The sequence below is a fragment of the Faecalimicrobium sp. JNUCC 81 genome (assembly GCF_053667625.1).
The window spans coordinates 634,384-749,726 of the sequence record NZ_CM132203.1 but is presented as its reverse complement, the minus strand read 5'-3'; the positions used below and the strand labels follow the sequence as shown (position 1 = coordinate 749,726).

The following is a 115,343-nucleotide window of genomic DNA, read 5'->3' as shown; positions in this document are numbered from 1 at the left end:
TGCAAGTCCGCCACCTACTGCCATAGCTTTATCTTCTCCTGAATCATAAACCATAACCTTAGGTCTATCTTCTTCTTTAATTTTTCCAGCTTTGTCAGTTACATTTTTTATATCGCTTTTCATTTTATCTACAACTTCTTTAGCCTTATCTTCAACACCAAATATTTTTCCTAATAAATCAAAGTCTTCATATACTGTTTCAACTTTTGCATCTGGTGAATATGACTTAGCTAAAAATGGTGTTATATCTTTATTTATAAGTTCATCTGGCGTTCCTGTTGTTTGTTCATTTATTGACATATCCCATCCACTAACAAAATCTGCTCCTGTTGCAATAAATGCCTCTTTTGATATATTGTGTCCTTCACCTACTTTAAGTTCTGGTATTTTATCATAAGCTTCTTTAAATTCAGGAAGTATTGGATTATCTAAAAGAGCCGTTCCAACCATTCTATCTCCTAAGTCTAGAGCAAGTAGCATTTCTGTCATAAATTGAGATAATGTAACAGCCTTTTGGCGTGGAGTATTTACTTTAACATTGTAATCTTTAGCTCCATCTGAATATACAAATTCTACAGGTTTAAAGTTACTTGATTCTACTTTTGTTTCTGGTGATTTACTTTCTGGTTTACTAGATGAACATCCAACAGCACTTAGAGTTAACCCCGCTATAGCTAATACTACTAAAAATCTTTTTAAACTTTTACTCTTAATCATATTTATCTCTCCCTAAACCTTTATATTTATTTTATTTATTAAAAAAACCATGAAGTTGTATATAATTGCACACAAAGTACACCTTATAATTTAAACCTTCATGGTCTTAATTTATTGATTTAATTTTATATTACTTTCTATTTTTATTCATGAGTATGTTCATGATTATTTAAATGATCATGTCCATGTTCATGAGTATGTTCGTGGTCATGACTATGAGTACCTGTAAAACCATCTTCATGGTTATGGTCATGCCCTACACCATTTGTATGTTCATGGTCATGTCCATGTTCATGAGTATGAACATGAGAATGGTCATGGTTATGACTTCCACAACAATCATCTCCACCATTTCCACAACATCCATTTATATGTGGATTATGATGAAATCTTAAATTATTTATCCCTATCATTATGTGCCCTCCCCTTATGTAAATAGATACTTCAGTACCCCTTTTCTCTTTCATAATACATTTTTTTACATTTTATGTAAACATAAAATAAGGTTTTCAGAAAATTTAATCTTATACATTTTTCTACCTTTATCAACATTTTTATATTTTTAATTTAGTTTCCTATTTTATATTTATTTTAGTTAAAATATGATTTTATTTTTTTGATAATTATATATTTAAATACTTCAATAAAAAAATAGAGATATCTCTATATTGAGATATCTCTATTTTTTATACTATATAAAGAATGACTGTCCTGGTCCTACTGGAAGTCCTGTTAATGCCCAAATCACAGCAAATGCAGTCCATCCTATTAAGAATGTAATTGCTATTGGCATCATCATACTCATTAAGTTACCAACGCCAAATTCTTTCTTATATTTTTGTCCAAATATTACTATAACTCCAAGATAACTCATTAATGGAGATATGATATTTGTTGATGAGTCACCTATTCTATACATTAGCTGTGCACCTGCCGGGCTAAATCCTGCAACCATTAACATTGGTACAAATATTGGTGCAAGTAGTCCCCATTTAGATGTAGCTCCACCCATAAATAAGTTAATAAATGCTGTTAAGAATATAAATGATACCATTAATACCATAGACATAAACATGCTTCCTTCTGGTATTTTAGAAACTATGCTAGCACCTAATGATGCAACTAATACTCCAAGATGAGAATCATTGAAGTAGTTTATAAATTGTGCAACAAAGAATAATATAACTATTATCGGAGCCATATCAGCCATTGCTTTAACCATTGCCGGCACTATATCAGTACTCTTTTTAAATTTTCCTGATTTAAATCCATATACTAGTCCACTTACAGCGAATATAACAAACATTAACATCATTATCATGTCGCCTTTAAAGAATATAGAATCTAGGAATCCTGTTTTAACAGCAGTTTCAACTAACTTACCATCTTCACCTATACTAGTTAAAGGTACTGTAGTAGATAAATCTCCAACTATAGGTATGACATTATTTTTATCTAATGGTAATGCTGCTAAAACTATTAATCCAACTACTAAAAGCAATATTTTATTAGTAAATTTATATGCATCTTTTTCTGCTTTAGTTGTTTCATGATCTGGTTCTATATTTGCTTCTTTTTTATTAAATGAACCTAATCTTGGTTCAACAAATCTGTCTATAACAAATGTTCCAAGTATTATTATTACTGCAGTTGAAGCCATCATGAAAAACCAGTTACTTGTAACTGATAGTGCCCCAGCTAAATTAGTAGATGCCATTGCATCTCCTGTTTCAGCTGCTGCCTGAGTAAATGGTAAAAGTAGAGCATCAGTGGAACTTACAAAAAGATTTGCACTAAATCCTCCAGATACCCCTGCAAATCCTGCTGCAAGACCTGCAAGTGGGTGTCTTCCTAAAGTATAATACATTAATGCTGCAAGTGGTATTAATACAACATAGCCTGCATCAGATGCAACATTAGATATAACCCCTAAGAATATAACCACTGGTGTAACAAGTTTCATTGGAGTAGCATGCACTATACTTTTCATTGCTATTGCTAAGTATCCACTATTTTCCATCAACCCTATTGCTAACATTATTATAAGTATCGCACCTATTGCTTTCATATCCATAAAGTTAGCTATAGCTGTTCCTACAATATAAGATAAACCATTAGAATATGTTTCCGCTACTGTAGTCCCTGTAGCTCCAACTTTTAAAACTTCAATTGGATCTTGACCTAATAAGTTGTTTATCGGGAAGTCCCCCAGTGGTGTATTTGCTACTACACCTGCCGTCCCAAGTATTGCCGATAGTACTAGTACAAATGCTGCTATGTATATAAACATTAGCACCGGATGAGGAAGTTTATTTCCAAGACTCTCTACCTTGTCCATAAACCCTTTCTTTTTCTTTTCTTGATTTGCACTTACATCCATGTAAAATTACCTCCTCAATTATATTTTATTAATAATTGCCAAGTTAATTCTAGCACAGCTTGATAACGTTTTCATTATTTTCCTGAATTTTACAAAAACTTTTTTATATATATTCTGTATACAACATGTATTTAAATTTTTTTATAAAAAAATAGACTGATACGTATCAGTCTATTTGATATTTATTATATAAAGAAAGATTGACCTGGTCCTATTGGAAGTCCTGTTAATGACCATATTATAGCAAATATAGTCCATCCGATTAAGAATGCCATTGCTATTGGCATCATCATAGTCATTAAATTACCAACACCAAAATCTTTTTTGTATTTTTGCCCAAATATTACTATAACTCCAAGGTAGTTCATTAACGGAGATATTATATTTGTTGATGAGTCACCTATTCTATACATTAGCTGTGCACCTGCTGGACTGAATCCTGCAACCATTAGCATTGGTACAAATATCGGTGCAAGTAATCCCCATTTAGATGAAGCTCCACCCATAAATAAGTTAACAAATGCTGTTAAGAATATAAATGCTACCATTAATACTATAGACATAAACTTACTACCTTCTGGAATATTTCCAACTAGGTCAGCTCCTAATGAAGCAACTAATACTCCTAAGTGAGAGTCATTGAAGTAATTTATAAATTGAGCTACGAAGAATAATATAACTATTATCGGAGCCATATCAGCCATAGATTTAACCATTGCTGGTACTATATCTGCACTCTTAGCAAATTTTCCTGATTTAAATCCATAAACTAAACCACTAACTGCAAATATAACAAACATTAACATCATTATCATATCGCCTTTGAAGAATATAGAATTTAAGAATCCTGTTGTAACTTCAGCAACAGCTAACTTACCATCTTCACCTATACTAGCTAAAGGTACTGTAGTAGATAAATCTCCAACTAAAGGTATAGTATTATTTTTATCTATTGGTAAAGCTGCTATTACTATTAAACCTATAACTAAAAACAATATTTTATTAGTAAATTTATATGCATCTTTTTCTTTTTTAGTTATTTCATGATCTGGTTCAACATTAGCTTCTGCTTTATTATATTTACCTAATCTTGGCTCAACTATCTTATCTATAATAATAGTACCAAGTATTATTATTACAATAGTTGATCCCATCATAAAGAACCAGTTACTTGTAACTGATAATGTCCCTGCTAAATTAGTTTGTGCCATTGCATCTCCTGTTTCAGCTGCTGCTTGAGTAAATGGTAAAAGTAGGGCATCAGTAGAACTTACAAAAAGGTTCGCACTAAATCCTCCTGAAACACCTGCAAATCCTGCTGCAAGTCCTACAAGTGGATTTCTACCTAATGTATAATACATTAATGCTGCAAGTGGTATTAATACAACATATCCTGCATCTGAAGCTAGGTTAGACATTATACCTAGGAATATAACAACTGGAGTAACAAGCTTCATTGGAGTTGCTTGTACTATACTCTTCATTGCCATTGATAAATATCCACTATTCTCCATTAAACCTATTGCTAACATTATTATAAGTATTGCACCTATTGCTTTCATATCCATGAAGTTATTTATCGCTGTTCCTATAACATAAGATAATCCATTAGAATATGTTTCTGCTACTGCCGTTCCTGTAGCTCCAACTTTTAGAACCTCAATTGGTTTTTGTCCTAATAAGTTATTAATCGGGAATTCACCTAATGGTGTCTTAGCTACTACACCTAAAGATCCAAGTACTGCTGATAATACTAACACAAATGCCGCTATGTATATAAACATTAACACTGGATGAGGCAATTTATTTCCAAGTTTTTCGATCTTGTCCATAAAGCCTTGTTTTTTCTTTTCTTGCTTTACACTTACGTCCATCAATTATTCCTCCCTATAATCTTTTTAAATTAAAATAATTATTACTAGGTTAATTTTATCACACTTCGACATCGTTTTCTTGTTTTTTCTGAAAGTTCTAATTTTTTTACAAAATTCCTTGTATTTGTTTTATTTTATATAGTAGCCCTCTATTACCACTTTATTTTTTAAAGTCATTTTTATTTTTACTTATTCATTTTTTATTTTCTTTGTTATTTTTTTATTTATATTAAGTATTTTCAATATATTACCATATTTTTTAATTTCCGAAAAATCTAAATATATTATATTTTCATTTTATTGAAATAGAACTTTAAAATCATGCAAATAAATTTATTTATAAAAATTTATTTTTATATTAATATGGTATTTTCTAATAAATTTTTTATAAAATATAGTTTTATTTCTAACAAAACATTATTATTTTTCATAAAAAAGCCCTTATAAATTATTTATAAGGGCTTTTTATTAATATATTTATTTCTTTATAACTTTTATTCCTGTCATATGGTCATTTAAGTTATGCTTTTCTAAGCTTTCATCTTCAACTCTAGTTACTTTTAATGCTAAAGTTTCAGTTTTTATATATTCTTCAAAGTTTTCAACTGCTTTTGCTATTTCATCATCTGAAGAGTACTCTATATCTATATTATCTAATACATCAAAGCTAGATGATTTTCTTATTTGTTGTATCTTAGATATGAACTCTCTAGCATATCCTTCATTTATTAGTTCATCACTTAAAGTAGTATCTAATATAACGAATAAGTTATTTTCCATAGATACATTGAATCCTTCTTTAGCCGCTATGTTTATTAATACATGCTCTTTATTAAATTCAAAGTTTTCTCCGTCTATATCAACAGTTAAAGACTCACCATTTTCTAACTTTGGTACAACTTCTTGTGCATTTAATTTATTTAATGCACCAGCAAAGAATTTCATCTTAGCACCTAATACCGGTCCTAATACTTTAAAGTTTGGCTTTAAGCTAAAGTTCATGTATTCTCCTAAATCTTTAGCAAATACAACTTCTTTAACGTTAAGTTCTTCTTTTATTAAGTCAACTACATCGCTTATAGTTGTTTCAAACTTACCATCTACTAATACTTTTTGTATTGGTTGACGTACTTTTATTCTAGTAGCTTCTCTTGATGCTCTACCTAGAGTAACTAAGTTTTTAACTAAGTCCATTTTTTCTTCTAACTCATTATCTAATAAATTATTGTTGCACTTTGGATAAGAAACTAAATGAACTGAAGTTTCTCCAGTTAAGTTTCTGTATATCTCTTCTGATATATGAGGAGTAAATGGAGCTATTAATTTACAAAGCTCTGTTAATATTTCAAAAGTAGTGTTATAAACTGATTTTTTATCTTCTGTTAATTCAGTTGCCCAGAATCTTCTTCTTGAACGTCTTATATACCAGTTAGATAAGTCTTCATTTATAAACTCTTGTATACTTCTTACTGTTTTATTTAATTCAAATATTGCTAAGTTTTCTTCAACTTCTTTCTTTAAGTTGTTAAACTTTGATAATATCCATCTATCAAGTTCTGGTCTGTCTTTGTAATCTACAAAGAACTCAGTTGGATTAACTCCATCCATATTTGCATATAATGTAAAGAAGTTATATACATTTTTTATAGTTCCTAAGAACTTACTTTGAACTTCTTTTAATCCATCTACATCAAATCTTGTTGGAGTCCATGGTGGAGATACATATAATAAGTACCATCTTAAGGCATCTGCTCCATGTTGGTCAAATAATTCAAAAGGATTTACAGTATTTCCTCTTGATTTACTCATCTTTTTACCTTCTTTATCAAGTACTAGGTCATTAACTAATACCTTCTTGTATGGAGCTTTCCCCATAACAAATGTAGATATAGCAAGTAACGAATAGAACCATCCTCTAGTTTGATCTATACCTTCACAGATAAAGTCTGCTGGGAATAATTCTTCAAAGTTTTCTTTATTTTCAAATGGATAGTGATGTTGAGCAAATGGCATAGATCCACTATCAAACCAACAGTCGATAACATCGCTTACTCTTGTCATTGGCTTACCACAACATTCACATTTTAAATGTATATCATCAACATATGGTCTGTGAAGTTCTACTGTTTCTGGATTTACGTCTTCTATAGCTTTCTGAGCAAGTTCTGCTCTTGATCCTACAGAATCTTTATGTCCACATTCACATCTCCATATATTTAAAGGTGTTCCCCAGTATCTACTTCTTGATACTGCCCAGTCATTTAAGTTTTCTAACCAGTTACCAAATCTTCCCTCACCTACGAAAGATGGGTACCATTCAACTGTCTTATTATTTGCTATTAATTGGTCTTTTAATTTTGTCATTTCTATATACCAGCTTGGCTTAGCGTAGTATAAAAGTGGAGTTTGACATCTCCAGCAATGTGGATAGTTATGAGCTACCTTTTCTTTACTGTATAATTTATTTTCTGCATGTAACCATTTGATTATTTCAACATCTAGCCCCTCTTCCATAACGAATTTACCAACCCAAGGAGTAGCTGTATATTTACCTGTTTCATCAACTGGTTGTAATACTGGTAAATTGTATTTTCTACCTAAATTATAGTCATCTTCACCAAATGCTGGAGCAGTATGAACTATACCTGTACCATCTTCAGTTGTAACATAATCACCACATGTTAGGAAAAATGCTTTTCCATCAGTTTCAACAAAAGGCATTAATTGTTCATATTGTATATACTCTAAATCTTTACCTTTCATCTCATCTAATACTTCATAGTCCTCACCTAATACTTTGTTAGCTAATGCTTTAGCTACATAGTATACTTCATCATTTTGCTTAACTTTTAAGTAGTCAACTTCTGGACCTACAGTTAAAGCAACGTTTGATGGCAATGTCCAAGGAGTAGTTGTCCATGCTAAGAAATATTCATCAGCATCTTTTCTCTTAAACTTAGCTATTACAGTATTGTTTTTTACTTCTTTATATCCTTGAGCAACTTCGTGTGAAGCAAGACCTGTTCCACATCTTGGGCAGTAAGGAAGTATTTTATGTCCATCATATATATATCCTTCTTTATTAAACTTATCTAATATCCACCATACTGATTCTATATAGTTATTATCTAAAGTTATATAAGGATTATCTAAATCTATTTCATATGCCATTCTCTCAGTCATATCTCTCCATTGCTTTTCAAAAGAGAAAACTGATGCTCTACATTTTTCATTAAACTTATCTATACCATAAGCTTCTATTTGTTGCTTATCTGATAAACCTAATTCTTTTTCTACTTGTATTTCAACTGGTAATCCATGAGTATCCCATCCAGCTTTTCTTTTTACTTGATATCCGTTCATAGTTTGGTATCTACATACAGAGTCTTTTAAAGTTCTAGCTATAACATGGTGTATACCTGGATTCCCATTAGCTGTTGGAGGTCCTTCAAAGAATACAAAACTTGGATCATTTGTACCTTTTTCTAAAGTTTTTTCTAATATGTTTATATCGTTCCAGTACTTCGATACTTCAGCTTCTGCTTGTTTTACAGAGCTATCTACTAATGGCTTAAACTTGGCCATAATATCACCCTTTCAAAATTTATTTTAATTAACATAATCTACTATATTTTCATGAGTTCGTTAATTTTTTGTATTAAAAAACTCGTCCCCCTAATAAAAGGGACGAGTATTAATCGCGTTACCACCCTAATTCTATATACAAACAATGACTTAGTTCATTCTATAAAACAATATATTTTATAAAATATATAAGTACTTATATATAGCTCTCTAAAGTATAGTATAACGGCACTAACCGGCTCAGCTTAATCGACTATTGTCTTTCAGCCTGCAGCTTAGGAGTGATTTTCAACTTTATAAATTTATTGGCTCTCAGCAATTGCCAACTCTCTGTAAAATTATCTAAAACCTACTGTCTCCATCTTTGCTTTTAAAATTATGTTTAAGTTTATACTATGAAATTTTATAATAAGTTTTTAGAATAGTCAATATTTTTTTGAGAATTCATTAATCTAAAGTTGCAGCTACTTCTTTTCCCTTATCTAAATCTAGATTATACATAGTTTTAGTTTCAAATTCTACAAGCTCCTGATTATCTACATTATAAAATATTTCATCTATACTTCTTATTTCATCTTCTAGTAAAGATTTGAATTTATTTCTAAATACTTTAAATTCTTTTGCTAAATAATCATATTCTTTTCTTATTTCTATAACACGATTATTAGCTTGTTCTACTATTTGTCTTGATTTTAAATCAGCTTCTTCTACTATTATTTTAGCTTTTTTATTTGCTGCACTACAAGTATCTTCAGCTGCAGTTTGAGCTGTTATAAGTGTAGCTTTTAAAGTTTCTTCTATATTTTCATACTTATTTATTTGATCTTGATATAATCTTACTTTCTCTTTAAGTTCTGAATTTTCTCTATATAATAATTCATAGTCTTCTTTTATTATATCTAAAAATTCATCTACATCTTCTTCTTTGTATCCTCTTAAAGCCTTTTTAAACTCTTTATTTTCTATTTCAATTGGAGTTAGCATATATTACCTCCTATATTATTAACTTAGCTTGAATTTTTATTCTGCCTTTTTTTGTTATATCTCCCACTTGAACTATCTTTGCTCTTCCCTTACCTCTAACAGATATTAATGAATCATTAGTAATTTCTTTAGATGGTGAAGTTATCTTCTCATAATTAACTTGAACTCTTTCACCATTTATGTATTTTGCACTTTCTTGCCTAGATATATTATAAAGTCCACTTACAATACAATCTAGTCTTTCTGATGATACAGTAAAAGATACTTCTTTATAATTTAATTTACTTGGTATAATCTCATCTCTTGAAATTTCAGATACAGATACATTATTTCTTGATACTTTATTTAAATTCATAATTATAAAATCACATATATCGCTACTAACTATTATTTGACAAAAGTTATCGTGTATAATTATATCCCCTACTTTTTCTCTCTTTATGCCTAAATTCATAAGAGCCCCTAAGTAGTCCTTATGAGATATACTGTTAAATTTAAAGTTTCCTTCTACCTGTATAAATCTTAAGCTATTTTCTATATCTTCATATTCCATATAAAATGGGTATATAAATATTGAACTTCTCTCACAGCCTTCATATCCACCATCAACAGTGTACTTTATATCACTGTTTGAGTTTAATATAGATATTGCATTTTTTACTTCATAAGGGTTAAAAAAATCAGTATGTTTAACATCATAGTTTTTCAAAGTAGAATTTACCTTATCTATAACCTTAAACATCTTATTTTTTAAATCAATGTCTTTTATATGATTAGTTAGTTTTAATTTGTCCATCTATGCCACCTTTAGAAAAATAAAGGAACTAACACATTTCTTAATAATGTAAGTACTAGTATTGCTATAAGCGGAGTAAAATCAACTGGTCCATTCATATACTTATAAGTTATATTTCTTATTGGATCTTCTATTGGATCTGTTATACGAGACAACATATCATATAGTTGACTTTGATACCCTCCTGGAAACCAAGTCAATAAACTTCTTACAACTATAACACCTATTAGTATATCAAATAGATATCCTAATGCTATTCCTATTATATTCATTTTAAAACCCCTTTAAGTATTTATTTTATTTATTATTTTGCCAAGGGAAAAGTGTTTTACTTTCTAACTCTTTCTTTAAATTAGCATCTATATCTACATTATTTGGAGCTAATATAAATATAGCTTTTGATACTTTTTGTATAGTACCTTCAAGTACATAAACTGCACCATTCATAAAATCAAATATTGATTTACGAGCTACTGCATCATTTAAGTTTTCTAAATTTACTATAACTGCTCTCTTTTGTTTTAAGTGATCAGCTATAGTCGTTACTTCATCATATTTTTTAGGCTCTACTATTACAACTTTCATATGACTTGATGCATGTAAATTTACAATTTTAGCAGCTTTAGAATTTCCTATAGAGTTAAATTCTTCCATTGTTTCAGTTTCTTCTATAGATTCTTCATATTCTTCTTCATATTCATATTCATCTTCTTCCATAAACCAGTTTTTTATTTTAGATATCATTCCATCTCCCATTATTAACATCCTCCTTAGTATTTATTCCTACCATTAATTATAGTTTCTCTTTCCAAATATCGATGTCCCTACTCTAACCATATTAGAACCTTCTTCTATAGCTACTTGATAGTCATTACTCATTCCCATAGATAGGTAATCCATAAAAACATTATGTATATTTAATTTATCTATTTTTAAAGATAAATTTTTAAGACCTCTAAAAACAGTTCTTACTTCATTTTCATCTTTACTAAAAGGTGCCATAGTCATGAGACCTTTTATTCTTATATTTTTATAATTTGCTGATACTTCCTTTATAAATTCTATAACATCTTTCTCTTCTAGTCCATGTTTACTTTCTTCTTTTGATATATTAACTTGTATTAAACAGTCAATCGTTCTATCTATTTTCTCAGCACGTTTTTGAATTTCTTCACATAAAGCTTGTCTATCTAAAGAGTGTATCATATGAACTTTATCTATTATGTATTTTACTTTATTTGTTTGTAAACTTCCTATTAAATGCCACTTAACTTTATCTCCTATAACCTCATATTTTCTAGCTAATTCTTGAGGTTTATTTTCACCTACATCAGTTACTCCATTGTTTATAGCTTCTAATACTGAATCTGAATCTACAGTTTTTGTTACTGCTAACAATGTAATATCTTCGCTATTTCTATTAGACTTACTTGCACATTCTTTAATATTTTCTCTTACATAATTTAAATTTTCTTTAATAGTTCCCATTTTATCGCCTGCTTTATTTTAATATTTTAATATTTTTATTTATATTGTTAGGTTTTAAAATGATTTCATCATATAAACTAACAGTTTTTATATTATTTATATCATTTTTATAATAATCTATAAATATAAAATCATCATTTTCATATTCTATTCCTTTTAATTCTTTAAACTCTATATCTTGAGTCTGTTCATTAACTACATATACGCCTTGTTTGTCATCTACTGTTTTTATAGATTCTTTAGGTATTTTCAAACCTTCTATTTGTTTATATATTATATCAAATTCTTCCACTCTTGTATCGTAAATTCCTACATTTTGCTCACTTATTTTAAATATAATCACAAAGTTTTCTTCATCTTTATACATTTTTTCAACTTTTGCGTTCATTTTTTCACTTTTTAAACCTATACATACGTCTTGATTTATTTTAAATAGTTTTGATTCTTTCTTATCTACATATACTGCTATATACATATTATTATTATCTACTATTCTAGCTACGGTATCTCCCTCTTTAACTTTCTCTTCATTTTCCTTAGTTTCTTGGAAGTTGTTATTAGCTGACTTTATATCTTCTTTGCTTATACTATTTAGATTTTCTAAATTATATTTTTCTTCATTTTCATCAAATTTATAAGATAAAATACCTGATATACTGCTATTTATATTTTTCATGTTTTTATTTTTTTTACTGATTAATACCTCTTTTTGTTCTTTTTTAGTTTGTAGATTTTTTAATGTTATCTCATTACTTAATTTACTAGATTTATTCTTTGAGCTTTTGCTTGTCTTTTCAAGTTCTTCAATTTCTTTGTTTAGTGCGTTTATATCTTTATTTAAATCTTCAATATTATTGCTCATGTATATGCTTCCTATTTTTTGAGACTTTCTAACTTTTTCATGTTCTTTCGCTGATAAATTCAGTTCTCCACTTTCAGGTGATTTTACTAAATATTCATTTCTTATTATTAATCCCTTTTTTGTTATCTTAGCTTCTAAGTCTTCATTTTCTAATAAGAAAGTTGTTGTAGTTTTACCAAGAATTAATAATAAAACTTGAAATATAATATAAATAAAAACTCCCAATATTAATATATTAGAATATTTGATTTTTCTCATAGCACCATCCCCTATTTCGGTTAAATTATTTATACTATTTCTTCAAATCATATTGTATTCCCTTTTACTCATTACAATAAAAACAATACATACTTTTATTATTTTCTACTAAAATATTATGATATTTTCAATATCTTCCATTAACTAATTACATTCATCAAAAATTCGTTTCACTTTAGCTACATATTGGCGAATGATTTCATGACTATAAGGATATTTCATTTATGTTCAATGTTAAATATATTTTTTTAAAAAATAAAATAGTTTATGAAAATAAAAAAAGGACAAGTTTTAATTTATAAAACTTGACCTTATATTTTATTTATTATAATAATATAGTAATTATATTACTGCTGCCTTCATTAATAATTTTTTGTAGTGTTCTTTGTATTTTTACTCTTATTTCTTCTGGCATAGTATATAACTTACTTTGTAGTTGTTCTTTTACTAAATCATGTAATGACTTCCCAAACATATTAGATGCCCATATTTCACTTGGATTTTGCTCAAATTCATCTAATAAGTATTTGATCATTTCTTCTCCCTGATTTTGGTTTCCTACTATAGGAGATACCTCTGTTGATATATCTGCCTTTATTATATGAAGAGATGGGGCATTAGCTTTTAATTTTATTCCATATTGCTTTCCTTGTTTAATTATTTCAGGTTCTTCTAAGCTAAGTTCATCTAAAGATGGAGCTACTACACCATATCCTTTAGTCTTAGCATCTACTAATGCACTTTCTATTTTATCATACTCATTTTTAACTCTAGATAATTTAGTAACTAAACTTAATAACTGATGATCTCCTTCTATTTTGAAACCACTCTTCTCTTCTAATACATTGTAGAATAAGCCTTGTTTTGCAGTTAAATCAATACTTATAACTCCTTCACCAAGTTCTACATTATCTACTTCTGTATCTTCTAAGAATTCTAATTCTGAAAATCCTTGTACGATACTATCTATATCTCTTATTTTTCCTATTTCTGCTATACTTTGTTTTAATGTAAATATTATGTTATTTTTAATCCAGTGATTATTTTCTAATCCTTCTACCCATTGTGGTAAATTTATTCTTATTTCATTTAATGGGAAATCATATAAAACTGTTTCTAAAACATCTTCTATATCATCTTCATCCATTGCCACTACATTTAATGGTACTATTGGTGCATCATATTTTTCTTCTAATTCAGCTCTTAAAGCTTCAGTTTCTTCGCTATATGGATCTAGTGTATTTAATACTATTGCAAACGGCTTATTTAAAGATTTTAATTCGCCTATTACTCTTTCTTCTGCTGAAACATAACTTCTTCTATCTATTCCTGTAACAGAACCATCTGTTAAAACTACTATCCCTATTGTTGAGTGGTCTCTTATAACTTTTTTAGTCCCTATTTCAGCTGCTTTTTCAAATGTCATAGCGTCTTGTGACCATGGAGTTGATACTAATCTTTGTTTTCCCTCTTCTTCGTGGCCTAATGCACCATCTACTATGTACCCAACACAATCAACCATTCTTACTTTCATAGAAACATTGTCTCTAATTTTTATTTCTACTCCATCAGCTGGAACAAATTTAGGTTCAACAGTCATTATTGTTTTCCCTGATCCACTTTGTGGAATTTCATCTTGAGTTCTTTCTTTTTTAAATTCATTTTCTATGTTCGGTAATACTAATTTTTCCATGAACTTTCTTATAAATGTAGATTTTCCTGTTCTTACAGGCCCTACTACACCTATATATATATCCCCTTGTGTTCTTTTCGCTATGTCCTCATATATGTTGTTCATATAATTCCCCTCCTGCATATAGTTTCTTAATAAATTATATTTTAGGGATGTCATTATTATTACAAAAATAAAAAAAAGCTAGGATTAAAATCCTAGCTTTTCATTTACTATTTCTTCCATTTCATGAGTTTTATTTCTCATCATTAATTCGATTACTACTTCATTAGCATTTGAACCTTGATGTAGAACAGAATATATGGCATTTGTTATAGGCATATCTATATTTAGTTTTTTTGCAACTTCATATGCTACTTCTGTAGCTGTTATACCTTCAACTACCATTTTCACTTCTTTTAATGTTTCATCTAAGCTCTTTCCTTGTCCTATAAGTATACCAGCTCTTCTATTTCTACTATGCATACTTGTACAAGTAACTATTAAGTCTCCTATACCTGAAAGTCCTGCAAATGTAGATACATTAGCTCCCATTGCGGCTCCAAGTCTTCCAATTTCACTTATACCTCTAGTCATTAATGCAGCTTTTGCATTATCGCCAAGGCCTAATCCATCACATACACCTGCTCCAAATGCAATGATATTTTTTAAAGCTCCTCCAAGTTCAACTCCTACTATATCAGGATTTGTATAAACTCTAAATTTAGGACTCATAAAAACATCTTGCACAACTTGAGCTATCTCTAAGTTTTCTGATGCTACTACTACTGTAGTTGGTATATCCTTAGCAACTTCTTCTGCATGAGATGGTCCAGATAAAGTTACATATGGATTATTCGGTAGTTCTTGTTCACAAACCTCGGATAGTCTAAGTCCTGTTCCTTTTTCTAGACCTTTTGCAACATCAACAAGTATTTGTTCTTTCTTTACAAATGGCTTTATCTGAGATGAAACACTTCTTATAGCTTGTGATGGAACTGCTAAGACAATAATTTTACTATTTCTTACGGTTTCTTCTAAATTAGTACTTACAGTTATATTATTTGGAAATAATATTCCTGGTAAGTAATCTATATTTTCTCTAGTTTTATTTATTTTATCGGCTTGTTCTTCATTTAAAGTCCACATACTTACTTCGTAGCCTTTTTTCGCTAGTACTAGAGCTAGGGCACTACCCCAACTTCCTGCTCCTAATACACATATTTTTTCCATGTTAAACACCACCTAAACATACTAAAATTATTCTTTCTTTTGTCCTATTTTTCTTTCAGTTCCTTTTAGTAATCTTTTGATATTTTCTCTATGAGTATATATAACAGATATAGTTAAAAATAAAGTTACTAATATACCCTTTTGATTTTTTGAAAACATCATTATTATTGGAGACATAGCTATTCCAACAACTGATCCTAATGAAACATATTTTGTAATAGCTACAATTACTATAAATACTAAAAGACAAATTAATGCAATTATAGGATTAACTGCTATCATAGCACCTAGTGAAGTTGCAACACCTTTTCCGCCTCTAAATCCTAAAAATGCTGGCCAGTTATGTCCGCATACAACACCTACAACTGCTACATATCCAGCAGTAACTACATCTAATCCTACTATTTTAGCTATCATTTCAGATATAAATACAGCTACTATTCCTTTTAGTACATCTCCTATAAAGGTCATTGCTCCTGCTTTTTTCCCATGGGTTCTAAGTACATTTGTTGAACCTGCATTACCAGACCCTTGTGTTCTTATATCTTCCCCCGTTAGTCTCTTAGCAACTATATAAGAAGTGGATATGTTTCCTAAAAGATATGCAATTATTATAATCATTATATAACTAATCATATTAACCCCCTTAGGTAAAACTATTACTTTCTATTTTTTTCTCTGTATTCAAACTGTACTGGAGTACCTTCAAATCCAAAGTTTTCTCTTATTTTATTTTCAAGATATCTTTGGTATGAGAAGTGAGTTAGATTCTTATCATTTATAAATAATGTAAACTTAGGTGGTTTAACTCCTGTTTGAGATCCATAGTAAATTTTTAATCTCTTACCTTTGTCTGATGGTGGTTGATTTAACATTACTGCTTCACCTATTACATCATTTAAAGCTGAAGTCGAAACTCTCTTAGCATGTTCACTTGCAACGTATTCAACTGTTTCTAATATTTTGCCCATTCTTTGGTTAGTCTTTGCTGAAACAAATATTACTGGTGCATACATCATGAACGGGAATTTTTCTTTTACTTCTTTAGTGTAGTTGTTTAATGTATGGTTGTCCTTTTCTATTAAATCCCATTTATTAATTACAAATACGCATGCTTTACCTTCATCATGAGCTATGCCTGCAACCTTTGTATCTTGCTCTGTAAATCCTTCTGCAGCATCTATTACTATTAATACTACGTCAGCTCTATCTACTGCTGCCATTGATCTTATTACACTGTATTTTTCTACATTTTCATATATCTTACTTTTTCTTCTAAGTCCTGCAGTATCTATTAAAAGGAATTTTTGTCCATTTTTTTCTACATAAGTATCAACTGCATCTCTAGTAGTTCCTGCTATTGGACTTACTATAACTCTTTCTTCTCCTAATATATTATTAAGTATCGAACTTTTTCCTGCATTAGGTTTACCAGTTATAGCTACTCTTATCATATCTTCGTCATATTCAGTGTTTAATCCTTCTGGGAAATTCTGAATAACTTCATCTAATAAATCTCCAAGTCCCATACTATTTGCACTTGATATAGCAAAAGGCATACCAAGTCCTAATTCATAAAAATCGTATACATTATCAAATTGACTTTGACTATCTATTTTGTTTACAACTAATATTACTGGTTTTTTAGTTTTTCTAAGTATTTGTGCAACTTCTCTATCCGCTGCTGTTAAACCAGCTTTTCCATCTACAACAAAAAGTATAATATGAGCCATATCCATAGCAAGCATTGCTTGATTTCTCATATGAGATAATATTATATCTCCAGTCTCTGGCTCTATACCTCCTGTATCTATTAATGTAAAGTAATGATTTAACCACTCTACTTCTGTAAATATTCTATCTCTAGTAACTCCTGGTGTATCTTCTACTATAGATATTCTTTTTCCCGCTAATTTATTGAATAATGTTGATTTACCAACATTAGGTCTTCCAACAACTGCAACTACTGGTCTATTATCGCTCATAATATTCTCCTTTCTTATTTTAAAATTTTATCTACAAAGTCTTTTCCTTCATTTAAGCAAGGTATAACTTCAATTTCCATAATTTTTATTAGTTCTTCTAACGTTATATTATCTAAAAATATTTCCTCATCGGCTTTAAGCATACTTCTTGGAATATATAAAGTTTCACCTAAATCTTTATCTTTTAACTGACCTATTATATCTGTTGCAGTTATAAGCCCTGAAACAGTAATTGTCTCTCCAAAGAAGTTGTTTACTATTTTATAAACATTTATCTCTACATCGCTACATTTTTCCATTATCTCATTAGACATACTTTTTATAAATTCATATGCAGAGTGACCTGTAGCTATTGATACCTTCTTATTTTTAGATATTTTATCTGGTTTTAGTATTTTTAGTTGGTCTTGTATTTCTCTTTCAAGTTTACTTATCATACCTACACCATTTTCAAACTGTATAAATCCTTCATATTCATCATAATCTAATAATTTTTTATTAGCCATTATATAAAACTCATCTGATAAGAATATAAATCTTGTTCCTAATTCTTTAAGGTATTTTTCTTGTAACTCATTTACTAAATCAATAGCTTCTCCTGCTGTTTTTTCATTGAATATTTCTAAATTTGGAAGATGTTCTCTATGTTTAGTTATTCCAACTGGAACTGCCGCTGCACTATTTACATATGGGTATAATTTAGATAAATCTGATACCGTTCTAATTAATTCTTCTTTATCATTATATCCAGGACATAATACTATTTGACAGTTCATTTGTATCTGAGCTTCTGCTAATCTTTGCATTATACTGTATAATCTTCCTGCAAATTTATTTTTAATCATTTTTTGTCTTAACTCAGGATTTGTTGTATGAACTGATATATTTATAGGACTTATTCTATATTTTATAATATTATTTATATCTTCTTCACTCATGTTTGTAAGAGTTATAAAGTTACCTTGCAAAAATGATAATCTTGAATCGTCATCTTTAAAATAAAGTGTTTCCCTCATTCCTTTTGGAAGTTGGTCTATAAAACAAAATACACATTTATTTCTACAACTTTTAGCCTGATCTATAATAGGATTTGTAAATTCAATTCCTAAATCTTCATCATAATCTTTTTCTATTTCGTATACATATACGTCTCCATTGATTTTTTTTATTTCAACTTCTAAGTATTCATCACTTAATAAAAATCTATACTCTATTATATCGTGTACTGCTTGATCATTTACCGAAATTAATAAATCTCCAACTTCGATTCCTAATTCATTTGCAATACTACCCTCATATACTTTACTTATTATGTTATTTACTTTTTTAACATTTACTTCCATAAATTATCACCACTTTTCTTTCGTAAATACATCATATTATAATACCATGTTTTGATAAAAATAGTCAATATTCCCCATAATTTAAAAGGTACCTATAGGTACCTTTTAAGCAATGACCGATTTTATATAGTCATTTGTTACATAAGTAAAACAAATTTTAAATTAATGTTTAACTATAATTAGTGTTCCATTAGTCATATCATGAACCATACCACTTACACATTTTGCCATAAGCATAGCTTTATGTTGTAAATCTTTTTCATTTTCTGCGTAAAATATTGGGCATCCTCCGCCATTTTTCATTTCTTTATTAGTTGTTATTATTGCTAGCGTATATTCATTTAATCCTATATTCATTCCCATACTACATACTTCCTTTCTTACCTATTGTGTAATTTTTTAATGATAAATTTTTTCCCTTAGCACTTGATAAAATAGGACATGATTTTACTGCTTCTATTACCTTATCTATATCTTTTTCTATAGGTATATATGCTATCATTATACTTTCATTCTTAGGATTACGTCTTGGAAGTGGCACAAATGCAGGCTCATTATGTTCTCTAAGTAATCCTAATCTTGAATATATATTATATAATATTGCTTGTCTTTGACCTGGGTCATATAATATACCTGCATTTGTATAACTTTTATCTTTAGGTATAATTTCAATTCCTATACCTTTAGTTAAATATCTTTTTCTATCACTTTCAAGACCTATATTTGTTATTCCTTTTAAATCTCCTATTTGCATTATTGAACCATCTACAAAGCTTATTTTAGCTTCAACAACATCTGCAATATCCCCTATACTTTCTCTTCTTAACAATCTTTTAAGCATAAAAGTTAAAGCTAAGCCCGAAACCCCACTTATTACTAAACTTATAGTTTTTCCTATATTAGTTTCGGATATAATTATATAATACATACCTACCGTAATAAGAGATGTTGTTATACACATATAATTCCTTACTTCATATGTTCTTGCTATCTCTTCTATAAATGCCTCTCCTCTTTTTACTAGTTGAACATCTTCTAAGTTTTGAAGAGTGTTTCTTCTGTTTTCTCTTACTTGCCTAAACTGTTCCGCTGCTAATGATAAAAATGTTATTGAAGTATATGACCTATTTATTAAAGCAGGAACTAGTAGTGCACCTAATGAAGATGCTACGAATGCAAGTACAAGCTGAGATAATAATATATTTGGCTGAGCTGGGTATTGTTTTTGATCTAGATTTAGCATTATAAGTCTAGATATCATACCTATTGCAAGGCCTGTAAAAAATACTCTATCCATTTTTCCACCTCTTTATCTAACTATTGTGTTTTCATCTTATATGCACTTTGTTTTCCTTTAGCTGTCTCTATAATAGGAACACTCTTTATAACTGCTATCATTGTATCTATATCCTTTTTTATAGGTATATACGGTAAAACAACCGTCATCTTATCCAAATCAGTTCTTGAAGTCGTTATAATATCTTTTTCGTCTACATCCTTATCTATTCCCATATGAATAAATATATTATGTATTATTGCATCTCTTTGTCCTAAATCATTTACTATTCCAAAGTCACCTATACTCTTTGGAATTATTTCTATTGCTAAGCCTTTTTCTAGATATCTCTTTTTAGTGTCTTTTAAACCTATATTAGTTATTACAACATCATTTACTTTTAAAATAGATCCTTCAAAATGTATTTTAGCAGGAACTACATCTGCTATGTCTCCAATACTACTTCTTCTTAGGTATCTTTTAAATATAAGCCCAACTATAACACCTGCAATAATTGCTAGACCTGTACAGAACCAAAATCCTAGGTCATACCTTCTTGCAAATACTATATATACTACAGATGCTGCTAGAGCTGAGAATAAGCTTATATAACTTCTCGCCTCATAAGTTGTAGCTATTTCTTCCACATATGCGGATCCCTTAGGAACTAATTCCGCATTATCAATATTTTCTAATGTAATTCTCTCTTGCTGGGCTAAACCTTGAAACTGTTGTATTGCAACTGCAAAAAATGTTAATGCTGAAAACTCTTTATCTAAAAGAGCTGGTAACGCTATTGCTCCAAGAGATGCGGAAAGTCCAGATATTATTATTTGTTCTAAGTAATCTTGAGGTCGACTTGGATATTGTCTATCTGTGACCCTTAGTACAAATCCTCTACATAATATTCCTATAACTAGGGCAACTACAAATGCATGTCTAAATAGGTTATCATTTATTATACTGTCATTCATTGTTTCAACTCCTTTTATTTTGTACAACTAATTTATAAATTTCCTTATACGCTTAGTTTGCACAAAAACAAAAAAAAATTTCCTTTATTAAAGGAAATTTTTTTTAGGTATAGTAACAATGAATTCGCTGCCTTGCCCTAATTGACTATTTACATTTATAGTTCCACCTATATTCTTTACTATATGTTTAGTTATGGCTAACCCTAGACCCGTTCCACCTACATCTCTACTTCTAGCCTTATCGACCCTATAGAACCTTTCAAATATTCTATAAATATCTTCTTTAGGTATACCTACACCTTCATCAATTACTTTTATAACTATATTATTATTTTCTAAAGTAACTACTACATTTACATTTTTATTATCAGGTGTATATTTGATAGCATTATCTATTAAATTTAAGAATATTTGTTTTATATAATCTCTATTAGATAAAACTTTTATTGACTCATCACTAAATTCATATGATAACTTTATATTTTTAGATTTAGCTATATAACTTGTTAAATCATATACTTCTTTAAATACCTCATATACAGATACATTATCATATGACATATTTTCATTATTTTCAATAAAGGATAATAATAAAATATCATCAATCAATCTTTTTAATCTATCTGATTCACTCTCTATTATTTCTAAAAATCTATTTCTTGTTTGTATATCTATATTTTCATTTAGCTTTAATGTTTCTACAAATCCACTAATAGAAGTTAATGGCGTTTTAAGTTCATGACTTACATTTGCAACAAAGTCACTTCTCATATTTTCTAATTTAACTTTTTCAGTAATATCTTCTATATTAATAATAGAACCAATTATTATGTTATCAAAATCTTGAAGATATATTGGATCTAAATTAACTTTATATACTACATCATCTTTAGTTTTAAGTTGTAAACTTTTACTTTTTTTTGAGCCTTTAAATAATATTATTTCTTTTAATATTTTTTCTTCTTTTATTACTACGTTAATATTATTTCCTTCTATAGATTTATTTGTATCACATTTTAATATTCTTTTAGCTTCTTCATTTATTAGCATTATATTCCCATTTATATCTACAGCTAAAATTCCATGAGATATACTTTTTAATATAGATGTCATTTGGAGATGATTATATTCAACTTCTGCTATTGTGCTATCCATTATTTTTATCATCTCATTAAAGTTCTTAGCTAGTTCACCAAGCTCACCTTTAGCTGATATATTTAACCTTGAATTAAATTCTTTATTGCTTATCCTTTTAGAAACATAAATAAATTCCTCTAAATATCCTCTTAAGCTTAATGTATATCTTATAGATATTATTGCTATAATTACTGAAACTAGGGCAATAAAAAATAATATTCCTTGCAATTCTTCCATAAAATAGTTCTCCTAAATAGTTCTTTTAATCAACTTTATATCCTACGCCTCTTATTGTTTGTATATATTTTTCGGAACTACTATCTCCTTCTATTTTTTTTCTAAGATATCTAATATGAACATCTACAGTTCTAGTTTCTCCATAGTATTCATACCCCCAGATTTTATCTAAAAGATGATTTCTAGAAAGAACTTTTCCCTTATTTTCAATAAGTAATTTTAAAAGTTCAAATTCTTTAAGTGTTAATTCTATTTTTTCAGTTCCTTTATACACTTCATGCTTATTTAAATCTACTTTTAGGTTACCAGTTGATAGTATACTTTCTGCACTCTGTCCATTAATATTATACCTTCTAAGTACAGAACTAATCCTTGCTAATAGTTCCTTTACACTAAATGGCTTAGTTATATAATCATCAGCCCCTATTTCCAAACCTTCTACTTTATCATTTTCCATATTTTTTGCTGTTAACATTATAACTGGTATTTGTTTTAAAAATTTGTCACTTCTTATTTTTTTTAAAATTTCTATACCACTTATATTAGGTAGCATCCAATCTAATAATATTAAATCTGGTTTAGTTTCCTTCGCTTTTATATAACCATCTATGCCATCATAAGCATAATCAACATCATAATTTGAAGTTTCTAAGTTAAATTTTAGAAGCTCAACTATATGTATTTCATCGTCTATAACAAGTACCTTTGCGTTCATATTAAGTTTATCTCCTATCTATTTTATCTCAAGTATCATTCCTATCCTTTGCGAAGTTTTATCATGTTTTCTATAAGAGTGAAACTTATGACAGTTACAGCTTGTGCATAAGTTTAAATTAATTATATTATCTTCTTTAACTCCACTAGATTTTAGGACATATTCATTAACTTTCCATAAATCTAAATAATACTTATCTTCTTTTATTATATAGAATTTCTCACTGCAGTTTGTAAGATTTATGTTAAATTTTTCAACTAAATCTTTAGAAACTTCATAACAACATGGTCCTATTGATGGCCCTATAACACAAACTACATCCTTAGGATTTGTATTATAATTATTTTTCATAACTTCTATTGTTTTTTCTGCTATTTTATCGTAAGTTCCTCTCCATCCTGCATGCGCTAATCCTATTGCTTTATTCTTTTTATCTATAATAGCTATTGGTACGCAGTCTGCTGTAAATATTAATAGAGGAACTTTTTTTATATTTGTTACTAATGCATCACCTTCTCTTTTTTCACCTATATTATTTTCATTAACAACATTAACTATATCTGAATGTATTTGTATATTACTAGTTAAGTTTTTTATTTCAAAATTTTTGCTTTCACATACATTTTTCATATCTTCATGTAATTTAGCATCTACATTTTTAAGGGTTATGGCTAAGTTTGCAAATTCAATATTTTCTTCAATTTCTTTTACAGTTATATAATTATTCATTTTAGTCTCCCTTTTCCATTAGTATGTTCTTTAATTCTATAACAAATGTATTTATATCTTTAAATTGTCTGTATACAGATGCAAATCTTACATAAGCTACTTCGTCTAAATCTTTTAGCTTATCCATAACCATTTCCCCAATTTTTTCAGTTTCTATTTCTGTTATGTAACACTTATTTATCTCATTTTCAACATATGATACTACTTCTTCTATTTGTTCTAATGAAACTGGTCTTTTTTCGCAAGATTTTAGTATTCCATATTTTATTTTCTCGCCATCAAAATATTCTCTGCTATCATCCTTTTTTATAACCATAATAGGTGTTGTTTCTATTTTCTCATAAGTCGTAAATCTTTTTTTACAAGATTCACACTCTCTTCTTCTTCTTATAGATTTACCATCTGTATGTCTTGAATCTATTACTTTAGATTCTTTATAGTTGCAGTAAGGGCATTGCATTATTCTTTCCTCCTTAGATTTGCTATATGTTAAATTCGTCTAAATTAAGTTCTGATCCTATATTTACTATTATAGTATCACATCCTATTTTTAGTATATCATTCCAAAATATTACTTGTCCTTCATAACCTCTAGAGAATATTCCTCTTCCGCCATCTCCTGTTATTGTAAATGACATTATTTTACCTTCATTTGTATCCATATCTATATCAGTTATAAAGCCCATCCTTTTTCCATTCTTTACATTTATGATTTCCTTTTCCATTATATCAGATACTCTAATCATATTATATAATTCCTCCTTTTAAAATTAAGTAGTCTTATAAGAATAAATATGTTCTCGTCCAAAAAAAAATGACCTATCTAGGTCATTTTTTTAAAAGTTGTCCTTATATTTTTCAAGCATCTTTATAAATTCCTCCACTAATTGTGGATCAAATTGAGTTCCAGCATTAGCTCTTAATTCTAAAATACCTTCTTCATGACTTTTCCTAACATTATATGGTCTATTAGATGTCATTGCATCAAAGCTATCAGCTATTGTAAGCATTCTTGCTAAATAAGGTATTTCTTCTCCTTTTAATCTATCTGGATAACCAAATCCATCATACCTTTCATGATGATGCTTTATAAGAGATATAAACGCTTCAAATGGCTTTATATTTTGTATAAGGTCCACCCCAGCTTGAGGATGGTCTCTAAACATTTGAAACTCTTCATCTGTAAGCTTTTCTTTTTTATTTAATACTTCTTCAGGTATTTCTAATTTACCTATATCATGTAAATAAGATGCAATTTGTATCTTAACTTGATCTTCTTCAGATAAATTGAGTGATTGTGCAAACCATTTAGTATAAATTACAACTCTTTCTGTATGACCATACGTATACCTATCTTTTATATTTATCATACTTATAAGAGATTTTAGTGACTTTATTCTATCTTCATTTATGCCTATTTGCCTACATAAATCATCTAAAACACTGTGGTAAGATTCAACTCTATTTTTATTAAATGATTTAGCTCTGTAAAGAGCATCATCTGCTGTATTTATAAATTGATGTTTACTTGTAGCTCTTGTTGGATAAGATGATACTCCTATTGATATTGTTATATTTTTATCTGGTTGGTTTTCTTGTCCTCTAAAATTAGTATTTTGGATAGACTGTCTTATTTTCTCGCCTACTTTTATAGCATCATTTTCATTTGTATTAGGTAGTATTGCTGCAAATTCTTCACCACCATATCTTGCTACAACATCATCTTCTCTAACACATATTTTTAGTATTTTACCTATTTCTTTTAGCAGTACATCTCCTGCTTGATGACCATTTACATCGTTATAATTCTTAAAGTAATCTATATCCATAAATAATAATGATACTTCATTATTATTTTTATCTGCATTATCCATAGCTTTTCCAAGATACTCTTGAAAGTATCTATGATTGTATAATCCTGTTAACTCATCTCTATTTGCTATATTTTTAAGTTCTTTACTATGCTCTCTTTCTATATCCACATACATACCTAATATAAATGCAGTTACAAATAAAGCGCTTATTATTATTAAATCACTTTCAAAGTATACACTTAGAGTTTGTTTTCCTTCATCACTTGCTAAGAAGTAACCAATTATTATTGGTCTATTCTTAACACTTATAAGAAAGTCTATTATAAATATTAGTATCGATGAGAATGTAGCAACCCATATACTGTAGTTTTTCCCAAACTGTATAGCCCCAATTAATACTACAAATACACTAATTAGTTTATATCCACTAGATTCTATACCAGTAGAGCATACGACTATAGTAAATATAAACAATGTAAAGATAGTTTCTATTAAATCTGTTAGTCTTGGCTTTTTATCTATCCTGTCTTTAGTATGAGTTGCCATCCATGAAAGATACCCTAATATAGATATTAAAATTAGGGTAAATATTATAGGCGTGAATATAACATCTTTAGCTTCTGTTGGAGCTTTCGACGCACCACTAGATATTGCCACCATACTTAGTATTATATATATTACTTTCAGTAGTATTATTATTTCGCATACTTTATCATTTCTTTTTTTATCAAAGTTACTCATATTCTATCACCTAAAATAGTTATCTTTATCTAAACAAAACCATAAGGATGCATTTCCTTATGGTTTTTGATTATTTATTCTTCTCTTAATGACTCTGGTACCTCTGCTTCAAAGAACATAAACGCACAAAATGTTGATGCTCCTCCAGCTACCTTTGCTAATAAATCTGATACAGAGTTAAATAAAAATTCCATTCTGTATACCCCCCCTTATCTTAAAGTTAAATTTATTTTAAAATAACTTACATGTTACCTTAAAAACAAAATATTTATATATTCAATAATTTTTCTGTATTGTAAAAAATAGTATCTAACATACAAATAAATTTTGAACCTATATTAGTTACAACAACCATTTGCAAACCTATTCCTAAAAGCACTGATATCCATATTATCTTTACACTTTGTATGCTAAATATCAAATACACAATACTTAGTAATAATATTATTAATAAATAAATATTTATTAATTTAAATGCTTTTCTCTTTAGCTTTTTTCTTGTACTCTCTTTTTTCATAGGCTTATTTTTTGATGGTACTGGGCACTTTTTATATACTATGTAATAAGAAAAACTTAAAGTTATAATCGTTAATAAAGTTAATTCCTCAATATTTAATGTATTTTTTAAGTTTTTAGATGTTATAGATAGTATAAATGACAATAATACTCCTATTATAGCACATCTTTCAGGAGTAGATGCATGAACACCACCTGTATATCTTTTTAGCCAAGCAGTTGTAACAGATATAATCATCATTTCTAATACCATACCTGTTATTAATCCAACCAAAAATGTTATTACTACACCTATACCGGTATGTAGCATTACAAATAATCCATAATTTAAAACAGCCTTTTCTTCAGATGTTTTATTTAACCTTGTACCTAATTTATCTGATAGGTTTAACGATATTTTCTCTATACATCCCATAATTAATCCTCTTTATTCAGATCTACTAATTTTATTTTTAATTCCTTTAAACATAAATACTAATATTAGTATTATTATTAAAGATGGAAGGGTTATTAAAGCTCCTGATATCTCTTTGTTCATCAATGTATTAATTGGTATTTTTAAAATTGCAGTTGCTATAATCGAGTATATCCCTTCACTTAATACTAATGCTATCCAAACTGTACATGTTGTTATCATAGTCTTTATTATGTCTTTGCCTGAAAGTTTGAAAATTATTAATCCAAATGATATCATAGCTAACATAGTATGTACTCCAAAATTTATAGGCAATAACCTTATAAATACAATAGTAAGACCTAATAAAATTCCTTTTTTAAATACTTGCTTTGTATCTATACTATTTCCTAGTAACATCATCCCCGATAACACTAATACTAAACTTTCCGGAAAAGTTCTTACAAGTGTGTAAACTATAGATGATTCTAGCATTATTGTTCTCCTTTTATTAATTTTTGCATATACTCCATTATACCATATTTTGCATATATTTTTCATTTAATTTCATTTTACTGTAAATTTTCTTAAAAAAAAATAAGAGTTAGCATAATATATGTTAACTCTTATTTTTTCTATATATATTTTTTCATATTTTTTAAAGCATTTTTTTCTATCCTAGATACTTGAGCTTGAGATATACCTATTTCATCAGCTACTTCTATTTGAGTTCTTCCCTTGTAAAACCTTAGATCCAATACTAACTTTTCCCTACTGTTTAATTTCTTTATAGCCTCTTTAAGAGCTATTTCTTGTAACCAATTTTCATCTGTATCCTTTTTATCTTGTACTTGATCCATTACAAATATAGCGTCTCCGTTGTCCTGATATACTGGATCAAATAATGATATTGGGTCTTGTATTGCATCTAATGCCATAACTACATCTTCTACTGGTAATTCTAATTCTTTTGATATTTCCGATACCGTCGGTTCTTTTGCATTAGCTCTTACTAGTCTTTCCCTAACTTGTAGTGCTTTATATGCTATGTCTTTTAACGATCTACTTACTCTTATAGGATTATTATCTCTTAAATACCTTCTTATTTCTCCTATAATCATAGGCACTGCATAAGTTGAGAACCTTACATTCTGACTTAAATCAAAGTTGTCTATAGCTTTTATAAGTCCTATACATCCTATTTGGAATAAATCGTCTATATTCTCTCCTCTGTTATTAAATTTTTGTATTACACTTAGAACTAGCCTTAAGTTTCCCCTTACAAATTGTTGTCTTGCTTCTTCATCTCCATCTTTTATTTTCAAAAGAAGCTCCATCATTTGGTTGTTTTTAAGAACGGGAAGCTCGGATGTATTTACACCACAGATTTCAACTTTATTAATTTGCATACATTTCAGTCCTCTCTTAAAAGTTTTATCTATATGAAATTATTTACACATCATATATTTTTATACTTTTAAGAGAGAATTATTTATTTATACAAATTTTTTCATTTCTTTTTTTAACCTTGAAATTATTTTTTTCTCAAGTCTAGAAATGTAAGATTGAGATATTCCAAGGATGTTAGCCACTTCTTTTTGAGTTCTTTCCATTCCTCTATTAGTTAACCCAAATCTTAATTCCATAATTTGCTTTTCTCTATCTGATAATCTATCTAATGCCATAACTAATAAGTCTTTGTCAATTTCTTCTTCGATAATCTTATATATCTCATCATTTTCTGTTCCTAGCACATCAGATAGCAAAAGTTCGTTACCATCTAAATCTACATTTAATGGTTCATCAAAAGATACTTCCGTCTTTTTCTTATTATTCTTTCTAAGATACATTAGAATTTCATTTTCAATACATCTTGATGCATATGTAGCTAGCTTTATATTCTTATTTAATTTAAATGTATTTACCGCTTTTATTAAACCAATTGTACCGATAGAAATTAAATCTTCAACATCAATTCCTGTATTTTCAAATTTTCTAGATATATATACTACTAATCTTAAGTTTCTTTCTATCAAAATAGCCTTTACACTTTCATCATTTTCTAATTTTTGTAACAGTTCATTTTCTTCATCTGCTTTTAGCGGTGGAGGTAATATATTGACTCCACCCATGTAATAAATTCCTTTAGGTTTTATTATACCCAACTTAATTAATATAGATATAATTCCATTCATAATTTTTGACATTAGCAACTTCATCTTTTATATCCCCCTTAATTTTATCTAATTGAATTTACATTAATATGCTTGGATTTAATATTGCGCTATACTCATCATCCTCGAAGTTTGATATCCCTAAAACTACATTTCCAATCTTACTTTCATCAATCTCTACATAATCAGCTTTTAGACCTAAAATAATACTCCCCTTATTACTCCCTGCATGTTTATATGGTATAAGCCTAACCTTAGATGATATATCGCCATCTAATAAATTTATTATCTCATCAACCTTAACTATATCTAAATCTTTATCATAAGAATTTATTAATATATCCGGAATTATTCCTTTTAATACTTCTGATTTCACAATAATAACATCATTATTGCTCATAGGATCTTTTAATAAATTACCACTATCTAATAAAGCTTCACAGCTACAGCTATTGCCTAATAAATTTATAGTTATGGTCTTTTTTAATTCTTTAATTTGTTTAAGTATTTTTATATCCTTGTATATGTATTTAAGCAACTCACAGCTAGCAAAAGCACAAATTATTATGAAGGATATTTTCATATGGTCTATACCCGTAAAATAAATTATAAAATAAGTACTTCCAGATATAAAAATATTTACCAAATAAAAAACAAGCGCTATGCTTATGTACTCTTTTTTATTCTTATATGTAAAAGATATTAATGTTATAAGAGTCATAATTAACACTTTAAATGGCAAAGTAAATAGTATATCTAACTCCGGATAAATATATGCAACTGAATATAGCATTCCTACAAATGCACCTAAGTATTTTTTTTTATTAGGATTATATTTTTTTGTAAGAATAGAAGTACAACTTATAATAATATAATTTATTAATAGGTTTTCTATAATGTAGTACTCCATGTACATCACAGATTCCCCCTTTTACTTTTAAACCTTTGTGTATATTATAAATTAGTATGCATAAAATTTTATGTCACTTTTAACAGTCGAAACTTAATTAATTTATTATTAAAAATAACAAAAAAAGAAAGCATTTTGCTTTCTTTTTAATATAAAAAATAACTCAAGTATTTATATATTTTCTAATATATCGTTGATATTAGCTCAATTTCATACTAATATTTATTCATTTAATGTAAATTATATGCTTATTTTCAACTTTTAAGATTTATAAATTAATTTGCACATTTAGTCTATTAGGGTTGGAAATTGCTATAAAAATTCACTTTGCTTAAATTAATTCGTTAATATTATAAATTTTCTAAAAATCAGATAGTTTCTAATATCTTTATATAAAAAAAGAAGTCTATTAGACTTCTTTTTATCTTCTTCTTCTTAAAAAAGTTGGTATTTCCATATCATCGTCCATAACATTCATTTTTTTAGGTTCTTCTTTTTGAAGAACTATTTCTTCTCTAACTTCTCTTTGTTCTACAACAGGAGCAGGTTCTACTTCTGATTGTCTTATAGAAGAATTTAAAGTTGGTCTTGAACTCATTTTAGGTCTCTCATTTAATTCAAATGATAAATCTTTACTATCATCAAATCCTGTAGCTATTACAGTTATCATTATTTCTTCTCCAAGATCTTCTCTTATAGAAGCCCCAAATATTATGTTAGCTTCTGGATCACAAGATTCTTGAACTAATGTAGATGCTTCATTTATTTCTAATAATCCTAAGTTAGATCCACCAGTTATATTAAGTAATACTCCTCTAGCTCCTCTTATTGAAGTTTCTAGAAGTGGTGATTGTATAGCTTGTCTAGCAGCTTCTATAGCTCTATTCTCACCTGAAGCGTTACCTAATCCCATATGAGCTAGTCCTTGTTCTTTCATTACTGATGTAACGTCAGCAAAGTCTAAGTTTATAAGTCCTGGTACTGCTATAAGGTCTGATATAGATTGTATACCTTGCTTTAATACATCATCTGCTATAGAGAATGCATCTAGCATTGAAGTATTTTTTTGTACTATTTGTAATAATCTATCGTTTGGTATAGTTATTAATGTATCTACCTTAGATTTTAATTCAGCTATACCGCTTTCAGCATTTTTCATTCTTACTTTACCTTCAAATAAGAAAGGCTTAGTAACAACTCCTACTGTAAGTATTCCCATTTCTTTTGCTAGTTGAGCTATAACTGGTGCTGCACCTGTACCTGTTCCTCCACCCATACCAGCTGTAACGAATACCATATCTGCACCTTGAAGTACTTTTACTATTTCATCTTTACTTTCTTCAGCAGCTCTTTTACCGACTTCAGGGTTAGCTCCTGCTCCAAGTCCTCTTGTTAATTTCTCACCTATTTGAATCTTATGTTCAGCTTTTGATGTATGCAAAGCTTGTTTATCTGTATTAACAGCTATAAATTCGACACCTTTAAGTTGTGCCTCAACCATTCTATTAACCGCATTGTTTCCTCCGCCGCCTGCGCCGATTACTTTAATTTGCGCAAGGCCATCTGTTTCTAGGTCAAAGTTTAGCATTTATAAACCTCCTCATTTTATGATTGTAAGTAAATGTATGTATTAATTATATCATTTAATCTTTCAATTTTGTTAATATTTAACTAACTTATTCCACAAAAATGTTTATTTTCCTCTTTTTTTATTACTTAAATTTGCAATAATATGTCTCCTAATTATCGATAAATTGTCAAATAATCTCGACCCAAATACTAATATAGCGACATAATAAAGCGGTAGACCTAATCTATCTCCTATATATGTCAATATTATAGCTAATAATGCATTTCCTATAAACCCAGTTATGAAAATTATATTATCATATTTACCTTCAAATCCAGACTTAACTGCACCAAATATTGAGTCCATTGTTGCAAGTATTGCAACAGACATGTATAGCGAGTAATCCATAGTATAAGTAAATGGAATATAATATCCAACTACTACTCCTAATGCTAATCCAGCTAATATCCATATCATAAATAATCACCTTCTTTATTTTACTTTGAAACACCTACATTTTTCAAGTTTTTTAATGCTTTTTATTTAGATTTTTCATAAGAATTAATGACTATATCATTTTTTTCTTCAGCTTTTACATAAATTCCATATCCATCTTTTAATAAATTAGCATAAGACTGAGGTGAAATTATAGAAGCCATTAAACTATCAGCCTCTCCTATAGCTTTTATAACAAATGGTTGTCCATATGTTATATCATTAACAGTTATAGTTGCCCCTGAACATTTTATTCTACTTGTTGGTAATAATCTCTCTCCATTTATAGATAAAGCCTTAGCTCCTGATTTTTTTAAATCATTTATTATCTTAAGTACATCTATATCATGAACAATAAAATCATTTGGATTTTCACCACTTTTAACTTCTTTTTCGCTATCTTTTATTGTTACTATTAACCCTTCGCCTTTTATATCTGTATATCCACTTAATTCTTTAATTTTTTTTAATTCTTCTTCTAATAAATCATTTATTGATTTATTATCATCTTCTGATACTTCTTCATATTTTTTAACATATTCTTGTAAATCTGATTTTGTTTTTTCTAATTTTTCTATATTATTTTTACTTAATTCTATTTTATTTTCTAGTTTCTTTTTTTCATCTAAACTTATGTATACTTTAGATGAATCAAATGTTTTTAAATATGTAGATATTAATATTCCCGCTACGAAAGCTCCTAAAATCACCATTTTTTGCTTAATATTTTTTCTTTTTATATTCATTCTTTTACCTCTTAGTTATCATCAAAAGAATGATTTATTTTTACTTCATGATTATACCCATTTATTTTTATTTTCTCTTTTTTTTCAATTTCAACTTTAACATCATAGTACTTTTCCATCTCCCAAACGATTCCGTATTTAATTTGAAGAGCTGACGATAAAGTATCAGAATCTCCTATAGCCTCTATAGTAAAAGGAGCTTTTATTTGTGTATTATTTATATATAACTTATCTTCTTTTAATTCTATATAGCTATTTCCAACAACTCTTTCGTTATTTATTGATATAGCATTAGCTTGAGCTGAATTTAACTTATTTATCATAGATAAAATCAAATCATAATTATATATAATACTATCATTTGAGTCTTCACTTTTAATACTATCATTATTAGGTTTAATTTTTACTTCAATACCTTTACCTTCTACATCAGTAAATCCAGCTAAAATTTCATACTTTTTTATTTCAGATTGTATAGCATTTTCTCCTTTGTCACCTTTATACTTATCTATACTTTCTTTAAGTGCATTGACTTCTAGTTTAAGTTCATCTTCTTTTTTCTTTAAGCCTTTCAATTCTACGGCTAATTCTTTTCCTTTTTTAGATGTAGTCATCCCATTATTCTCTAAATTTAAAGTTTTTAATTGCAAACTTATAAAAATACCTAATATTGTACTGCAAATTACCACACTCTTATAAGGAATTTTTCTCTTCAATAAAATCACTCCTTATTTAACGCTATCTATTATGGTTTATAAACTGCATAGTTTCCATAAGTTAAATCGATAGTCCCTTTTCTTTTAATGTCATCTTGTAAATCTGATATTATATAACTTATTCTAGAAATATTATAATCTAAGTCTTTATCATTTCCTAATATTATTTTAATATCATCTTTGGTGTACATATTTATAATATCATCTTTTGAATAATTTACCTTAACTATTTTTTTATAAAGATTATTTTCCTTCATACATTCTAGTAGGTATAATAACCTTTTTTTAGTGTCTTCATTCTTAAATTCTATATTGTTATTTTCATCTATTATATAGTCTATATCTACTATTGGGCTACTTTCTTCATCACTTATTTCCTTTATTTTTTCTATATAATTTCCTTCTTTGTCTATATAGCAATAATCATCTTTATCTTTAATAATTGCATAAATTTCCTTTTCTTTTATTAGTATTTGTAGCTTATCTGGGATCTTTCTTTTTACTTGAACTGCTTCTACATATGGATTTCTTAATACTATTTTTTCCATTTTACCTATATCATACATAAATATATTTTTGTCTTTTCTTATATCTAAATATTTTAATATTTCATTTTTTTTAATTTTTTTATTTCCTTGAATTTCTACCTTATTAGTATTAAATAAAGAACTATTTAAAATAGAATACATTCCTATTGTTATCATTAATAAAAAACTTAATAATATCATTAAATTACTAGCGTTAACTCTTTTTTTCTTTTTCTTTTTCAAAATACTTACCTCCTTTTTACATTTTTATTTATAAGTTTACTTATCTATAAGCAACATAATCTAAATATTTTTATCTATACTTATAAATACAACTTTTAACATACAATCTCCTACAAAATATACTTTATAAATTTTAAAACAGTATCACTCAAGTTTATATGTAAAAAAATAAAAGGCTTAACAGCCTTTTACCTTTTCAATATCTTCTATTTTGCATATATCTGAACCTAAGCCTCTTAATACATTTTCAATATTTTCATATCCTCTTTCAACGTGATATATATTTGATACCTCAGTCTCTCCTTTAATCGCTAAAGCTGCTAATATTAAGGATGCCCCTCCTCTTAAGTCCGGGGATTTAACTTTTGCTCCATGCAAACTATTTACACCTTTTACCATGCAAATATTATCTGTTATATACTTTATGTTAGCTCCTAATCTAATTAATTCTGCACAATGCATAAATCTATTTTCAAAAATTGTTTCATAAAATACTGTAGTACCATTAGCTAATGCCATAAGTGACATTAATTGAGCTTGCATGTCTGTAGGAAAACCTGGATGAGGTGCTGTTCTAACTAAATCTATAGCTTGTATAGTTTTGGGAGATTTAAGTATAAGTCCCTCTTTAGTATATTCTATTTCACATCCTACATCTCTTAATTTATCACATATAGGTTCCATATGTGGTATAACTACTCTATCCACTTCTAGTGTTCCTCCTGTTATTGCAGAGGCTACCATATATGTCCCTATTGCAATTCGATCTGGTATAACAGTATGTTCTACTTCATGTAACTTATCTACACCTTCTATTTCTATATAACTGGTTCCTGCTCCTTTGACTTTTGCTCCCATTTTATTTAAAAAATTTTGTAAATCTTCTATTTCTGGCTCTCTTGCTGCATTACATATTTTTGTTATACCTTTCGCTTTAACCGCTGCAAGAATTGTATTTTCAGTAGCTCCTACACTAGGAAATTCAAAGGTTATTGTATTTCCTACTAGTTTGTCTTTATAACATCTTATAAATCCATTTTCCTCTTCTATTCTTATTCCCAACTGTTTAAGTGCTTTTAGGTGTAAATCTATAGGTCTTGAACCTATTGCACATCCTCCTGGATAACTTATTTTTGTGTAATCTAATCTACCTATCATAGCACCCATTACAATTATTGATGATCTCATTTTTCTAACATATTCTTCATCTATTTCCATCGAATTTATATTCGAGCTATCTACAACTAAAGTTCCATACTTATAATCTACTTTACAACCTATACTTTCTAAAATCTTTATCATTACATATACATCAGATATATCTGGTACATTATGAATTGTACTTATATTTTCGTTAAGTATAGTCGCTGCAATTATGGGTAGTATTGCATTTTTAGCTCCCCTTATATCTAACCTACCCTCGATTTTATTTCCTCCCCTAATTATATACTTAGACAAAATTAAACCCTCCTAGCGTTGTATATTAAATTATAGTGCCTATAATTTTAATATTATGTACTAGAAGGGCTACATGTTACTTTTTCTTTATTCCTATTACTTTAGGTTGTTTTTCTTGTTCTTCATTATTTTCCACATTTTTATTTTCTTCATCATTTTTTTGAACTTTAGTTTCTTTATTTTCTTTTTTAGATGAAGTTTTTTGCTTATTGTTAGCATTATAAATTTTCATAACTTCATTATATATTAAGTCTATAGCTTCTGGTTTTCCTATCGCTTTACTAGCATTTTCCATATCTATTAAAGCCTCTTTATCTCCTAAAAGTTTAAATACAGCTTCATTTAGACTTTGAGGAGTTAAATTTTTCTCAAGTATCGCTATACCTGCACCTTGCTTTTCAATACTTTTTGCATTGTATTCTTGGTGATTTTCCGCTGTATAAGCTTTCGGTATTATTATAGATGGCTTACCCAGTGCTGTTATTTCAGCTAAAGATATTGCTCCTGCACTACCTATAACTAAGTCACTTGCAGCTAAAGCATTTGCCATATCTTCTAAGTAAGGAACTATTCTTTGATATGGTTTTAAGTTTATATCTGATATACTCTTTGAAAACTCTTCATAGTAATATTTTCCTGTAGCGAATATAAATGCAACATCATCTTTAACCATATTCTCTATTACTAATCTCATTGCATCATTTATTTCTTCACTTCCTCCACTACCACCGTAGCAAAGTACCATTTTTTTATCTTCAGTTATTCCTAGATTTCTTCTAGCCACATTCTTTCTAGCAACTAAAATTTCTTTTCTAACTGGGTTACCCGTAAGAATTAATTTTTCTCTAGTTCCTTCTGGGAATCTTTGATGTGAATCTTCAAAGCTAGTTAAAACTGTTGTAACCATTTTAGCAAGTATTTTGTTAGTTACTCCTGGGAAAGAGTTTTGTTCATGTATAACTGTAGGTATTTTTTTCATAGATGCATTAAATAATACAGGTCCACTTACATATCCTCCAGTTCCTATTACTATATCTGGCTTAAACTTTTTAACTACTGATCTTGATTGTTCTAACCCTTTAAATAACTTAAATACTCTTTTTACATTATCTAAATCTATTTTTCTTTTAAACCCTTGTACTGTTACTGTTTTTAGTTCATATCCGTATTTTGGAACTATTTCTGATTCTATACCTTTTGCTGTTCCTACAAATAATATTTCAGCGTCTGGGTGTTCTTCTCTTATTCTGTTAGCTATGGCTATGGCTGGATATACATGACCTCCAGTTCCGCCACCTGATAATAATACTTTCATTGTATCATCTCCTGTTAGTTAATTTTGACATATTTTGAGATGTTTAATACTATACCTATTGCACTCATAAAGATTATGAGCGATGTTCCTCCGTAGCTTATAAATGGCAGGGCAACCCCTGTAACTGGCATTGATGATGTTGCTACTGCAATATTTAATGCTGCTTGAATTCCTATTTGAGCACCTATACCAATCACTACCATACAAGCAAATACATTTGAACATTTTAAAGCTATTCTTATACATCTATATACTAATATTACAAATAGCATAATTACTACTGCACATCCCACAAGACCTAGCTCTTCACCTATTATAGCAAATATAAAGTCATTTTGTGGTTCGGGTATGTAAAACCATTTTTGTTGACTTTTACCTAGTCCCATTCCAAATAATCCTCCTGATCCTAACGCATAAAGACCTTGGATAACTTGATATCCATTTCCAAGTGGATCTTGAAATGGATCTAGGAAAGAAGTAACACGTTTTAATCTATAAGGAGCTGCTATTACTAATGCCGCAAATAAAGCAGCACCGCTCCCTATCATCGCGATTACAAACTTCATATCCATACCTGCCACAAATATCATTACAAATGTAACTAATATTACAGTCCCCGCTGTAGACATGTTTGGTTGAAGTATTATTAATGCGAAAAATAGCGATGGTATCATAAGAAGTGGAATAACTCCTTTTGTTAAAGACTTGATATTGTCATATCTTTTTTCAATTAATTTTGCTGTTATTATTATAGTTGCAAACTTTGCGAGTTCTGCAGGCTGTAAAGTAAGACCTCCAACTCCTAGCCATCTTCTTGCTCCGTTTGCCTTTATCCCTAACGGTGTTAAAACAAGAAGCAATAATATAACAGCAACAATACCTATAGTTTTTGCATTCTTTTTCCAAAATCTATAATCTATCTTTGCAGTAAACATCATAGATATAAATCCTAATGTTGCATATACTAGATTTTTCTTAAGAAAATAATAAGCATCATGATGCTTAAATGAAGATTGAACAAAACTTGCACTAAACACCATGATGATTCCTATAAACACTAAAAGCATAGTGGTATAGAATATAACACTATCAAATTCAGTCTTCATCCCCTTGTCGATTTGCTTTTTTAAAGCTTCTTTAGACATTTGATAAACCTACCTCCATTCCCGAGATAAGAGGTTATTTTAAATTAGCTACATTATCCTTGAAGTCGTCTCCTCTTACTTCAAAACTTTTGTACATATCCCAACTTGCACAAGCTGGTGAAAGAAGTACTATATCATCTTTAACTGCTATTTCATAAGATTTATTAACTGCTTCTTTCATATCTTTTACTCTATATATGTTTTCAAATCCTTTTTCTTTAGCACATTTTTCTATAATAGGCGCAGTTTCACCTAATAAAACTAATGATTTAACCCTTCCTTTTGCTATTTCTAATAATTCATCAAAACTACTTTGCTTATCCTTACCACCTGCTATTAATATTATCGGTCTATCGTAAGACTCAATAGCTTTTATAGTAGAGTCTGGATTAGTTCCTTTTGAATCATTAACAAACATAATATCATTTAAGTTTCTTACAAACTCTTGTCTATGCACTACTGCTGCAAATGACTTTAATACTTTTTTTATTACTTCTAAGTCTATATTAGATACATAAGCTATACCTATTGCAGCCATACAATTTTCTAAATTGTGATTTCCTGGTAAGCTTAATTCACTTTTATTTAGAAGTGTTACCTTTTCATCTATATCTATAACTATATTATTATTTTCATCTAAATATACTCCACCATCTATTTGTTTTTTCCTAGAGAAGAATATTTTTTTAGCTTTTATTTTTTTATCTAAATCTCTAACTTTTTTATCATCATAGTTTAATATACAAAAATCATCACTATTTTGATTCATAAATATTTTAGATTTAGCTTCTATATAGTTTTCCATAGTATGATGTCTGTTCATATGATCTTCTGTAAAGTTTAATATAGCACTTACTTTAGGTCTAAATGTATCTATACTTTCAAGTTGAAAACTACTTAGTTCTGTTACTAAAACCGACTTTTCATTAGCAATCCCTACAGTATCAATAACAGGATTTCCAATGTTGCCAACTATGTATGTGTCATGATTAGCATTTTTAAATATTTCTCCAACTAAGCTAGTTGTTGTTGTTTTTCCATTTGTTCCTGTTATTCCTATAAATGTAGGTCCATTAGATAATCTATAAGCAAGTTCTACCTCACCTATAAGTTCAATATTTTCTTCTTTTATTTTAAGTATAAAAGGCAAATCTAATGGTACTCCTGGTGATACTATCGCCATATCTATATCATCAATATTTTCTGGATGGTATCCAAGTATATATTCTACATTACTTATTTTTTCTAATTCGCATAATATATCTTTTAATTGTTCTTTGTCTTTTATATCATTTACAACTATGTTTGCACCTAACTTATCTAAATGCTTGATTGTTGATACGCCAGTTTTTGCAAGACCAATTAATAAAACTTTTTTTCCTTCTAGGTCCATTTTTATACCCCCAAATTTAGAATACTGCTATTATACTTATCCAAGCTAAAACTACAGTTATTATCCAAAATACAAATACTACCCTAGTTTCTGGCCATCCACATTGTTCAAAATGATGGTGAATTGGAGCCATTTTAAATATTCTTTTCTTTCTTATTTTGAAAGATGCTACTTGAAGTATAACAGATATAGCTTCTGCAAAGTATATACCTCCTACTAAAGGTATTATAAGTATAGAGTTAGTTAAAACTGAAAATGCTACAACAGCTCCTCCTAATGCCATAGATCCTGTATCACCCATAAATATTTTTGCTGGATATGAGTTAAATCCTAAGAATCCTAGACATGCTCCTACTGTAGCAGCCGCTAGTACTGCTACATCAGTATTTACAGCAACTGTTCCTGCAAATAACATAAAGAATGTAGCAACTATTAAAGTTACTCCTGATGCTAAACCATCTAACCCATCTGTTAGGTTGACTGCATTAACAATACCAATTATTATAAATGTCATTATAGGTACATATAAAATTCCTAAGTTTATGACTGCATCTGTAAATGGTATCATAAGTTGAGTAGCACTAGGTGATGTTGTATATTGGTAGTACGATATATATATAGCTAATGCAAATTGAAGAACTATCTTTTGCCATGGCTTTAATCCTAATGATCTTCTCATTTTTATAATTATAAAATCATCTAAAAATCCTACTAATCCAAATCCAACTATAGATATAAGCCCAACTACCATATCATTGCTTATTTTGCTTCTAGTAAGACCCGTTATAAGTATAGCTACTATCATTAATATACCACCCATAGTAGGTGTTCCATTTTTAGCTAAGTGTGTTTGAGGGCCATCGTCTCTAACCGTCTGACCAAATTTAAATTTTGTTAACATAGGTATAAATATCGGACCTAATATAACTACTATTAGAAATGAAATCAATGCTGTATACGTAAGTTCTGTTATTCCTAACATAATATTTCTCCTCTCCCTTGCTGGCTATTTCGTCTATTTTATTACTTGTTAAGATATTCTACTATTTTTTCTAATTTCATACCTCTTGATGCTTTGACTAATACTATATCTTCTTCTCTTAATAAGCTGTCTATCTTATTAAGAGCGTCTTCTCTCGTTTTAAAATGATATAAGTTTTTTTCATCAAACCCTAATTTTTTTGCTTCTTTGATTATAAAGTTTGAGTCATTACCAATAGTTATAAGAACATCTGCATTTCCTATAGATGCTTCTCCTACTAATCTATGTCCGTACTCTGCGTATTCACCCATTTCAAACATATCTCCAAGTATTGCTACTCTTCTAGTCTTATATCTTCCTAGTATTTTTAAAGCTGCTTTCATAGAGTCTGGACTTGCATTATATGCATCATTTATTATTGTCATTTTGTCATTTTTAACTATATCTAATCTCATCTTTGTTGCTTTAAAATTTTTAAGACCATTTTTTATTTCATCTAAAGTAAGTTCTAAACTAATCCCAACTAATATAGCTGCCATAGCATTATATATATTATGTTCACCTACTGTTGGTATAAATATTTCTTCTTTTTTTCCATTTATATTGCATATAAATGTTATACTGTCTTCAGTCATTTCGTATCCTTCGCAGTATATGTCATTATCTTTATTAAATCCAAATGTTTTTAATGTATATTCGTATTCTTTATCATTTAGTTTAGATAAAAATTTATCATCTCCATTTACTATTAAAGTGTTTGAAGAATCAAAATTTGTAGTTATCTCCATCTTTGCTTTTAGTATTCCTTCTTGTGACCCAAGATTTTCTATATGAGATAATCCTATATTAGATATAACCCCTATTTTAGGATTTACTATATTAGCTAAGTATTCAATTTCGTTGAATCCTGACATCCCCATCTCAATTACAGAACATTCATAAGATTCATCTAAATTAAATAAAGTCAATGGAACTCCAAGTTGATTATTTAGGTTACCTTCATTTTTTAATGTATTAAACTTAGACGATATTGCTGCATATATCATATCTCTAGTACTAGTTTTTCCAACACTACCTGTTACACCTATATATGGTATATCAAATTTTTCTTTATAGTATTTAGAAATATCACCTAGAGCAATTTCAGTATTACTTACTTCTATTAAATTTATGTCCGAACTCTCTAGTTTTATGCTAGTACTTTCATTTTTTATAAAAGTTTTACAACCTTTTTCATATGCAGAGTGCATAAACTCATGTCCGTCTAAAGTTTCTCCTACTATAGCTACAAATACATTTTTATCACTTGCTTTTCTACTATCTATAACAACGTCATATACACGGTCATTTTCATTTCCACTAAGTAATTTACCATTTGTCGCAAGCACTAACTCTGATACTGTTAGACACTTCATATCTAACCCTCCTTCACCATTTTTACTATGATTTATTGATTACCTTAATAAAAGGCAATGTATACCAATATATACATTGCCCCCTTAGTAAACTTAACTTTTTAATTATATACCATATTTTTATTTTTTTGAAGGTATTTCTAACTATCTGTTATTTTTCTTTATTCAAAATATAACATTATACTAGAACCTTCAGATACTTTTACACCCGGTTTTGGGAACATATCTTTTATCTTAGTACCTTTAGGTATTTCTATATCAGCATCTAAATTCGGACTTAATTTAGCTTCTTCTAATACTTTAACTGCTTCTTCAATTGATAAATTTCTTATATCTGGAACTGATACTTGTGGTTTTTCTAACTCCTCTTTTTCTTTCTCTGTATATTGTGGCTTAACTCCTAAATACTTAAGTGAATCATTCATTATTTCTTTAATTATAGGACCTGCAGTTGTACTACCAAAGGCACTTACACCTGTTGGTTCATCAACTATAGCTAAAACTACTATCTGTGGATCATCACTTGGAGCTATCCCCATAAATGAACATATATATTTACCTTGAGCATATTTTCCATCTATAACCTTTTGAGCTGTACCTGTTTTACCACCTATTCTATAACCTGGTATATATGCTGACTTACCTCCACCTTCGCTAACAACAGATTCTATAATATCCATCATTTTTTTAGATGTTTCTTCTGATATTACCTGTCTTACAACTTTAGGATCAATTTTTTCAACTATATTACCTTTATTATCAGTATATCCTTTTACTACCCTTGGTTGCATAAGTTTTCCATCATTTGCTATTGCTGAAATAGCTGTTATAAGTTGAACTGGTGTAACAGAAATTGATTGACCAAAAGACATTGTAGCAAGTTCTACTGGACCTACATTCTTTTTATTATATAATATTCCTTTTGCTTCTCCTGGTAAATCTATTCCAGTTTTTTCAGTAAATCCAAATGATTCTATGTAATCATACATTTTATCTACGCCTAATCTACTTGCAACTTCAACGAAAACTGGGTTGCAAGAGTTTTGAACACCTTGTTTGAAATACTGAGCTCCATGTGGTCTATAATGTCTCCAACATTTTATCCTTCTCCCTCCAACTGTTACACTTCCTGTACAAACAAATTGTTCATTTTCTTTTATTACATTTTCTTCAACCCCTGCTGATGATGTAATCAACTTAAATGTAGAACCTGGTTCATATGTATCACTTACTGCTGGATTTCTCCACATTTGATAATATCCTTTTAGCTTATCTTTATCATCATACTTCTCTAGTTCTTCTTCATAATATGGATAGATTGGAGTTCTTGAATCATTTGGGTCGTAATCTGGTTTTGATGCTAGAGAAAGTATATCTCCTGTTTTTGGATCCATAGATATTACAGTTACTCTTTTTGCATTATTAACTTCATATGCTTTTTGAACCGCTTTTTCAGTATAATGTTGTATTACCTCATCTATTGTAAGCACTAAACCTTGACCTTGTACTGGTTCATAATATTTTTCCATACCTCTAGGTATTTCTCTTCCTGATGCATCTGTACTAACTATAAGCTTACCAGGTGTTCCTTTTAGATGTTTATTGTATTTCATTTCTATACCGGCTATACCTTCTGAATCTGCTGAAGTATGTCCTAATACATATGGAGCAAAGTTTCCATATGGATAATACCTTTGATTATCTTCTGCTACCCAAATACCTGGTATTTTGGCTTCTCTTATTTGTTTAGCTTTATCATCATCTATCCATCTCTCAATCTTTACTAACGCCATATTTTTCTTACTTACCAATTTATGTATATCTTCATATTCCTTACCTAGAATTTTTGATACTTTCTTTGATGCATCTTCTTTATCAGACACTTCTACTGGTTTACACCACACAGTGTATTTTGTAACACTAACAGCAAGTTCTTTCATATTTTTATCATATATAGTTCCTCTTTTTGGCTCTATTGGAATTTCTCTTGTTTGTTGATCTGTTGCCTTAGTACTTAACCATTCTCCCTTTACTAGCTGAAGATATCCCGTTCTAAATATTAAAGCTAAAAATAGAAAACACGCTAGTATAAGAACAAGCACTAATCTTTTTTTACTTATCCTCTTTATCTTTTTCAACTATCTTCCCCCCTAGTTATTCACATCTATATACTTTATTTGTTCTTGTTTTGGATAATCCATATTTAGTTCTTCTTTAGCCTTTTTCTCAATTTCAGGTATTGATGTACTAGTGTCTACTTTTGTTTTTAATTCGTCTCTTGATATTTCTTTTTCTTTTAATTCTTTTTTTAAGTAGTGTATATCATATTTAAGCTTTGATATAACTGAATATCCACATATATTTCCTAAAATCACTGCAAATACTACCACTATAAAAGTACTTTTAAATATTATCTTTTTTACTTTTAATTTATATTTACCTTTATATTTATTCTTTTTCTTTTTTTTATATTCGTTCATGTCCTTTATTTTATTATTTTTTTTCATATAGACCACCTCTAATAATTCTTTTTTAAAAGAAAATCAATATTATTATATTTGTTGTATACATGACATCTTCCTTTAACAGTTTGTCGTGAAATTAATACACTAAAAAACAAAATCCACTCCATCCATTGCTTAAATTTAGATATTTAGATAATAAATTATCCATTAATATAGAAAAAAGGCTACAATACCAAATTCAGTATTGTAGCCTTTTTCTATATTTTTTCATATGCTCCATAAACCAATATCTTTTTATTTTCTATCATTATTTTCCCATTTGCTATTACAGTATCAATGCCTAGATTTTTATCTAATAAAATAATATCTGCATCTGATTCTTCTCTTATACATCCTTTCTTAGGATATACTTCTAATGCTTTAGCAACATTAGAAGTTATATAAGTTAAACTTTCTTCTATACTAAAATCTAATTCATTTACCATAGATTTAAATTCATCATGCAAACTTTTAACACTAGAAACGCCCATTTTAATTAAGTTTCCTGCATTATCATATTTTGACCAACTTCCATATCCATCAGAACTTATAGTTATATTCTCTAAAGGAACATTATCTTTAGTAGCCCTTTTAATACATTTTCCAGGATTTAATTCTCTTTTAATTCCACAAGTTAAATCAATTTTACCTCCACGTTTTGCATAATCAAAAGCCTCTATTAAAAGTTCCTCTCTTCTATTTACATGAGTTGGTCTTATAGTTTTTATAGGTATTTCAGTTTCTTCTAATATTTCATTTATAGGTGAAAGTCCTTTTTTACCATCTCCCATATGTAGAACTACAATTCCAGCTTTTCCACTTAACATTCCAGCAACTCTTGCATCAGACGCTACTCTTATAAGTTCAGCATTAGTAACATTTGGCGCTCTATGATCTGATAATGCCAGCTTCACACCTATAATTTCATCTACAAAGCATATATCTCTTTTAACTGAATTTGTAAGTGTGACTGTTGGATATTCATATGAACCAGTATGTGCAAATACTGTTATACCTTCTTCTTTTAACGCTTTTGCTTTAGAAACTAAATTTTCTACACTTCTTGTGGTTCCATCTGTTCCAAGTAAACCAACAACGGTGGTTACTGCTGCTGTAGTTAATTTAGTTAATGTAATTTCAGGAGCCCTAGTCTTAAAACTTCCTTCTCCTCCTCCTCCAGTTATATGTACATGCTGATCTATAAACCCTGGAGTAAGTATTTTATCACTACCATCTATTATTTTTATTTTATTATTTTTAAATTCAATATTTTCTTCTATTAAAACTATTTTTGAACCACTTATAAATACATCCTTTTTTCCAATATACTTTGGTGAATATATATCTATATTTTTAATTAATATCATAAATTTATACCCCTTTAATAATATCTCTATTTTCTATATTTTTTTCATCATCATTTTTATCTAATTTAGCTATACCAAATCCGGTAATAGCAAATATTATTGCAAATATTATACCTGTATAATTAAGTATTGCCCATGGTAAGTATTCTAGTGTAGGTACACCTAAAGTTGCTGCCATATAAGCACCTGCCGCTGACCATGGTACTAAAGGTACTATAACCGTTCCTGAATCTTCTAATGTTCTTGATAAATTTTTAGGATGTAGACCTTTCTTTGGATAAACATTTTTAAATAATTCACCTGGTATAAGTATAGAAAGGTATGAACTACCTGTTACAAATGCAACTGTAAAACAAGATACTATAGTTGCTATTATTATACCTACTGTAGATTTTACCTTTGACATTAATAAATCAAGTACTACATCAAGCATTCCAGAAACACTTACTATTCCTGCAAATCCCATTGCACAGAATATTAATACTGTTGTACTAGTAACTGAAACTACTCCACCTCTATCTATAAGCTTTACTACTTCAGCTACTGGCTCGCCAGCAAATCCAGTCATAGTGTATTTAAATCCTCCTACTAGTGATTCAAATCCATCTACAATATTAAAACCTTGAACAATAGCGCCTAAAAATATAGTAAGTATACTTACACCTAACATAGTAGGTATAGTAGGCCATTTTCTTACAGATCCTAAAATTACCAATACTATTGGGATAAGTAATATTATATTAAAATTAAACATTGAGTCTAATTGATTCATCATCGTATTAACTAACTCCGGAGTTACCATATCTCCAGATGCATTAAATCCAACTATTGTATATACTACTAAAGAAACTGCTGCAGCTGGTAATGTTGTATATAACATATGTTTTATATGATCATATAAGTCACTCCCTGCTGCCATTGGCGCTAAATTTGTAGTATCTGAAAGGGGAGATAATTTATCTCCAAAGAATGCTCCTGCAACTACTGCTCCTGCTGTAGCTGGTAGAGAAACTCCAAGTCCCCCTGCAATTCCCATCATTGCAACCCCAATAGTACCTGCCGCACCCCAAGATGTCCCTGTTACTATAGAGAGTATTGCTGATGCTAAAAATGCTGTTACTAATAAAAACTTTGGACTTATCATTTGAACTCCATAATAAATTATCATCGGTACAGTACCAGCAAACATTAATGATCCTATTAAAAATCCTACACTCCATAATATTAAAGTCGCTGGTAGAGCACTTGCTATTTTTTCAATTATAGCCTTTTGCATTTCTTGCCATGTGTAACCTAACCTTAATGCAATTACCCCTGCAACAAATGCTGATATAACCATTATCGGTTCTATTCTCATTTTAAACTTACCATATCCTATAGTTAATGAAAGTATCATAAATATTATAGGTATTAGTGCCTGTGCTAACGTAGGCTTTTTCTTTGCTGTATTACTCATATTTTATATCCTCCCTGTGTTATAAATATTATGAATTTATATATAAGCAAATTCTGTGCCAAGTTTTATATAGTTTTGTTTATTTTTTTAGTATTTAAAAAGTAAAGTATTTTTTAAATTTTCAATTAATTTTTAAAATAAAATAAGAAAAGTATCTTACTTTAAAAATGTGTGCTTTTTATAGTTAAATAATAAAAAAGGGTTAAAATTTTTAATTTTTAACCCTTTTCATCCCATTATCCGTAATTTTCGTCCCATTTAAACCTTTATTAACATCTATATACTCTTTTTCTTTTAATATATTTATTATTCTTCTTAATTTACCTTCTCCTAAATCTATCCCTTCTTCATAAGAAATCATAGATAATGTTCTTCTTCCGATACTATCATATTTATAAATTGTTTTTAATACCCATAACTCATCCTCAGTTAAATCATCCTCAGTTTTATATTTATCCGATTTTATGTTTATATTATCTAATATATATTTAGGTAAATCTGAAACTTCGATTTTAAGGTTATCTTCTTTTATACTACTTAGGTATTCAACTATATTTATAAGTTCTCTTACATTACCTGGCCAATTGTAATCTTCAAGTACTTTAATAACATCTTCTTCAAAGAATTTTTCAATATCATAATGTTTATTAAATTTTGATATATAATAGTTTAAAGTAAGTGATATATCTTCTCTTCTATCTCTTAAAGGTATCGTATATATAGGCATTACATTTAATCTATAGTATAAATCTTCTCTAAAATTCTTATTTCTTACTTCTTCTAATAAATTTTTATTAGTTGCTGCTATTATCCTTATATCTACAGGTATAACATCTGTACTACCAACTGGCGTTATTTCTCTTTCTTGTAATACCCTAAGCAATCTAGCTTGCAAATTAAGAGGTGCATCTCCTATTTCATCTAAAAATATAGTTCCTTTGTGTGCTTTTTTAAATAAACCTTCTTTTCCACCTTTTTTTGCTCCTGTAAATGCTCCTTCTTCATATCCAAATAGTTCACTTTCTATTAGATTTTCAGAAAGTGCTGCAAAGTTAACAGCAATAAATGGATAATCTCTTCTCTCTGATTCGTTATGTATAGCTTGAGCTAATACTTCCTTACCTGTTCCAGTTTCTCCTTGTATTAATACAGTAGAATTGGTTTTAGAAATTTTTTTAGACAACTTTATACTCTCTAAAGTATTTTTACAGTTTCCTATAATATTATCAAAAGTATATTTAGAACTATTTTTAATGTTCTTTTTCTTTTTCCTTAATTCTTCATCAATTTTATGTATATTATCGACCTGACTTATAACTATCATATTTCCATCATTTCCTATTTTTTGTTTAGATATTAAAAGTTCTTGATTGTTTATTTTTACTATATCATTTTTTAAATCATCAAATACATTATATATATCTTTAGATATGATATTATTCCTATCTATATTTAGAAATTGCACTGCTTTTTTATTGAGTACTAAAACTTGATTTGTGGAATTTGTATATATTATACCTTCTCTTTGATTATCTAATATACTAGTTAGCATATTTTTTAACTTTGTTGATTCATGAGCCATATTTATATACTTTTTAGATATCTCTACTATATTTCTATAAAAGTAAGAAGATAATAAGTCACCATACTTGTCTACCATATTTAATTTTATTAATATTTCTGTAATGCTAGTTATATCCATTTGCCTAGATTGTATATCAATAACTTCTTCTATTTCTTCGGGAACAAGCTGAGACTCCCCTGGTGTAACTGCTATGTTAGTTTTTTCATAACTTTCTATACCAGGATAATAAGGGAAGTATTGTATATGATCTATACCCTGATTTTTAAGCTGCTTTATAGCTATTTCACAACTTTCTTTATGGTCATTTACAAGTAATACTTTTTCTCCTTTTTTTATCTTGATAAGCTTATCTATAAAGTTATGTCTTATTGATCTTTTAACTACAATTTGATTTACATTTACTCCTAATTTATCTAACATCATTTTTCTTACTATTTCACTAGAAAATATTATCAGATCCCAATCGGGATTTATATCTAAGTTATTATCTATACTAAATACGTTTATATCTATTTTCTCATCTAAAATACTTTCAAGTTGTTCTTTTATAGTTAAGCCAGTATCTTCTCCTAAAGATATTATTGCAATTTTTTTCATATAGTCCCCTTCCTATCTGATTACATATTTATATAAAAAATATAGGAGGAAATATTACTTTCCTCCTACTTAATTAGCTTATTTATTTTCTTTGTGCAACTCTTAACTTAGCACTTCTAGATCTTGGATTTACTTCTATTTCTTCATCACTTGGAATTATAGGTTTTCTAGTTACAACCTTCACTAATGATTCTTTATCACATTGACATAATGGGAAATGTGATGGGCATACACAGTCTGATGCTAAATCTCTAAAAGCATTTTTAACTATTCTATCTTCTAGAGAATGGAATGTAATTATACATATTCTACCATTTTCATTCATTATAGATACCGCATCATCTATCATTTTAGTTATTACACCTAACTCATTGTTAACTTCTATTCTTATAGCTTGGAAAGTTCTCTTAGCTGGATGAGGTCCATCTATTCTAGCTTTTTTAGGTATAGCCCTTTTAATTATATCTACAAGTTCTCCTGTAGTTTCTATGTTTTTTTCTTCCCTAGCTTCTACTATAAACTTAGCTATACGTTTAGCCCAGTTATCTTCACCATAATCTTTTATTATCTTAGTAAGCTCTTCTTCACTATAAGTATTTACTACATCATAAGCAGAAAATTCACATCTTACATCCATTCTCATATCAAGTGGTGCATCTTGCATATATGAAAATCCTCTATCAGCTTCATCTAATTGATGAGAAGATACCCCTAAATCTGCAAGTACTCCATCTATTTTGTTTACTCCAATTTTTGCTAATTCTTCTTTTATATTTTCAAAGTTACTGTGAACAAATCTTACTCTATCACTATATTCACTTAATCTTTCTTTTGCTGTAGCTATAGCATTTTTATCTTGATCAAATCCTATAAATAGACCTTTATCAGATAATCTTTTTACTATCTCTTTAGAGTGGCCTGCACCACCCATTGTACAGTCTACATAAACACCGTCTGGTTTTATATCTAAATTTTCTATGCACTCATTTAAAAGCACGGACACGTGATGAAATTCCATTTTATTATCTCCTTAATTACTACTTCTTTATTCTTCTATTTTATCTTCTTTGTTTTTCTTTGACAAATACATATGAGCTATTACACCACCAACTACACCTGCTAAACTTATAACTTGTGCCATTCTAAGCGGCCCTATCATAAGGCTATCAGTTCTTAAACCTTCTATAAAGAATCTACCTAGAGAGTATAGTGTTATATAATAAATTATAATTTGTCCTTCATATTGTTTTTTCTTTCTAAATATCCATAAGAATATAAATATACCTAAATTCCATATAGATTCATATAAAAATGTAGGATGAACCTTTACTCCATCTACCATTATACCCCAAGGTAAGTCCGTTGGACCACCATGAGCCTCTCCATTTATAAAGTTCCCCCATCTACCTATAGCTTGTGCTAAAGGCATACCTAAAAGGACAGTATCTGCCATTTTCCAAAAATTAATATTTTTAATTTTAGTAAATATGTATCCTGTAAGTATTCCTCCAATAAGCGCTCCATGAATTGCCATTCCTCCACCTCTAAAATTTAGAATCTGAGAAATGTTTTGAGAATAATATTCCCAATTAAATATTACATAATACAGTCTTGCACCTAAAAGTCCTGCTGGAATAGCATAAATTGCTAAGTCTAATACATATTCTTCCTTTATACCGACTCTTTTCGCTTCTTTTATAGCTATAAGCGTTCCTAAAATCATTCCTGTTGCCATAAGCACTCCGTACCACATTACATCTATACCGAATATACTAAATGCCACTCTATCCATATTTTCACCTCTTAACCTTTATTCTTATTTTTAATATTTCTAAATAAGTTTATAATTATCATAAGCTCAAAATTTGTATTTTTTATGAAGTATGATGTGATAATTTAATAATATTAATATATCTTATATATGTTAATTATTCAATGTTAATAGTATTATATTTACTATTTTAGTTAAATTTTATAATATAGACATATTTATATTTAAGGTTTAAAATATTATCTGAAGTATATACTTGAGGTGAAAAAATGGATAAAAAATATTCAATGCCTATATATCATAAAATTGCTCTAGATATAGCCAATAAAATTTATGTAGGCGAAATAGAAGAAGGCAGCTTGCTGCGTGGAAGATCATCTCTTGCTGGTACATATAATGTATCTCCAGAGACAATAAGAAGAGCTATGAAAATACTTGAAGATTTAGGTGTCGTTTCTAGTGTTAAAGGAAAAGGAATCTTGGTGCTTTCTTCTTCTAAAGCTCTATCTTTTTTAAATAAGAACCAAAATATTACTAATGTCTCTTCATATAAATCTAACTTAAATAAACTTATGGCAACAAAATCTAAGTTAGAAAATGAAATAATTGATAATATAAATAAAATAATAGATTACTCAAGTAGACTATCTAATATTAACCCTTTGGTTCCATTTGAATTTGAAATTACGAATAAATGTAAATTTATAGGTCTAACTGCCGGTGAAACTAAATTTTGGCAACATACAGGTGCAACTATTGTAGGTGTTAAGAGAGATGGAGAACTTATAATATCTCCTGGTCCTTATATCGAATTTATGGAAAATGATATACTTATGGTCGTTGGTGACAGTAGTATACACCACTCAGTACCATCATTTTTATATGAACAACCAAATGAAAATATATAAGTATTAATCTATAAAAGTACAGGCTATAATTTTAATAATTATAGCCTGTACTTTTATATTAGTTTTTAATTTTATATTCAGCTTTATTACATCATATAATTTTGTATTGCATTTTTTAGCTTTTTAACTTTAGATTTTTCAGATACTTCCTTTTTAGATTGTAATTTATTTTCTTTTACTTCTTCTCTTAATGCCTTAATAATCGATACCATACTAAGTAGTACTATTATTGTGAATGGAAATGCCGATACGATTGAAACTGTTTGTAAAGTTCCAAGTCCACCTGATAGTAAAAGTGCTATCGCTAATGTAGCTTGAACAACTCCCCAAATTATCTTTTTAGTACCACTTGGGTTTAAATCTCCATCTGATGTGAACATACCTAAAACATAAGTAGCAGAGTCTGCTGATGATATAAAGAATGTACAAAGAAGTACCATTGCAACTATAGATAAAATTTGGCCAAATGGATACTTAGAAAACACTTCAAATAATGCTAATTCAGTTACTTTAGTAGCTGTAGTTGCAAAATCTGCACCTAAATTTATTCCGAGTGTACCAAATACAGTAAACCAAATTATACAAGCTAATGCAGGTACTAATGTTACACCTATTATAAACTCTCTTATTGTTCTTCCTTTAGAAATTCTTGCTATAAATATTCCTACAAAAGGTATCCAAGCTATCCAAAGTGCCCAATAAAATACTCTCCATTGTCCTATCCATTCTTTACTTGAATCCATGTATAAACTTTGAGATACAAATTCTGTTACATATGCAAACATTCCATTTTGGAAATTATTTAACATAGCAAGTTTTGGTCCTATTAATATAGCTCCTATTAATATAAATCCTGCTAAGCTTAAGTTTATATTAGATAATATTTTTATTCCTTTATCTAATCCACTAGTAGAACTTAATATATAAAGTACAGTTGCAATTGCTATAATTATAATTTGTAATTTTATAGTATTTTCTATATTAAATACATATTCTAATCCTCCAGCAATTTGCATAGTACCCATCCCTAGCGATGTAGCTATTCCTGTTACAGTAGTAAAGACTGCTAATATATCTATAGTTTTACCTATTGGTCCTTTTACACCCTTTTCACCTAGTATAGGTAAAAATATACTACTTATAAGCCCTGGAGCACCTTTTCTAAATTGGAAATATGCAAGTGCCAATCCCATTATAGAATATGCTGCCCATGGATGAAGCCCCCAGTGTATAAACGATTGTTGCATAGCAAAATTTATAGCTTCATTAGATCCTGAACTTGCTCCTATTGGTGATATAAAATGCTTCATAGGCTCTATAGCTCCAAAGAATACTAATCCAATTCCCATACCTGCTCCAAATAACATTGAAAACCAAGATAGATTACTAAATTCCGGTCTATCATCATCTTTTCCAAGTCTTATATTTCCATATTTACTAAATACTAAAAATAAAGCAAACAGTACAAGTAAAAGCATTGCTATTATATATACGAAACTAAAATTATTTATTATTATCTTAAATATGCTGTTAGATATGTTTCTAAACTCATTTGGTAAAATTATACCCGTTACAACCACACATACTGATAGTATTAATGATATTAAAAACACATAATTTTTCTTAATATTTTTATATATATTACTCAAAACACTCACCTCTATTCAAAAGAAACAACTTCTTTTTTTATTTAAGTTTTTTGTTACCTACAACTTGATTATATATTGAAGTTGTATCTTTTGTCAATTAATGATATTACATTCTCCTGTCTTTCATATAAGTTTTAACTATTGATATCACTACAGTATAGCTATATAAAAAAGTTATAAAAATTTTATATATTATTATCAAAATAGCCTAATAAAACTACTGTTATTGATAATAATAATTTAAGTAATATGTATAAAAAACAATAGTAAATTTAGTTTTATTGTAATAAAAAAGCAAGGGTGCTTTTTAACATCCTTGCTTTTTTATTTAATTTATTTTTCACTAGGTTCTACTATAGATATTACACAGTACTCTTCTTTCAAATGAGAATTTAATCTTTCTACTATTTCATCAAAAGTTACTTCTTTTAATACATCTAAATAATCTAGTAAATTTATCTCTTTAAATTTATAAGATATAAAGTTATTTGCAATAAAGTTTACAGAGTCAAAATACTTTAAGAAGCTACCTATTTTTTTCTTCTTTACTCTTTCAAACTCTTCTTTACTTAAACCTTCATCTTTATATTTTTGTATATATTCAAGTATTGTATTTTTAACAGCTCTTGGATCTTTAGATTCACCACCAATTATTGTAAATCCATAATCAATTTGAGAAGAGAATCCTCCTCCAAAGTTGTCATTTATAAGACCCTTCATATATAAATCTTCAAATAGTAAGCTACCTTTTTTAAATATCATATCTATTAATATTTCAGTAATTATTTCTTTTCTTAGAAGTTCAGTTCCTTTAATACCTACTTTATTATCTTTAAATGCAATATTAAAAGATGGCATAGAAACTGGGAATTTAGCAACAATCTCTTTTTTATTAACGTGTTCTGGTTCCTCAGGATAAAACTTTTCTATTTTATTTGAAAGTTTAGCTACATCATAATGATTAACTTTCTTTGCAACTTCCATTACTTTTTCTTCTTCTAAATCTCCTACAACAAATAACATCATGTTTCCTGGATTATAGAAAGTATTATAACAAGTATATAATTCTTCTTTAGTTATTTTATAAATACTTTCAACAGTACCTGCTATATCAACTCTAACTGGATAATTTACATATAGTGCTTTTAAACAGTTAAAATAAACATTCCAATCTGGATCATCATTATACATTTTTATTTCTTGTTCAATTATTCCCTTTTCTTTTTCTACGTTTTCATCTGTAAAATACGGAGTTTGAACATAGTCTATTAAATGTTCTAAACTCTCATAAAAGTTTTCTGTCGCAGAGAAAAGATATGCTGTCATTGTAAAGTTTGTAAAAGCATTTGCGCTTGCTCCCCATTTAGAAAATTTATCAAATGCATTGCCTCCATCAGGTTGTTCAAACATTTTATGTTCAAGAAAATGTGCTATACCTTCATTTACTCTTATTTTTTTATCTTCTCCAATTGGGATAAATTCTAATTCATTTGATCCATAGTTAGTTGCTAGTATTGCATATTTTTTAGTAAATCCATGCTTTGGCATAAAATAGACATCTAGTCCATTTTCTAATTTTTCATAATAAATTTCTTCTTTTAATATATCATTAACTATTTTCTCCATTTATGTCACCTCACTTAGTTTCTTAAGAAATAAACAGTATCAAGTTGTAAATCTTCAAAAGATTTAACTATATCTTCTACTGAAACATCAGATATATAATTGATTATATTTTCTACTGTAGAATTTGTTTTACTCATTCCTTGCGCAAAATAGAAATCAGACATTCCACCTATACTATCTGCTAAAGATCTCATAGAGTTTATTAATGCGCTTTTACTATTATCTAATTCTTCTTGTGATATTTCTTTAGCTTTTAAGTTTTCTATTTGTTTTTTAACTAATTCTAATGTTTTTTCATAGTTTTTAGTTTCTATACCTGATGATACAAATAATATTCCTTTATATTTTTCAATAGAAGAGTAAATATAGTAACATAAGCTTTCTTTTTCTCTTATATTTATAAACATTTTAGAGTGAGGTCCTCCACCTAGTACGTTGCATCCCACTACTAAAGAGTAATATTTTTTAACATCACTAAAATCTATATTAGTTCTATATCCTATAACTAATTTTCCTTGAGTTATATCCATTTTATCAATTACTTCTTTAACTTCATCTACTTGCTTTTTATAATCTTCTCTTGGTATTTCTATTATATTACCTCTTTCAAAAGTAAAAGTATTATTTATTATATCAACTATTTCTTTTTCATTAAAATCGCCTTCTACGACTATATCTATTGGAGATGTTTTTAATATTTCTGTATAATGATTATATAAATCTTTAGGAGTTATTTCATCAATTTCATCTTCATAACCATATTCGCTTATACTAAATCTTTCATCTTTACACATTTCTTCAAATGCTCTTTCAAGGGCATATCTACCTTTATCATTTATAATCCCTTGTATTCTATCTCTTAAGTTTACTTTTTCTACATCTAAATACTCTTTTTTAAATCCTCCATCAATTACTAAAGGATTATTTACTATTTCATTTAAAAATTCTAATGAACTTTTAAGTATTTTTTCATCTAAATACTTTTCATTAGTACTTAACATTTTAAAGCTTATAACTTGACGCTCTCCTCTTTTACTTACATCTGAAAGCATTGCTGAACCGTATAAATCATCTAGTTTATTAGATATTGCTCTTAAGCTTGGATATTTTTCACACCCGCTAGTTATGATACTTGGAAGTAATGCATTTTTTGTAACTTCATTTTTATCCAATAGTCTTTGGATATATATACTAACAAGATTAGATTTAAATTTTTTAGCCGGTATTAGAGTTAGGTTAATATTATTACCTAAGTTTATTTTCTTAATGTCTTTTTCCATCTTATCCTCCTATTTGTTTTATCAATGATATTCTTGTGAAAAGTTCATCTACTATCGCATCTATTTTTTTGTCAGGGTTTATATAGTAAAACTTAGTATTTCCCATATCTAAGTTTTCAAGTATGCTACTTACTAAATGTTTTGTATACATAGTATCAATTGTACATGTAGGTAGAACAACATACAAGGTGTTAATTCCATATTCTAGTAATTCTTCTCCTGATTTTATTATGTCATCTTTATTATTTTCTAAAAGTGGTAATTTTATTTGAATATCTAAATCTTTTTGTTCTAATTCTATGTAATTTTTTATTTTTTCTCTAAATAATATATCTTGTTCTAAATTATTTTTATTATGCAAACCTATTAATAAAACACCTGCATCTTTTCCTTCATTTCTTATATTTTTTAATATTTCATTTTTATAAACCATTGCTAAATTATTTGATTTATAAAAAGGTTCTAATATATCTATCCCTACTAAGTTATGCGATGTTAAACTTAGTTTTTCATATCTTTGTTTAAATATTTCATAATCTTTACCTTCTGTCATAAATAAAGGACAAATTATAATCTTTTTATAACCTTGAGATACAATATTCTCCATTGAGTCTTCAAAGTATGGAGTTGAATACATATATGAATTTACTACTTCATATCTTTCGCCTAAATTATATCTTAATTTTTGCGCCATCTCTTCTGCTTGATTTTTAAAACTACTAGAGCCTAATTTATTATAGTAACTTTTATAATCATATAAGTTTTTAGCACTCGTAAGTAGTGATTTATAACCTTTCTCATAGTAAATTTGTGTGGCTCTTTCTTTTAAATTATAGTTTTTATCTTCCCCTTCTGAAACTAATAATACTAATGTCTTTTCTTTTTCTCTTGACTCTTGTACATCTTTAAAGCTTACATAATTTCTAAATCCAAAGGTTATCATGAAATTTGTACCAATAAAAGCAATAATAAGAGCTATGACCATATATTTATATTCTTTATTTATTATTATCTGCTTATAAAGTAATACTGTGGTTAAAACTATAAATACATTTTCAATATAACCATTAAATATAAAACTAAAAGCTAAAGATATACATAGAGCTATTGAAATCCACATTATATCAACCCCAATATATAAATTCTATTTTAAATAACCTATAAAATAGGCATGTTACTTAAAATTAACTACATTTATATTATTAAAATTATTTTAGTAGATGTAGTTACCTAAATTAGCTTTAATAAAAGCCTAGTTTACAGTTATTATATATATGATGTATAATCAATATGTATGTCTAAAATAGATTTTTGTAAATTTATTAAAGTAGCTTATTGACTAGGTTTCACCTGGTAATAGGTTGTTTAAATTTATAATATAATTTTTGATGGTATAACTGTCATAAACATATAAATATCATAAAAAGAGAGGACGATGACTATGAAATTAGGTATAGTAGGTCTACCAAATGTAGGTAAAAGTACATTATTTAATGCAATAACTCAAGCAGGAGCTGAATCTGCAAACTACCCTTTCTGTACAATAGAGCCAAACGTTGGTGTGGTTGCTGTTCCAGATGAAAGATTAGATAAATTAAAGGAGTTATATGATTCTAAAAAAATAGTTCCAACAGCTATAGAATTCTGTGATATAGCAGGACTTGTTAGAGGAGCTTCTAAAGGTGAAGGTTTAGGGAACAAATTCTTATCTCACATAAGAGAAGTTGATGCTATAGTTCATGTTGTTAGATGTTTTGAAGATCCTAACGTTGTTCATGTTGATGGAAGTGTTGATCCTTTAAGAGATATCGAAACTATAAACTTAGAGTTAATATTCTCTGATATCGAAATATTAGAAAGAAGAATACAAAAAAATACTAAGGCTGCTAAAGCTGATAAATCGTTAGCCTCAGAGCTTGAATTCTTAAAAGAAATAATGGCTACTTTAGAAGATAGTAAATGTGTAAGAACTATGGACTTTACTGAAGATCAACAAAAATTCGTTGATTCATTAAACTTACTTACATCTAAGCCTGTAATATACGCTACAAATGTATGTGAAGATGATTTAGCTGATGAAGCTGAAAATAATGAATATGTTGCTAGAGTTAGAGAATTCGCATCAACTGAAGATGCTGAAGTTGTTGTTGTTTGTGCTCAAATAGAAGCAGAGATAGCTGAGCTTGATACTGATGAAGAAAAAATGGAATTCTTAGAAACACTAGGCCTTGAACAATCTGGTCTTGATAAGTTAATAAAATCTTCTTACGCTTTACTAGGCCTTGTATCTTACTTAACAGCTGGACCTCAAGAAGTTAGAGCTTGGACTATAAAAGTAGGAACAAAAGCACCTGCTGCTGGAGGAAAAATCCACTCTGATATAGAAAGAGGATTTATACGTGCAGAGACTATAGCATTTAATGATTTAGTAACTGTTGGTACTATGACTGCTGCTAAAGAAAAAGGTCTTGTAAGACTTGAAGGAAAAGAATATATAGTTAAAGATGGAGACGTTATATTATTTAGATTTAACGTATAATATAAAAGCTTATAGCAATTGCTATAAGCTTTTTGTTTGTTAATATATGCCTTAGTAATAAAAAATTTATCTAAAATAAATATTAGTATTTTCATATAAAAAGAATGCCTACAGAATGATAAAAATCATTTTGAGACACTCTTTTTATATAATTATTGAGCTACTTTATCAAACTCATCATTTACTTTTATATTCTTTTTACTTACCATAAATGCTACAAATAATACTACAGCTACAACTACTCCTACTCCATTAGATAACATTGCATCTAATCTAAATCCTTCTTTCGCTTGTAATATATATGCCATACATACAGCACTCATAAATGTTGCTGGTATTAGAGTCATCCAATAATTAGCTTTATTCTTAAGTAAGTATACTGTTGCTGTCCATAAGAATATAGTTGCTAATGTTTGGTTAGACCAAGCAAAGTATCTCCAGATTACGTTAAAGTCTATTGTAGTTAAGAATATACAAACTACAAATAGTGGTATAGCTAACTTAAATCTGCTTAATAATCCTTCTTGCTTTATCTTAAATGCATCAGCTATAGTAAGTCTAGCACTTCTAAATGCAGTATCTCCACTTGTTATAGGACAAGCAACAACACCAAGTACTGCTAAAATTGAACCTATAGGACCTAATAATTCTTTAGATAGTACTCCTACTACCCCTGATTGTCCACCAAACTCTGTTAAAGCATTTTGTATTGATAAACTATCTCCAAAGAATGCTATTGTAACAGCACACCATATTAAAGCAACTATACCTTCAACAACCATTGCTCCATAGAAAACTTTTTTACTTTCAGTTTCTCTGTGTATACATCTTGCCATCATAGGTGATTGTGTAGCATGGAATCCTGATAAAGCACCACAAGCTATAGTAGTAAATAAGAACGGGAATATAGATAATCCTTCTGGATGCATATTTTGTAAATTCATTTCTGGCATTACCATTGTTCCCTTGAAGTGACCTATTATCATAGCACCAGCTAAACCTATTGCCATAAATAATAATGATGCACCAAATATTGGATATATTTTACCTATAACCTTATCAACTGGTAAAACTGTAGCTAATAAGTAGTATATTATTATTAAAACAACCCATATATTTTTATCTATACCAGTCATAGATGTTAATAATCCTGCTGGAGATGTTACGAAAACTGTACCAACTAATATTAATAATATTACAGAGAATACTCTCATAACATTTTTCATATTTTTTCCTAAATAAATACCAACTATTTCAGAAACAGAAGTACCATCATGTTTCATAGATATAACACCTGAGAAGAAGTCGTGTACTCCTCCTGCAAATATAGTACCAAACGTTATCCATAAAAATGCAACTGGACCAAACAATGCTCCCATTATAGCTCCAAATATTGGACCTGTACCTGCTATATTTAAAAATTGTATTAAAAATACTTTATGCCAAGGCATTGGCATATAATCTACACCATCTTCTAATTTAACTGCTGGTGTAGAACTTGCATCACTTAATCTTACTGAACCTTCAACTATATTTCCATAGATAAAGTATCCAGCTATTAAAATTGCTAAACAACTTATAAATGTTATCATACCGTTTTCTCCCTTGTTAGAATTTTATTATTTCATTATTAATTCTATTAAATAATAACGTTTTTTCATTTTAATAAGTAGTTTTTCAACATGAGATGCAAAATTTCTACATGAAATACAATTATATGTTCATAATTTTCCTAAATTCCTTAATTTTACTTCTACTTACGTAAACTTCATTGTCTATATCATTTAATTTTAGTTTATATGTAGAGTTAAACCATGGTATTATTTCTTTAATTTTAGTTATATTTACTATATAAGATCTATGAACTTTGAAAAATTTATCTGAAGATAATTTTTTTTCAAATTCTAATATAGATTTTTTAGATATATATTCATTTTCTTTAGTATAAACTAGAGTTTCTCTTTCCCTAGCTTCACAATAATATATATCATCTGTATTTATAACTACTAATTTATTCTCTCTCCAAAGAGTTATATTAGATAAATTAACTTGTCTATTTTCAGACTCTAGCTTTAAAGACTCTACTTGACATAACTTATTTAAAGTAGAAACTATTCTTTCTTCTGAGTATGGCTTTAATATATAATCAAAAGCATCTAACTCAAAAGCATCTACTGCATGTTCTTTATATGCTGTAATAAATACTATCTTCGGCTTATTTTTAAACTGATTTATAGTTTTAGCCAATAACATGCCATCAAACATAGGTATATTAATATCTAAAAATATCACGTCTATATTATTTTTTTGCATAAATTTTAATACATCTACACCGTTATCAAATTCACTTACAATATCTATATTGCTAAAGTTATTTATAAAATATTTAAGTTCTTCTCTTGCTGGAAATTCATCTTCAACTATTATCGCTTTCATACTAAAACTCCTAAATAATAAATTCTATTTTAGTTCCAGGTTCTAATTGATTTATCTTTAGACCTTGTCCATAAATTAATTTAAGTCTTAAATGCACATTATATAATCCAATTTTATTTTCTGGCATATTACCCTTATACACCTTATTTATTATATCACTTTCTATTGTAACACCATCATTTTCAACACAAATTCTAGTATTGTTTTTTTCTTTTTTTACACTTATTTTTACAATTCCATATCCACCATTTTCTCTTATCCCATGTATAATTGCATTTTCTACTAATGGCTGTATTATTAAACTTGGCATTTTAACATCTATACCTTCATCAATATCATAAATTACAGTTAATTTGTCTCCAAATCTTGCTTTTTCTATTTCTACATATGCTTTTACTTGTTCTAACTCTTTATTAATATCTATTAAATTACTATTTACCTCTAAATTGTATCTCATATATGTTGATAAATTAATTATAAGATCTCTTGCTTTATCTGGATTTATTCTGATGAAAGACGTTATTGTGTTTAACGCATTAAATAAAAAGTGAGGATTTATTTGAGTTTGTAATGCCTTTATTTCAGCTTTATTTTTAGCAGTTTTTATTTCTTCAATTTTAGATATTTCCATAAGAGTTGAAATAATATGAGATAAACCTATAGCTAAAGATTTTTTAGAATAACTCATATCATATTTTTCTGTATAGTAGATTTTTAAACTCCCTATAACTCCTTGAGAGTCTCTAAGAGGTATAATAAGTGCGGTTTTAAGATTTACCTTCTCACTTAAAGAATATTCATTTTTATCCACTTTTACATTTAATATCTTATCTTCTTCCATTGCCTCTCTTGTTATATTGCTAAGCTCTATATTATCATCTTTATATACATCTTCTCCTACTCCTACATATGCCAATACACCTTTAGTATCTGTTATGCTTACAGCGTCTGAATTTATTTCTTCTTTTATTATAGTACATATCTTTTGAAGAGACTCTAAGTTAATAGACCTAAAGTAAGGTAGAGTTTTATTAGCTATATCAAGGGCAAGTTTTGACTGAAATGCTGCTATTTCTTCTTTCTCTTTTCTTATATCATTTACAATCGATACTAAAAAACCTATACCAACTTGTCCAACTATCATTGGGACATAAATTTGTCTTATAATATATATAGCTATTTCACTTGGCTTTGATAAGAAATATATTAAACACATTGTTATACTCTCTACTATTACCCCACATATAATTCCATAAAACCATTTATGTTTATCTCCTACCTTTTTGCTAACATATCCTGATAATATTCCTGCAATTATACTAGATATAAAGCATGGCATAGATGTTATTCCATTAATATCAATAATAAATCTATGAAATCCTGATATAATTCCGGATGATATTCCTACAAAGGGTCCAAATAAAATTCCTCCAGATACTATAGAAATTATTCTAGTATTGGCAAGAGACCCTTCAACATTTACACCGTTGTAAGTTCCAAGTATGGCTAATGCTGTAAATATCATTGATATAAAAATTAAGTCCTTTAATTTATATGAGTCCTTTTGAAATATATATTTAAAGTTTTTTATTTTACATATTATTATAAATAAAACTATTGTTAAGCTAGTTTTTTCAATTAATGCTAAAAGTATAGTTTCTTTACCCATAAATTCCTCCTTTAAAAAAGGGAAAGTATTTTACCTTTCCCTTTTTTAAGTCTATATAATTATCTTTACTTAGTATCTACTTTATTATCATCATAGCTTATCCAATCACTAAAGCTTCCTGGATATAGTTTATGTTTTATTCCTATTTCTGTAAGTGCTAAACTATTTGGACATGCTGTTATACCTGAACCACAATAAACTATAACTTCATCATAATCATTTAATTTTTCAAAATGAACACTTAGGTCTTCTTTCGTTTTTATTTTTATCAAGTTTTCACCTTTATCTAATATATCCATCCAGAAATAATTTAACGCACCTGGTATATGTCCAGCCTTTTTATCTACAGGTTCCAATTCTCCAATATATCTTATATTTTCTCTAGAGTCTACTATTGCTACATTCTCATTATAAAGTTTTTCTTTTACATAATACATATTAACTCTCATATCTTCATTAATTGAGATATCAAAGTTACCTCTTACTACTTTAGTAACATCAGTAACAATTTCTCCATTTAATTCTTTAAAAGAATTAATTCCTCCATCTAATATGTACACATTTTTATGACCCATGTATTTTAATATCCACCAAAGCCTTGATGGTCCTGCTAAGTCCCCTTCATCATAAGCAATAACTATAGAATCATTACTTATACCTATACTTTCAAACGTTTCTTTAAGTTCGTCTATAGTAGGGAGTGGATGTCTTCCTCCAAACTCTTTTACTTCACCTGATAGCTGTGTTTCTAAATCTATTCTTACAGCTTTTTTTATATGCCCCTCTTCATAGCTTTTTCTTCCATAGTCCTTATCCATTAAATTAAACCTACAGTCCACTATAACTAGTTTTTCATTATCTAGATTATTTTTTAACCATGATGCATTAACTATATTTTTCATATGCCTCTCCCCTATATTTAAATAATGAAAGAATCTTAATTATTACCTTAACTAAAATTCTTTCATTATATGTTAATACTATATAAATTTTATTTTATGCTAATACGCTTGTATCTTTAGATTTATTTCTTTTCTTAGCTGCATTTATAGCTATTTCAGTTTCACTAAATGGTACTCTCTCACCTTTTATTAATTGATATTCTTCGTGTCCTTTTCCTGCAAATACTATCATGTCGCCCTCTTGAGCTATTTCTATAGCTTTTTCTATAGCTATTTTTCTATCCGGCTCAACTATATACTCACAATTTGTATTTTCAAATGATTCAGCAATATCCTTTATAACGTTCATAGGATCTTCAAAGTCCGGATTATCACTTGTTAATATACATAAATCACATTCTCTTGCTGCAACATCTCCAAGTTCTTTTCTTCTTAATTCTGTTCTTCCACCAACTGACCCAAATAAGCATATTACTCTATTATGATCGTATTTTTTAAGTGTCTGTAGTATATTTTCTAAACTTACTCCGTTGTGAGCATAGTCTATTATTATAGTCGCATCTTCAAGTATTGGTAACACTTCAACTCTTCCTTTTACTTTTGCATTTTTAAGAGCGTCTAACATTACGTCTTGCTTAACATTTAAGTATCTACATACAGATATGACTGCTAATGCATTATATATACTAAATGTCCCAGGTGAGCATATGTAAGCATTAAAGCTGTCATTTTTAGTTTCACATTTAAAGCTAACTCCTAAAGAATCTAAAGCTCTTGAGTATTCTATACTTTTAGCTACTAAATCAGCATCCTTTTCTATTGCAAATGTTTCTATATCACATGTAGCTTTTTTAATTATATCTTTTGCATGTTCATCATCTATATTTATTATTCCATGTTTAGCTAATGTAAATAATCTAGCTTTACATTCTAAATAGTGTTCAAATGTTGGATGTTCCTTTGGACCAATATGGTCTGGTGATAAGTTTGAAAATATCGCTATGTCAAAGTCTACATCTTTAACTCTTTCCATCATTATTCCACCTGATGAAACTTCCATAGATACACATTTTACACCGTTATCTAGCATAGTTTTAAATATCCTATGAAGTTCATAACTTTCTGGTGTTGTGTTTACTGTTTTTTCACTTATCCCATTATAAAATGTACCATTAGTTCCTATAACTCCAGTGTTTACACCTGACTTATTTAAAACTTCACTTATATAATTTGTTATAGTAGTTTTTCCTTTAGTTCCTGTTACTCCTATAACTTTTAATTCTTTTGATGGATTACCAAAATAGTTAGCTGACATTTTTGATAAAGCAACTCTACTATCTTCTACTATTAGTTTTATGGCATCATCATTAAGTTTTATATCATCTTGTAATATAAATACTCTACAACCTCTTTTATATGCATCACTTGCATACTTATGCCCATCTACTGTTTCTCCTTTTATTGCTATAAATATATATCCATCTTCACATTTTGAAGAATTGTAAGCTAAGTCTTTTATTTTAGTATCTTTTATTTCATTCCAAGGCTTAACTGAAGAAAATTTAACTTCATTCATTATATTTGATAATTTCATATTTTAGCCCCTCCTCATAAGTTTTCTTTCGTATGTAGTATATCATATTATTTATAAAATTTGTTTTACAAATAATTGTTAAATATGTTACTTCTTATAATAATTAGATTTTAAAGCGAATTTTTGTATTCAAAAATAGAGTAGTTTTAACTACTCTATTTTTGAATACTCTAGAAATTATAAATTTCTATACTATTATTTTATCATTGCATTTATCAACTTTACCAGATTTTACTATAGTTCTTCTTGCTAATACTTCCAATGAATCTATATAAAAATCATTATCTAGATTATTATCATTTTTAAGTATCGATAGCTCTGTACATCCAAGTATAGCTCCATCGCAATTATTTTCTTTTAAATAATCTACAACTAAATTAAATTTACCCATATTTGCAGGTTTTCCACTTTTAATATCTTTATAAATTATATCCATTATATACTGTTGTCTATTATCATCTAATACTAAATAATCTATACTGTACTTTTCACACATATTTTGATATAGCTTCGTCTGAATATTACCAGTCGTAGCTAATATTCCAAGTTTTTTATATCCTTTTTCATGAGCATATTTAACTGTTTCTTCTATTATATTTAAAGTAGGTATACTAACACTACTTGATATTTCATTGTAGAAATAATGCGCTGTATTACAAGTTATTACTAAAAAGCTACATCCAAATGTTTCTAACTTCCTAGCATCTTCTATAAGCACATTTACTGGAGATTTATCAGATTTACCTATTATAAAATCTGTTCTATCTGGTGTTGTCGCGCGATTAGTTATAACCATATCTATATGGTCTTGGTCACAACTCGCATCTGTTAATCTAACTACCATGTCATAAAAATAAACTGTAGCCATTGGGCCTAGTCCACCCATTACTCCAACTGTCTTGTTAGTTTTCATATATACATCACCAATCTATTTGCAGTATTTTTTAAACTTCCTCATTTGGTTTATACTGTATAAGAATATATACCATCTTCTCTTAAAGTTTCCTTTTAAGTCTTTTTCATATCCAAATGAAGTTGCACTTTTTCCTTCGCTTACTAATTTCTTAGCTTTATTTACTAATTTTTGATCTTTTACATATTTATAAACTACATTATTAGGTATAACATGCCAGAAGAAAGCATCTTTTTGAATTTTTAAATCTAATTCTTTATTGTATACTCTATCTTCTACTATATATTTTGCTATGTTATTTCCTGAACTTGTTACATAATAGTTACTTCTACCTTGTCTTAAGTTTATTTCAAACACCTTGTATGTGTTATCTCTTGTATCGAACTTTATATCAAAATTTGAGTAACCTGTATAATTTATATCTTCTAGGAATGCTTTAAACTTTTCCATTAAAGCTTCATCATACTCTGTAATTATAGCCGCATGATTTCCTATACCTTTTGGAGTATGCTCTTCTAATAATACATGTCCTAAACACATCATTTTAACTTTACCATGTTGATCTGAGTAGCAAGTTAAAACTCTCATATTTGAATCATCACCCGGTATGAAGTCTTGTATTATTAAGTTCTTATCATACTTACCACTATATATTGCAGAAGTAATTTCTATAAATTCTTTTTCATTATTAGCAACATATGCTTTTTTCATACCCTCAAATGGGAACTGCCAATATAATACACTATCAGATGGCTTTATTATTACTGGATAGTTAAATCCAAAGTCTTCTATTTTATCACCTTTTGAGTATATAAAAGTTTTAGGATAATCTAATCCTTTTTCTTCACACATATTATAAAATAATTCTTTTTCTATTAATTTATTTTTTAGTTCACTATCTATGTAAGGAACTATGTATTTTTCCTTTAGTATATCTCTATGGTCTATTATTAACTCTGCATATTCGTCCGTACATCCCATTAATATTAGCTTTTTATTAGGCGCTGCTAATTCATCTGCAGTTTTTAGTAAAACTTGTATAAATTCTTTTTCTTCCGTTATTCTTGGGTCTATTCTAAAATCTATTATATTACTATCTTTAGTTGCTCCTAATGCATATCTACCAAAGGCTATAGATTTTACTCCATATGCTTCATGATATGCTCTTGCCACGCTATAGCAGTTTATATCTCCACCTACTAATACGGGTTGTATCACTATATTATCCACACTTTCCACCTCATTTTAAATCATCATTCTACGATTAAATTTACTCGTTAATTATACTCCATTTCATCTTTAATGTCAAAAAACCTAGCATATTCGCTAGGTTTTTTGAAGATTTGTCAATTTTCTTTTTTACTTAGTTATATTTACTCTATTACTTTCTTTAGCGAATGTTTTACCTGTTTTTACTTTAACTTTTTCGCTCTCTTCTAAATTGGTAAATATTACCGGACTTATTGTTGATGTTGCATTTTCACGAATATAATCTAAATCCATTTCAACTAATTTATCTCCAGCTTTAACTTGTTGTCCTACTTCAACAAACATTTCAAAGCCTTTACCTTCTAACTTAACAGTTTCTATTCCTAAATGTATAAGTACTTCTCTACCACCTTTTGATTTTATTATTACAGCATGCTTTGTAGGGAATATTACTTCTACACTACCATCTACTGGTGAATATATATTTCCATCAGATGAATCTATAGCAAATCCATCACCCATTAATTTTGTTGAAAATACTTCATCAGGAACTTTTGATATATCTAATATATCACCATTAGTTAATGATAATATTTCTTCATTAGAGTCTATTTTTTCTTCTTTAGCTTCTTTAACTTCTATTACTGGCTCTTCTACTTTTTTATTTACTTTAACTTTTCCTGATACTATCTCATTTATTTCTGATTTTAATGTATCTGATTTAGGTCCGTATATAGCTTGGATGTTATTACCTATTACCATAACGCCTGCTGCACCTAGTGATTTTAATTTATCTTGGTCAACTTTTTCTATATCATCAACCGCTACTCTAAGTCTAGTTATACAAGCATCTAAGCTTTTTATATTTTCTTTATTTCCTAAAGCTTCTAATATTCCTGCTGCTAACTCACTATTATTTAATACAGTACCTTCTGATTTTTCTACATCATCTTCTCTACCTGGAGTCTTTAAGTTAAACTTAGTTATTATAAATCTAAATCCGAAGTAGTAAACTACTGCAAATCCTAATCCTACTAGTATTGCTAAATACCACGGAGTTCTATTTGGTAAAACTCCAAATAGTAAGAAGTCTAAAAGACCTCCTGAGAATGTCATGCCTATCTTAACATTTAATAACTGCATTAACATAAATGATAATCCTGCAAATAAACAGTGAACTGCAAATAATGCTGGAGCTACAAATAAGAATGCGAATTCTATTGGTTCAGTTATACCTGTTAAGAATGAAGTAAGGGCTGCTGATGCCATTATACCTGCAACAAACTTTCTCTTTTCTGGTTTAGCAGTATGAACCATAGCAAGGGCTGCTGCTGGAAGACCAAACATCATGAATGGGAATTTACCAGTCATAAAAGTACCTGCTGTAAATGCTACACCATCTTTAAGTTGAGCCATGAATATACTTTGGTCACCCATTACTAGTTGACCTGCATTATTTGTATATTCACCAAATTGATACCAGAATGGATTATAGAATACGTGATGTAGACCAAATGGTATTAATGCTCTTTCAACTATACCAAATAAAAATGCTGCTATTGTTATATTTGCCTCTATTACTGTTTTAGAGAATGAAAGTAATCCATTTTGTATTGGAGGCCATATAAATGATAATATTATACCTATTAATATAGCACTTGCTGCTGTTACTATTGGAACGAATCTTTTACCTGCAAAGAATCCTAAATATTGAGGTAAATCAATTTTGTAGAACTTTTTATAAAGTCCTGCAGCGATTATACCTATTATAATACCGCCAAAAACCCCAGTTTGAAGAGTTGGAACTCCTAGAGCCATTGTATACATTGGGTTTCCTTTTAAACCAGGAACAGCCCCAGCTAATTCTGGAGTTACTCCAGCCATAATTCCCATAGATGTATTCATTATTAATAAACCAACAATTGCAGCTAATCCTGCAACACCTTCACCTTCAGTTAAACCAACTGCAGTACCTACTGCAAATAATAAAGGTAAATTATCAAATACTATTCCGCCTGATTTCTCCATTATTTTAATTATAAGTTGGAAAGTTGTATTGTCTAGAAAAGGCATCATTTGTATTAGTTGTGGGTTTGCTAGCGCATTACTCACACCTAGAAGTATACCTGCTGCTGGAAGTAATGCAACTGGTAACATCAATGCTTTTCCTACTTTTTGTAAAACACCAAATATCTTTTTCATTTTGATCCTCCTATAATTGTTTTTTAAATATAAAAAGACTTAAATTTATAACAGTATAAATAGCTGGAATTTACGCTATTAATTAAAGATAATATTACTATGTAATATTCTCCTTAATTAATAACACTATTCCTAAACTATTAAATACATATTTATAAACTTAAGTCTTGCCTGCTTAACCAGTAACAATCTTTTATTGTTTACTTTATTAGTTTAAGTATTTAATTTTCATTATCTTTTATTGCTGATATAACTCTATTTATATGAAGTGTAAGGTAAAGTATTTCATCTTCACTTACAATGTACTCATGATTTTGTTCTATAAATTGCTTTATTTTACATGCACAATTATATGCACTTTCATATTTTAATTTTATTACATCTATAAGTTCGTTATTCTTGTTATCTAATATTTCTTTTTTAATTAGCCTTATAGCAAAAAACTTTAAATGAGTTATTAATCTATCATAGTTATAATCATCTTCTTCAAATTCAACGGAATAATAATACCTTATTATATTAAGTATATCCTTAACTATTTTAGTCATTAGAAATGATTCACTTGTACTTTCTTTATAATTTGCATTAACTATATGCATTGCTATAAATCCTGCTTCATCTATTGGAAATTTAACATTAAGTTGTTCATTAATATAATCTATTGACCATTTTCCAATTTCAAACTCTCTTTTATGAATTCTTCTTATTTCATATAGTAAATCATTTTTTATCTCTATATTTTCTTCAAATCTTTTAAGAGCAAATGATATATGGTCTGTTAATGATGCATATATGTAATCATCTAACTCAGTATTTAAAAAGCCCTCTGCATATTCTATTATATTAGAACTAGTATCAAATACTTTTTCATCTACTTCACTCGCTAATTTTATTATCTTTTGTTTAAAAGTATCATCCTCTGTAATAAACTTTTTTTCAATTTTACTTTTATCAATTTCTTGTCCTATCTTTTTTTGAAACCCTATTCCACATCCAGTGAGCACTAGTTCTTTTTTACTTTCTTTATCTATAACCAATACTACATTGTTGTTATAAATTTTTTCAATAATCATAGATATTTACTCACCTCTTTTAATTGAATTTCTATTATTTATACCCATAATTTCAATCTTTTAAAAATAAAATACCTAAATCAAGACACAAAAACTTCGTGTCCTAACTTAGGTATTGCCTGCTCAATCAGTAACAATCCATTTTATCGATTTATTTTAATTAAATTTATTTCGTATTTTATAAATTTAATTTTATAATATTAATAAATCTATGTCAATAGTTTTGAAAACTTTTTCACACCATAATTTGTAATGTTAATTTTCAAATGGAGAGTTTGAGTATAATATGAAATATCCTTGCGGATGAGAACATACAGGGCATATTCCTGGTGCCTCTTTACTTGTATGTACATGACCGCAGTTTAAGCATATCCATTGTTCTTCTTTATCACTTTTAAAAAGCGTATTTGATTCTAACTTATCTGCAAAATTACCAAATCTGTCACCATGTATCTTTTCTATTTCTGCTATTTTGTTAAAAGTATTTGCTACATTTGTAAATCCTTCTTCCATCGCAACCTTAGCAAATTCTTTATAAACATCCTCCCATTCTTCATATTCATTATGTTGAGCTGCTCTTAGGGTTTGAGCTATATTATCATATATGTCTATTGGATAACCACCATCTATGAATATTGTTTGACCAGAAAGATCTTTTAAATGATTATAAAATACTTTAGCATGTGCCCTTTCTTGATCTGCAGTATAAGTAAATGCCTGTCCTATTAATGCTAAATTTTGGCCCTTAGCTTGGCTTGCTCCAAAAGTGTATCTGTTTCTAGCTTGGCTTTCTCCTGCAAAAGCTCTCATTAAATTATCTTTAGTTTTACTATCTTTTAATAAATTCATAAGCTACCTCCATCTTAAACTATTATTAATTTTTACCTTAGTTTTACAACTTCATACTACTATTGTGATTTTTACATAAAAATAGAAGCCTTTCGGCTTCTATTTACTGAATTTCTTTTATTAAACCTTTTTTATATGCCATTAAAAGTAATTTTAAATCTTTTACTTCTTCTTCTAATTTCTTACCAGCATCTGTATCTCTTACCGTTTTTCTATTTACTTTGTGCTCTACAACTATTGTTGTTGATAATATATCACTTTCATTTACTATAGCTTCTTCTGCCGATGTAAATGGCTCATGAGATACTAATTGTAAAGTTTTAGAATTATATATTAATGTATAACCAGCTATTCCTGTTTTCTTTTGATAAGCTCTTGAAAATCCTCCATCTATAACAAGAATCTTTCCATTAGCCTTTATAGGACTTTCTCCATTTTTACTTTCTACAGGAACATGACCATTTATAATATGAGATTCTTCAAAGTCTAAATTAAACTCTTTGAATATTTTTCTACACATATTCTCGTCTTCTCTTAATTTAAAGTATGGATTTTTATTCTCTTTATGAGTTTCTTTTTCATTAATAAAGTATCTTTCAAAAGTTGTCATATCATCTTTTCCAAATAAAGATGAACACTTACCAGTCCATAAGTACCACATTATATCCATACCATACTGTTTTTGTTCTGTTTTTTCTTTAAAGAAATACCCTTCCCTTGCTAAAGCTTCCATTTTATCCATTAACGCCTTACCACTATACTCTTGTCCTTGCAGAGTCATACTTTTAAAACTTTCATCTTCATTTAGAGGTATACACCCATGAAATAATAAATTTGAGTTAGCAGTTAAATATATACTTCCTTTTGAGAATAAGAAAGAAGCATGCTTTTGAAGTTTTTCACTATTTTTAAATGATGATACTAATTTTTCAATAACTAAGCTTTCTTTTTCTGTAAGCTTATATGGATTATTCTTATCTATTGTTGGAAGATTAGAATCTTTCAATTTATAAACTTTTCCTCTTAATGATATTGTTCCTTCATCGTAGTTTATATTATTAAGAAGTAGCCTATGTTTCATGTCAAACTCTGGTCTTTCATTTATAACTAATCCTTCAAGCTTAAATTGAATTATACTTATTGCCTTGTGCATTTTTGCTATTAACGATTTCTCTGTACTTGATACATCTTCATCACTTGTTTTAGGCATAAAGTTATTACAAGGATCATCTTTGTAAACATCCATTGCAAAAGTAGCTAGTGGTAATAGGTTTATTCCATAAATATCTTCTATTATATCTAAGTTTGCATATCTTGCAGATATTCTAAGAGCATTTGCTATACAAGTTTTTTGCCCTGCTGCTGCTCCCATCCATAATATATCATGATTCCCCCATTGTATATCAACACTATGGTAATCCATTAATGTATCCATAACTATATCTGGTCTTGGACCTCTATCATATATATCTCCTAGTATGTGTAACCTATCTACTACTAGCTTTTGTATTACTTTTGATATAGCTATTATAAATTCCTTAGCTCTATCTATTTCTATAATTGTCTCTACTATACTCTTATAATAATCTTGCTTGTGCTTACTATCGATATTTTCATGTAGAAGTTCTTCTATTATATATTTAAAATCATTAGGTAGAAGTTTCCTAACCTTAGATCTTGTGTATTTACTAGACGCATACCTACATAATTCTATAAGTCTGTATATATTTATTCTATAAAAATCATCTATATTTTCTTCTTCTTTTACTATTAATTCTAATTTTTGTTCTGGATAATATACAAGTGTTGCTAAAGCCTTTTTTTCACTTTCTCTCATAGTATTTGAAAATAACTCTTCGATCTTTCTTTTTACAACGCCTGAACCATTTTTTAGAACATGTACAAATGGCTCATATTCTCCATGTATGTCTGTTAAAAAATGTTCTGTTCCTTTTGGCAGATTTAATATTGCTTCTAAATTTATAATTTCAGTACTAGCTTTTGATATGCTAGGATACTGTTTTGATAACAATTGTAAGTACTTCATTTCATTTTCTAAAGTTTTCAACTATATACCTCCAAACTACTTATATATATCATTTATTATATCATATTTAGTTTTAGTGTACATTAATTATAAAAACTGCCATCATTTGATACATACTTATTTTACTTATTTTCTGTACTTTCATCTGGTATTATTAATTTTCCTGTGTACATATTAATTTTATGAACACCTAAACTTTGCTCATGCTCATGTTCTCCTAAATCTTCATGTGGTTCATCATCTTCTATGTAAACAGAAACATCTATAATATATTCATCGCCTTTTATTTTTATATCATCTTCACTTGCTAATATATAATCTCCATATTCAGCTTTTAATATATTTATAGCGTGCTTTTTAGATAATGGTTCTATTTGTTCTATATCTTCTACTCTATTTTTTTCGTTAGTATTTTGATTGTTTTCATTATTTTTATTATTTACAAAAGATGCTATCATAATTAATAGTATCACTATCAAGACTACATATATACTATGATTTTTGCTCATATTAATTCCTCCAGTTTATAAATATAGCAATATATTGTATACTATTTTGTTATAATTAATTTACTTCAATAATATAATTTATCATATACTATATACCCTACTTTGTAAATTAATAAAGTTTTTTATAATTAAAAATCTAGTCTGAAAGCTTCTAAAATATAAACTTTCAAACTAGATCTTTGTTGTTTACTTAATTTTTTAATGTAAATTCATTTAAGCTCTATTCTAATTTATATCATAATTCATCAACTTAACTACCATTTATTAATTAACATTAAAAATCCTGGTATCCATGCTGTGAATATTCCTTCAAATATAGCTAAATAAGAAACAAGTTTACCCAAATTCTTTTTTAGTATTATTTCTATAAAGGTAGTTGACCATAGTATTCCCCATAATATCCAAATTATAAAGAATCTCAAATCTCCATCAGATAAACTTAAAAGTGCACATGATATTGCATTTATCGATACAAAAAGGCTATACCAACCATATGGTCTTTTATCCAAATCAAATATACCATTAATGCCTATAAACAAATATGTAAATGCAAATAGCAACCCAGTACCAGCAGCAAGATATTCACCTTGAATTACAAATATGACATCAATTATTACTGCTAACAAACCTATGAAAATATTCATTATTGATGCTGATTTTTCATCTACATTATATATTCTTGTCATACCATTATTTATCAAAACAATCCCTACATATAATAATACTATCCCTAGCATTTAATGCACCCCATATCTATACTAATATTTACGAATAATCAATTCATTAGAGTCTAAGAGTTTTTCTCTTATATAGTCATGGCATGTTTTTATTACAGACTCAATATTTTGAGTTAAATTTCCTAATACTCTTAATATAAATCCATTTACCTCTAATTTTGATATACCAAAACTAATATTTAAATCTAATTGCTTAACCTTTTCTCTTAGTTCTTCAATTATATTCTCTGTTATATATTTATTAATTACAAGTAATGTACCAAAGTTTTGATATCCTTCAAAGAACCCTAATTGAGTAACATCATTTTCTTTTGGATTTACCAATAAATTATCTAATAAAATAATTTTATTATCTACATATACTTGTGTCTTTAGCTGTAAACTACTATATTGAAATAATTCTCCTTGTGGCGACCATCCTGAAGTAATCCCATCTGTATATATAAGGGTTGAGCTTTCATTCATATATATATTATTTATTTGTCTATATATAGAGTCCTTGTACAGTATTACTGTATCTGTAATATACTCTAAAATACTATCTTCTTCTAGATTAATTATTGTATATTGTTCTGTTTTTATGTTATTTGGACACTTATATACTTTTGTAGGCGCTTGGGTTGTTACAATACCTCTGGAACCCTTTTTCAAAGTAATTACATTTTTATATTTTTCACCCTCTACATAACCACCTCCAAGTTGAAGTAAAAAATATGTAGGTATTTTTTCTCTATCAAGATGAATGGTCGGAGATACTTTTACTAAACCATCAAAATATCTCTTAGCCAATACTGTTTCCTTGTCTCTATTCTCTAGTATTATTTCTAATTTGCCTGCATATTGACTATCACTCATACTAATCAATTCCTTCTAATAAACAATTATTCTTAATCCAACTTAAAACTTTATCTAATCCGTTATCTGTCTTTAAGTTAGTAAATATAAAACTATTATCATCTCTAAAAACTAATGTATCTTTTCTCATAATTTCTAAATCTGCTCCAACGTAAGTAGCTAAATCTATTTTGTTTATAACAAACAAATCGCTTTTAATCATTCCTTGGCCTGCTTTTTTTGGAATCTTTTCACCTTGGGCAACATCTATTATATAAATGGAAAAATCAACTAAATCTGGGCTAAATGTAGCCGCTAGGTTATCCCCACCACTTTCTAAAAAAATAATATCCAAATCATTAAATTTATTTTTTAGTTCTTCTATCGCTGCAAAGTTCATAGAAGCATCTTCTCTAATCGCGGTGTGTGGGCATCCTCCTGTTTCTACTCCTATAACTTTTTCTTCAGGTAAAACAGAATTTTTAACTAAGAATCTTGCATCTTCCTTTGTATAGATATCATTAGTTATAACCGCACAATTATATTTGTAATTCATTACTCTAGTAAGTCTTTCTATTAGTAATGTTTTTCCACTACCTACCGGTCCGCCAACTCCTATTATTACTGGTTTCATTTATCTCCCACCCTTTCATACTATCCATAACTTTCTTTTATGACATAAACAACCTAAAGTCTAATACTTCATGATTTATCTGAGATAACTCTATTCCAGGAGTACTGCATCCAAAAAAGCTATAATCCATATTTTCTACTTTCTTATATAAAATTTTAAATTTTTCACTAAATTCTTTAATCAATAATTGTCCATCCTTTTGCCCTATTGGTATAGCCCTGACTGCATTTTGAATAAGCGTCGAAACAGTACTATACATGTAGAAAATAATAGCTTCTTCTTCTGACGCTTTCAAAGTATACATGGCCAATCCAAATACTATTGCAGGATGCCCGAAAACTTCCCCATTAATAATCTTATTTTCATAATTTCTTACAAATTCTGATTCATATAGTTCTAGAAAAATTTTAGTCATTCTACTTGCTATTAACTTAGATCCATTTCTAGTTTCCTTACTAATACTTTGGACTGTTATAAGCCTATCCAATTTCCAAATCTCATCTAATTCATTTTTTTTCAAATATTCATATAGCATTCTAATTGCTAATGCATCACTATATACAAGCTGATTACTTAAAAATATATCAAGCCATTCTCTCATTGTATTTATATCATTTATCTTACCGCTTCTTAAATAAGTTTCCATTCCAAAAGAATGATTAAATGATCCAATTGGAAAGTTTGAGTCACACATTTGCACGATTCTTAGCATATCTATAATATCTTTTGATTGCATATTAGTGTGTATGTCCGAATTCAACATGTCTAAATGCCTTCTTTAACTTAATTTTTTCTCTTGAATAATTTAGATTATCTTTCTTTAACTTTTCTTCAACTAAACTATCATACTGTACTATCATCTTTCCATCTTCAAATTGTGCTTGCAAATGCCTATTTCCTAGATTATGTGCTATGATTCCCATTTCAGTAATATTAGATGGTTTAATAATTAAAACATCTTCACTATTTACTTTTACAACAATAAGTTTATTATTTTCGTTATAAAGCAAGTCTCCATCCTTTAGATTTTTCCCTTTTTTTAACGATATTCCGTATTCTCGATTATGATCAGATTTTACTCTTAATATCCTTTTAAGTAAATCTTCACTATTTAAGTATATCATTTCCATATGAAAGTCTTCTAAATTAGATATTTTATTAATATTACCTACTATTTCATTAAAAACCATTATAATTTTCCCCCTCTAAAATAAAAAGTATCTTTGTGCTAAAGGTGCTTCCTTTACAGGATCACAAGTTATTAACTCTCCATTCACAGTTACCTCATATGTTTGTGGATCTACCTCAAGGTTTGGAGTTTCATTATTTAACTTCATATCTTTTTTAGTTAAATTCCTTATTCCTTCAACCGGTAATACTAGTTTTTGCAACCCTAATTTTTCTTTTATTCCATTTTCAAAAGCATACTTAGAAACAAATGTAGCGCATGTTGAATACTTAGCTCTTCCATTTGCGGCAAAGCATTCTCTGTAAATTTCAGGCTGACATGTTGGAATTGATGCGTTACTTTCTCCAATTATAGCTCTATTTACCATTCCACCTTTTAATACTAAATGAGGTTTAACTCCGAAAAATTGAGGTTCCCAAATAACTAAGTCTGCCATTTTACCAACTTCTATAGAACCAACATACTTACTTATACCTTGAGCTAATGCTGGATTAATAGTATACTTTGCTATATATCTTCTAACTCGATTATTATCATTTTCTTCTGAATCATTTTGAAAAACGCCTCTTTGTAGTTTCATCTTACTAGCTGTTTGCCATGTTCTAGTTACAACTTCTCCTATTCTTCCCATAGCCATTGAATCTGAGCTCATAATGCTAAATACGCCCATATCTTGTAATATATCTTCTGCTGCAATAGTTTGCTGTCTTATTCTTGAGTCTGCAAATGCAATATCTTCTGGTACTTTAGGATCTAGATGATGACAAACCATTAGCATATCTAAATGTTCAGCTATAGTATTTATTGTATAAGGCTTTGTAGGATTTGTTGAAGCTGGTATTACATTTAATTGTGATGCAACCTTTAATAAATCTGGCGCATGTCCTCCACCTGCACCTTCAGTATGATAAGTATGAATAGTTCTTCCTGCTATAGCTTCAATTGTATGTTCTACAAAACCACCTTCATTTAATGTATCTGTATGTATTGCCACTTGCACATCATATTTATCAGCTGTTTTTAATGAATAATCTATCGCCGACCTTGTTGCTCCCCAATCTTCATGAACCTTAATACCACAAGCTCCCGCTTCTACTTGTTCAGCAGTAACTTTTATATTTGCTCCACTTCCTTTTCCTAAAAAACCTAAATTTATAGGAAAAGCTTCTGCTGCCTGTAGCATACGATAAATATTCCATGCTCCTGGTGTAGATGTAACAGCATTAGATCCATCTACAGGTCCAGTTCCACCACCTATAAGCGTTGTAATACCACCTTCTAATGCTACATTAATTTCATTTGGGCTTATATAATGTACATGGGTATCTATAGCTCCAGCTGTAATAATTCTTCCTTCACATGCCATAGCTTCTGTACTTGCTCCAACTATAAAGTCAACATTATCCATGGTATGTGGATTTCCCCCCTTACCAATAGCAAATATTTTTCCATCTCTAATACCTATATCTGCCTTGTATATTCCAGTATAGTCTACAATAATAGCACCCGTGATTATAAGATCCGCAACCATTGGATTTTCTCTACCTTCAGTTGCACTTTGTCCCATTCCATCCCTTAAAACTTTACCTCCACCAAACTTACATTCATCTCCATATCCTGTAAAGTCTTTTTCTATTTCAATAATCAAATTGGTGTCTCCAAGCCTTATCTTATCACCTTTAGTTGGTCCAAATAAATCTGAATAGTGCTTTCTATCTATTTTAAAGCTCATTTTCTTTCTCCTTTCCCATCTAAAGATCCATCAACTAGGTTTCGTAGACCATAAATCATTCTAGATCCCCCTATATTAATTAGATATACTTCTTTTTTATCTCCTGGTTCAAATCTTACAGCTGTTCCTGAAGGTATATCTAATCTTTTACCATATGAATTTTCTCTATCAAATTTTAAAAATTCATTTACCTCATAAAAATGATAGTGCGATCCTATTTGTATTGGCCTATCACCAGTATTAATAACTTCAATTGCTATTGCATTCTTGCCTTTGTTATACTCTATTTTTCCTTCTTTTATTATTAATTCTCCTGGTACCATATATATTTACACACCTTTCCATTATTGTATTGGATTATGTATTGTAACTAGCTTAGTTCCATCAGGAAATGTCGCTTCAACTTGAACTGTAGAAATCATTTCAGGTATCCCCTCCATTACATCATTTCTACATAAAATAGTTGTTCCAAAATTCATTAAATCTGTTACTGTTTTTCCCTCTCTTGCTCCTTCTAGTATCTCATCAGTTATTAAAGCTACTGCTTCTGGATAATTTAACTTTATCCCCCTTTTCATTCTTTTTCTTGCAACTTCTGCTGCAACAACAATCATCAGCTTTTCTTGTTCTCTAATTGTTAAATGCAATTTTTACTCATCCCCTTTTTCATCTTTGCTACAATTAATCCTATTAATCTCCCTCGCCTTTTCAGACATATACTGTACTTGTGAAACTAACCATTCAACTTGCTGTTCATCAATGTTGTCTGTTATACTTAACCACCAATTATAAAAAACTTCTTTTAATTTTGGAACTAGCTCCCATCCCTTTTCTGTAATATATAAAGTATTTGAACGTGGTTTTTCTGGATCTTTCCTTTTTAAAATCATACCTTGTTTTTCTAAATCACGCACAGTTCTAGTTGCATGAGCTTCATCAATTACTAATCTCTTACAAAGTTCTTTCTGATTTATGCCTTCATTTGTAGAAATAAAAATTAAAAACACACATGATGAATATCCAAGTCCATAGTGCTTAAAAATAGAATTAACGTATATTTTTTTTTGCCTGTTTAATATAGAGATATAACTGCCTAATGTTGAAACCATAATATTCTCCTTTAATAATTGACTTATCAATTTACACTATAATAGTAGTTCTCTGTAATTGATAAGTCAATTATTATTTTTCTAAATAAAAATAAAAAAACACTAACCTTAATAAGGTTAGTGTTTTATTATTTTATATTAAACTATTATTTATTAGAAGTTATCAGCTAATCTCTTATAGTTATTATATCTTTCTTTAGAGTTATCTTCAGCAGCTGTGAATAATTCTTCAGCTATATCTGGGAATTGTTTAGCTATTGCAGAGTATCTTACTTGTCCCATTAAGAAATCTTTAAAGCTTTCAGTTGGTTCTTTAGAATCTAAAGTAAATGGATTCTTACCTTGTTCTTTTAATGTTGGGTTGTATCTGTATAAATGCCAGTATCCAGCTTTAACAGCTTGCTCTATATTTGCTTGAGCTCTTCCCATACCTTCTTTTAATCCATGAGATATACATGGAGAATAAGCTATTATTAATGATGGTCCATCATAAGCCTCAGCCTCTATTACAGCCTTCATTAATTGGTTCTTATCTGCACCCATACCTACTTGTGCTACATATACGTTTCCGTAACTCATAGCCATCATACCTAAATCTTTCTTCTTAGATCTCTTACCAGCAGCAGCGAACTTAGCCATTGCAGCAACTGGAGTTGATTTAGAAGCTTGACCTCCTGTATTTGAGTAGATTTCTGTATCAAATACTAGTACGTTTACATTTTCACCACTTGCAAGAACGTGATCTAATCCACCGTATCCGATGTCATAAGCCCATCCGTCTCCTCCAAGTATCCATTGAGATCTCTTAACTAAGTAATCTTTTCTACTTTCTATTTCTTTAACTAAAGCTCTAACTTCTTCATTTTGTATATGATGAGCATCTGCTAATAATGCTTCTACTTTCTTGCTAGCAACTGAAGACCCTTGTGAATCTTCTTTATTTTCTAACCAGCTAGTAAATGCTGCTTTAGACTCTTCACATATATCCATAGTTAATAGCTCTTCCATAACGTCAGCTATTTTATTTCTTATTTGTTCAACTGCTATTTTCATACCATATCCAAATTCAGCGTTGTCTTCGAATAATGAGTTTGCCCAAGATGGACCTTTACCTTCATGGTTAACTGTATACGGAGTTGCTGGAGCTGATCCTCCCCAGATTGATGAACATCCAGTAGCATTTGCTATCATCATTCTATCTCCAAATAATTGAGTAACCAGCTTGATGTATGGAGTTTCTCCACATCCAGCACAAGCTCCTGAGAATTCCATTAATGGTTGTCTGAATTGACTTCCCTTAACAGTGTTTACATTCATTACGTCTCCTTTTGGAGCTACCTTAGTTGGGTCTACACCAAATGCCCAGTTTTCAACTTCAACTTCTTGGCTTCCAAGTGGTTCCATAACTAATGCTTTACCTTTAGCTGGACAAACGTCAGCACAGTTTCCACATCCTGTACAGTCCATTGGACTTACTTGAATTCTGTATTGTAATCCTTCTAATCCTTTACCCATAGCCTTCTTAGTATTGAAGTGTTCTGGTGCATTAGATAATTCTTCTTCATTAACTAGTACTGGTCTTATACATGCATGTGGACATACATAAGCACATTGGTTACATTGAATACAATTATCAACTATCCATTCTGGTACGTTTACAGCAACTCCACGTTTCTCATAAGCTGCAGTTCCGCTTGGGAATGTACCATCTTCCATTCCATTGAAAGCACTTACTGGTAAATTATTCCCTTCTTGCGCATTCATTGGTCTTAATATATTCTTAATGAAGTCAGGTTCAACTACTTCATCTTTCTTTTCATCTGTTGCTTGTGCCCAAGATGCTGGTACGTCTATTTTAACTATAGAGTCAGCTCCTTGTTCAACTGCTTGATAGTTCATGTTAACTATTTTTTCACCTTTTTTACCGTAAGCTTTGTTTATAGAATCTTTTAAGTATTCTACAGCTTGTTCTTGAGGTATTATATTAGCTAACTTGAAGAATGCTGATTGCATTATCATGTTTATTCTATTTCCAAGACCTATTTCTTGTGCTATTTTAACAGCATTTACAGTGTAGAAGTTTATTTCATTTTCAGCTATGAATTTCTTCATTTTTGCTGGTAAATGTTCTTCTAATTGCTGAGCATCCCATATAGTGTTAAGTACAAATGTACCACCTTTTTTAAGCCCTTTTAATAAATCATATTGGTTAACATATGATTGATTATGACATGCTATATAGTCAGCTTCATCTATTAAGTATGTCGCTCTTATTGGTTCATTACCAAATCTTAAGTGAGACATAGTTATACCACCAGATTTTTTAGAGTCATATGCAAAGTAAGCTTGTGCATATTTATCTGTGTGGTCCCCTATTATTTTTATAGCTTGCTTATTAGCTCCAACTGTACCATCAGATCCTAATCCCCAGAACTTACATCTTACAGTTCCTTCTGAAGATATCTTTATAGATTCAGCTTGTTCTAATGATGTATTAGTTACATCATCAACTATACCTACTGTAAATTGATTCTTAGGAGCATCTGCTTGTAAGTTTTCTATTACAGTTTTTATATCTGTTGGAGTAACGTCTTTTGATCCTAATCCATATCTTCCACCAATTATCTTTGGTGCATTTTCTACTTCATAGTATGCAGAACGTACATCTAAGTATAATGGCTCACCAATTGAACCTGGTTCCTTAGTTCTATCAAGTACACAGATTCTTTCAGTTGAAGCTGGTATTGCTTCTAATAAATGCTTAGTTGAGAATGGTCTGTATAAGTGAACCTTAACTAAACCTATTTTTTCTCCTTTTGCATTTAAGTAATCTATTGTTTCTTCTATCGCTTCTGTTACAGAACCCATAGCTACTAATACATACTTAGCATCTTCTGCTCCGTAGTAGTCAAATAATCCATGTTTTCTACCTGTTAATTCACTCATTTGATTCATGTACTTTTCAACGATTCCTACTATATCATTGTAGTATTTGTTTGAAGCTTCTCTTGTTTGGAAGTATATATCATCATTTTGTGCAGTACCACGAGTAACTGGGTGGTTTGGAGATAAAGCTTTATTTCTAAACGCTTCAACAGCTTCCATATTTAATAATTTTGCATAATCTTCGTTTTCAAATAATTCAACTTTTTGAATTTCATGTGATGTTCTAAATCCATCGAAGAAATGTATGAAAGGTAATTTACCTTCTATAGCTGCTAAGTGAGCAACAGGCGCTATATCTGCAACTTCTTGAACTGATCCAGACGCTAATAATACACATCCCGTTGATCTAGCACTCATAACGTCTTGATGATCACCGAATATAGATAATGCTTGAGATGCAAGAGCACGAGCACTTACGTGGAATACTCCAGGAAGTAATTCCCCTGCAACTTTATACATATTTGGTAACATTAATAATAAACCTTGTGATGCTGTGAATGTAGTAGTTAAAGCACCAGCTTGTAATGAACCATGGAATGCTCCAGCAGCTCCTGCTTCTGATTGCATTTCAACTACCTTAACTTTTTGTCCAAATATATTTTTTCTTCCTTGCGCTGCCCATTCGTCAACTACTTCAGCCATAGTTGAAGATGGAGTTATTGGGTATATAGCAGCCACGTCTGTAAACGCATAAGATACGTGAGCAGCAGCTGTATTTCCATCAACTGTTTTCATAAATTTAGCCATAATTATGTATCCTCCTTATATTACTCCAATTGTACTTAAATAAATTAAGTGGTAATTATAAATACTTTTGCACTTTAGATATAACGTACTTCAAAGCACATTAATCCCCCAATACATAAATATTTTATACAAAAAAATTCTATACTTTTGGAGAAAATCCTTCTTATTTATTAGTATAAATAATATATTTAAGTTAATTTTAAAAAAATTTTATATTTTAACACTTTTCCTGTTATGTTATCATATATACCCACAAAATTTTAAGCTAAACCAAATTAATTATGTTTTTTTACATTTTTCATCAAATTTCTTAATAGTCGCTTCCAGATGCATTATCTCCACTTACTATAGCTATAGATGCACTTGCTCCTATTCTACTTGCTCCAGCTTCTATTACAGCTATTGCATCTTTTTCACATCTTACTCCACCAGAAGCTTTAACACCTATTTCTGAACCAACTGTATCTCTCATAAGTTTTATATCAGCTGGAGTTGATCCACCTGTTCCAAATCCTGTTGAAGTTTTTACATAGTCAGTTCCTGCTTTTACAGCTAACTCACAAGCTTTTACTTTTTCTTCATCAGTTAAATAACAAGTTTCTATTATTACTTTTACTAAAGCTTTTTTATCAGCTGCATCTACAACTGCTTTTATATCTTCATAAACTAAATCGTAGTTTTTATCTTTTAAAGCACCTATGTTTATAACCATATCTACTTCATCTGCACCATTAGTTATTGCATCTTTAGTTTCAAAAGCCTTAACAGCTGGAGTATTCGCGCCTAAAGGAAATCCTATTACTGTACAAACCTTTACATCACTGCCTTGTAATTCTTCTTTTGCAAGTTTTATTTGAGTAGGGTTTATACAAACTGAGAAAAATCCATATTCTTTTGCTTCACTACATATCTTAACAACTTCTTCTTTTGTAGTTGTTGCCTTTAGTATTGTATGATCTATCATATTTGCTATCTTTTTATTCATTGTTATGTTCTCCTTTTTTCTACATTAAAGTTTATATTATTCCATAATATGTTATCATATTAAGAAAAGTATATAAACTTATTTTTTCCTTGAGAATCTTTAACATTCATAAATTAATTAGATTTTATATTTTGTTGGTATTCATACTCTTATAATAATCTTCATATTTTACTATTACAAGTAGGTACTTTTTATATATATAGAAACATTTTGTATATATAGTATACAAAAGTATACTGTATACCTATTTTGTGCTATAATATGGTAAAGCATTTACATATTCAATATAATTATATGTATTTTTAAGTGAGGTATATGTTCATGAATAAATCTTTAGCTTTTCATCATAAATGCCATATGAATAATCGCTGTGCGAAGTATGCTACATGCCCAATGATTTTATTTCATAAGCTAGTTTCTGGTAAATGGAAATTATTAATATTATGGTACCTAAGTAATGGACGTCTTAGGTTCAGCGAACTTAAAAGAAAGTTACCTGATGTAACTCAAAGAATGTTAACAAATCAATTAAGAAGTCTTGAAGATGATGGTTTGGTTCATAGAGAGGTATATCCCGTTGTTCCACCTAAAGTTGAATATAGCTTAACTGAAATAGGTGAAAAAATGATCCCTTTACTTGAACAAATGTATAACTACGGGATTGAATATGGAGACACCTTAAAAAAGTAAAATAAATTAAAAAAGGTATGTGAAATTCACATACCTTTTATTTATAATTATTCAGCTATTAATTCTACTTCTTCACCATTTCTAACACCAGCAGCATTTCCTTCTTCAACGTCTACGTGCATTTCTAACGCAAAGTTAGGATTAGCTCTTACTAACACGTTTTCAAATACTACAGCTCTTGGTCCGAAAGTTCTTACTTTTACTATTTGCTTGTCAGTTACACCGAAAGCTTTAGCATCTTCATCACTCATATGTATATGTCTAGATGCTACTATTACACCTTCTGTTAATTCAACTTCTCCAGCTGGTCCTACTAATTTAACTCCAGGAGTTCCTGCTATATCTCCAGATTCTTTTATTGGAGCTTTTACTCCTAAAGCGAATCCATCTGCTAATGATATTTCAACTTGTGTATTAGGTCTAGCTGGTCCTAAAACTCTAACACCTTTTAAAGTTCCTTTTGGTCCTACTAAATCAACTTTTTCGTCACATGCAAATTGACCTGGTTGAGATAATGGTTTAAAGTGAGTTAACTCATGACCTGCTCCAAATAAAGCTTCTATATCTGCTTGAGATAAATGAACATGTCTATTTGATAATGCTATTGGTAATTTCATAATAAATTCCTCCTGTTAATTTGTTAATTTGTTAATTATTGTATACACTATACAATTATACATAAAAGTTCTTACTAAATCAAATTATTTTCTACACTTTTGTATATTAAAAATCATTTCTCTATTAAAACATTTCTATTGCATTAAAAAAAATCCTTTTATACTATTTTGTTAATTAGTATTTAATTTTATTCTTTATATAATTTATTTTTACTTGCATAATTCTTTTAATAAGTTAAAATATCCTGGAAATGATATATCAATACATTCTTTATTATCTAACTTAACTTCTCCATCAGATATTAAATTTGCAATTGAAAATGCCATAGCTATTCTATGATCTTTAAATGTTTCTATTTCCGCTCCTTTTAAAGAACATTTTCCATTTATAATCATTCCATCTTCTAGTTCTTCTATATTACAGGCCATTTTCTTAAGATTATCCACTGTTGCTTTTATTCTATTACTTTCTTTTACTTTTAATTCTTTTGCATCTTTTATTATAGTACTTCCTTCAGCTTGGCTTGCTAGTACTGCTATTACTGGAATTTCATCTATTAACCTTGGTATTATATTTTTATCTATTATGGTTGATTGTAACTCTTTGCTATATTTTACTAGTAAATCTCCAACGATCTCCCCGCCTACTAATCTTTTATTTAGTATTTTTATATTACCATTCATTGATTTAACTACGTCAATTATTCCTGTTCTAGTTTCATTTAGGCCAACATTTTTTATTAATACCTCTGAACCTTTAGTTATTAATGCTCCAACTATTATAAATGCTGCTGATGAAATGTCACCTGGTACATAAATATCTTGGCTATATAGCTCCTCAACTGGATTAATATTTATTTTTAAATCGTCTACATCTATATCTGCACCAAATGATTTAAGCATTATTTCACTATGATTTCTACTTCTTGTTTTTTCATGTATAATACTTTGTCCATTTGCATAAAGGCTTGCAAGTATTATAGCTGACTTTACTTGTGCTGATGCAACTGGCATTTTATAATCTATCCGATTTAAGTTTCCTCCATATATTTTTATAGGAGTTAAATTTCCATCGTCTTTTCCTTCTATCTTACATCCCATGCTCTTAAGTGGATATGTTACTCTTTTCATAGGTCTTTTACCTATAGATTCATCACCTACTAAAGTTGCGTCAAATTCATTCCCTGCAAGTATACCCATTATAAGTCTTATCGTAGTGCCTGAATTTCCTACATCTAATATATCTAGTGGCTTTTTAAGTCCATAAAGTCCATTTCCTTTTACTACTACGTCTTTTCCTTCAAAATTTATATCTACTCCCATTTTTCTAAAACAAGATATTGTACTTAAGCAATCTTGTCCCATTAAAAAGTTACTTATTCTATTGTGTCCTTTAGATATTGAAGAAAACATTATCGCTCTATGAGATATAGACTTATCCCCTATAAGTTCAAAACTTCCTTTAAGCATTATGACACTCCTTTATTATTTTAAGTATTTTATCTTCTTCTATTTTATCTATTACTTCTACTTTACCTAAGTCTATAGGTAAAACTAAATTAATTTTACCAAAACTATTTTTCTTATCACTTTTCATTATATTTAATATTTTTTCTTCTATATTATTTAATGAATCAATACCATCTTCCATTTCAAAATTTAAAGGTAAATTATACTTATTGCATACTTTTACAAATAATTCATAATAATCATTTGATATAATATTTTCTTTTAGCGATAATTTAAAAGCCATATTCATACCTATACTTACTGCATAACCATGGCTTATTTTACAAAGTTTCTCTACTCCATGACCAAATGTATGACCAAAGTTTAATATTTTTCTAAGTCCGCCTTCTTTTTCATCGATTCCTACTACATCTACTTTTATACTTGCGCATTTTTTAACTATATAATATAAGTGTTCACTTTCTCTATTTAGTATTAATTTGCTATTTTCTATTAAGTAATCTAAAAATTTATAATCATAAATTACTGCATATTTTATAACTTCAGCCATTCCACTTAAAAACTCTTCTTCGTTTAAAGTTTTTAAAGCATCTACATTTATATATGTAAGTTTAGGTTGATAAAAAGCTCCTATTATATTTTTAAAATTACCTAAGTTTATTCCTGTTTTTCCACCGATTGATGAATCAACTTGTGCAAGTAAACTAGTTGGAACCTGAATTACATCTATTCCTCTCATATAAGTAGATGCAACGTATCCTGCTAAATCGCCAACTACTCCTCCACCTAAAGCTACTATAACTGACTTTCTTGATAAATTCATTCTTACACAGTATGTCATTATTTCTTCATACATTGATAATGATTTTGAATCTTCACCTGATGGAATTATATATTCGTATATTGATTTAGCATTTATACTATCTATTAATTTATTCAATTGATGATTATATACATTTTGGTCAGTTATTATCAATATATTGTCATATATATCATTAATACTGCAATTAGTTTTTTCATTAAAATAACATACTACTTCATTAAAATATTTATAACTGTTATCTATTGCTACATTACAAACAGAGTTTGTTATTTTTTCCATCCTCTTTCACCTAGCCTTTTTATATATGAATTATAATTTGCTTTTAAATCTGCTAAGTTATCTCCACCTATTTTATCTAAAAAATATTTACAAATGACAAAAGCTACAACATTTTCACAAACAACACTGCATGCAGGAACTGCGCAATTATCAGATCTTTCTGTACTTGCCTTATAGCTTTCAAGTGAATTTATATCTATTGAATCAAGTGGTTTATATAATGTTGGAATAGGCTTCATAGCACATCTTATTACTATTTCTTCTCCAGTTGTCATTCCGCCTTCGATTCCACCTAATCTATTTGTTTTTCTTTTTATTCCTTCTTCTTTATTGTAATATATTTCATCCATTACATTTGAACCAGGTAATGATGCCATGTCAAATCCAATACCAATTTCAACACCTTTAATAGCTTGTATACTCATTAAGTGCATAGCTAGTTCTCCATCAATCTTTTTATCAAATTGAGTGTAAGATCCTAGCCCTGGTATTAAATTTTTAACTCTTATTTCTATAACTCCACCTAAAGTATCACCTTCAGATTTAACTTTAGTTATTTCATCTATCATTTTTAGTTCTATATCTTTATTTACACATCTTACTTCACTATCATCTACATTGTTTTTTATATACTCAAAATCATATATATTATTATTTCTAGCATTTCCTATTTGAACAACATGAGAAGCAAAATCTATATCAAAATTTTTAAGTATTTGCTTACATATTGCTCCAACAGAAACTTTACTAGCAGTTTCTCTAGCACTAGATCTTTCTAGTACATTTCTTGCATCATCAAAATCATACTTTAAACATCCAGTTAAATCTGCATGTCCTGGTCTTACATTACTTACTTTTCTACTTTCAAAATCTACTTCATCCATTGGATTCATAAATTTTATCCAGTTTTCATAGTCCTTATTCTTTACTTCTATAGAAATAGGACCACCTAAAGTTATTTTACCTCTAACTCCACCTAATATATTTATTTTATCTTTTTCTATCTTCATTCTACCGCCGCGACCATATCCACATTGTCTTTTTTGAAGTTCACGGTTTATTTCATCTATGTTTAACTCAATATTCGATGGAACTCCATCTAATATTGAAATTAAACTTTTTCCATGTGATTCTCCACTAGTTAAATATCTAAGCATAATTTCTCCTTATATCTAAATTTCCTAATATCTAAAAGAGCCTGATTAATCAAGCTCTTTTATGTCTTTTATATATTTACTTATATTTTCATCTAATTTTGTTTTAAATTCATTATTCTCTTTATATCCTAGTTTATCTGTATCATTTAAATAAAGTTTATATAATAACTTATTATTTACACTTTTAAAGAAAAAGTCCATTACTATTTGTCCACCTAAAAACTGACTTTCGTAAGGCTTACTTCCACCTACAGCTATATACATTCCTATACGTTTTTTACTTCTATCTATCATAGAATTATTTAGTATATATTTACTTGCATATATAGCTTGAGTTCTATCTACTACTGTTTTTAACTTTGCTGATACGCTATCAAAATGTACAGGACTTATAACTATAACCCCTTTTGCTTTATCAAACATATCATACATTGGTGTCATATCATCTTTGAATTTACAATATCCTTTTTTGTCACAAAAACCACAAGCTGTGCAATATTCAATATCCATATCATATATATTAAATATTTTATAACTTATATTGCTTATCTCTAATTCTTTTCTTATTTTATCTGCTATTGAAAAGCAATTACTATTTCTCCTTGGGCTTGCATTTATTAAAAGTATCTCTGTATCCATAGGTATTTTCCCCCTATTTATCTTTTAGCATTACTATTAGTATATCATCATCATAATGATCTTTATTAGAAAACTCTTTTAGTTCTTTTTTTAATTTTTCTACTATAACATCTTTACTGTATTTAAAATTATTTTGCATAAACTTTTCAAGTCTAAATATAGAGTATTCTTCCTTTGATGAATTATTTATTTCTAATACCCCATCTGTATACATACAAACCATTGGATAATCATCTATTTTTATAACATTATCACTATAATGTGCATCATCCATTATTCCAATTGGTATACCCTTTTGACATTTTATATCTCTGACTATAGATCCATCATTTTTTATAATTATAGGGCTATAATGCCCTGCATTTGATACAGTTATTGTATTTTCTTTTGTATTTAATAAAGTTATTAAACAAGTTGTAAATACACCCATCTTATCAAATTCATCATATAATATTTTATTTAAATTTGTCATTACATCTGATGCTTTTTTATATTGATAGCATAGTACTTTAAATGCTCCCTTTATCATAGCTACAACGTAATTTGAGACTATACCATGTCCCATAACATCTGCTACTATATAAAATACATTATGTTCGTCAACTCTCATTGCATAGTAGAAATCTCCTCCTACTACTCTCGCTGGATTATGATAAAAGTTTAATTCTTTTTCATTTGTAACATCCATTTCACTTTTATCCATTATAAGTTTTTGCTGTCTATTCAATAAATTTAATTCATTTGCAAGTACTTTATGTTTAACTTCTTCTATATTATATTCATAAAGTTGTACACCAACTGATATTTGCTTTGCTAGTACTCCTAGTATATTTAAATCATCACTAGTATAGTTTTGGCTATTTGCACAAACTATACATCCTATAATTTCATCTTTGTTTTTTAATTTAGCAAATATATAACTTTTAATTTTAGAATCATTTTTAGATTTTATATTATTTCTGTAATACCCCATAGAATCTTGTGATAATATTTCATCAATTATTGGATATATATTAGTTTCATTTTTACCTTCAATACTATAATAATTACATACTTTATGCTTAAATTCTTTTTCATCTATAATTATTAAAGCTTCTTTACTATTAGTTATATTACATGCTTGTTTACTTAAGTGTTCTAAGAATCCATTTATATTATTGTTAAGATAAAGCTTTTTTGTTGCTTCATTTATAGATGCTATTGCTCCTCTTAACTTGTGTACTAATAATAATGTAGAATTATTTTTAGTCGTTATTTCTATTGATAGCGCTATTAAAGATGCCACTGATGATATAAAGTCTACATCTGCTTCAGTTATATGATCTTCCTCAGTTAAAAAACAAGTCATAAATCCTACAACTGCTTTATTTATTATAAACGGAAAAACTATTCTCCCTATATATCCTTCAGATTTAGCTAATTCTCTTTCATTTATAGCTCGATTATCTTCAAATACATTTTTTATATATATTATCTTCTTTTCTTTAACTGATTCTTGTACATATGCAGGATATTCTGAAAAATCTATCCTTACCCCTCTCGGACTATTAACAGGAAAAACCTGCGGTATATATTCTAATGTTTCAGAACACACTAAATAGGCATGTTGATAATTATTTTTGTAAAATAAATTAACGCATGCCTTAGTTGGATGAACAACTTCAAGCATCTTTTCCACTATTTTATCTTTTATAGCAAAAAAATCTGAGGATTCCGTTACCATGGCTGATATTTCTACTATATTTTTCATTTTATAATTATCATTATTAGTATTACTCATGTTAGCGCCTCCCCCCTAATTTATTGGTCTATTTAATATTACTATATATGTCTTTTATAGTAAATATAAAAACAACTATAAAACTAATGACCACAGACCAATTAAAACTAGTTAAAAGTCCAATTACTAAAAGTGTTATTAGTATATTAATTTGAGATTTACTTCTCTCTGTAACACCGTTTACTTTTGGAAGTTCTATACTATTTATATTATTTTTTAAAGTATCTATACTCATCTTTACTTGTTGTTCTAACATTTTTTTGTAAACAATGTAAGCAACCTCAACTAAAAATGTACCTATACCAAATATAACATTTATATTAAATGATAATATAAGAATTATTGAACCCATTATAACTTTTAAGCATTTAAAAAACATACTATCTATTTTCAAACTTATATTTTTAATTTCTTTATACTCATCCCTTATTTTATAATCACTAGATGACATCCCCTTCATTTTAGTCTTTACGACCTCTGAATAAAATAGCTTTATTATGCCATTTATCATATCTTATCACTCCTTTTACATATATTTGTAATTTTTACAATTATAATATTTTTTATACTTGTCAATAATAAAAATATCAAATCTTTTAAACTACGGTTTATCAAATTATCTTGATGTTCAAATAGAAGGAGTGTTTTTATGCAAATCGAGCAGCTTGACCTAGAAACTCGTAGCAAAGTTTATAGCTACACAAAGAAAGTACTTAGAAAATACCAAAAAGGAATTATAACTGGTAAGTTAACCGCAGATAAGTTTGCAGATAATATTTTATCTAATGGTGATATAAATGATATATTAGACCAAAAAACTTTAGATGGTAAAGATTTTAAAGAATCTTACATTAGTTATATAGAAACTTTAATTGACATTCAAAATGAAAATTTACATAACAGTAAGAAAAGAAAGCATAAGGTCGTGCCAGAAAAGCCCCCTATAAGCCAAAAAATTAAATTAAAAAATCTACTGTCTTCTACAGGATATAGTTTATCAATTCCCTATGAATACCTTAATGCCATAGATGTTGAGAATATAATAAAATATATAAGTACTGGATTTATAGATTTAGGAAATGAAAGAATTTATAATTATGTTAATAAAAATATTAAAAGTTAACAAAAATAAAAGGAAGTCAGTTTGACTTCCTTTTATTTTTATATTAATCTAATAATTTTTTATTATAAGCTATTATCCTAATGCTTTTTCTAATTTTGATAAATGTTGTATTGGATAATATTTTAGTAACTCTCTAAATTGAGGTACTGTTAATCCTTCTGTTGTAGTATATATGCGTATTTTTTCGTCTAAATCAGCATTTATAAATTTAGTTTTTACTTCTTCAAAGTTTACTGTTGACATATGTAATCCTCCCTATAATCTAATTCTTTTGTAGTATGTCCAATATAATATTTTTTTATCCATTTGTATAAAAAAATAGCTTTATGGCTTATAAACCATAAAGCTATTTTTTATTTATTTTTTAATTATTGTTGTTGTTTTCCTGCCATTTGTTGTTCAGCCATTTCAACTAATTTTTTAGTCATGTATCCACCTACATAACCATTCTCTCTAGCTGTAAGGTTTCCTTTATCAACTTGTTGATAGTTAGTCATACCTAATTCATTAGCTATTTCTAATTTCATTTGGTTTAATGCTTGTTTAGCTCCTGGTACTACTGTTTTGTTGTTGTTATTATTGCTTGCCATGTTGATTACCTTCTTTCATTTAATTTTGTTTCTTGATAATATTATGTGAAATTATCATTTTTTCATTCAGGTAATTTTTTACAATATTTATTTTTTTATTAGCAATAATATCCAGCTAAATATCCTGTAGAAAATGCAATTTGAAGATTAAATCCTCCTGTATATGCATCTACATCTATAACTTCACCTGCAAAGTATAAACCCTCTACTAATTTAGATTCCATAGTACTTGAGTTTATTTCATTTACCTTTACTCCACCTGAAGTTATTATAGCTTCTTCTATAGGTCTATATCTTTTTACTGTGAAAGTAAGATTCTTTAATAGTTTAACCAAATTTTTTCTTTGTTCTCTAGATATTTGATGAACTACCATTTCTTTATCTATACCACTTAAATCAACTATTATTGGTATTAATTTTTTTGGCAATAAGTCATCTAATGCTTTTTCGAATTTCTTATTAGTATACTTTTGAAAATCCTTTTGAATTCTTTTATCTAACTTTTCTTCATCTAATGCTGGTTTTAAATCTATTACTATCTTATAGTTTTCTTTAGTAGTATCTTTCATTCTACAACTAGCTGATTTTATTACAGGTCCATCAAGTCCAGATTTTGTAAATTCAAGTTCTCCAAAATCATCGTATACTTTTTTATTTTTGCTATTATAAACTGTAATAGCTATATTTCTTAAAGATAATTTTTCAAGCTCTGATACAAATTTTTCTTGAACTTCTATTCCTATTAATGACGGCTTAGTATCTACTATAGTATGTCCAAGAGATTTGGCAAATTTATATCCATCTCCTGTTGAGCCAGTCAGTGGATAACTTAGTCCTCCTGTTGCAACTATAACAGCATCACATTTTATTTCTCTCTTATCTTTTAGTACTACTTTTTCTATTTTATTGTTTTTAGCTATTATTTTATCTACACTTACATTCAACTCTAAATTTACTTTTTTATTTTTTACTTGTTTTTCAAGAGCATTAGCAATATCGTGTGCTTTATCACTTTCTGGAAAAACTCTTTTTCCTCTTTCAGTTTTAGTTTTAACTCCTAAATTATTAAACATCTGAATTACATCATCATTTGTAAATGTATAAAATGCGCTATATAAAAATTTACCATTTGTAGGTACATTTTCTATTAATTCCTCTATATCACAGTCGCTAGTTATATTACATCTGCCTTTTCCTGTTATAAGTATTTTTCTACCAACTCTATGATTTTTTTCAAGAAGAGTAACATCTAATCCTCTGTCAGCTGCAACTGATGCTGCAATCATACCTGCAGCTCCTGCTCCTATTACTACTACTTTTTTCAAATTTCCACCTCATATTTACGTATTTATATGTTAATTCTAATCTAGATTAAGCATTTTAAATACAGCTGGAACTCCAGCAACTGCATAAAATACAACTATAGCATATCTTATATAATCAAATATATAACTACTTGGCATTATGTATTTTAATCCTACATAAGCTAAAGCTAGTGTTGATATACCTATAATTAATCTATATAAATTTATAATTAATCTACTTTTATTTTTTCTTGATTTATTAGATTTCCCACTGAAATCTATTTTTTTATTAGTTTGTCCGGTTTCGAACTTTATAAACTTGTCCTCAACTATATACCCCAGTATAAATCCTGTAAGTAGTCCAAGTATTTTTATATACTCTGTACTATTTACTAAATATACTGCTGCTGCAAATGGTATTAGTAATAAGAAAAGTACTCCATATAATTTGTTATTATCTACATAATCAAATACTTTACCAAGAAAAATAGTAAATACTATCCCAAATATCCATCCACAAAGTACATCTATTGGCCAATGTACTGCTAAATATAATCTAGATATTCCTATACCTAGAATCATTATTGTTCCTAATATATAAACCCAACTATTTTTAAATATAGTCATTATACTTACCCAAAATGTTGTTGCACTTTGAGTGTGTCCGCTTGGGAAAGAATATCCTGTTGCAGTTGATGTACGCATAGAATCTATCCCTTTTATACCTATTGGTCTTGGTGCTCTTACAAATTCTTTTACTGCTGTATTTAAAGTTATATTTCCAACTAAAGCAAATAGTATTTTTTGACCATATTTTTTATTGATACACCAATACATTGTCGCCGTAAATAATACTAATACTGGCAATTCTGTACTTATTGTAAATATTAGAAATACTACATTTAAAATTGGATTTCTTATACTTTGAAAAAATTGTAATATACTTAATTGAATATCCATAGCATTATCCTCCCGTTTAATTCTCTCTTATGCAATTATACCTAAGTTTTCATTATAAATACATACCTTTATACAATAAACATTCACTTCGTCACATACATTTTTCAAATATTTACATATACAAAATAAGCACTAATCTATTTAGATTAGTGCTCTATAAAAATTAACTTTTAGAAATTTAATGTTTCTACTCTCCTACTACTCCTATATATGGTAGATTTCTGTACTTTTCAGCCCAGTCAATTCCATATCCTACTATGAATTTATCTTCTATAACAAATCCTACGTAGTCTACTGGTATATTAGCTGTTCTTCTTTGAGGCTTATCTAATAATGTACATATTTTTAATTCTTTTGGATTTCTAGTTTGAAGTGCTGCAACTAAATTGCTTAGAGTTAAACCAGAATCTATTATATCTTCGACGATTAATACGTTTTTACCTTCTATATCAACGTCTAAATCTTTTAAAATTTTTACAGTTCCTGAACTTTCAGTTGAATTACCATAACTTGAAACACTCATGAAATCTATATTTACATCTAAGTTTATTTTTCTTATTAAATCAGATACAAATACACTTGCACCTTTAAGTATCCCTACTACTAATAAAGATTGTCCTTCAAAATCTTTTTCTATTTGTTTAGCTAGTTCACTTACCTTTTTAGCTAATTCTTCTTCAGATATCATTACTTCTGTAATTTTTAACATAGTAATCCTCCTATTTTCCGTATGTTATGACATAACGATTATATCATACTTTACACTCATTTAGAATATTTTTTTATTTTTTAGTATTATAATTCGTATATATAAATTTATTTTTAAATATCTTATTTATTTCTACGATATATATTATAATTATATATATTACAACTATATATACTGAATTTATAAAAATAGGAGTGTATTTTTTATGTTTTTAACACAAAATGATTTAAAATTACTTTTACATTCAATTGAAAGTAAAACTACAACTATGGATGAAAATATAAATAATTGGAGTTTTATATATAATGAACTTCTTACAAAATTGGATGAATATAGTGAAAGAGAAGCTAAAGAATATAATTTAAATGACTTAAAGTGTGGCTGTGTAGAAGCTAGCAAATTATATTTTCATTTAAAAGATAGAAATTTCTTTACTAATTTATTTCTTAATTTAAAAAATGAAGAAATAAAAGATTTATTTTGGAAGGTTTTAACTGATTCCGAAAATAACTTATGCAATTATCATACTATAATATTAGATAATTCTAACTCTAACTTAGGTAATATATTAAATACTATGTCTTGTAAGGGTGTTGAATTTTATTATAAAACTTTCGATGAGTTAGTCTTTACTTCAAAAGATTTTGAAGAAGTATATGAAAGCTATAATTTAGATATATAATTAGTTTATATATCTAAATTATAGCTTCGCTCATGTCTCCAACGACTTCGTCCGTTGCTCAAACTTAGATGTTAGTATTTTTAAATGGGAGGTGCTTTTATGCAAAAGGTTAATCATGGAGCAAATTTATATGACTTATCAAAACAATATGGCTTTTCAAAGGATGAATTTATGGATTTTAGCTCAAATATAAATCCATTTGGTTCATCAAAAGCTTCTAAGGATTATATTATTAAAAACATTGATATGGTATCTAGATATCCAGATCCAAGCTATTTAAGCTTAAAATCGTCTATATCAAGTTATTGTAACTGTTTAAAAGATAATATCGTCCTTGGTAGTGGTGCAACAGAATTAATATCTGCTTTTATAAAAACTGTAAACCCTAAAAAGTCTTTATTAATTGTACCTGTTTATTCTGAATATGAAAAAGAACTAAAAAAAATCAACTGTGATATAACAAAGTATTTTTCAAAACCAGAAAATAATTTTAAAATAGATATAAATAATCTTGTAGAAACTATTAATAAAGATAACTACGATTTAGTGGTTATATGTAATCCTAACAATCCTACTGGCTTTACTTTTTCTAGGGATGAAATGGAAGCGATTTCAAAATCTATTAATAGTTTTGTTATGATAGACGAAACTTACATAGAATTTACAAATACAGATGTCTACTCTTCTACTTCTTTAGTAGATAAATACGATAATCTATTTATTATAAGAGGAACTTCAAAATTTTTCTCAACACCTGGTATTAGACTTGGATATGGACTTATATCTAATAAGAATATTAAAGAAGGTATAAACTCTAACTTAGATTTATGGAATATAAATATATTTGCATCTATGATGGGTGAAATCATGTTTACTGATAATGAATTTATATATGATACAGTTAATTTAATGACTAATGAAAGAAATTATTTAATAGATGAACTTTGCTCTATAAAACAATTAGAAGTTTATGAAACTCAAGGTAATTTTATTTTATGCAAAATAAAATCAAAATCATTAAATGCTAAAGAGCTTCGAGAAAAATTAATTCCACAAAAAATTATTATTAGAGATTGTTCATCTTTTGATGGATTAGATGAATTTTTCTTTAGAGTTTGCATTTTAAAACCTGATGAAAATAGATTACTTATAGATTGTTTAAATAAAGAATTTAAAATATAATAAAAAAACTATCTCTTATAAGAGATAGTTTTTTTATTAGTTTTATCATAACTAAAAATGGGTATTTCATTAATATTAATGAAATACCCATTTTTTATATTTAGCTTAATTTTAAATTAAACAGTTTTTTTAACTGATTTTGAGTTTATATGATCCACTACTACAGCTATTGCGTTATCTCCTGATACGTTTGCAGCTGTTCCGAAACTATCTTGAGTTAAGTATAGAGCTATCATTAAACTTGCAAGTCCACCATCTGATGGTATACCTATCATTGGTAAGAATGGAAGTGCACTCATTATCGCTCCACCTGGTGCTCCTGGTGCTGCAACCATTGCTATTCCTAACATTAATATGAAAGGTAATATAGTTGATATACTGTGATCCATACCATTCATCATTAATACCGCAACAGCAAATGATGTAACTGATATTATACTTCCTGATAAGTGAATTGTTGCACATAAAGGTACACAGAATTCTCTTATTTCTTTACTAACTCCATTTTTAGAAGCACATTCTACGTTTACTGGTATAGTAGCTGCTGAAGATTGAGTTCCTACAGCTGTTAAATAACCTGGTATTTGGTTCTTTAACATCTTGAAAGGATTCTTTCCAGATATAGCTCCTGCTGCTGTAAATTGTATAGTTAAGTATATTATGTGTAGAGGTATTACTACTAAGTAAACCTTCCAGAATACTCCTAATATAGACCAAACTTGTCCTGCTTTAGTTATGTTAGCAAACGTTCCTGCTATATATAATGGTAATAATGGTATTATTATTGTTGATAATGTCTTTGTTACTATTTCTTGGAATTCTTGAGACATTTTATATAATGTTTCACCTTTTCCATTGTTTCTTAAAGCTGATATTCCAAGACCTAACATGAATGCAAATACTATTGCTGCTGTTACATCAACCATTGGTGCTAATGGTATAGTGAATATCGGAGATAACAATCCAGCTTCTGGATCTCCTATTTGTGATGCAGCCTCTGCACCTATGAAAGATGGGAATATGAATGATGCCACTGCGAAAGCTAAAAGACCAGCAACTACTGTTGATCCGTAAGCTATTCCTGTAGTTATACCTAATAATTTCCCTGCCCCTGTTGCTAAGTCAGCTATACCTGCAGTTACGAATCCAATTATTATAAATGGTATTACGAACTTTAAGAAAGCTGAGAATAAAGTACTTGCTGTTACTAATATTTTTACGACCATTTCTGGTGCGTAAGAACCGATTAATATACCGGCTATGATACCCATGATTAACTTAGGAACTAATCCTATTTTCTTCTTCTTCATATGATATTACTCCTCTCAAGTTATTTTGTCTAACCTTTCCCCACATCTATAATAATCTCTTCTACATAAAAAGTCAACGTTTTCCCTAATAATTTAAGTTTATTTATTTTTTAATGTATTTTTATAATGTTTTTTGGGTATTTCAGTTTAAAAATATCGTTTTCCATATTGAATTTTCAGATTTATCTAATTTTTCACAAACGTTTTTTTGTAAAATATTTATATAAAAAGTAGCGAAAATCATTCGCTACTCTTTGTCATCTTTTATATGAAAATTTATACCTTCAATTATATTCGGATCAATGTTTTCTTTTATACTTTTTTTATATTTTGCTAATTCTTCATTAACAATTCCTAAACTCCAAACCACTACTAATATATCATCTATAAATCCAAATACACCAGTTATCATTTCTGGTATAAAATCTATTCCAGATACAATATATAAAATTGCGATTCCTAGAGAAAATATTACTTTAAACTTACTAATTATACTAACATTTCTATCTGTAATAAAATCTGGTATGCTAAATATGTTTATAATAAAAAGTAATCCAAACTTAGCATTTTTAAATCTTACTAATATTCTTTTTAATCCATCTAAAAGAAAATCTATAAATTTCATTATTTTTTTCATATTTATCACCTCTATAAATACTATAGCTAATGCCGATTTTACATATCTTACTTAAAGTATATTATAGCTTATATATATTTTGATAAATATGATAAATATTACAAATTATTAAAGTAGATGTATTCCAGCTTTACTGCACTCTTCTATCATATCTTTTTGCCATATTCCTACTTGAACTTCACCTATATGTGCTTTGTTTAAGAAATACATACATATTCTAGATTGACCTATTCCTCCACCTATAGTGTATGGTAACTCTCCATTTAATAAAGCTTTATGATAGTCTAATTTACGTCTTTCATCACAACCTGATACTCTTAATTGTCTATCTAAACTTTCTTCATCTACTCTTATTCCCATTGATGATAATTCTATTGCATTATCTAATACTGGGTTATAGAAAAGTATATCTCCGTTTAAATCCCAATCATCATAGTCTGGACTTCTTCCATCATGTTTATCTCCCGTAGAAAGAACTCTTCCTATTTGCATTAAAAATACTGCACCTTTGTCTTTTACTATCTTATTTTCTCTTTCCTTTGGAGTTAATTCTGGATACATATCTAATAATTCTTGTGAAGTAATAAAAGTTATTTCTTCTGGTAAAACTCTCTTTATTTCTGGATATATATCACTAACATGTTGTTCAGTTTCTTTAAATACTCTATAAATTTTATTTACTACTTCTTTTAAAGTCTTTGTATTACGATCACTTTTATCTATTATAACTTCCCAATCCCATTGGTCTACATATATAGAATGTATGTTATCTAATTCTTCATCTTTTCTTATGGCGTTCATATCTGTGTATAGACCTTTTCCTGTTTCAAATCCATACTTTTTAAGAGCCATTCTTTTCCATTTAGCTAACGATTGAACAATCTCTGCTTTTTTTCCCATATCAGGAACTTCAAAGCTTACAGCTTTTTCTATTCCATTTAAGTCATCGTTTGTACCTGATTCTGGTAGTACAAATAAAGGCGATGATACTCTTGTAAGTTTTAATTCTTCACCTAACCTCTTTTCAAAGAAATCCTTTAATTCTTTTATTGCTTGTTGAGTTTGTATTATTCCTAAACTATTTTTATATTCTTTTGGTATCATTAAAGACATTTTTATTTCACTCCTTATATTATATTTTTTATAAAGCATGACGTCATACAATAAAAAAAGCTTTCCATCCCTATATTTAAAATATAGGGACGAAAAGCTATCATTTCCGCGGTACCACCCTGATTAACTTGAATAAATTCAAGTTCTCCTCATAATAATGCAGCGAGATTTTAATCTCATTACATTCCAATTTGATAACGGTTTGGTTCCGTCTAAGCCTACTATCAAGATAAGATTTCGGTTAGCAACTCCAGGATGTTCTTCGATACAGACTTCGTATTGGACTCTCACTATCACCAATTCGCTTTGACTACATTCTATATTTACTCTTCCCTTCAAAGTCTTTACTTTCTAAGCACTTATTTATGTTATAGTAATGATAATCTATCATTTTTTATCTGTCAATAATTTTATTTTTTAATTTTTCTAAATATAAAAAAACACTTTACTATATTTTTCACATTTACTTATTTAAATTAGGAATCTTATTAAATTAACTTAAATTAATTTATTAAAACAATAATATAATGTAATTATTTAAATAATTTATATTTTCTAAAATTTTATCAAAATTTATAATATAATTATTTTTATATAGTACTATTTATTATCTATATACTAATTATGACAAATGATTCCATACATTATTTTATTATAATTTTCATAAGTTTTGTTAATTCTAGAGCTTGTTCCATATTAAAAATAGCACCAGAAACTTCATTAATTCCAACTTCAATTTCTTCTATATTACAAGTTCTAAAATCTACTCCATTTAATTTTGCCTTATGAAAGTTTGAATTTTTAAGTTCATTATTTTCAAGTAATATACCTTCATTTATAATTTCCTGAAATACTGAACTATCTAAATTACATTCTTTTATTTCAACGCCTTTAAATTTTGAGAAAGAAAAATTAATATACTTTCCTAATACATTGTTAAAAGTTACATTTTTTATTACGCAATCTTCAAATCTAGATCCTATTAACTTACAATTTTTAAATTCAACTCTATAAATGCTTGAATCATTGAAGGATATATTCGATAAATCACAGTTTTCAAATACTACATCTAGCAAATCAATTTTGCTAAAATCACATTCATAAAAATCTACATTCTTAAATACACATCCATCTAAGCTTATTCTTATGCCTTCTATATCACTTATAGATGTATCTTGTATTATTTTATTTCTTATAGTTTCATCTTTTTCTATCTCAGAGTATATATCTTCAATTACTTCTAGCTCTTCTAAAAACTTTGGCTTTTCTACTTTAATTTTCTTTTTCATATTATCATCCTTATCTAATTTATATATATACATTATATCTTAAAATTTAGACTATTAACTATTTCATGTATAATTTTATTATACAAAAAAGACCGCTAATTTAGCGGTCTTTATATATTAATTACATATTAAAAGTTTTGTCTACATAATCTTTTATCTCTTTTGCTGTACCCATAGCTAATATTTCATCAGCAAATTTCTTCATATCTTCATGTTTTACAGAAGTTATTAATTTTCTTGCTGGAAGTATAGATATTGGACTCATTGAGAATTCATCAAGACCAAATCCAAGTAATATTGGTATCATTCTTTGATCTCCTGCAGATTCTCCACACATTCCTACCCATTTTCCTTCTTTATGAGCATTATCTATTGTCATTTTTATAAGTCTAAGTACCGCTGGATTAAATTGGTTATATAAGTGACTTATCTTTTGGTTCATTCTATCTACTGCACAAGTATATTGAATTAAATCATTTGTTCCTATTGAGAAGAAGTCAACATGCTTAGCTAATATGTCAGTTATAATAGCAGATGATGGTATTTCTATCATCATACCTACTTCTACATCTTTAGCATAAGCTATACCTTCATTATCAAGTTCAAGTAAGACTTCTTTTATAACTTCTTTAGACGCTAATAATTCTTCTAAAGATGATATCATAGGGAACATTATTCTTAATTTTCCATGAATACTTGCTCTATATAAAGCTCTTAATTGAGTTTTAAATATATCAGTTCTATCTAAACAAAGTCTTATAGCTCTGTACCCTAAGAATGGATTCATTTCAGGTTCCATTTCAAAATATGGTAATTCCTTATCTCCACCTATATCTAATGTTCTTATTACTATAGGCTTTCCATTCATCCCCTCAAGTACAGCTTTATAAGCTTCATATTGTTCTTCTTCTGTTGGGAACGCATCTTCTTTATCCATGTATAAGAATTCGGTTCTATAAAGTCCAACACCTTCAGCATCATTCTTTATTAATCCTTCTACATCGTTAGGACTTCCTATATTTCCGGCTAATTCTACATGTCTTCCATCTAAAGTTATAGATGCTTTTCCTTTTAATAACTCTAAAGATTTTCTGTATTCTTCAAATTCAGACTTTAATTTAGCATATTTAGATTTAGTTTCTTCATCTGGATTTACTATAACTTCTCCTGTATCTCCATTAAATACTATAAAGTCTCCGTCTTTGACTGTTTTAGTTATATTATTAAGTCCGACTACAGCTGCTATTTCTAAAGTTCTAGCCATTATAGCTGTATGAGAAGTTCTTCCACCTATATCAGTTAAAAAACCTAAAACCATTTTTTTGTTCATTGTAGCAGTATCCGATGGCGTTAAGTCATGAGCTATTAACACGACTTCTTCATCTAATCCTGCTAAATCAACAACCTTAACTCCTAATATATGTCTAAGTACTCGATTTGTAACATCTTTTATATCTGCTGCTCTTTCTCTCATATATTCATTGTCCATAGCTTCAAACATACCTACGAACATTTCTTTTATTTCATTTAAAGCAAAATCAGCATTTACCTTTTCGTCTCTTATTTTAGATATAGCAGAGTCTACTAATTCCGGGTCAGCTAAAACTAATAAGTGAGCTTCAAATATTTCAGCTTCATGCTCTCCTAATTCATTGAAAGCTTTTTCCTTAACCTTAGTTAATTCCTCTGTTGAAATTTCTACGGCTTTTTGTAGCTTAGCTACTTCAGCTTCAACATCGTCTACATTTCTTTTTTCTATAACTAATTCACTATGTTCAACTACTAATGCTTTTCCTAGAGCTATTCCAGGAGATGCTCCTGTTCCTTTGTACATATATATACCCTCCAAAAGTTTACTTATTTGTGCTTATATATTTTATATACCAAATAAAACCCCGGAATAAACCGAGGTTTAATTATTATTCTCCAAATCCACCTTCAACTAATTCAACTAATGCATTAACTGCTGCTTCTTGATCTTCACCGTTTGCAACTACTGTTAATTCATCTCCTTGAGCTAATCCTAAGCTCATTATACCCATTATTGATTTAGCATTTACAGTTTTTCCTTTAGCTACAACTTCTACTGTAGATTTAAATTCAGCAGCTTTCTTAACAAACATTCCTGCTGGTCTAGCATGTAATCCACTTGCATTTTTTATACTAACTATTTTTTCCATTTTAAAAAACCTCCAATAAATTTATTCTTAAAGTATTGTTTACTTTATTAACATTTAGTAAATAGATTTTCAAGTATTAGTATTAACACTTGTCTTTTTTTGTCCTATGGTTCAAATTTTGTCCCACTATCCTAATATATAACCTTAACCTTGATTTTTAAAATCTTTTATAAAACAATTTGTCATAATTTTGCTCATTTTGTTTTTTTGTAAAGATAGTATAGGCTTTGTCTCTAAATCTAATATTAAATTTTTATTAGGATTCATATTTTTATTAACAACATCTACTACTTTATTAAAATCATAAAGTTTTAATCTATTTATATTACTTTCCTCAAGTTTTTTTTCATATATACTGTAAAACAAATCTTTATATGAAAATTCTTTTGGTAAGTTAAGTAACTCTCCAACTCTAGGTATTATACTTTCCATCAAAGTTCTAAGTGATGGGTCTTTTTTTATACCTAATAAATTTAGTAAAATTTCTATTGTTTCTTTATCTAGATTTACAAATTTGTTAAAGCAATAATCTTCATCATATTTATAATCTACATTAAAATAATATTTAACTCCCTCGTATCTATCGTATGATTTCATAGCATCTAAATAACCTAAGTTTATGTTTTTAGATACGCTTTCTCTGTCTTTATTTAAAGATCCTCCTAGATACTGGGAAGGTATTATTGTTTTAATATTTATATCAGTATGTTCTTGATATTTATTTAAATTCATTTTTCCAATAAAGTCATCTAAAAGTCTAATAACAACAATATCTTTATATCCCTTAGTTTCTATAAGACTTATTGGCATATTGTCAGAAAACATTCCATCTAAATAAAGTTTATCATCAAGTTTATCTAATTTAAAAATAGGTAAACTTGAACTTGCTATTAAATAGTCTATTAATTTTCCATTTGGTATATCTTCTAAATACCTTGGATATGGATTAATTCTTTTATCCCAGTAAACTGTCATTAAACCAAAATCCTTATTTGCTTTTCTAATAGCATCTTCATTTAACGTTTTCTCTAACAACGCTCTTAGTGGGCTAATATCAATGCCTTCATTCTTTCTAGCTTTATTAATTAATTCTATGACTGTATTAAAATTTTTAGCAGTAAAGTCGATATTTTTATATTTTTCATAACTTTCCTCATCTATATTCATAAAATGAGTATAATCATAAGTCATCCAAATATCTTCCATAACTTCAATATCATTTTGTATTATGTATGCTCCATTTAAAGCTCCTATTGAAGTCCCCGCTACTCCTTGAAATTCAAGTCCTAAATCTCTTAAAGCTTTATACGCTCCTATTTGATATGCACCTTTAGTGCCCCCACCTTCTAATACTAAACCTTTCATAGTCATCACCTATTTTGATGTGAAAGATATATACTTTCTATTAATCTGACTATATTTTATCATAAAAATATAAAAAAAGTATATATCTTTCAAATTTTTATAATCAAAATAATTTATTATTTTATTTTATATCATTTACACTGCTTATTATTTTAACGGATTTTGTAAATAATTTCTTTTCTAAAGCCCCAAGTGATAAACTCCCCATTATATAGTTTCTTGGATCTACTAAATACATTTTTTTATATCCACTTTTTACAAAAGACATACAAACAGTTCTTATATCTTCGTTATTCTCACATTCAAATACTGATGGCGTAACTACTAATCTATACTGTGAAGTTTTAACTCCTTTAGTCATTTGTCTGTAATTTTGCATAAAATCACTAGCATCTCTACTAGTTATATATCCACTAACATCTACATATACTATTTTTTCGTTTTCTGATACTCTAGCACTAATCATAAATTTGCCTCCTAATAAATGTTTTCTTATTAATCATATGACACTTTATGATTATTAGTGATTATAGGAATAGAGATTTTTCAACTAGTTTGTTAATTTCATTTTGCAACTTAACTACATTATTATTATCATTTTCATTTTTATATTTTTTATTTAATAAATTTATTATTTCTTTTGATAAAGATTCAATTTTACTATAATTATAATCTTTAAATACTTTCATTTTCATTACTTTATTTGGGTAATAATCATATATTTTTTTACTCATTTTTTTAGCTGTAATTTTAAAATATTTATCATATATATTACTATTTAATATACCTACTAAATACTCATATGAAAATTCATTTAAATACTCATCTTTTATGAAAAATGAATAAACATCTGCACTACAATATCTATTTTTGTAGTCTATTGCAAACCTATTTTCCATAGATTTATAAGGATACATTATCTTTTTTCTTTCAAATAAACTTTTGTCCCTACCCCACTGTAATTCATGCCATTTTCGAATATTTTTTTTACATTCTCTCCTATTTAATAATTTTTCTTTATAGTTTCCTATATAATTATTTAATTCAAAACTATAATTATCTTCATCATCTATATCATTAGAATATATTAGATTAAATTTACTATCTTCAACTATATATTTACATATGTTTTTATTTTTCACCCAAGGCTTTAAGAGATTTTGATTTATTTTTTTTAAATCTTTATTATCATTTTTTATTACAAAAGCTTTATCACATCCTGTTATAATTCCTTGAAAACTTGTGCATATATCATCTAATATATAGCTACATTTTGAATTTATATTTTCATAAAATTCTTTCTCATCCTCATTTACTATTATCCATTCATCACTTAAATTAGACTGCTTTAATTTGAAGTTTTCAAAGCATTTACCCTCAAGGTAATACTCTAAATCTTTATCTTTTGATATATCTAAGTTTTCATCTTTTAGCTTAAATATATCTATATAATTATTTACCTTATATTCTTTTTTAAATGTAAATATACAGCTTGAAACTCCAATATTTTTAAATATATTCGCACCTGAAAAATCTATTATTTCATCTATTGATACATTTTCATTTACATAATTTCTTAAATCTATACCAGATGGGCTCTCTAAAAAGTATCTTGGCGTTATAACACTTCCTATACCATCTTTCTTTAATAAATCTATTATTTTTTGATAAAAACAAAAATATAAATCAGACTTGCCTTTATATACTTTAAAATATTTTTCTAATAGCATCTTTTTATATTTGTTATCAAGTGATTTTTGACCTACGTAAGGAGGATTTCCTATAATATAGTCAAATTCATTATTAAATTCTTTAATCAATGAATCTACACATTCTATATTTATTTTTTCTACTTTTAAATCTTTATCTTTATTCTTAAGACTTCTTATTAATATATCTATAGCGTCATTATCTATATCACATCCATATATACAATTGCTTATTATATGATTATGAATATTATCAGTTTTCCAATACTTATCACCATATTTTATTTTTAATTCATATATATTTTCTTCAAATAAATCATAAAGAACATCATATACTTCTAATAAAAAATTTCCACAACCACAAGATATATCTAAAATTTTTGGATATGGATTTTTTACTACATCATGACTCATTATAGTCTTCTTTATAATATAATCTACTATCTTTTTAGGTGTATAATAAATTCCTTTTGTTTTTTTAGTGACTACATCCAAACTATCCTCATAATTTTTTGATATGTAAAAATTATCACTACTTGTCTCCCCTAGTTCTTCCCCCATATTCTCCCTCCAAATATGTTATGTTTTATATTAATTCCATTTCTCTTTTAACCATTTAATAGTTTCTTCTAAATCACAACTCTCTCCAACTTCAAGCAAATAATCTATAGATCCACAGTCATCCATAGCTATGTCTTTATTTATTTTTGGATTTATTCTATAATAATTATCTTCCAATAATTTCTTTGAAAATATTTGACTAGTTTGAGAATTTCCCTCTAAAGTTACTGCTATTATAGGAAGGTCTGGATTTTTGCTCATTATCCAATCTATTGCACCCCATGAAGTTGTATCTTCTTTTATACTATTATGGTTATATCCAGTCCCAATTGATAAAAGTCTCATATCAGCCCCCTTCTTATCTAACTCCTTTCCCATAGCATATAATATGCATGATAAACTTGGGTCTGTTGCTATTATACCTCCATCTATATGGTATTTATATGTTGGAAAAAACACTGGAGCTGCACTACTACTCATAGCTACATCTATTACCCTTGCATCTTCTGTTGGTGAATTTGGTATATTATTATAAAAAATCGGCTTCCATGAGCTACTTTCATTTCCTATATAAAAACTTGGTATAACTACTAATTTTCCTAAATCCTTTAATTTTAAATCTATAGGAAATATTTCTAATAAAACTTCTTTTAAATGATCATTATTATATTTAGGTCTTATCATTTCTGAATGAGACTTATCAAATATATATTTTGAATTTTCTACTGAATAAAACTCTTTTATAGTACTTGGACTTACTCCATAAGCTAAAGCTAATGCTATTAGACTCCCCGTTGATGTTCCGCCTATCATATTAGTAGTTCTAACTATTTCTGAAAAATCCTTTTGAATTCTCTCTAAAATACATATACTTAAAGTTCCTTTTAATCCTCCACCATCAAAAGCTAATATATTGAAAGTAGAATTTCTCATACTTATTCCCTCCATAATTTTATATACTTTAGTATATGTAGTTTATACTTTATGTGAGAATCTATAAAGTATTTGCTCGTATATAACTTATTTTTATAGATTGTGATTATAAAAAAAAGATGGGAATCCATCTTTTTCAATTTCTATTTCTATTTCTATTTCTTAATAATAGTTTTTTATATTTTTCTACTTCAACTGGTTTTGAAAATACATATCCTTGTACTATTTCACAGCCTGTACCTTTTAGTATTTCAACCTGACTCATATTTTCAACACCTTCGCATACAGTGTTTAAACTTAAATTCTTTGATAAGTCTACTATTGATTTTAGCATTAACTCTGTTTTCTCATTATTTTCAATATCTAATAAAAGAGATTTATCTAATTTTAATACATCTATTTGTATATCTTTTAAACTACTTAAATTTGAGTTTCCTGTTCCGAAATCATCCATCGCTACCTTCATTCCTAAAGTTTTTATTTCAGATAACTTTTCATTTATAAACTCAATATCATTTAATGCCGTTGATTCAGTTATTTCTATTTCAATTAATCTTGGATCAATTTTATATCTATTAATCCCAAACCTAAGCATATCAACTAAATCTTGTTGATACAACTCTACTCTAGATAAATTTATTGCTATTGGGACAACTTCTATGCCTTCATCAATCCAAGATCTAAGTTTTTTACATACCTCATCAAATACCCATTGACCTATATTATTTATAAATCTAGTTTTCTCTGCTAATGGTATAAACTCCATAGGGCTTACCATTCCCATTGTTGGATGTATCCATCTTATTAAAGCTTCTGCACCAACTATTTTACCTGTATTTATATTGAATTTAGGTTGATAATGTAAAGAGAATTCTTTATTTCTTATTGCTAAAAACAAATCTCTTTCCATTTGAAGAATTTTCTTTTTCTCTTTACTCATATTTTCATCAAATACTACATATTCCCTATACCTAGTTTCCTTTGACTTTAATCTAGCCATATCTGCATTGTCTATAAACTTCTTCATATTTATTGTCTCATTTTCTATTTTATAAATGCCTATAGATAAATCTACGCTTATTTCTAAATTTAGATTCTTCGTACTTTCTATATTTCCTATTTTTTTCTTTATAAATTCCGCTATTTGGTCTATTTTAAATTCTTCTTTAGTTTCTAGAAGTACTCCAAATGTATCTCCTCCAAGTCTTCCATAAACAATATCTCCTTTAAAATAATACTTTAGGTTATTAGAAATTATTTTTAATATTTCATCGCCAATTTTATATCCATATATATCATTTATAAGTTTAAATTTGTCTATATCAAAACATACAAGAACACACTTTCTTCTTCTTTGCCTTAAAATATATTCCTCCGCTTCTGAAACGAATTTATTATAGTTTATAATCCCCGTTAAACTATCTTTAAATGCTATATCCATAACCTTTTTCTCATTATTTTTTTGAATCTTTATTATGTAGCTACAAATAATTAAAGATAGTAATATTACCATTATTAATATACTTAACATAATCTTTGCACTATCTTGTATTTGTAAAAGTATATTTTTCGAAGGAACTGATGTTACCATATACCAATCAGTATCATTTATTTTTGAGAATCCAAAGTAACTCTTTTTACCATGTATTTCTCCTCTTACCTCCCAATATTCATTCCCTTCATGGTAGCTTTTCATTTCATCCGCTGAGTTTTTGTCAAGAAAATCATATACATTTTTTCTTAGCTTATGTTCATGCATAGAAAATAATATATCTCCTGAGTTATTTATAATATATGAGCATCCTTTACCTTCATATATTCCATTTTTTAGTTCCTTAGTTAGAGATGACATATCATTTATACCTATTACGATACCCATTAGTTTATTATTATTTACTATCGGCACTGAATATAAAACAACATCATTTTCATAAGATTTGATTCTTGAAGAGTGTAGTATAATAGGTTTATTTTCCTTAGTAGTTCTTTCTAAAATTTCGTCATTTTTAAAAAAGACATCTTCACCTAAGTTATTTTTTCCTTTTCCGTCTAGTCCTAAAACTAAAATTTTGTTAAATTCTTTGTACTGAACTTTATTATTTAATATATCTGTACTTATTTGAAGTTCTTTATTATCATTAAGCTTAACTTTGCTACCTATAAATTTTAACTCACTAATGTAGTTATTTATTTTACTTTCTATATTATGAGATATTTGTATTGTGATTTCTTTTATATTTTCTTTGTTTTGATTTATACTATTTTCCAACATTTCTTTTGTATATGAAACTGCTACAATAGTTACTATCATAAAAATTAATGCCATAAGAAATATCCCTATACTATTTTTAATATTTTTATGTATTTTCATAATATTTCCCCTATATCCTAATGAATTTATAAAAATCTCCTTTAAAAACCATAATTTATATGTTTTTTACATCTTTTGTCACTTTTTATTATGTGTTAGCGCTCGTCCTAAAATCAATGTTCAAAATTATATTTAAAATATCCATATCTATCTTAGTATACGGTATACTTATTTATTACTTTAGCTATAAAATAATTTTAAAATAAAAAACTGACTTTACATATAAAGTCAGTTTTTTGTTCGTTTTGATTGTTCATCTAGAAATGATAATACCCCTTGAGATATTCCATCTGCTAATTGATTTTGATATTTTTCATCTAATAATTTTTTAACTTCTTTTGGGTTTGTTAAAAAACCACACTCAACTAAAACAGCTGGCATACGAGTATCTTTTATCACTTTATATATATCTTCTCGAGTGCCTCTATCTTTTATAGCAATATAAGAAGCAATTGTTTCCTGTATTTTCTTTGCTAGCTTATCAGAGCCATCATTTGCTCCGGTTCTATAATATGTTTCTATTCCATTGGCGGTAGTTCCACCACCTTCAGCATTTAGATGTATTGATACTAAAGCGTCTACCTTTTGTACATTTGCCATTTTAACTCTATCTTCTAAGCTGATGAATTTATCTTCTGTTCTAGATATTATAACTTGGACATCATTTTGCTTTGATAGTTTAGCTGCAACTTTTTTACCAATTTCTAATGCCACATCTTTTTCATATATTTTACGAGTGCCATCTTGTGTTCCTTTATCATGACCTCCATGACCTGGATCTACTAAAATGGTGTATTTCTTGTCTAGGCTTTCTTTCTTCTCATCTGATAATTCAAATTGCTTTTCTGCTGCTTTTATATCTTCTGCTTTTACTGCTAGCTTTTCTTCCTTATCTTTTATAGCTTGGCTTACTCCAGGTGTAATTTTTGTTATTCCAAATATAAAAAGTCCTAAAAAACAAATTAATATCATTATTTTCTTTTTATTTAATTTTCTTTTTTTAGGCTTAACTTTTCTTCTTCTATTATTACTATTCTTTCTGCCTGACATATTTTCACCTTTCTAGGATTTATTTACTTTTAGAATATATTTGTATTTTAACATCCTAGAAGGCATTTTTCAACATTTTAAGCCTATAGTTTTCTATATTATTACAACTTTATCCTCCTAATGTTATATCTTGTGTATTAAACCAATCAAAAGCTTGCGATATATGATTTTTATTAAAGTCTGGCCAGTATTCATCTACTACATAAAAATCAGCATAAATAGATTGAACTGGTAAAAATCCACTTAATCTTCTTCTTCCACCCCATCTTATTATTAAATCCAATCTAGATATATCAAATGATTGTATATTTTCTTGTATGTTATTTTTATTTACATTTTGTGCATCAGCTAGAGTATTCAAATCCCAATACCATCCATAATTTACCAGTAAATTTGCTTTAATTTGACCATCTTTAGGCTCTA

The 115,343-nt window shown here is 28.2% G+C and carries 107 protein-coding genes and 2 other annotated features (2 of these 109 only partly in view); of the genes, 6 read left to right on the top strand and 101 right to left on the bottom strand.

Annotated features, from left to right (window positions below; all coding sequences use genetic code 11):
- The 49 genes from JNUCC81_RS03650 to lgt form a co-directional block, all read right to left on the bottom strand.
- Nucleotides 1-717 carry the 5' portion of an ABC transporter substrate-binding protein gene (locus JNUCC81_RS03650; protein ID WP_454095352.1) on the bottom strand. 306 nt of this gene lie to the left of the window's left edge, so 717 of the gene's 1,023 nt are visible here — the first part of the coding sequence; the start codon lies at nt 715-717; the stop codon falls past the left edge of the window.
- Between the two features lie 143 nt (nt 718-860).
- A complete protein-coding gene (locus JNUCC81_RS03645) occupies nt 861-1,130 on the bottom strand; it encodes a hypothetical protein (RefSeq protein WP_208334657.1) in 270 nt (89 codons plus the stop codon).
- 278 nt (nt 1,131-1,408) lie between these two features.
- On the bottom strand, nt 1,409-3,097 hold the full coding sequence (locus JNUCC81_RS03640) for an AbgT family transporter (protein ID WP_454095351.1): 1,689 nt from the start codon (nt 3,095-3,097) through the stop codon (nt 1,409-1,411).
- A gap of 185 nt (nt 3,098-3,282) precedes the next feature.
- Entirely contained in the window at nt 3,283-4,971 is a 1,689-nt protein-coding gene (locus JNUCC81_RS03635) for an AbgT family transporter (protein ID WP_454095350.1), read from the bottom strand.
- 477 nt (nt 4,972-5,448) lie between these two features.
- Nucleotides 5,449-8,556, bottom strand: a complete 3,108-nt coding sequence (gene ileS / locus JNUCC81_RS03630) for an isoleucine--tRNA ligase (RefSeq protein WP_454095349.1) — start codon at nt 8,554-8,556, stop codon at nt 5,449-5,451.
- A gap of 95 nt (nt 8,557-8,651) precedes the next feature.
- Nucleotides 8,652-8,930, bottom strand: a binding site (T-box leader).
- A gap of 73 nt (nt 8,931-9,003) precedes the next feature.
- A complete protein-coding gene (locus JNUCC81_RS03625; protein ID WP_208334661.1) occupies nt 9,004-9,540 on the bottom strand; it encodes a DivIVA domain-containing protein in 537 nt (178 codons plus the stop codon).
- Between the two features lie 10 nt (nt 9,541-9,550).
- Nucleotides 9,551-10,336 carry a YlmH family RNA-binding protein gene (locus tag JNUCC81_RS03620; protein WP_454095348.1) on the bottom strand — a complete coding sequence of 262 codons (786 nt, stop codon included), beginning with the start codon at nt 10,334-10,336 and terminating at the stop codon, nt 9,551-9,553.
- A gap of 11 nt (nt 10,337-10,347) precedes the next feature.
- Complete coding sequence (locus JNUCC81_RS03615) at nt 10,348-10,608, bottom strand: YggT family protein (protein WP_454095347.1); 261 nt, start codon at nt 10,606-10,608, stop codon at nt 10,348-10,350.
- 25 nt (nt 10,609-10,633) lie between these two features.
- Nucleotides 10,634-11,092 (bottom strand): cell division protein SepF, encoded by a 459-nt coding sequence (locus tag JNUCC81_RS03610; RefSeq protein WP_208334664.1) that lies wholly within the window; start codon nt 11,090-11,092, stop codon nt 10,634-10,636.
- A gap of 33 nt (nt 11,093-11,125) precedes the next feature.
- Nucleotides 11,126-11,824 (bottom strand): YggS family pyridoxal phosphate-dependent enzyme, encoded by a 699-nt coding sequence (locus JNUCC81_RS03605; protein WP_454095346.1) that lies wholly within the window; start codon nt 11,822-11,824, stop codon nt 11,126-11,128.
- A 13-nt stretch (nt 11,825-11,837) separates the two neighbouring features.
- The gene (locus tag JNUCC81_RS03600; RefSeq protein ID WP_454095345.1) at nt 11,838-12,944 is read right to left on the bottom strand and encodes an HlyD family efflux transporter periplasmic adaptor subunit; all 1,107 of its coding nucleotides are present in this window, start codon (nt 12,942-12,944) and stop codon (nt 11,838-11,840) included.
- Nucleotides 12,945-13,269: 325 nt separating this feature from the next.
- The gene (gene spoIVA, locus JNUCC81_RS03595; protein ID WP_208331675.1) at nt 13,270-14,742 is read right to left on the bottom strand and encodes a stage IV sporulation protein A; all 1,473 of its coding nucleotides are present in this window, start codon (nt 14,740-14,742) and stop codon (nt 13,270-13,272) included.
- An 84-nt stretch (nt 14,743-14,826) separates the two neighbouring features.
- Entirely contained in the window at nt 14,827-15,849 is a 1,023-nt protein-coding gene (locus tag JNUCC81_RS03590) for an NAD(P)H-dependent glycerol-3-phosphate dehydrogenase (RefSeq protein WP_454095344.1), read from the bottom strand.
- A gap of 27 nt (nt 15,850-15,876) precedes the next feature.
- Entirely contained in the window at nt 15,877-16,485 is a 609-nt protein-coding gene (gene plsY, locus JNUCC81_RS03585; RefSeq protein ID WP_454095343.1) for a glycerol-3-phosphate 1-O-acyltransferase PlsY, read from the bottom strand.
- A gap of 23 nt (nt 16,486-16,508) precedes the next feature.
- A complete protein-coding gene (gene der, locus JNUCC81_RS03580; RefSeq protein ID WP_454095342.1) occupies nt 16,509-17,834 on the bottom strand; it encodes a ribosome biogenesis GTPase Der in 1,326 nt (441 codons plus the stop codon).
- A 14-nt stretch (nt 17,835-17,848) separates the two neighbouring features.
- Nucleotides 17,849-19,177, bottom strand: a complete 1,329-nt coding sequence (locus JNUCC81_RS03575; protein ID WP_454095341.1) for a DUF512 domain-containing protein — start codon at nt 19,175-19,177, stop codon at nt 17,849-17,851.
- A 162-nt stretch (nt 19,178-19,339) separates the two neighbouring features.
- On the bottom strand, nt 19,340-19,540 hold the full coding sequence (locus JNUCC81_RS03570; RefSeq protein WP_208331670.1) for a capping complex subunit for YIEGIA: 201 nt from the start codon (nt 19,538-19,540) through the stop codon (nt 19,340-19,342).
- Between the two features lies 1 nt (nt 19,541).
- On the bottom strand, nt 19,542-20,474 hold the full coding sequence (locus JNUCC81_RS03565) for a YIEGIA family protein (RefSeq protein ID WP_208331669.1): 933 nt from the start codon (nt 20,472-20,474) through the stop codon (nt 19,542-19,544).
- 20 nt (nt 20,475-20,494) lie between these two features.
- Nucleotides 20,495-21,427, bottom strand: coding sequence for a YIEGIA family protein (locus JNUCC81_RS03560; RefSeq protein ID WP_454095340.1), 933 nt, complete (start codon nt 21,425-21,427; stop codon nt 20,495-20,497).
- Nucleotides 21,428-21,514: 87 nt separating this feature from the next.
- A complete protein-coding gene (locus tag JNUCC81_RS03555; protein WP_454095339.1) occupies nt 21,515-22,801 on the bottom strand; it encodes an ATP-binding protein in 1,287 nt (428 codons plus the stop codon).
- A 25-nt stretch (nt 22,802-22,826) separates the two neighbouring features.
- Nucleotides 22,827-23,516 carry a winged helix-turn-helix domain-containing protein gene (locus tag JNUCC81_RS03550; protein ID WP_208331666.1) on the bottom strand — a complete coding sequence of 230 codons (690 nt, stop codon included), beginning with the start codon at nt 23,514-23,516 and terminating at the stop codon, nt 22,827-22,829.
- 18 nt (nt 23,517-23,534) lie between these two features.
- Nucleotides 23,535-24,245, bottom strand: a complete 711-nt coding sequence (gene pgeF / locus JNUCC81_RS03545) for a peptidoglycan editing factor PgeF (RefSeq protein WP_454095338.1) — start codon at nt 24,243-24,245, stop codon at nt 23,535-23,537.
- A gap of 1 nt (nt 24,246) precedes the next feature.
- Complete coding sequence (gene nrdR / locus JNUCC81_RS03540; protein ID WP_454095337.1) at nt 24,247-24,705, bottom strand: transcriptional regulator NrdR; 459 nt, start codon at nt 24,703-24,705, stop codon at nt 24,247-24,249.
- A 22-nt stretch (nt 24,706-24,727) separates the two neighbouring features.
- Nucleotides 24,728-24,991, bottom strand: coding sequence for a YlmC/YmxH family sporulation protein (locus JNUCC81_RS03535; RefSeq protein ID WP_454095336.1), 264 nt, complete (start codon nt 24,989-24,991; stop codon nt 24,728-24,730).
- Nucleotides 24,992-25,081: 90 nt separating this feature from the next.
- Nucleotides 25,082-26,800 (bottom strand): bifunctional diguanylate cyclase/phosphohydrolase, encoded by a 1,719-nt coding sequence (locus JNUCC81_RS03530; RefSeq protein ID WP_454095335.1) that lies wholly within the window; start codon nt 26,798-26,800, stop codon nt 25,082-25,084.
- A 74-nt stretch (nt 26,801-26,874) separates the two neighbouring features.
- The gene (locus JNUCC81_RS03525; RefSeq protein ID WP_208331661.1) at nt 26,875-26,994 is read right to left on the bottom strand and encodes an AgrD family cyclic lactone autoinducer peptide; all 120 of its coding nucleotides are present in this window, start codon (nt 26,992-26,994) and stop codon (nt 26,875-26,877) included.
- A gap of 74 nt (nt 26,995-27,068) precedes the next feature.
- On the bottom strand, nt 27,069-27,731 hold the full coding sequence (locus JNUCC81_RS03520) for an accessory gene regulator ArgB-like protein (RefSeq protein ID WP_454095334.1): 663 nt from the start codon (nt 27,729-27,731) through the stop codon (nt 27,069-27,071).
- Nucleotides 27,732-27,743: 12 nt separating this feature from the next.
- Nucleotides 27,744-28,205 carry a hypothetical protein gene (locus JNUCC81_RS03515; RefSeq protein ID WP_208331659.1) on the bottom strand — a complete coding sequence of 154 codons (462 nt, stop codon included), beginning with the start codon at nt 28,203-28,205 and terminating at the stop codon, nt 27,744-27,746.
- Between the two features lie 140 nt (nt 28,206-28,345).
- Nucleotides 28,346-29,119, bottom strand: coding sequence for an RNA polymerase sporulation sigma factor SigG (sigG, locus tag JNUCC81_RS03510; protein WP_042271558.1), 774 nt, complete (start codon nt 29,117-29,119; stop codon nt 28,346-28,348).
- Nucleotides 29,120-29,206: 87 nt separating this feature from the next.
- Nucleotides 29,207-29,929, bottom strand: coding sequence for an RNA polymerase sporulation sigma factor SigE (sigE, locus tag JNUCC81_RS03505; RefSeq protein WP_208331658.1), 723 nt, complete (start codon nt 29,927-29,929; stop codon nt 29,207-29,209).
- A gap of 34 nt (nt 29,930-29,963) precedes the next feature.
- Nucleotides 29,964-30,800: a sigma-E processing peptidase SpoIIGA gene (locus JNUCC81_RS03500; RefSeq protein ID WP_454096369.1), complete on the bottom strand. Its 837-nt coding sequence runs from the start codon at nt 30,798-30,800 to the stop codon at nt 29,964-29,966.
- A gap of 415 nt (nt 30,801-31,215) precedes the next feature.
- A complete protein-coding gene (gene ftsZ, locus JNUCC81_RS03495) occupies nt 31,216-32,382 on the bottom strand; it encodes a cell division protein FtsZ (protein WP_208331657.1) in 1,167 nt (388 codons plus the stop codon).
- Nucleotides 32,383-32,487: 105 nt separating this feature from the next.
- Nucleotides 32,488-32,841 carry a small basic family protein gene (locus JNUCC81_RS03490; RefSeq protein WP_042271548.1) on the bottom strand — a complete coding sequence of 118 codons (354 nt, stop codon included), beginning with the start codon at nt 32,839-32,841 and terminating at the stop codon, nt 32,488-32,490.
- Nucleotides 32,842-32,903: 62 nt separating this feature from the next.
- On the bottom strand, nt 32,904-33,605 hold the full coding sequence (locus tag JNUCC81_RS03485) for a DUF881 domain-containing protein (protein ID WP_454095333.1): 702 nt from the start codon (nt 33,603-33,605) through the stop codon (nt 32,904-32,906).
- Between the two features lie 11 nt (nt 33,606-33,616).
- A complete protein-coding gene (locus tag JNUCC81_RS03480) occupies nt 33,617-34,321 on the bottom strand; it encodes a DUF881 domain-containing protein (RefSeq protein WP_454095332.1) in 705 nt (234 codons plus the stop codon).
- A gap of 29 nt (nt 34,322-34,350) precedes the next feature.
- Nucleotides 34,351-35,091 carry a cell division protein FtsQ/DivIB gene (locus JNUCC81_RS03475; protein WP_454095331.1) on the bottom strand — a complete coding sequence of 247 codons (741 nt, stop codon included), beginning with the start codon at nt 35,089-35,091 and terminating at the stop codon, nt 34,351-34,353.
- A gap of 177 nt (nt 35,092-35,268) precedes the next feature.
- Nucleotides 35,269-36,549: a UDP-N-acetylglucosamine 1-carboxyvinyltransferase gene (gene murA / locus JNUCC81_RS03470; protein WP_454095330.1), complete on the bottom strand. Its 1,281-nt coding sequence runs from the start codon at nt 36,547-36,549 to the stop codon at nt 35,269-35,271.
- Between the two features lie 76 nt (nt 36,550-36,625).
- Nucleotides 36,626-37,864 carry an undecaprenyldiphospho-muramoylpentapeptide beta-N-acetylglucosaminyltransferase gene (murG, locus tag JNUCC81_RS03465; RefSeq protein WP_454095329.1) on the bottom strand — a complete coding sequence of 413 codons (1,239 nt, stop codon included), beginning with the start codon at nt 37,862-37,864 and terminating at the stop codon, nt 36,626-36,628.
- A 14-nt stretch (nt 37,865-37,878) separates the two neighbouring features.
- Nucleotides 37,879-39,009, bottom strand: coding sequence for a stage V sporulation protein E (gene spoVE, locus JNUCC81_RS03460; RefSeq protein ID WP_208333227.1), 1,131 nt, complete (start codon nt 39,007-39,009; stop codon nt 37,879-37,881).
- A gap of 34 nt (nt 39,010-39,043) precedes the next feature.
- On the bottom strand, nt 39,044-40,402 hold the full coding sequence (gene murD / locus JNUCC81_RS03455) for a UDP-N-acetylmuramoyl-L-alanine--D-glutamate ligase (RefSeq protein WP_454095328.1): 1,359 nt from the start codon (nt 40,400-40,402) through the stop codon (nt 39,044-39,046).
- Between the two features lie 16 nt (nt 40,403-40,418).
- The gene (gene mraY, locus JNUCC81_RS03450) at nt 40,419-41,387 is read right to left on the bottom strand and encodes a phospho-N-acetylmuramoyl-pentapeptide-transferase (protein ID WP_208333237.1); all 969 of its coding nucleotides are present in this window, start codon (nt 41,385-41,387) and stop codon (nt 40,419-40,421) included.
- 38 nt (nt 41,388-41,425) lie between these two features.
- Nucleotides 41,426-42,799, bottom strand: coding sequence for a UDP-N-acetylmuramoyl-tripeptide--D-alanyl-D-alanine ligase (locus tag JNUCC81_RS03445; RefSeq protein WP_454095327.1), 1,374 nt, complete (start codon nt 42,797-42,799; stop codon nt 41,426-41,428).
- A gap of 161 nt (nt 42,800-42,960) precedes the next feature.
- Nucleotides 42,961-44,937, bottom strand: a complete 1,977-nt coding sequence (locus JNUCC81_RS03440; RefSeq protein WP_454095326.1) for a stage V sporulation protein D — start codon at nt 44,935-44,937, stop codon at nt 42,961-42,963.
- 12 nt (nt 44,938-44,949) lie between these two features.
- Entirely contained in the window at nt 44,950-45,306 is a 357-nt protein-coding gene (locus JNUCC81_RS03435) for a hypothetical protein (RefSeq protein WP_454095325.1), read from the bottom strand.
- 215 nt (nt 45,307-45,521) lie between these two features.
- Nucleotides 45,522-46,670 carry a beta-aspartyl-peptidase gene (gene iadA / locus JNUCC81_RS03430; RefSeq protein ID WP_454095324.1) on the bottom strand — a complete coding sequence of 383 codons (1,149 nt, stop codon included), beginning with the start codon at nt 46,668-46,670 and terminating at the stop codon, nt 45,522-45,524.
- 4 nt (nt 46,671-46,674) lie between these two features.
- The gene (nhaC, locus tag JNUCC81_RS03425) at nt 46,675-48,126 is read right to left on the bottom strand and encodes a Na+/H+ antiporter NhaC (protein WP_454095323.1); all 1,452 of its coding nucleotides are present in this window, start codon (nt 48,124-48,126) and stop codon (nt 46,675-46,677) included.
- A 211-nt stretch (nt 48,127-48,337) separates the two neighbouring features.
- Nucleotides 48,338-50,308 (bottom strand): sigma-54 interaction domain-containing protein, encoded by a 1,971-nt coding sequence (locus tag JNUCC81_RS03420; protein ID WP_454095322.1) that lies wholly within the window; start codon nt 50,306-50,308, stop codon nt 48,338-48,340.
- Between the two features lie 82 nt (nt 50,309-50,390).
- Nucleotides 50,391-51,326 carry a 16S rRNA (cytosine(1402)-N(4))-methyltransferase RsmH gene (gene rsmH, locus JNUCC81_RS03415; RefSeq protein ID WP_454095321.1) on the bottom strand — a complete coding sequence of 312 codons (936 nt, stop codon included), beginning with the start codon at nt 51,324-51,326 and terminating at the stop codon, nt 50,391-50,393.
- 27 nt (nt 51,327-51,353) lie between these two features.
- On the bottom strand, nt 51,354-52,100 hold the full coding sequence (lgt, locus tag JNUCC81_RS03410) for a prolipoprotein diacylglyceryl transferase (RefSeq protein WP_454095320.1): 747 nt from the start codon (nt 52,098-52,100) through the stop codon (nt 51,354-51,356).
- 248 nt (nt 52,101-52,348) lie between these two features.
- On the opposite strand from lgt, the gene JNUCC81_RS03405 reads away from it, so the two are divergent.
- A complete protein-coding gene (locus JNUCC81_RS03405; protein WP_454095319.1) occupies nt 52,349-52,987 on the top strand; it encodes a TrkA C-terminal domain-containing protein in 639 nt (212 codons plus the stop codon).
- An 86-nt stretch (nt 52,988-53,073) separates the two neighbouring features.
- On the opposite strand, the gene JNUCC81_RS03400 is transcribed toward JNUCC81_RS03405, so the two are convergent.
- From JNUCC81_RS03400 to JNUCC81_RS03385, 4 genes are all read right to left on the bottom strand, one after another.
- A complete protein-coding gene (locus tag JNUCC81_RS03400; RefSeq protein WP_454095318.1) occupies nt 53,074-54,636 on the bottom strand; it encodes a BCCT family transporter in 1,563 nt (520 codons plus the stop codon).
- Nucleotides 54,637-54,969: 333 nt separating this feature from the next.
- On the bottom strand, nt 54,970-56,262 hold the full coding sequence (yfmH, locus tag JNUCC81_RS03395; RefSeq protein ID WP_454095317.1) for an EF-P 5-aminopentanol modification-associated protein YfmH: 1,293 nt from the start codon (nt 56,260-56,262) through the stop codon (nt 54,970-54,972).
- Nucleotides 56,263-56,276: 14 nt separating this feature from the next.
- Nucleotides 56,277-57,542: an EF-P 5-aminopentanol modification-associated protein YfmF gene (gene yfmF, locus JNUCC81_RS03390; protein ID WP_454095316.1), complete on the bottom strand. Its 1,266-nt coding sequence runs from the start codon at nt 57,540-57,542 to the stop codon at nt 56,277-56,279.
- 1 nt (nt 57,543) lies between these two features.
- Nucleotides 57,544-58,662, bottom strand: coding sequence for a ferrochelatase (locus JNUCC81_RS03385; RefSeq protein WP_454095315.1), 1,119 nt, complete (start codon nt 58,660-58,662; stop codon nt 57,544-57,546).
- A gap of 321 nt (nt 58,663-58,983) precedes the next feature.
- Here JNUCC81_RS03385 and ychF point away from each other — a divergent pair, with 321 nt between their 5' ends.
- Complete coding sequence (ychF, locus tag JNUCC81_RS03380) at nt 58,984-60,081, top strand: redox-regulated ATPase YchF (protein ID WP_454095314.1); 1,098 nt, start codon at nt 58,984-58,986, stop codon at nt 60,079-60,081.
- Between the two features lie 152 nt (nt 60,082-60,233).
- Here ychF and JNUCC81_RS03375 read toward each other — a convergent pair whose 3' ends face one another.
- From JNUCC81_RS03375 to deoC, 23 genes are all read right to left on the bottom strand, one after another.
- Nucleotides 60,234-61,673, bottom strand: coding sequence for a carbon starvation CstA family protein (locus JNUCC81_RS03375; RefSeq protein WP_454095313.1), 1,440 nt, complete (start codon nt 61,671-61,673; stop codon nt 60,234-60,236).
- Between the two features lie 121 nt (nt 61,674-61,794).
- Nucleotides 61,795-62,517, bottom strand: a complete 723-nt coding sequence (locus JNUCC81_RS03370) for a LytR/AlgR family response regulator transcription factor (protein ID WP_454095312.1) — start codon at nt 62,515-62,517, stop codon at nt 61,795-61,797.
- Between the two features lie 10 nt (nt 62,518-62,527).
- Nucleotides 62,528-64,186 (bottom strand): LytS/YhcK type 5TM receptor domain-containing protein, encoded by a 1,659-nt coding sequence (locus JNUCC81_RS03365; RefSeq protein WP_454095311.1) that lies wholly within the window; start codon nt 64,184-64,186, stop codon nt 62,528-62,530.
- A gap of 65 nt (nt 64,187-64,251) precedes the next feature.
- The gene (locus JNUCC81_RS03360; RefSeq protein ID WP_454095310.1) at nt 64,252-65,088 is read right to left on the bottom strand and encodes a sulfurtransferase; all 837 of its coding nucleotides are present in this window, start codon (nt 65,086-65,088) and stop codon (nt 64,252-64,254) included.
- Nucleotides 65,089-65,182: 94 nt separating this feature from the next.
- The gene (locus JNUCC81_RS03355; RefSeq protein WP_454095309.1) at nt 65,183-66,682 is read right to left on the bottom strand and encodes a UDP-N-acetylmuramoyl-L-alanyl-D-glutamate--2,6-diaminopimelate ligase; all 1,500 of its coding nucleotides are present in this window, start codon (nt 66,680-66,682) and stop codon (nt 65,183-65,185) included.
- A 187-nt stretch (nt 66,683-66,869) separates the two neighbouring features.
- Nucleotides 66,870-67,595 (bottom strand): aspartate/glutamate racemase family protein, encoded by a 726-nt coding sequence (locus JNUCC81_RS03350; protein WP_454095308.1) that lies wholly within the window; start codon nt 67,593-67,595, stop codon nt 66,870-66,872.
- Between the two features lie 15 nt (nt 67,596-67,610).
- Nucleotides 67,611-68,825, bottom strand: a complete 1,215-nt coding sequence (locus JNUCC81_RS03345; RefSeq protein WP_454095307.1) for a carboxylate--amine ligase — start codon at nt 68,823-68,825, stop codon at nt 67,611-67,613.
- Nucleotides 68,826-68,954: 129 nt separating this feature from the next.
- Nucleotides 68,955-71,006, bottom strand: coding sequence for a glucose-specific PTS transporter subunit IIBC (ptsG, locus tag JNUCC81_RS03340; protein ID WP_454095306.1), 2,052 nt, complete (start codon nt 71,004-71,006; stop codon nt 68,955-68,957).
- A 221-nt stretch (nt 71,007-71,227) separates the two neighbouring features.
- Complete coding sequence (gene licT / locus JNUCC81_RS03335; RefSeq protein WP_454095305.1) at nt 71,228-72,079, bottom strand: BglG family transcription antiterminator LicT; 852 nt, start codon at nt 72,077-72,079, stop codon at nt 71,228-71,230.
- A 255-nt stretch (nt 72,080-72,334) separates the two neighbouring features.
- Complete coding sequence (gene rbr, locus JNUCC81_RS03330) at nt 72,335-72,928, bottom strand: rubrerythrin (RefSeq protein WP_454095304.1); 594 nt, start codon at nt 72,926-72,928, stop codon at nt 72,335-72,337.
- A 103-nt stretch (nt 72,929-73,031) separates the two neighbouring features.
- Nucleotides 73,032-74,975 carry a fructose-bisphosphatase class III gene (locus JNUCC81_RS03325; protein ID WP_454096368.1) on the bottom strand — a complete coding sequence of 648 codons (1,944 nt, stop codon included), beginning with the start codon at nt 74,973-74,975 and terminating at the stop codon, nt 73,032-73,034.
- 122 nt (nt 74,976-75,097) lie between these two features.
- A complete protein-coding gene (locus JNUCC81_RS03320) occupies nt 75,098-75,484 on the bottom strand; it encodes a hypothetical protein (RefSeq protein ID WP_454095303.1) in 387 nt (128 codons plus the stop codon).
- A gap of 254 nt (nt 75,485-75,738) precedes the next feature.
- Nucleotides 75,739-76,221 carry an AmiS/UreI family transporter gene (locus tag JNUCC81_RS03315; protein WP_454095302.1) on the bottom strand — a complete coding sequence of 161 codons (483 nt, stop codon included), beginning with the start codon at nt 76,219-76,221 and terminating at the stop codon, nt 75,739-75,741.
- Nucleotides 76,222-76,242: 21 nt separating this feature from the next.
- On the bottom strand, nt 76,243-77,076 hold the full coding sequence (locus JNUCC81_RS03310) for an urease accessory protein UreD (protein ID WP_454095301.1): 834 nt from the start codon (nt 77,074-77,076) through the stop codon (nt 76,243-76,245).
- 1 nt (nt 77,077) lies between these two features.
- On the bottom strand, nt 77,078-77,689 hold the full coding sequence (ureG, locus tag JNUCC81_RS03305; protein ID WP_454095300.1) for an urease accessory protein UreG: 612 nt from the start codon (nt 77,687-77,689) through the stop codon (nt 77,078-77,080).
- Between the two features lie 37 nt (nt 77,690-77,726).
- Entirely contained in the window at nt 77,727-78,452 is a 726-nt protein-coding gene (locus tag JNUCC81_RS03300) for an urease accessory protein UreF (RefSeq protein WP_454095299.1), read from the bottom strand.
- Nucleotides 78,427-78,879 carry a hypothetical protein gene (locus tag JNUCC81_RS03295; RefSeq protein WP_454095298.1) on the bottom strand — a complete coding sequence of 151 codons (453 nt, stop codon included), beginning with the start codon at nt 78,877-78,879 and terminating at the stop codon, nt 78,427-78,429. The genes JNUCC81_RS03300 and JNUCC81_RS03295 overlap by 26 nt, the downstream gene beginning before the upstream one ends.
- A 15-nt stretch (nt 78,880-78,894) precedes the next feature.
- Nucleotides 78,895-80,610: an urease subunit alpha gene (gene ureC, locus JNUCC81_RS03290; RefSeq protein ID WP_454095297.1), complete on the bottom strand. Its 1,716-nt coding sequence runs from the start codon at nt 80,608-80,610 to the stop codon at nt 78,895-78,897.
- Nucleotides 80,607-80,933 (bottom strand): urease subunit beta, encoded by a 327-nt coding sequence (gene ureB / locus JNUCC81_RS03285; protein ID WP_208331698.1) that lies wholly within the window; start codon nt 80,931-80,933, stop codon nt 80,607-80,609. Before ureB ends, ureC begins: the two co-directional genes overlap by 4 nt.
- Nucleotides 80,934-80,954: 21 nt before the next feature.
- Nucleotides 80,955-81,257, bottom strand: a complete 303-nt coding sequence (locus JNUCC81_RS03280) for an urease subunit gamma (protein WP_454095296.1) — start codon at nt 81,255-81,257, stop codon at nt 80,955-80,957.
- A 3-nt stretch (nt 81,258-81,260) separates the two neighbouring features.
- The gene (locus JNUCC81_RS03275; protein WP_454095295.1) at nt 81,261-81,719 is read right to left on the bottom strand and encodes a MarR family winged helix-turn-helix transcriptional regulator; all 459 of its coding nucleotides are present in this window, start codon (nt 81,717-81,719) and stop codon (nt 81,261-81,263) included.
- Between the two features lie 153 nt (nt 81,720-81,872).
- A complete protein-coding gene (gene nifJ / locus JNUCC81_RS03270; protein ID WP_454095294.1) occupies nt 81,873-85,412 on the bottom strand; it encodes a pyruvate:ferredoxin (flavodoxin) oxidoreductase in 3,540 nt (1,179 codons plus the stop codon).
- A gap of 310 nt (nt 85,413-85,722) precedes the next feature.
- On the bottom strand, nt 85,723-86,397 hold the full coding sequence (gene deoC / locus JNUCC81_RS03265) for a deoxyribose-phosphate aldolase (RefSeq protein WP_208331702.1): 675 nt from the start codon (nt 86,395-86,397) through the stop codon (nt 85,723-85,725).
- Between the two features lie 357 nt (nt 86,398-86,754).
- Here deoC and JNUCC81_RS03260 point away from each other — a divergent pair, with 357 nt between their 5' ends.
- Complete coding sequence (locus tag JNUCC81_RS03260; RefSeq protein ID WP_208331703.1) at nt 86,755-87,087, top strand: winged helix-turn-helix transcriptional regulator; 333 nt, start codon at nt 86,755-86,757, stop codon at nt 87,085-87,087.
- Between the two features lie 47 nt (nt 87,088-87,134).
- Here JNUCC81_RS03260 and pduL read toward each other — a convergent pair whose 3' ends face one another.
- The 7 genes from pduL to JNUCC81_RS03225 form a co-directional block, all read right to left on the bottom strand.
- Nucleotides 87,135-87,704, bottom strand: a complete 570-nt coding sequence (gene pduL, locus JNUCC81_RS03255) for a phosphate propanoyltransferase (RefSeq protein WP_208331704.1) — start codon at nt 87,702-87,704, stop codon at nt 87,135-87,137.
- 210 nt (nt 87,705-87,914) lie between these two features.
- Nucleotides 87,915-89,174, bottom strand: a complete 1,260-nt coding sequence (gene aroA, locus JNUCC81_RS03250) for a 3-phosphoshikimate 1-carboxyvinyltransferase (RefSeq protein ID WP_454095293.1) — start codon at nt 89,172-89,174, stop codon at nt 87,915-87,917.
- A complete protein-coding gene (aroB, locus tag JNUCC81_RS03245) occupies nt 89,167-90,276 on the bottom strand; it encodes a 3-dehydroquinate synthase (protein WP_454095292.1) in 1,110 nt (369 codons plus the stop codon). Before aroB ends, aroA begins: the two co-directional genes overlap by 8 nt.
- Nucleotides 90,264-91,433, bottom strand: coding sequence for a chorismate synthase (gene aroC / locus JNUCC81_RS03240; protein ID WP_454095291.1), 1,170 nt, complete (start codon nt 91,431-91,433; stop codon nt 90,264-90,266). Before aroC ends, aroB begins: the two co-directional genes overlap by 13 nt.
- Nucleotides 91,434-91,478: 45 nt before the next feature.
- Entirely contained in the window at nt 91,479-92,072 is a 594-nt protein-coding gene (locus tag JNUCC81_RS03235) for a flavodoxin family protein (protein ID WP_454095290.1), read from the bottom strand.
- 13 nt (nt 92,073-92,085) lie between these two features.
- Entirely contained in the window at nt 92,086-93,852 is a 1,767-nt protein-coding gene (locus tag JNUCC81_RS03230) for a GAF domain-containing SpoIIE family protein phosphatase (protein ID WP_454095289.1), read from the bottom strand.
- A 28-nt stretch (nt 93,853-93,880) separates the two neighbouring features.
- The gene (locus JNUCC81_RS03225; protein ID WP_454095288.1) at nt 93,881-94,363 is read right to left on the bottom strand and encodes a hypothetical protein; all 483 of its coding nucleotides are present in this window, start codon (nt 94,361-94,363) and stop codon (nt 93,881-93,883) included.
- A 138-nt stretch (nt 94,364-94,501) separates the two neighbouring features.
- Here JNUCC81_RS03225 and JNUCC81_RS03220 point away from each other — a divergent pair, with 138 nt between their 5' ends.
- Nucleotides 94,502-94,975, top strand: a complete 474-nt coding sequence (locus JNUCC81_RS03220) for a hypothetical protein (protein WP_208331710.1) — start codon at nt 94,502-94,504, stop codon at nt 94,973-94,975.
- A 72-nt stretch (nt 94,976-95,047) separates the two neighbouring features.
- Here the strand turns inward: JNUCC81_RS03220 and JNUCC81_RS03215 are convergent, their stop codons facing one another.
- From JNUCC81_RS03215 to hpt, 5 genes are all read right to left on the bottom strand, one after another.
- Nucleotides 95,048-95,218, bottom strand: coding sequence for a hypothetical protein (locus tag JNUCC81_RS03215; protein ID WP_147568456.1), 171 nt, complete (start codon nt 95,216-95,218; stop codon nt 95,048-95,050).
- Between the two features lie 125 nt (nt 95,219-95,343).
- A complete protein-coding gene (locus JNUCC81_RS03210) occupies nt 95,344-95,565 on the bottom strand; it encodes an alpha/beta-type small acid-soluble spore protein (RefSeq protein WP_208331394.1) in 222 nt (73 codons plus the stop codon).
- Between the two features lie 98 nt (nt 95,566-95,663).
- The gene (locus tag JNUCC81_RS03205) at nt 95,664-96,890 is read right to left on the bottom strand and encodes an NAD(P)/FAD-dependent oxidoreductase (protein ID WP_454095287.1); all 1,227 of its coding nucleotides are present in this window, start codon (nt 96,888-96,890) and stop codon (nt 95,664-95,666) included.
- Nucleotides 96,891-96,926: 36 nt separating this feature from the next.
- On the bottom strand, nt 96,927-97,829 hold the full coding sequence (locus JNUCC81_RS03200; protein ID WP_454095286.1) for a phosphatase PAP2 family protein: 903 nt from the start codon (nt 97,827-97,829) through the stop codon (nt 96,927-96,929).
- 187 nt (nt 97,830-98,016) lie between these two features.
- A complete protein-coding gene (gene hpt, locus JNUCC81_RS03195; protein WP_208331397.1) occupies nt 98,017-98,538 on the bottom strand; it encodes a hypoxanthine phosphoribosyltransferase in 522 nt (173 codons plus the stop codon).
- Between the two features lie 205 nt (nt 98,539-98,743).
- On the opposite strand from hpt, the gene JNUCC81_RS03190 reads away from it, so the two are divergent.
- Together JNUCC81_RS03190 and JNUCC81_RS03185 are read left to right on the top strand one after the other, a co-directional pair.
- Nucleotides 98,744-99,220, top strand: a complete 477-nt coding sequence (locus JNUCC81_RS03190) for a hypothetical protein (RefSeq protein ID WP_454095285.1) — start codon at nt 98,744-98,746, stop codon at nt 99,218-99,220.
- Between the two features lie 99 nt (nt 99,221-99,319).
- On the top strand, nt 99,320-100,402 hold the full coding sequence (locus JNUCC81_RS03185; protein WP_454095284.1) for a pyridoxal phosphate-dependent aminotransferase: 1,083 nt from the start codon (nt 99,320-99,322) through the stop codon (nt 100,400-100,402).
- A gap of 116 nt (nt 100,403-100,518) precedes the next feature.
- Here the strand turns inward: JNUCC81_RS03185 and JNUCC81_RS03180 are convergent, their stop codons facing one another.
- The 13 genes from JNUCC81_RS03180 to uppS all read right to left on the bottom strand — a co-directional run.
- Nucleotides 100,519-101,712, bottom strand: coding sequence for a dicarboxylate/amino acid:cation symporter (locus JNUCC81_RS03180; RefSeq protein ID WP_454095283.1), 1,194 nt, complete (start codon nt 101,710-101,712; stop codon nt 100,519-100,521).
- A gap of 247 nt (nt 101,713-101,959) precedes the next feature.
- Nucleotides 101,960-102,349, bottom strand: coding sequence for a YkvA family protein (locus tag JNUCC81_RS03175; protein ID WP_454095282.1), 390 nt, complete (start codon nt 102,347-102,349; stop codon nt 101,960-101,962).
- Nucleotides 102,350-102,457: 108 nt separating this feature from the next.
- Nucleotides 102,458-103,462, bottom strand: coding sequence for an aspartate--ammonia ligase (gene asnA / locus JNUCC81_RS03170; RefSeq protein ID WP_454095281.1), 1,005 nt, complete (start codon nt 103,460-103,462; stop codon nt 102,458-102,460).
- An 82-nt stretch (nt 103,463-103,544) separates the two neighbouring features.
- Nucleotides 103,545-103,810: a binding site (T-box leader), on the bottom strand.
- Between the two features lie 296 nt (nt 103,811-104,106).
- Nucleotides 104,107-104,784: a pentapeptide repeat-containing protein gene (locus JNUCC81_RS03165; RefSeq protein ID WP_454095280.1), complete on the bottom strand. Its 678-nt coding sequence runs from the start codon at nt 104,782-104,784 to the stop codon at nt 104,107-104,109.
- An 88-nt stretch (nt 104,785-104,872) separates the two neighbouring features.
- On the bottom strand, nt 104,873-106,585 hold the full coding sequence (gene ptsP, locus JNUCC81_RS03160; RefSeq protein ID WP_454095279.1) for a phosphoenolpyruvate--protein phosphotransferase: 1,713 nt from the start codon (nt 106,583-106,585) through the stop codon (nt 104,873-104,875).
- Between the two features lie 85 nt (nt 106,586-106,670).
- Complete coding sequence (locus JNUCC81_RS03155) at nt 106,671-106,931, bottom strand: HPr family phosphocarrier protein (protein ID WP_454095278.1); 261 nt, start codon at nt 106,929-106,931, stop codon at nt 106,671-106,673.
- A 144-nt stretch (nt 106,932-107,075) separates the two neighbouring features.
- The gene (locus tag JNUCC81_RS03150) at nt 107,076-108,296 is read right to left on the bottom strand and encodes a patatin-like phospholipase family protein (RefSeq protein ID WP_454095277.1); all 1,221 of its coding nucleotides are present in this window, start codon (nt 108,294-108,296) and stop codon (nt 107,076-107,078) included.
- Between the two features lie 121 nt (nt 108,297-108,417).
- On the bottom strand, nt 108,418-108,762 hold the full coding sequence (locus JNUCC81_RS03145) for a hypothetical protein (protein WP_454095276.1): 345 nt from the start codon (nt 108,760-108,762) through the stop codon (nt 108,418-108,420).
- A 61-nt stretch (nt 108,763-108,823) separates the two neighbouring features.
- Entirely contained in the window at nt 108,824-110,566 is a 1,743-nt protein-coding gene (locus JNUCC81_RS03140) for an Eco57I restriction-modification methylase domain-containing protein (RefSeq protein WP_454095275.1), read from the bottom strand.
- A 30-nt stretch (nt 110,567-110,596) separates the two neighbouring features.
- The gene (locus tag JNUCC81_RS03135) at nt 110,597-111,499 is read right to left on the bottom strand and encodes a patatin-like phospholipase family protein (RefSeq protein ID WP_454095274.1); all 903 of its coding nucleotides are present in this window, start codon (nt 111,497-111,499) and stop codon (nt 110,597-110,599) included.
- A 136-nt stretch (nt 111,500-111,635) separates the two neighbouring features.
- Nucleotides 111,636-113,870: a bifunctional diguanylate cyclase/phosphodiesterase gene (locus JNUCC81_RS03130; RefSeq protein WP_454095273.1), complete on the bottom strand. Its 2,235-nt coding sequence runs from the start codon at nt 113,868-113,870 to the stop codon at nt 111,636-111,638.
- Between the two features lie 228 nt (nt 113,871-114,098).
- Nucleotides 114,099-114,920, bottom strand: a complete 822-nt coding sequence (locus JNUCC81_RS03125; RefSeq protein WP_454095272.1) for an N-acetylmuramoyl-L-alanine amidase — start codon at nt 114,918-114,920, stop codon at nt 114,099-114,101.
- A 109-nt stretch (nt 114,921-115,029) separates the two neighbouring features.
- A protein-coding gene (gene uppS / locus JNUCC81_RS03120; RefSeq protein WP_454095271.1) for a polyprenyl diphosphate synthase crosses the window boundary here: on the bottom strand, nt 115,030-115,343 show its 3' portion. The gene runs 331 nt beyond the window's last position; the window shows 314 of its 645 coding nt (coding positions 332-645); its start codon lies beyond the right edge, outside the window; it ends in the stop codon at nt 115,030-115,032.

What these genes read in the sequence shown, in the direction of transcription:
- JNUCC81_RS03645 (WP_208334657.1), bottom strand. Translation starts at nt 1,130, where the DNA reads ATGATAGGGATAAATAATTTAAGATTTCATCATAATCCACATATAAAT.
- JNUCC81_RS03640 (WP_454095351.1), bottom strand. Translation starts at nt 3,097, where the DNA reads ATGGATGTAAGTGCAAATCAAGAAAAGAAAAAGAAAGGGTTTATGGAC.
- JNUCC81_RS03635 (WP_454095350.1), bottom strand. Translation starts at nt 4,971, where the DNA reads ATGGACGTAAGTGTAAAGCAAGAAAAGAAAAAACAAGGCTTTATGGAC.
- ileS (WP_454095349.1), bottom strand. Translation starts at nt 8,556, where the DNA reads ATGGCCAAGTTTAAGCCATTAGTAGATAGCTCTGTAAAACAAGCAGAA.
- JNUCC81_RS03625 (WP_208334661.1), bottom strand. Translation starts at nt 9,540, where the DNA reads ATGCTAACTCCAATTGAAATAGAAAATAAAGAGTTTAAAAAGGCTTTA.
- JNUCC81_RS03620 (WP_454095348.1), bottom strand. Translation starts at nt 10,336, where the DNA reads ATGGACAAATTAAAACTAACTAATCATATAAAAGACATTGATTTAAAA.
- JNUCC81_RS03615 (WP_454095347.1), bottom strand. Translation starts at nt 10,608, where the DNA reads ATGAATATAATAGGAATAGCATTAGGATATCTATTTGATATACTAATA.
- JNUCC81_RS03610 (WP_208334664.1), bottom strand. Translation starts at nt 11,092, where the DNA reads ATGGGAGATGGAATGATATCTAAAATAAAAAACTGGTTTATGGAAGAA.
- JNUCC81_RS03605 (WP_454095346.1), bottom strand. Translation starts at nt 11,824, where the DNA reads ATGGGAACTATTAAAGAAAATTTAAATTATGTAAGAGAAAATATTAAA.
- JNUCC81_RS03600 (WP_454095345.1), bottom strand. Translation starts at nt 12,944, where the DNA reads ATGAGAAAAATCAAATATTCTAATATATTAATATTGGGAGTTTTTATT.
- spoIVA (WP_208331675.1), bottom strand. Translation starts at nt 14,742, where the DNA reads ATGAACAACATATATGAGGACATAGCGAAAAGAACACAAGGGGATATA.
- JNUCC81_RS03590 (WP_454095344.1), bottom strand. Translation starts at nt 15,849, where the DNA reads ATGGAAAAAATATGTGTATTAGGAGCAGGAAGTTGGGGTAGTGCCCTA.
- plsY (WP_454095343.1), bottom strand. Translation starts at nt 16,485, where the DNA reads ATGATTAGTTATATAATGATTATAATAATTGCATATCTTTTAGGAAAC.
- der (WP_454095342.1), bottom strand. Translation starts at nt 17,834, where the DNA reads ATGAGCGATAATAGACCAGTAGTTGCAGTTGTTGGAAGACCTAATGTT.
- JNUCC81_RS03575 (WP_454095341.1), bottom strand. Translation starts at nt 19,177, where the DNA reads ATGGAAGTAAATGTTAAAAAAGTAAATAACATAATAAGTAAAGTATAT.
- JNUCC81_RS03570 (WP_208331670.1), bottom strand. Translation starts at nt 19,540, where the DNA reads ATGGGAATGAATATAGGATTAAATGAATATACGCTAGCAATAATAACA.
- JNUCC81_RS03565 (WP_208331669.1), bottom strand. Translation starts at nt 20,474, where the DNA reads ATGGATAGAGTATTTTTTACAGGCCTTGCAATAGGTATGATATCTAGA.
- JNUCC81_RS03560 (WP_454095340.1), bottom strand. Translation starts at nt 21,427, where the DNA reads ATGAATGACAGTATAATAAATGATAACCTATTTAGACATGCATTTGTA.
- JNUCC81_RS03555 (WP_454095339.1), bottom strand. Translation starts at nt 22,801, where the DNA reads ATGGAAGAATTGCAAGGAATATTATTTTTTATTGCCCTAGTTTCAGTA.
- JNUCC81_RS03550 (WP_208331666.1), bottom strand. Translation starts at nt 23,516, where the DNA reads ATGAACGCAAAGGTACTTGTTATAGACGATGAAATACATATAGTTGAG.
- pgeF (WP_454095338.1), bottom strand. Translation starts at nt 24,245, where the DNA reads ATGAATAATTATATAACTGTAAAAGAAATTGAAGAAAATATTGAATTT.
- nrdR (WP_454095337.1), bottom strand. Translation starts at nt 24,705, where the DNA reads ATGCAATGCCCTTACTGCAACTATAAAGAATCTAAAGTAATAGATTCA.
- JNUCC81_RS03535 (WP_454095336.1), bottom strand. Translation starts at nt 24,991, where the DNA reads ATGATTAGAGTATCTGATATAATGGAAAAGGAAATCATAAATGTAAAG.
- JNUCC81_RS03530 (WP_454095335.1), bottom strand. Translation starts at nt 26,800, where the DNA reads ATGAGTAACTTTGATAAAAAAAGAAATGATAAAGTATGCGAAATAATA.
- JNUCC81_RS03525 (WP_208331661.1), bottom strand. Translation starts at nt 26,994, where the DNA reads ATGGAATTTTTATTTAACTCTGTATCAGATTTATTAGCAAAGGTAGCT.
- JNUCC81_RS03520 (WP_454095334.1), bottom strand. Translation starts at nt 27,731, where the DNA reads ATGGGATGTATAGAGAAAATATCGTTAAACCTATCAGATAAATTAGGT.
- JNUCC81_RS03515 (WP_208331659.1), bottom strand. Translation starts at nt 28,205, where the DNA reads ATGCTAGAATCATCTATAGTTTACACACTTGTAAGAACTTTTCCGGAA.
- sigG (WP_042271558.1), bottom strand. Translation starts at nt 29,119, where the DNA reads ATGCAAATTAATAAAGTTGAAATCTGTGGTGTAAATACATCCGAGCTT.
- sigE (WP_208331658.1), bottom strand. Translation starts at nt 29,929, where the DNA reads ATGAAGTTGCTAATGTCAAAAATTATGAATGGAATTATATCTATATTA.
- JNUCC81_RS03500 (WP_454096369.1), bottom strand. Translation starts at nt 30,800, where the DNA reads ATGTACATGGAGTACTACATTATAGAAAACCTATTAATAAATTATATT.
- ftsZ (WP_208331657.1), bottom strand. Translation starts at nt 32,382, where the DNA reads ATGCTAAACTTTGACCTAGAAACAGATGGCCTTGCGCAAATTAAAGTA.
- JNUCC81_RS03490 (WP_042271548.1), bottom strand. Translation starts at nt 32,841, where the DNA reads ATGATATGGATATTAGCTGGATTAGCATTAGGAGTAGTAGTTGGATAT.
- JNUCC81_RS03485 (WP_454095333.1), bottom strand. Translation starts at nt 33,605, where the DNA reads ATGAATATAAAAAGAAAAAATATTAAGCAAAAAATGGTGATTTTAGGA.
- murG (WP_454095329.1), bottom strand. Translation starts at nt 37,864, where the DNA reads ATGAAAGTATTATTATCAGGTGGCGGAACTGGAGGTCATGTATATCCA.
- spoVE (WP_208333227.1), bottom strand. Translation starts at nt 39,009, where the DNA reads ATGTCTAAAGAAGCTTTAAAAAAGCAAATCGACAAGGGGATGAAGACT.
- murD (WP_454095328.1), bottom strand. Translation starts at nt 40,402, where the DNA reads ATGGACCTAGAAGGAAAAAAAGTTTTATTAATTGGTCTTGCAAAAACT.
- JNUCC81_RS03445 (WP_454095327.1), bottom strand. Translation starts at nt 42,799, where the DNA reads ATGAAGTGTCTAACAGTATCAGAGTTAGTGCTTGCGACAAATGGTAAA.
- JNUCC81_RS03435 (WP_454095325.1), bottom strand. Translation starts at nt 45,306, where the DNA reads ATGAAAAAAAATAATAAAATAAAGGACATGAACGAATATAAAAAAAAG.
- iadA (WP_454095324.1), bottom strand. Translation starts at nt 46,670, where the DNA reads ATGATATTAATTAAAAATATAGATATATATTCACCAAAGTATATTGGA.
- nhaC (WP_454095323.1), bottom strand. Translation starts at nt 48,126, where the DNA reads ATGAGTAATACAGCAAAGAAAAAGCCTACGTTAGCACAGGCACTAATA.
- JNUCC81_RS03420 (WP_454095322.1), bottom strand. Translation starts at nt 50,308, where the DNA reads ATGAAAAAAATTGCAATAATATCTTTAGGAGAAGATACTGGCTTAACT.
- rsmH (WP_454095321.1), bottom strand. Translation starts at nt 51,326, where the DNA reads ATGGAATTTCATCACGTGTCCGTGCTTTTAAATGAGTGCATAGAAAAT.
- lgt (WP_454095320.1), bottom strand. Translation starts at nt 52,100, where the DNA reads ATGGATAGAGTGGCATTTAGTATATTCGGTATAGATGTAATGTGGTAC.
- JNUCC81_RS03405 (WP_454095319.1), top strand. Translation starts at nt 52,349, where the DNA reads ATGGATAAAAAATATTCAATGCCTATATATCATAAAATTGCTCTAGAT.
- yfmH (WP_454095317.1), bottom strand. Translation starts at nt 56,262, where the DNA reads ATGGAGAAAATAGTTAATGATATATTAAAAGAAGAAATTTATTATGAA.
- yfmF (WP_454095316.1), bottom strand. Translation starts at nt 57,542, where the DNA reads ATGGAAAAAGACATTAAGAAAATAAACTTAGGTAATAATATTAACCTA.
- JNUCC81_RS03385 (WP_454095315.1), bottom strand. Translation starts at nt 58,662, where the DNA reads ATGTGGATTTCAATAGCTCTATGTATATCTTTAGCTTTTAGTTTTATA.
- ychF (WP_454095314.1), top strand. Translation starts at nt 58,984, where the DNA reads ATGAAATTAGGTATAGTAGGTCTACCAAATGTAGGTAAAAGTACATTA.
- JNUCC81_RS03375 (WP_454095313.1), bottom strand. Translation starts at nt 61,673, where the DNA reads ATGATAACATTTATAAGTTGTTTAGCAATTTTAATAGCTGGATACTTT.
- JNUCC81_RS03370 (WP_454095312.1), bottom strand. Translation starts at nt 62,517, where the DNA reads ATGAAAGCGATAATAGTTGAAGATGAATTTCCAGCAAGAGAAGAACTT.
- JNUCC81_RS03365 (WP_454095311.1), bottom strand. Translation starts at nt 64,186, where the DNA reads ATGGGTAAAGAAACTATACTTTTAGCATTAATTGAAAAAACTAGCTTA.
- JNUCC81_RS03360 (WP_454095310.1), bottom strand. Translation starts at nt 65,088, where the DNA reads ATGAAAAATATAGTTAATGCATCATGGTTAAAAAATAATCTAGATAAT.
- JNUCC81_RS03355 (WP_454095309.1), bottom strand. Translation starts at nt 66,682, where the DNA reads ATGAAATTATCAAATATAATGAATGAAGTTAAATTTTCTTCAGTTAAG.
- JNUCC81_RS03350 (WP_454095308.1), bottom strand. Translation starts at nt 67,595, where the DNA reads ATGAAAACTAACAAGACAGTTGGAGTAATGGGTGGACTAGGCCCAATG.
- ptsG (WP_454095306.1), bottom strand. Translation starts at nt 71,006, where the DNA reads ATGAAAAAGATATTTGGTGTTTTACAAAAAGTAGGAAAAGCATTGATG.
- licT (WP_454095305.1), bottom strand. Translation starts at nt 72,079, where the DNA reads ATGATTATTGAAAAAATTTATAACAACAATGTAGTATTGGTTATAGAT.
- rbr (WP_454095304.1), bottom strand. Translation starts at nt 72,928, where the DNA reads ATGAATTTATTAAAAGATAGTAAAACTAAAGATAATTTAATGAGAGCT.
- JNUCC81_RS03325 (WP_454096368.1), bottom strand. Translation starts at nt 74,975, where the DNA reads ATGAAGTACTTACAATTGTTATCAAAACAGTATCCTAGCATATCAAAA.
- JNUCC81_RS03320 (WP_454095303.1), bottom strand. Translation starts at nt 75,484, where the DNA reads ATGAGCAAAAATCATAGTATATATGTAGTCTTGATAGTGATACTATTA.
- JNUCC81_RS03315 (WP_454095302.1), bottom strand. Translation starts at nt 76,221, where the DNA reads ATGCTAGGGATAGTATTATTATATGTAGGGATTGTTTTGATAAATAAT.
- JNUCC81_RS03310 (WP_454095301.1), bottom strand. Translation starts at nt 77,076, where the DNA reads ATGAGTGATAGTCAATATGCAGGCAAATTAGAAATAATACTAGAGAAT.
- ureG (WP_454095300.1), bottom strand. Translation starts at nt 77,689, where the DNA reads ATGAAACCAGTAATAATAGGAGTTGGCGGACCGGTAGGTAGTGGAAAA.
- JNUCC81_RS03300 (WP_454095299.1), bottom strand. Translation starts at nt 78,452, where the DNA reads ATGTTGAATTCGGACATACACACTAATATGCAATCAAAAGATATTATA.
- JNUCC81_RS03295 (WP_454095298.1), bottom strand. Translation starts at nt 78,879, where the DNA reads ATGGTTTTTAATGAAATAGTAGGTAATATTAATAAAATATCTAATTTA.
- ureC (WP_454095297.1), bottom strand. Translation starts at nt 80,610, where the DNA reads ATGAGCTTTAAAATAGATAGAAAGCACTATTCAGATTTATTTGGACCA.
- ureB (WP_208331698.1), bottom strand. Translation starts at nt 80,933, where the DNA reads ATGGTACCAGGAGAATTAATAATAAAAGAAGGAAAAATAGAGTATAAC.
- JNUCC81_RS03275 (WP_454095295.1), bottom strand. Translation starts at nt 81,719, where the DNA reads ATGGTTTCAACATTAGGCAGTTATATCTCTATATTAAACAGGCAAAAA.
- nifJ (WP_454095294.1), bottom strand. Translation starts at nt 85,412, where the DNA reads ATGGCTAAATTTATGAAAACAGTTGATGGAAATACAGCTGCTGCTCAC.
- deoC (WP_208331702.1), bottom strand. Translation starts at nt 86,397, where the DNA reads ATGAATAAAAAGATAGCAAATATGATAGATCATACAATACTAAAGGCA.
- JNUCC81_RS03260 (WP_208331703.1), top strand. Translation starts at nt 86,755, where the DNA reads ATGAATAATCGCTGTGCGAAGTATGCTACATGCCCAATGATTTTATTT.
- pduL (WP_208331704.1), bottom strand. Translation starts at nt 87,704, where the DNA reads ATGAAATTACCAATAGCATTATCAAATAGACATGTTCATTTATCTCAA.
- aroA (WP_454095293.1), bottom strand. Translation starts at nt 89,174, where the DNA reads ATGCTTAAAGGAAGTTTTGAACTTATAGGGGATAAGTCTATATCTCAT.
- aroB (WP_454095292.1), bottom strand. Translation starts at nt 90,276, where the DNA reads ATGGAAAAAATAACAAACTCTGTTTGTAATGTAGCAATAGATAACAGT.
- aroC (WP_454095291.1), bottom strand. Translation starts at nt 91,433, where the DNA reads ATGCTTAGATATTTAACTAGTGGAGAATCACATGGAAAAAGTTTAATT.
- JNUCC81_RS03235 (WP_454095290.1), bottom strand. Translation starts at nt 92,072, where the DNA reads ATGGATACAGAGATACTTTTAATAAATGCAAGCCCAAGGAGAAATAGT.
- JNUCC81_RS03230 (WP_454095289.1), bottom strand. Translation starts at nt 93,852, where the DNA reads ATGAGTAATACTAATAATGATAATTATAAAATGAAAAATATAGTAGAA.
- JNUCC81_RS03225 (WP_454095288.1), bottom strand. Translation starts at nt 94,363, where the DNA reads ATGATAAATGGCATAATAAAGCTATTTTATTCAGAGGTCGTAAAGACT.
- JNUCC81_RS03220 (WP_208331710.1), top strand. Translation starts at nt 94,502, where the DNA reads ATGCAAATCGAGCAGCTTGACCTAGAAACTCGTAGCAAAGTTTATAGC.
- JNUCC81_RS03215 (WP_147568456.1), bottom strand. Translation starts at nt 95,218, where the DNA reads ATGTCAACAGTAAACTTTGAAGAAGTAAAAACTAAATTTATAAATGCT.
- JNUCC81_RS03210 (WP_208331394.1), bottom strand. Translation starts at nt 95,565, where the DNA reads ATGGCAAGCAATAATAACAACAACAAAACAGTAGTACCAGGAGCTAAA.
- JNUCC81_RS03200 (WP_454095286.1), bottom strand. Translation starts at nt 97,829, where the DNA reads ATGGATATTCAATTAAGTATATTACAATTTTTTCAAAGTATAAGAAAT.
- hpt (WP_208331397.1), bottom strand. Translation starts at nt 98,538, where the DNA reads ATGTTAAAAATTACAGAAGTAATGATATCTGAAGAAGAATTAGCTAAA.
- JNUCC81_RS03190 (WP_454095285.1), top strand. Translation starts at nt 98,744, where the DNA reads ATGTTTTTAACACAAAATGATTTAAAATTACTTTTACATTCAATTGAA.
- JNUCC81_RS03185 (WP_454095284.1), top strand. Translation starts at nt 99,320, where the DNA reads ATGCAAAAGGTTAATCATGGAGCAAATTTATATGACTTATCAAAACAA.
- JNUCC81_RS03180 (WP_454095283.1), bottom strand. Translation starts at nt 101,712, where the DNA reads ATGAAGAAGAAGAAAATAGGATTAGTTCCTAAGTTAATCATGGGTATC.
- JNUCC81_RS03175 (WP_454095282.1), bottom strand. Translation starts at nt 102,349, where the DNA reads ATGAAAAAAATAATGAAATTTATAGATTTTCTTTTAGATGGATTAAAA.
- asnA (WP_454095281.1), bottom strand. Translation starts at nt 103,462, where the DNA reads ATGTCTTTAATGATACCAAAAGAATATAAAAATAGTTTAGGAATAATA.
- JNUCC81_RS03165 (WP_454095280.1), bottom strand. Translation starts at nt 104,784, where the DNA reads ATGTATATATATAAATTAGATAAGGATGATAATATGAAAAAGAAAATT.
- ptsP (WP_454095279.1), bottom strand. Translation starts at nt 106,585, where the DNA reads ATGTACAAAGGAACAGGAGCATCTCCTGGAATAGCTCTAGGAAAAGCA.
- JNUCC81_RS03155 (WP_454095278.1), bottom strand. Translation starts at nt 106,931, where the DNA reads ATGGAAAAAATAGTTAGTATAAAAAATGCAAGTGGATTACATGCTAGA.
- JNUCC81_RS03150 (WP_454095277.1), bottom strand. Translation starts at nt 108,296, where the DNA reads ATGAAAGGTTTAGTATTAGAAGGTGGGGGCACTAAAGGTGCATATCAA.
- JNUCC81_RS03145 (WP_454095276.1), bottom strand. Translation starts at nt 108,762, where the DNA reads ATGATTAGTGCTAGAGTATCAGAAAACGAAAAAATAGTATATGTAGAT.
- JNUCC81_RS03140 (WP_454095275.1), bottom strand. Translation starts at nt 110,566, where the DNA reads ATGGGGGAAGAACTAGGGGAGACAAGTAGTGATAATTTTTACATATCA.
- JNUCC81_RS03135 (WP_454095274.1), bottom strand. Translation starts at nt 111,499, where the DNA reads ATGAGAAATTCTACTTTCAATATATTAGCTTTTGATGGTGGAGGATTA.
- JNUCC81_RS03130 (WP_454095273.1), bottom strand. Translation starts at nt 113,870, where the DNA reads ATGAAAATACATAAAAATATTAAAAATAGTATAGGGATATTTCTTATG.
- JNUCC81_RS03125 (WP_454095272.1), bottom strand. Translation starts at nt 114,920, where the DNA reads ATGTCAGGCAGAAAGAATAGTAATAATAGAAGAAGAAAAGTTAAGCCT.